The following is a 111,931-nucleotide window of genomic DNA, read 5'->3' on the forward strand; positions in this document are numbered from 1 at the left end:
CGTCCTTGATGCCCATCCGTGATCCTTCCCAGCAGAGGGGACACCTCATGCCAGACGGGTCACACCGGGGCATACACAATCTTTAGGACAGTCCCAGGGCCGGAGCTGTCAGCTTGGGAACGTCGTTTCGCCTGGTGGTAGTTGATGCACAGACCTGCGGCGGAATGGTGTTGGAAGCGTTGGCCGGGCCGGTAGCCAGTCCCACTGGTCTCTGCGGTTACCCGCGGGATCTGGCACGCGAATGGGATGGCGTCTTGGGGAGGCCGGGCTTTGGAACGCTTGGACCTCCGCCCAACGATACTCAGCAGTGCTGTTCGATGACGTCCGTTGGAGCAAGCTGTGCCGACGGAAGCGTGGTGAGGAAGCCCCGGATGATGACCTTTTCGTCCCGAGCTCTCGACGTGGCCAATCCGGTTGCTGTACTTCTGCTGTGATGGTTTGCAGTTTTCGCTCCGGCAGCGACGTGTGACGGCCTACGCTGTTCCGCATCGTTTGAGACTGGACTTGGGGGATGCATGTTGGCAGAGGCGCTCGCGGTTCTCGCGGCTACTGGTGGTGGTGCTGTGGTGCGGGCAGCGGGCACGGACGCGTGGAATGGCCTGCGTACCAGTGTGGCCCGGTTGCTCGCGCGCGGTGAGGCAGCGAGAGAGAGGACCGAACTGGAGCGGCTGGACCGCACCCAGGCCGCGTTGGCAACCGCGGATGGCGGGGAGGAGATCGAACGTGTCAGCGTGGCCCAGACGGCAGTGTGGCAAACGCGCTTTGAGACCCTGCTTGAGGAAGCCAGCGAGGCGGAGCGGGACAGGATCGCAGCAGAGTTGGAAGCATTGATTGATCAGGTTGGGGGCAAGCAAGAAGCCGAAGCCGTGCACAACGACTTCCGTCACTCGACGTTCCATGGTCCTGTGCAGGGAAGTGGCACACAGCACAATAACTTCAGGGCGTAGGGCGAGTTCCAGGTGGGGGGCAAGAAGAAAGCTAAGGGTCGGGTACGTGGGAACGCGTCGAGAATTATCCGAGCGGAGGAAAGCCTCCGTAATGACTTCCACGGCGGCTATTTCGGCGGACCTACTCAAGCAAGCGGTACACAGCACAACACCTTCGTACAGCATTACACGCCGGTGCCCACTGCGGCGGCAGCACTGCCGCCGTTGCCAGCGGAATTCACGGGCCGTGGGGAAGACCTTTCCTTTCTTCTCGCTCTTTTCGACCCAGCGCGGGGCGCTTCACCTGCGGTGGCTGTCCTGGCGGGGCTACCCGGCGTGGGGAAGACCACCTTGGCATATGCAGTCGGCCACGCCGCGCGGGAGCGAGGCTGGTTCACCGGGGTCTTACTCGTAGGCTTGCGCGGGTACGATCCCACGCCAGCCCAGCCTGATACCGTGTTGGATGCCTTGCTGCGTTCGCTGGGGGTGCTGGGGGAGCATATTCCGCCCACTGTGGGAGAGCGAGAGGCTCTGTACCGTTCCCAGCTCGATGCTCGAACACGGGCAGGTGAGCGATTCTTGGTACTTGCGGATAACGCCTCTAGTGTTGAGCAAGTGCGGCCGCTGCTGCCACCCGGACATCACGGTCTGCTGGTTACGTCGCGCCGGAGGCTGCCTGGGTTGGGGCGTATGCGCTCGCTCGACCTGTTGCAGCCCGATGAGGCTGTTTCGTTGCTCGACGCCGCTCTGCGAAATGCCAATATCGACGATTCACGGGTTGATGACGACCCGGAAGCCGCAGAGCGGGTGGCGAAGGCGTGTGGTTACTTGCCGCTTGCATTGCAGATCACGGCGGCGCTCCTGGCGGCCGACCCCAGCCAGCCTCTTGCCGAGCGTGCTGACCGTCTTACCCGCGACGAAGAGCGGCTTGAGGGACTCAATGATGGTGAGCGCAGCTTGCTGGCCACGTTCGATCAGTCCCTGGACCGTCTGTCGCCTCAGCAGGCTGATTTGTTCCGGCTGCTATCGCTAAACCCCGGCTCCGACATCTCCACTGCTGCAGCCAGAACCTTGACCGGGAAATCTGAGCAAAGTACGGGGGACCTGCTGGTCCAGCTCGCCATAACGCACATGCTCCAGTGGGGGACGGTGCGGGGCCGGTGGCAGATGCATGACCTCCTGCGTGACTACGCCGCTGCACAAGCCAAGGCTTACACAGCCGACTCCCGTCGTCCTCGGCGCCGCTACAAGCAGGCCCGTAAACGCCTAGTCGCTTACTACTTGCGCACCGCTGAAGCCGCCGACACGCTCTTCATGCCAGCCGGCACAGCAGCGCCCTCACCGTTGTTCGCCAACCGGGAAAAAGCCTTGGAGTGGATGGATGCGGAACGGGCCAACTTGCTTTCCATTACTAAGGCTGAGAGTGATCCCGTTATTCTTGCGCGCCTCACGTTTGCGCTTGGCCGTTATCTCGAATGGCGTAGACAGCTCCAAGACTTGGTAGCTGTCCGCTCGCTTGCCCTAGAAGCCTGCCTGGCGACAAAGGACAGGCACAACGAGGCCGGGGCCTGGAGCAACCTCGGGAGCGCGCTGCGGGAGGTGCGGCGTTTTGAGGAGGCCATCACCGCCTTTGAGACGGCGCTCGATATTCACCAGGAGCTCGGTGACACCCGTGGTGCCGCGATGGCCTGGAACAACCTCGGAAGCGCGCTGCGGCAGGTGCGTCGTTTCGAGGAGGCCATCACCGCTTGCGAGACGGCCCGCGACCTGTACCAGAAGCTCGGTGATGCCAACGGTGCCGCGACGGCCTGGATCAACCTCGGAGGTGCGTTGCAGGAGGTGCGTCGTTTCGAGGAGGCCATCACCGCTAGCGAGACGGCCCGCGACGGATTCCAGGAGCTCGGTGACACCCACGGCGCGGCGACGGCCTGGAACAACCTCGGAAGCGGATTGCGGGAGGTGCGGCGTTTCGAGGAGGCCATCACCGCTTGCGAGACGGCCCGCGACCTGTACCAGGAGCTCGGTGACACCCACGGTGCCGCGACGGCCTGGAGCAACCTCGGAAATGTGCTGCAGGAGCTGCGGCGTTTCGAGGAGGCCATCACCGCTTGCGAGACGGCCCGCGACCTGTACCAGGAGCTCGGTGACACCCACGGCGCCGGCAGGGCCTGGGGCAACCTCGGGAGTGTGCTGCAAGCGGTGCGGCGTTTCGAGGAGGCCATCACCGCTCACGAGACGGCGCTCGATATTCACCAGGAACTCGGTGACACCCGCGGCGCCGCCATGGCCCTGATCAACCTCGGATATGTGCGGCGGGAGCTGCGGCATTTTGAGGAGGCCATCACCGCTTGCGAGACGGGCCTCGACACCTTCCAGGAGCTCGGTGACACCCACAGCGCCGCGATGGCCTGGAACAACCTCGGAAATGTGCTGCATGAGCTGCGGCGTTTCGAGGAGGCCATCACCGCTTGCGAGACGGCCCTCGACACCTTCCAGGAGCTCGGTGACACCCACGGCGTCGCGAGGGCCTGGAACAACCTCGGAAATGTGCTGCAGGAGCTGCGGCGTTTCGAGGAGGCCATCACCGCTCACGAGACGGCCCGCGACACCTTCCAGGAGCTCGGTGACACCCACGGCGTCGCGAGGGCCTGGAGCAACCTCGGAAGCGCATTGCGAGAGGTGCGGCGTTTCGAGGAGGCCATCACCGCTCACGAGACGGCCCGCGACACCTTCCAGGAGCTCGGTGACACCCACGGCGTCGCGATGGCCTGGAGCAACCTCGGAAGCGCATTGCGAGAGGTGCGTCGTTTCGAGGAGGCCGTCACCGCTTGCGAGACGGCCCGCGACACCTTCCAGGAGCTCGGTGACACCCACAGCGCTGCGACGGCCGGGAACAACCTCGGAAATGTGCTGCCGGAGGTGCGGCGTTTCGAGGAGGCCATCACCGCTTGCGAGACGGCCCTCGACACCTTCCAGGAGCTCGGTGACACCCACAGCGCCGCGATGGCCTGGAACAACCTCGGAAGCGCATTGCGAGAGGTGCGGCGTTTCGAGGAGGCCATCACCGCTTGCGAACGTGCTGTAACGATGTTGGCTGACGAAGACGACGCTTTTCGTGTTGGTGAGGCGCTGAAGGAACTGGCTGCCACCCTAGGTGAGGCTGGCGCCTCCACTGAAGAAGTGCGAACCGCGTGGCTACAGGCCGCAGCTGCATATGACCATGTCGATGCCACCAAGGAAGCGGATTACGCGCGAACCCGCGCCCGTGATGAAGCCTTAAGAAATACAGGCACGGCAGGAGCGAGCTGACAAGAAGAGCTCTGACAGGCTCCCCAGGACCCAGGTCTGGTGGGTATGTCACATCCAGCAAATCGTTGACTCCAGCGGAGGAGTTCACCAACGAGTTCATCAACTCGATCCGCGACGGCAAGGGCGACAGCTTCCGCAAGCGCTACCGGGAGATGGACATCCTGCTCGTCGACGACATCCAGTTCCTCGCGGACAAGGAGTCGACGCAGGAGGAGTTCTTCCACACCTTCAACACGCTCCACAACGCGAACATGCAGATCGTGCTCTCCAGCGACCAGCCGCCCAAGCAGCTGACTGCCACGCTGGAGGTGCTGGAGTTCATCGCCTCCCGGATTTCGCTGGTCACCGAACGGCTGATCGTCATGCTCCTGTGCGGGAAGCTGTCCGACCTGTCACTGCCGCAGATCGAGGCACAGTTCGGCGGGCGCGACCACCCGACCGTCATGCACGCCGACCGCAAGATCCGCGCGATGGCCGAGCGGCGGTCCATCTACAACCAGGTCACCGACCTGACGAACCGGGTCAAGAACAAGGCGCAAGATCGATGCGTTCACTGTCACGCTTCAAGGGTTGGCCAGCGCGGTCATCCGCGTCAGTGACAGTAAGGGCGCCAACCTCATCAGGCGGTACCACGAGCTATACGTACTGATGGCCGGGGGAGTGCCCTGCCAGCGTTCACCTGGGTACGGCCGCAGCCGCCCGGCGCCGCGGTGAAGTTCCTGCTCCGTGCAGGACGTCTCGCTCACCTTGTGCAGAAGCTCGACATCGGCAGCCTGTTCGTTGAGCGCTTGCCCCTCGCCGATTCCGTATGTCCGCTTCGACCATTTTCATAAGGGGCCGCTCTTGATCATCTTTGCCCCCGAGGGGCACTGGTTGTCAGTGCGGTGCGTCAAACTGGACCCGCGGCCGACAGGGCCTCCCCCGGAAACGGCGGCGGCCCCCTGGTCCTACGCAGGAGGCCGCCAACACCGTTAGGAACATCAACCAAGGGAGGCCGAGATTCCCAGCAACAGGAAGTGTAGGCGCCAGGTCGGACATCGACCGACTTCGAAGATCACCCAGACGTCGCGAAAGCGTGACCGTAGGCACTTCCACCTTGCGGAACGATCCGCCCGGCGACACTTCCGCCGGCTCCTGCATTCTGCTGGCGACGAGCTGGTGCGCGTCGCCATCAAGGCGAGCTTGAGTGGAATCGGAGTGCTCGCGCTGTACTGGTGGAATCACCACCACTGAGCCGTGCCGAGGAGTGTGCTGATCTGACCTGGTAGCGGCACACTCCGCACTACTCCTCAGCAACCCACTACTTGTCCCAGCTCCCATGCCGTCCGGTCCGCGCCACGGCCTCCGCTTGCAGAAGCGGCAGGCCGTGCAAGCACCGCCAGGTGAGAGCCGGGGCTTGTGGCACATCTGGCGAATCGGGACTCCAGCGGTTCAGGCACCACAGCGCAACTTGAGCGCCGGCACCGGCGGGCATGCGCTCAAGACGTGGAACCCGGCCGTGGTCTGCGGTTTCTCCGGCTCGACACGACTGAGCCCCCTTCCCGCGGCGAGGAAGGGGCCCGGCTGTACGCGCTCTACCCTCGACCGAGGACAGGCTCAGACCCGCTCCACCTCCGAGCCGATCCTCGGGAGGCCTCCAGAGCTTGGCAGCGGGGTACGAGGGGTGCCGATGGCGCAGTCGAGGGACCCAGGGCCTACGCCAACGTGTACCCGGTCGGTGATGGAGACCAGGTGGCCCCTGATCTAAGCGTTCTTGGGTTCGGCCTGCTGAACCACCTCGAAGGACCACAGGGTCGAGCCCGATGCTGCTGGCTTCGGCTTCTCGCCACCTTCCTCACCGCCGCCCTGGTGCGCCGCCTTCATGGGCCCCTCCATCCACGCCTGGAACGACTCCTCGTCGCGCCACCGCGTGTAGACGAGGTAGTTGTCAGTGCCTTCAACCGGACGGAGAAGCTCGAACCACTCGAACCCGTCGGAGCCCTCCACGGCATGGGCGCGATGGGCGAACCGCTTCTCCAGCGTCTCCCGCTGCTCGGCGGGCACGGTCAGTACGTTGATCTTGACTACGCTCATGGACTCATCCTGCCGCAAGGGTGATCAGTAGGGCGTGAGCGACTGGGGCCGGTCTTTGGTGCATCTGGCAGCCGGTGACCGTGTTTCCGTCAAGCTGCCGTAGCGTCCGTGGTCATGTTCGAGTGGTGGCATGTGCTGGCGGAGGATGAACGGCAGGGATGGACTCTGGATCCGTTCATGAGCGTGGGGCCGCTGGGGTTCGGCATGGCTCCCGACGAGGCTTCTGAGGCACTGAGCGGGGTCACAGGGGAAGCTCAGCGTCATACGCGTAGCCGTCGTACGAACGAGACTGCCCACGTCGTTGCGGAGGGCGAGTACCGAGAGTTCGGTCTGAAGCTCTACTACCGGGAGGAGCGGCTGGCCGGCGTTGTGGTCGATGCACTGCGAGGGCCCCAGGTCTTCGTGGAGGGGGTGGCTTTGGTCGGCCAGGTCCCTTCCGTTCTGGAGCAGTGGATGCTCGACCGTGCTGAAGTCCGAGAGCCGTACACGGAGCTTTCCTACATGGACGCTGGGATCCCTGGGTCGAGCTCACTGGGTGTTGTTCTGGATGTGCAGCGTGCGGGCGATCACCTCCTCACGCGACCCGTGTTCGTTCCCCGCGAGGCCCTGGACGACCTCACCCACTTCCTGCCGCGGGAAGCCTGGTCGCGCTGCTGAGTACGGCTGCCAGGCAGACCCACCCGGTCGACCCCGCGGCCGTTCCCCTGCGCGGGCTCTACTGGTACATCAGCGCACCTGTTGCGGCCGCAGCAGCTCGAACCACTCGAACCCGTCCGAGCCCTCCACGGCATGCGCCCGCGAAGCAAACCGCTTCTCCAGCGTCTCCCGCTGCTCGTCCGGCACGGTCAGTACGTTGATCTTGACTACGCTCATGCCCCCATCCTGTCGCAAGGGTGATCAGGAGAGCGTGAGCGACCAGGAGCCGTGTCCGGGCGCATCCGGCAGCCGGTGACCGTGTTCCCGTGGTGCTGCCATGGCGTCCGTGGTCATGTTCGAGTGGTGGCATGTGCCGGCGGCCGATGATCGGCAGGGACGGACTCTGGAACCGAAGCTCAGCGGCACACCCGTCGCCGTCGTGCGAACGAGACTGCCCATGTCGTTGTGGAGGGTGAGTACCGCGAGTTCGATCTGAAGCTCTACGACCGTGAGGAGCGGCTGTCGCACCCGCCTCAGCAGGTGTGTTCGTGCCGTGCTCCGTCCGCGAGCCGAGAGTGCACCGCGGTCCGAAACTGAACCGGCACGCCCGGCGGCCGACGCACTTGGCCGTTCGCACCGAGGCGACCGTGCTCTTCGCCCTGACCCTGGTCCACGAGTTCCTGCACGTGCAGCTCGGGGCCCTGCTCGACCTGGTCCCCCTGCACGGCCCGGCGTCACCGGCCCGCTACCACGCCCCCTGGCGCCCCGACCCACGGCCACTGGACGCGCTCCTCCAGTGCACCTATGCCCACCTGGGCGTCTGCGACTTCTGGCACACCGAGCGGAGCACCGCCGCGCCGTCTCCCCGGGCCGGGCGGGAGCACGCCACCTGGTACGGATACAACCGCGGCGCCGTCGACACGCTCCTCGGCAGCGGCGAACTCCTCCCGGCCGGCCGGCGCTTCACCGAGGGGATGCGAGCCGCCCTCGCCAGACTGGGCGGGGACTGACCCGGCCGACTCCGCCCCCGGGCGGGCCCCGATCCGGCCCGGATCCGGCCCCCTAGGGGATGTCACAGCTCTGCCGCAATGGCGGGCCCGGTCGCCCGAGCCCGCACACGGTTCGTCAGGACCAGGTACGTTCGATGAGTGGCTGGATTCAGGAACGGACGCGGCGGCCGGGACGACCGCGCCCCGCAAGCGCGACCGCAACAACCCGCGTACGGGCAGCAGGCGCCGCCCCAGAGCTACGGGGGGCAGCCGGGGCCGTCGTACGGATACCCGTCGGCCCCGCAGCCGTACCCGCAGCACGGCGGCGCGTCCGGCTGGCCGCAGGCGCAGGCGCGCGGCGGCCACCCCGGCCGACGGCAGGCCGGCGGCGACGGCCCGGAGTACTTCGGCGACGGCAACGGCTACGGCGGCTCCGGCGCCCCCGACCCGTACGCGGCGAACCAGCCGGGCAGCACCCAGGCCTTCTCCGTCGACGAGGCCGAGGGCTACACGCAGGGTGCGACCTACCACGCGGGCTCCGCGGCGCCGTCCGGTCCTATCGGCCCGCGCCTGCACTGGAAGGACCTGCTGAAGGGGATCGTCCTCGCCCCGAATCAGACCTTCCTCCAGATGCGGGACTACGCGATGTGGGGCCCCGCCCTCATCGTGACCTTCCTCTACGGCCTGCTCGCCGTCTTCGGCTTCGACGGCGCCCGCGCGGACGCGATAAACGCCACCCTCACCAACGCGGTTCCGATCGTCCTGGTGACGGCCGTCGCGATGGTGCTCTCGTCCTTCGTCCTGGGCGTGGTGACCCACACCCTGGCCCGCCAGCTCGGCGGCGACGGAGCCTGGCAGCCGACGGTCGGCCTCTCCATGCTGATCATGTCCGTCACCGACGCGCCCCGCCTGCTCTTCGCCATGTTCTTCGGTGGCAACGCCGGCTTCGTCCAGCTCCTCGGCTGGGCCACCTGGGTCGCGGCGGGCGTCCTGCTCACCCTCATGGTCGGCAAGTCCCACGACCTGCCGTGGCCGAAGGCCTTGGGCGCGTCGGCGATCCAGCTGATCGCCCTGCTGTCGATCGTGAAGCTGGGCACGTTCTAGCACCGCCCACACGGACGAGGGGCCCCGGCACTGCTGCCGGGGCCCCTCGTCCGTGTTCTCGTCCGTGTTCTCGTCCGTGTTCCTGTCCGTGTTCTCGTCCGCGCTCAGGCGTCGAGAACCTGCCCGTCCCTCTTCACGACAGGAGGCAGCACGGACCACGGGAAGTTGATCCAGTCATCGGTCCGCTTCCACACGTACTCGCACTTCACGAGCGAGTGGGACTTCTCATAGATCACCGCGGACCGTACCTCGGCGACCGCTTCGAGGCAGAAGTCGCGGACCAGCTTCAGCGTCCTGCCGGTGTCGGCGACGTCGTCCGTGATCAGGACCTTCTTGTCGCTGAAGTCGATGACGTTGGGGACCGGTGCGAGCATGACCGGCATTTCGAGAGTCGTCCCCACCCCTGTGTAGAACTCGACGTTCACCAGGTGCAGGTTCTTGCAGTCGAGGGCGTAGGCGAGCCCGCCGGCGACGAAGACGCCGCCGCGCGCGATGCTGAGCACTATGTCGGGCTCGAACCCGTCGTCGGCGATGGTCTGCGCGAGCTCGCGCACGGCGACGCCGAACTGCTCGTAGGTGAGGTTCTCCCGCACGGGACTGTCGTTGCTCATGACCGGCCCCTCACACCTGCGTCCGGTGGAAGTTGAGGTAGGAGCGGGAGGCGGTGGGCCCGCGCTGTCCCTGGTAGCGGGAGCCGTAGCGCTCACTGCCGTAGGAGTGCTCGGCGGGGGAGGAGAGCCGGAACATGCACAGCTGCCCGATCTTCATGCCCGGCCACAGCTTGATGGGGAGGGTCGCGAGATTGGACAGCTCAAGGGTCACGTGCCCGCTGAAGCCGGGGTCGATGAACCCGGCCGTGGAGTGCGTGACCAGCCCGAGCCGTCCGAGCGAGGACTTGCCCTCCAGCCTGGACGCAAGATCGTCGGGCAGGCTGATGACTTCGTAGGTCGAGGCGAGCACGAACTCACCGGGGTGGAGGATGAAGGGCTCGTCGCCCTCGGGCTCCACGAGCCGGGTGAGGTCCGGCTGCTCGACGGAGGGGTCGATGTGCGGGTACCGGTGGTTCTCGAACACCCGGAAGAAACGGTCCAGCCGGACGTCGATGCTCGACGGCTGCACCATGGTTTCGTCGTAGGGATCGATCCGTACCCGCCCGGCGTCGATCTCGGCCCGGATGTCCTTGTCTGAGAGAAGCACGCCCCGAGGATACGCAAGGCGCGCGGACCCACGACAATCGTGACGAGTCCGCGCGCCCGAGCTACTGCTGTTTGTGTCCTTCTTCCGCTACTGCTGCTTCTCCAGTGCGACCGGCACGACGCTGCGCAGCCGGGCGCACTTGGGACACCGCACGAGCCGGCCGGGGCCGAGCCGCTCGGCCTGCTGCATCGGGAACGAAGCGGTGCTGAACACGTGCCCTTCGGCACAGCGGACGACGGTGCGTTCCATCAAGTCCCTTAAGTCCCTTCCCCAGAAGCCGCGTCGGGCTTACTGCCGTGACGACGGAAAGCCACATTACGGGATCAAAGGGACGGCTCTCCAGGCGGCACTCCGGCCTGCCGGGCCCCTCTCCCACACCTCCACCGTACGCCCCAACTCCGGCCTCCCGCACCCGTATCCCACCCCTGCCCCATCCTTCGAAACGCACACGAACCCCACGGTCTGAGCACCGGGGGTCCGTCATGAGGTACAGTGAGCGAGCGTTCGGGCACCGACCAGGTCGGCGTCTTACGCGGGTGTAGTTTAATGGTAGAACATCAGCTTCCCAAGCTGAGAGCGCGAGTTCGATTCTCGTCACCCGCTCCACTGCGAACCCCCAGGTCATGGGCCCGGGGGTTGTTTGTTGTCTAGACCATTTCAAGGGCGTCGTGCCCTCCGCGTGCCCTAAGTGCAGGTCAACCCCACCATCGGGGCCCTTTCTGTCGTCGGGGTCGGCGTTGTGGTGCCACATCGTCTCGAATCGTGAGACGCATTTCGTGTGACTTGGGTCACTGGCGCCCGGCGTGCCGTGAAGTCGCTTACGCAAAACCGCAGTTCACGGGAGCTGTGCACCTACCCGGCGCGCGATGCCTCATCGGAGCCGCAGTGGCCGTGCTCGGTACACCGCATGAACACCGCCGCCTGGTCGGGAGCCAGCCTCGTTGTCGGTGGTGCTCATTAGCCTCGCGCTTTCCTGACCGCCTGCCGGACAGTCCGCTTCATGAAAGCGCGAGGCTAAACGGTGGCGACGGGGCTCCCCGATCAATCGGTTCGGATACCCGGTCTGCTACGCGTGCACCGCGTCTGGCAGTACACGGCGAAGCGCACTGCCCGCGGCCGGGCCGGCTTCTGATACCTGGCGCAGGTCGGCGCTCTTCAGGTAGCGGTAGCTCTGCGGCGGGTGGAAGTCTCCCGCCGCACGCAGTGCACTGAGGGTCACTGGCTCGTCGAAGACCAGGGGGTCCTCCAAAGTCAGGCCGCTCGCTTGGGTGGCGCCGTCCATATAGGCGTCGTACTCACGTCGGGTGATCCCCGTCTGAGCGCGATGCGCCGACCAGACTTCCTTGGGGGACGCCACGTGGACCGAGGCGATGCGCGCCATACCCACCAGCGCCATGGTGGGCGCGGTCGCGTAGAGCAGGACTGGTGTTCCGGGAGGCGCAGCGACGCGTTGGCGGCGTACCTCCACCGTCTTGCTGCCGGCCAGGATCGCGGTGGCGAAGCGCGGGTGGACGGACAGCAGCATCGCGCGTTCCGGATCGTTCACGTCTTTCGGTACCCCTCTTTGTAGACCGCCTGGAACAGCTCGTTGCTGATCTTTGACAGCGAGATCAACGAGTTTGATGACCAAGGTAGTCCCAGCTCCCCGGTCAGCGAGGTCAATCGCCTCAGCGCCACCGGCTTGGGGAAGATCTCGGTGTCCGAGAACCTCAGAGCCATGGCGTGACCTGAGGTATCAGCGGCTTCCTGAACCTCAGCTCGACCATATACGCCCAGGTGTTCGAATTTCGAGAACAGGGCATCGGGTGTGTCGATGAGCACCTCGTCCAGCCTGGAACTGCCCACGATCATCTGGCTTTCGACCCCTGCAGGCCCCTCACTGACGTACCAGAGGAGGCGGGCGGGAACGCTCTCGCCTCGATGTCCCGACGAGCGGTAGTAGACGTGCTCCCTACTGATGCCCAGGACGTCGCTGCGGGGAAGGAGCATGGCCGGGACGTTGAACAGTTCGGTTGACCACCGCGGTTTGATCGGCACCATGAAGGACGTCAACCCGGAGTCGATAACCTTCGCCGGCCACCAGGCGCGTTCCACCACAGCGGCTACCTCGGCGGGCATGCCCTCATGTAGGGCAGCTGCTTCTACGGTCAGCTCGCGAGCGAGCCCGCCGGCTACTGCCTCCACCTCGGCAGCCGTACCGCATACGTTCACCAGGAGCGCTACGAGCCTGCCGTCGTGCTCGAAGAATCCGTCATCCCCACCGGCTGCCTTGGCTACCGCCGAGGGATGCGGGTCGGTGATTCGAATGATCTCCGCGCCGCAGTCACGCCCAAGGCGCTTGAGTAGAAAGAGGAGTTGCCTAGCCAGAGTCTCTTCGAGCGGATGGTCCGCAGTGCGTAGCACAGGGACCACCAGGGTCCGCCCGTCCAGCGCCCATGCATAGAGGGCTACAGGGTGCCCCTCCCCGTCCCGCAGCAGTTCGCGGCGCCATACGACCGTATCGGCGGCCAGGGAGCGCAGGCGTTCGGCGAAGGCCGATCCGGTGTCCTCGCCGGTCTGATCGAAGAATGCGACTAGTTCGTCCTCGGTGCCCGGGGATACCTCCGTGGACCGGAAGTCCGTGCCCATCAGGTCGGCCGGGCGGTATACCTGGGCCTGCCGAAGCTCGTCCACATGCAGCGTCACCGTGGCGGGCGATACGACGCGAACCCTGGCAACCTCCCAAGCCACGTCCGCCAGGCGGGACAGGAGGGGGTTCCGAGTGGCCAGCACGCGGAGGCCGGCACACGAGGTCTCGGCCACGTAATGCGCGCAGCGACGGAGCCCCCCGTCGTCAGGCAGGTCCGGGAGTGACTTCTTGGTCGCGCTGAGCAGCTCAGTCGTTCGTTCGGTCACAGCCTCGGGGGCAGGTGTGAGCTGACGCAGTCCAGGCAACGCCGCCCGCTGATGCTGGCGCTCGGCGGTGTCGGCGATATCGCGGATCTCATGGACCAGTTGGGGCGTGTAGGCAAGCTCAACGAGATCCGTCATCCAGCCCGCTTCCAGCGCGCGAGATTCCTCTACATCGGTTGTGCAGGCGAGTCCGCGGAGATCAGCGAACACCCCGTGGTCGACCGCCACCACCAGCAGGGCATCACTTTCCACCTCAGTGAAGAGATGGGGGTGCCCCAGATCCAACCACCATCCGTCGAGGATCTCTCCATCCCGGCCGCGTCCCCGTACCTCGCCGTGTGGGACGAACCCCAGGCTCGTCCACATGTCGCTCAGCTCGTAGTCCCGACGGCACTTGGCCTTGATACCGAGCCGTTGTGGATACCTCTTCTTGATCTCCTCCACCAGTTGCCGTGCGATGCTCCTGCCGCGCTGCTCCTCAGCCACGCACAGGTGGGCAAGGCGTATGTGCGCGCTCCTTTTCGGGAGCCCGAACAGTGCGTAGCCGATCACCTGGTCCGCTTCAACGGCTACGAGCAGTCCACCGTCTTCCGCTGCCTTGGTGTACGCCGGAGGCTTCAAGAGCCCCAACGTCTTGGTGTAGCGGTTGCCCAGCATGATGGCCTTGTCGATCAGCTCATTCTGCGCAGGCGCAACCGACAGCAACTTGATCGCCACTACTCCCCCCTCCAGAAGGGCCGACCGAGACCAGCCTTAACTCCCCTGTCAGTACATACAGGGAAAGCTGATCTCAACGGAAGCCCTCCCTCAAGGGGGCATGACGGGCGCACGGTGCTGTTGGGGCAGTCCCAACACGGCTTCGGGCGTAGCGAAACCCAGTCGGTTCTCGCTACGCCCGCCCGCGCCTTCACGCTTCTGCGGCCGGCCTTTCCCCGGTCTGCGCCTGACGGAGTTGCAGCCGCACCTCAGCATCGATGCCCCGAGCCAGCTTCCGCTGGTGCTTCGCCGTCGAGTGCTGGTAGATCAGCTGGGCGCGCTCCGAGGACTGGCCGGCGCGGACCATGAGGTCCTTCAGTTTGGCGCCGGTGTCGGCGGCCAGGGTGTTGCCGGTGTGGCGGAGGTCGTAGAAGCGGAAGTTCTCCGGCATCCCCACCTTGGTCCTGGCCTTGCGCCACTTACGGCCGAAGGTCGAGCGGCGGAACGGGGCGCCCTTCTCGCCCACGAAGAGCAGGCCGTCCGGACCCTTCTCGGCGAACCACTGGAGGTGGCGGCGCAACTCCGGGAGCAAGAACTCGGGAAGGTGGACGGTGCGCTTGCCCGCTCTTGTCTTCGGGTCACCGGTGGCGCGCATGCCGTTGGTCAGTTCGGGGGAGGCGAGCGTGATCCGCAGGGAGCATTCGTCGAGATCGACACTGCGACGGCGCAGTTCGGCCAGTTCTTCCGGGCGGAGGGAGGCGAAGGCGCCGAGCAAGACCATCAGGCGCCAGCGAGGGCCCATGGCATCGGCGAGGTCGAAGACCTGCTTGATGGTCGCGATGGGGCGCTCGTCGGCCTCCTCTTTGCCGGCGCCCTTGATGCGGCACGGGTTGCTGCGGAGGAGGTCGTCGTCGACCGCCGTCTGAAGAATCGCCTTGAGGAGCCGGTAGGACTTCGCGACCGTCGTGGCGCCGGTGGCCTTTAGGCGTTCGGCTCGCCACGTGCGGACCGAGGGCGGGGTGATGTCGTCCAGGTCCTTGCCGCCGAAGGTCGGCAGGATGTGGAGGCGGAGCAGGCCGTCGTAGCGGTCGACGGTGGTGGGGGACAGGCCGCGCTCCTCCATCCAGCGAAGCGCGTACTTCTCGAAGTTCACCGCGCCGGCGTCGGGGTCGCGCCAGACGCTGCGCTCGATGTCGGCGCGAACGAGGTTGAGCCACTCCTGGGCGTCCCTCTTGGTGTCGAACGTCTCCGGCGCGGTGTATCGCTGCCTGTCCGGGCCGATGTAGCGGGCCTGCCAACGGCTGGACGGAAGCTTGCGCGTCGTGCCGAACTCGCGCCGCCGCTGCGGCTTGCGACCTGCCATCAAGCCGCCTTCCCGTAGCGGACACGGACACGGCGGACCGGCTCGACGGTGCGCGCCTCGACGTACTCGGCGATCGCACTCTCGGGGATGCGGAGGCCGGCGCGCAGCCCGGCGCGTCGAAGGCAGCGTGGATCAGTGACTTCTTCGACTGGCTCGGCAAGAGCGAGCAGGACGACGTCATCGGCTTCATCTGGTTCGAACGCGACCGGGAACAGGGCGGCGGTGCGGACTGGCGCTTCACCGAGAACGCGGCGACACTCAAGGCGTTCCGGCACGGGCTCGCGGACATCACCCTGACCGGGGTGGCCGACGCGTCGGCGCCGGGGGCACCGACGGCCGCCACCACCGCTACGACCGGGTGATCCGCTACGTCCGGGAGAACTTCGCCAGCCGTACGGTGGCCAGGCCGCCTGCGAAGGCGCGGGTGGTCCCCGGGGTCTGGGTGAAGCGCCAGTCCTGGTGACCGCCGTCGGCACGGCTGCGCTCGAACCACACGAAGCCGATCACCTCCCGGTGCGCGACGAACCAACGGAAGAAGGCCGCTATCCAGGCAGCCTTCTTCCGGCCCGGTCGCGCACCTGTCTCGGCGATCACCACCGGGCGATCGGTCAGACCGCGCAACCGGGCTAGTGTCGCGTCGAACACCGCACCCGCCGTGGACTCGTCGTCCTGATAACCCGTCATCCCCACCAGGTCGACGTACGCGTCCCCGGGATACAGCTCACGCAGGGACACCGCGGGCGCGTCCCGCACCACGTTCGGACTCCACAGCCAGATGACGTTGTCGGCGCTGGCCTGCTCGAACAGGTCGTGGACGTGTCGCCAGGCTTTCACGTAGTCGCCCTTGTGGTTGCCGTTGCGCTGCTCCGACCACGGGAACCACGTGCCGTTCATCTCGTGCGCGAAGCGGATCACCACTGGTCGCCCCTGTGCGCGTACCGCCTCCGCGAAGCGCGTGACGTAGGCGTCGAAGCCGCCCCCGGCGATCCGCGCCAGCGCGTAGCGCGGCTGCCGTGTCCCCGCGCCGGAGCCGGCCCAGGGCTCCCAGGTCAGCAGCGGCACCGCCCCCTGCGCGTACGACGCCCGCACCGCAGCCGGACGGAAGTCCTCCGTCCACTTGACGAAGTACTCCAGCATGTTCGGCGCGCTCCCCGCCTTCCGGGCCACCGCGGCTGTCTCCGCCCGGGACCACGGGGCCTGAAGGGTGCTCACCCCGAAGTACCGGCCTTGCGGTGCCGTGATCCGCCGTACCGCGTCGTCCACCGGCTTCGCGGACTGGGCCTGCCCGGAGACACAGCCGGTGAGCAGCAGCTCCAGGGCCAGCATCGGGCCCGCCACGAACCGCGCTGCACGTCCTGCCGTCATCACGACATGGTTGCACCTCAGTCCCGCTCTCCTCGGACCACCTGCCCTGTGGAGAACGTCGGCCGCGCAGGTGGTGACCGACCCGGTGGCTCGCGTCCCGGGCCTCGCCGAGAGAGCCTGCACGGGCGCCAGCTCGCGGGTGACGACATCTCACCGACGCTCGCTGGGCGGGTAGCTCACGCGGATCCGTCAAACCGTGTGCCATCCGCGGCGCGGGCACCGGTCCAGCACGGCCTGGCACGACTGAAGCGCCGGCACACCTTCAGCCGATCGAGGTGCAGCCCGCAGAAGATATGCACCGACGAACCCTCCTCGCCGCGACCATCGCAGCGCTCGGGTCTTCCATGGACAGGCACGGGTCGCCTGCGTCGCAGCCGATGAGATCGCGTGGTGGTGCGAGGGGAACGCGCAGATGCATCAGGCCACGGCCCCGCACGCGGTGGCCGGTCATGCGTTCGGTGTGCTGGCCTCGGTGCGGCAGGTTCCGCTTCGGGACGGCTGGGAGGTGCTGCAGGAGGTGTCGCGGCGGCTGAACACCAAGCGCCTCGTCGTCGCCGACCAGGTCGTGGGCCGGCCCGTCGGACGGCCGATACCGTATCAGGCCGGACAGGTACTGGAAGGGCAGGTCAAGGGGCGCGCCGGCCCGTCGAGAGCGGGCGAGCGGTTTCGGGAGAGCGGACGGTGCGGGCCTGAGACCGGTAGGGCGGGGACTTGTACGGCGCGACCTGGCTGAACGCGACCGGTGACTCGTGTGAGGTCGTCGGCGAGGTCCCGGCAGGCGAACATGAGCGGGCCGATGATCAGCACCACCTGCGACGAAGCGGTGAAGTCCAGCCCCCCGGCCAGAGTCAGCACGGTCCCCTGCCACGGGTGTGGCGTAGTCGGAACCCGGCACGTACCGACGGCTCTCGGGCGAGCGCCCGGTGTCGACCGTCCCTGGGCTCAGTCCGCCCGGCGACCGTGGGTCCGGACCGCCGCCGCCAGATGAACGGCGAAGGGTTCGGGAAGTGCCTGGCCCTGGGCGGTGCCCAGGACGGCGTCGGCGATGAGGTGCAGTTTGGTGTTGCTGTGCTGCGATGTGGTCACCAGGACCTGCCAGTCGGACGGGCCGTTCAGCGAAGTGCGCGCGGCGGTCAGGTCACCATCGGTACCAGCGACCCCGGCCGCCCCCCGTGGTCGTGGACCTCATCACGAAGCCGAGGAGCCACACCACCAGAACGACTACCGCGACCCACCAAAGGACTTTCAGGGCGAAGCCCGCACCGAACAGAATAAGTGCCAGAAGCAGAACTAGGAGCAGGGGAACCATGGTTATCAACCTCCTGCGCCCCGATTTCCCTGCTGTCATCCGTTCATTCGTGGATGCTGCCTTGTTTATGGAGGGGAACTCGGGGCACCTCCATGACTCCCTCGTAAGCCACGGCTCCCCGCCGAAGCACGGCTGCCGAGCGAGACGCTGTCCAGAGCAGAGCGCCGCTGCGGTCCGGCCCGGTACTTGTCGTCGTCTGCGAGCTGAGGCATGGCGCCCAGCCGTGAGCGCGGATGCCTTCGGCGGTCTTCCCCGCCGGTGTGGTCGGGGCCGCTGACGGTGCCGGGGTATTCGGTGGCGGCCCAGGTGACGAGGAGTCGCTGAGCGTCGCGGCCGGGAGTGCCGGGACGGCGCTGTAGGCGGTGCGGGTGTGCGGGTGAGGGTGCCGACGGCGGGGTGGGGGAGGGGAAGGCTGTGCGGCCGGGGTGGTGGAGGCGGACGTCGTGTCCGGCCCGGGTGATGCGGGACTCCTCACTGCGGGGACGAGTTCGCCGATCAGCCCGGTTGGTTCGGTGTCGTGCGGGGCGCGGCCGGCTTCGGTGCGCGGCACGATGACGGTGGTGTTCGCGGCTTCTTCCCAATGGGGGAAGAAGCCGCGACCGGTGGGGTCGTGGAGGCACTGGCGTGCCGGTCGTGCGGGCGGGTGCTCGGCGAGGGACCATCGGGGTACCGACGTCTCCGCGGCCGGGAGCCGGGCCACGGTGCGGTCGGTGCGGGAGGGCGGTGGCGGTGCGACCGAGGGCTTGAGGTCCGGCGGAGAGCACGAGAGGCGGCTGTCGGCGGTGGAGCCAGGTCTGTGGCAGCAGGTCGTGGAGCGGCTGGGCACGGCCATGGCCGTGCTCGACCCGGCCGGGCGGATCGTCGCGGTCAACCCGGCCGCCGAGCGGCTGCTGGGCCGCCCGGCGGCGGTGGTGCACGGGCAGGACCTGCATGACCTGTGCCACCGGGACCCGGGGGGTGCCCCCGTCCCGCGCGAGCGCTGCCCGCTGCTGCGGGCGCTGGCCGAGGGGCGTCCGGCACGCGGGGACGACGACAGGTGTCTGCGGGGGGACGGACGGCTGGTCCCGGTCTCCTGGTCGGCCACGCCCCTGACCGACGACGACCTCTCCGGCGTTTCTCCGGGCATGGTCGTGCTGATCGTCGAGACGGGGGCGGACCGCCGTGCCCGCAGGGAGCGTGCGGAGCGGATGGAACCGGAGGAGCAATCGGAACGGGATGAACGGGATGAAAAGAAGGAACGGGAGCAACGGGCGGAACGAGCCGCTCGTACGAGTGCTCTGGAGAGTCTCGCAGAGCGGCTGACACTCGTCGCGGAGATCACCGACGTGCTCGGTCAGACCCTGGAGGTCGACGAGGCTCTCGCCCGGTTGAGCCGGCTGCTGGTTCCCCGCCTCGCCGACTGGGCCACGGTGGACCTGCTGGTCGGTGCCCGTCGGGTGCACCGGGTGGCGGTGACCGGTCCCGAGGGCCGTGCCGCCGGGCAGGAGGACTGGCGTGGTCAGCTGCCCCCTGCCGGGGAGTCGGTTCACTCGCCTCTGGTCCAGGTGCTGAACGGAGGCGGGCCCGTCCTCCAGGACCGGGTGGCCCTGGACGCCCCGTCCGACTCGCCGCTGGCCACCGTCCACAGCGCCTTCCTCAGGGCAGCCGGCGCGGCTTCCGTCATCACGGTGCCGCTGGGGAGCAGACGGCAGGTCACCGGTGCGCTGACGCTGGTGCGCACCGACGCGGCACGGCCCTTCGGAACCGGCGATCTGGACGTGGTGAGCGACATCGGCCGCCGGGTCGGCCTGGTCATCGACAACGCCCGCCGGTTCGGCCGGCAGCGCGCGGTCGCCGAGGCCATGCAGCGCAACCTCCTCCCCCCGCTGCCCGAGCACGGCCGGATCCGGCTGGCGGCCCGGTACCAGCCCGCGCCGGCCGGCTCGCAGGTCGGCGGCGACTGGTACGACGCGTTCGCGCTGAGGGACGGCGCGCTCGCGCTGGTCATCGGCGACGTCTTGGGCCACGATCTGACCGCCGCGGCCGGCATGGCGCAGTTGCAGGGCGTCCTTCGCTCCCTCGCCTGGGACCACACCGGCCCGACCGGTGCCGTGGTGGACCGCCTCGACGACGCCCTGCACGCCATCACGACCGTCTCGATGGCCACCCTCGTCCTCGCCCGGCTGGAGGGCACGGACACCGGCCCCTGGACGCTGCGCTGGACCAGTGCCGGGCACCCGCCACCACTGCTGCTGACCCCCGACGGGAACGCGCGGTACCTCGAAGCCGGGCAGGGATTGATCCTCGGAACCCACCTGGGCGGCAGCAGCCGTCGGCCGAGCGCCGCCCAGGCCCTGCTGCCGGGGTCCACGCTCCTGCTCTACACCGACGGCCTGATCGAGTCTCCCGGCAGCGACCTGGACACCGGGCTCGGCCGACTGCGCCGCCACGCCCTCACCCTCGCCCACGAACCGCTGGACACGCTGTGCGACCAGTTGGCGGCCCGGATGCCGCCCGGCAGCACCGACGACATCGCCCTGCTCGCGCTGCGTCTGCCCCTGCCTCCGGCCGGGGCCGACATGTGATCCGTGCGGAGGCGGCCGCTCACGTCCCCGGAACCAGTACCAGCAGGCGGAACGGACCGGGCGGCACGGCCAGCGGCACGGCCGGGAGGGCGCCGTCCCCTGCGTCCCGCCAGCCCCAGGACCGCATGGTCTCGACCGTCCTGGCGTCCCGGGCGTCCACCAGCGTGACGCCGAGCGCGGCACCGTGATCGGCGAGCAGTCGCCGCTGCAGGCGCCGGGCGAGGTTCCAGACCTGGTCCTTGTACTCCCGGCGCACGCGAGGGGGCACCACGATGCCGGAGACGACGAAGAGCCCGCCGGTGACGGTACGGCGCAGCAGGCTCTCCCCGGCGTGGCCACGGAACCTCGGCCCCCACGGACCTGTGCCCGCCGTGGGAAAGCCGTAGGCGTATCCGGTCAGGGCCGTGGTCTCCGCGATCAGCAGCGAGAACCCCGGTCGCCGGGAGTCGGCCGCGAGATGGAGCAGGAAGGTCGCGCGCGCCTGGTTCCACGCCCACGCGTCACCACCGGAGGTCTCCGCGTACAGGTCGCCCAACTCCTTTAGACGGTCCGCGACCTGACCGCGGGACAGCGGGCGGACGCGCTCCGCCACCTCGGGCGAGGACCGGTGCTCCGCCTTCGCGGAGTCCGGGTCCGGCAGGCGAGTGCGCGGCCTGCCCCGTGCGGGTCGGAGCGCGGGGAGGGTCAGGGTCATCGGGAGGAACACGTGCGCGGGCATGAGCAACCCAGCCCCGGGCGCGGGCGAAAACCGACCCGGCGTCGTCGATCCCCGAGAACGGCACCGGCGTCGGAGGCGGTGCACGGCATGCCCTCGGTCTCTCCACCGTACTCCTGGCGCCCCGGCGTCCCGGTGGCCGCCGGGAACAGGGCCGGTGCGTGTGGGGCGATCAGGGTGGGCAGGCCGGCGGAGATGTCACGGCGTCCGGGTCAGCCTGCCCCGGGGGCACCCGCCGCGGCCGCCATGAGCGGTTCGGCGGCGTCCTCGGTGGTGTCCGGAGGCACGACCACAAGGTCCCAGCGCCCGAGGCCGGGGGCGAGCAGGACGACGGTGTGCGGGGCGTTCGCCGCCAGGGCTCCGTGCAGTCGTACGACCTGGTTGGAGACGAGTATCCGGCCGGGCGCCGCGGACCATGCCGCCCCGTTGACGGTGACACTGGTGATATGACCCCACTCGCGCGGCAACCCGGCCAGCAGTCGCGGGAGTTCCACGAGGAGGTCGTAGGAGCGCGGCCACCATGCCCCGTCGATGGACCGGGGCAGGTCGCTGCGGGGCGCCAGGCGCAGACGGAGGGCGGGGTGGGAGGGTAGCGGGGGTTGCAGTGCGGCGGTGGTCATGAGTCTGCCGTCAACTTCCTTGGATGAGTGCGTGGTTGCCGTCAGGCGCGACGCGCGGCGCCGCTGTCCTGTGTCGCCGGGTGTGCGACACGCACCAGACGGAGGCGTTCGGGAGGCGGGTGACGCCGACCAAGGGGTCCTTCTGGCCGCGGTCGATGTCGCGCGCGGGCGCAGGCTCGTCCGGCGGGAAGGGGGAGGTGCCGTTGTGGCGCCGGACCGGCGAGGCGGTGTCCGGTGGGGTGGACGTCGACCGGGCTGGGGCGCATGGAGGGGTCCTTGACCTCGACGGAGGCCGCTGGGACGAAGGCGCGGCCGGGGTCACGGACTGCCCCTGGAGATGGGCGGTGTGCTGGTGACGACCTGTCGGATAGGCACGACACACCCTCGTTGCCCCCACCGTACTCCTCGGGCCGGGGGATACCTGGTTCCGCTGAACAGCGGCCTTCGGCCGGACGCGATCGGGCAGACGTCGCGTTGACACCGATCGTCGCCGGACGTTGACTGACAGGACGGCCGAGGGCCATGAAGGGCAGGCGGACCGGGTCCTCGGGAGCCCGAATCAGGCCGTAGGGAAGGCGAAGGGCGCCTCCAGGCGGTGATCCGCATCGCGAACGGAAGCGGTACACACGACGATGTACGACCAGACACGCGCCCAGCAGCCCGCGGACCGGCCCCCGGGCCCGGAGGGACGCCGCACCACGGGACCGGAGCCGCTGCTCCCCCCGGACGAACGGGCCGAGATCGTGCGCCGCCTCGGACATGCCGTCAACACCTTCACGGACACCCCGCGCGAGGCGCTGGAGGAGGCCGAGGGCGCCTTCGACGAAGCCGCCGCCCAGCTCGCGACCGCCCTGTCCGAGGTACGGCGGGTGCTCCGCGCAGGCTGGCACGACCGGGACCCCGAAACGGACTCCGCCGAACTCCGGACCTCGCTGAGGCAGTACCGGGAGCTGACCCAGCGGCTGCTGCGGACATAGGCGGAGCCTGAGGCGGTGGGCCCCCGCCGGAAAACGGCGGGGGCCCACGCCGAGTCCTTCCCAGCATCGGCGAGAGACGAGCCTCTGGCCGGAGGCGCTGCCCCGGACCGCGCCCGGTTCTCCGGCCGGGCACCGCGCTTTGCGCGACGGCCGCCGTCGGTCGTCCGGACCTCGACGGCGGCCGCCCGGGCTCCCCACGCGCCGCTCCCCCCAATTGTTCGGGCGCGTCAACGGGAGCCGGGTGCCCCACGTCGGACCGTGCAGCGGCATGCGGGAAGGTCACCGCGCCGGTCTCGCGACGAGGGGAAGTGGACGGGGTGACGCACAGGGGCAGCCGGCCGGGGGCCATGAGAGGTGGCTGTTCTGCGGAGGCTGCGAAATTCGATCCTTGCCCGGGTTCGGGGGCACGGGCGGCCGACAGGCTGCCGAACGGTGTGCCTTCCGCGGAAACCTGTGGCACGGCGGAATGCCGCAAGCCTAGGTGGATTTCCTCCGGATGAGAACCTTTCGGAGTGGTTCTCGTCCTGGCCCCCCACCGCCAGGACGGCGGGGCGCGCGGGCGTGCTCATACGCGACTGGTTCCGGACCAATGGGCCGCCACCGGAGGTGTCGGTATACCGCTCGCCCAGCTCCTGCCCGCGTTCCTCGCCCCGGCGGCTGGTCAGCGCACGGAGGCGTTCGATCTTATGAGGGGACGATCCCTGCTTCCGCTTCGGTCGTCTCGGCTCCGTTCGGTCACCGGGGGCGGGCAACCCGTGACGGACCGGACGGCTGTCCGGATCACGTGTGATCGTGGCACGCACGGCCAGTCCTCCCGGCATACCCTTCAGAAAGGGGGCGCTGGAAAATTCGGCCGGGGCCCGCGTGGACCCACCGAAGCCGCCCCGCCCCGTCTCCCGGCGTACCGGGCAGCGACGCGTCCGCGTTCTGCCGGCCGCCCGTCAGGAGGACCCTGTGGAGTACGACCCCCTGCCATCCCGGGGCCACGCAGAGGTGCGCATCGTCGCCGCGACCCCGGAGGTCGCCCGGCGCGTGGCCGAGGTCCTCCGTCACTGCTTCGCCTCGACCGAGCAGCGCAGCTATCCCGCAGGGGAAGGCGGAGGCACCCGGCTCCATCTCACCCTCGACACCGCCCGCACCGCGGAACCCGCACGGTCGTGGCTCGCGGCCGGCGAGTCGACGGAGCAGGCGTCGGCACACGCCGATGAGGTGCGACCCGGGCGCGTGCGGTCAGGAGGGTCCGTCGTCCCGGCCTTCCCCACGCGGCCGTCGAAACTTCGGAGAACGACAGACATGACGAAACTGCACGAACGCAAGAACAACCGGAAGGCGGTCCTGCGATCCCTGTACGGGGCTGTGGAGCACAACCGCTCCGAGGTCAGCGGATCGGCGCTCCGTAACGAACTGGGCCTGCCCGACGAGGACCTCTCCGCCGCCTGTGCCTACCTGGCCGACGAGGGCCTGATCAACGTGGACTGGACCTCGCACCGGACCCCGGCCGCCGTGTCGTTGACACACGAGGGCATCCGTCTGATGGAGGAGCGGGAGGAGGAACGGGAGGAGCGGGAGATACAGGAGTAGCGGGGGACACGGCCCCGGGACCGGCCCCGTCCGCTTGTCCGCGATCAGGAGTAGCCTGGCGGCACCGAGAGCTTTTCGCGCAGCGCGGTCGGCGGTGCCGTTCCCGGCGAGTGACGCGACGGGCGGCCGTGCCCCCCCCCACGGCGCCCGGGACGGGACCGCACGATGGGAACCAGCAGAACGCCAGGCGCGAGCGCGTCCGCGGCCGACGCGCACACGTATCGCATGCCCATGCCTCGTCTGACGGTCACCCGGGACATCAGCCACGGTCCGCTGGACGGTGCCTGGTGGCCGCGCTGCGACGCCCTGGAACTCGAATTGCCCTCGCTCGTCGCCGCGTTGGAACCGGAGGCGGACGCCGAGGTACGGGTCACCGTCGACCCCGCCGCATGGCCCGGCGCCCCGCACGCGGTCATGGCACCTGGCCGGGCGATCACCGTCGAGCCGGCCGGTCCCGGGGCCGAGGCGCACGTCATCACCCTGGACTGCGGCACCGTGGGACGCTGGGTGCTCCTGGTGGTCCCGCCCGAGGAGTCCGCGGGAACGGCGGCCCAGCTGCTGGCCGCGGTCGACGACCCCGAGAGCCCGCTGACCGCCGTGCGGATGCTGGAGCTCGCCCGCATCGGCCGCCTTGGAGGCACGGCAGGGAAGACCGGATGAGGGCCGCGCCCCCGGTGGAAGCCGCGGCGTGGCAGGCCGCCCTGCCCCGATCCCCCGCACCGCTCGATCCGTCGGCCGCTCAGGGCGAAGCGCACGCGCTCTTCGAGGAGTGCCGCATCGTCCGCGCGTACGGTGAACTGGACGCTCAGACCGGGGCACCACTGGTCTCCGCCCTGGCCGAGGTCCGCGCGGCTCGGCCCGGACGGTGCTGGTCGTCGTGGACCTGGCCCGGGACGGATGGATCCGCGTCGAGGACGGCGGTGCCCCGTCGTCGACGACCGCGGCTACGCCCTGGGCGTCCTCGCGCTCAGTCCCTGACCTCCGTCCGGACGCCCGGAGTCGTTCCCCTCGCGTTCTCACCCGTCTCTGCGGAGGATTCCATGCGCTGTGTCATCGCCCGTTTCCCCTTCGACCTGACCAAGAGCGAGGTCGAGCAGTCGGTGGACGGCATCACGCCCGAACCCGTCACCGGCGTGTCCGTGACCATCGAGGGTCGGATCTACCCCGTGATGCAGGTCGGGGAAGTGATCACCAGGCAGAACCGCCGGGACTTCACGTCGTTCGAGATGCGCCGCGCCCTGACCCGGCTCGGCTTCACCTGCCACGACGCGCCCCCGGTGGGGCGGCCCCGGGACGCCCGTGCCGACGAGGACGCGCTCGGCTGGTGACGATTTCCGGAGTCACGGCAATTCATGTGCTGTTTTCCGGTTGAAAGGCCGAGGACCAGGCACTCGGTCTGGGAGCGGGCCGGACAGTGAACCCTCTCGTGAGGCCCGACGGTTCGGCAAGAAGCCGTGAGCCGCACGAGAACGGTATGGCCCGCTCCGCCCGGTTGCCGCCGTGACGATGCCCGGCGGCGACCGGCGCGGGCCCGTCCGTACTCCGGGCACTCCGCGTTCCCGAACGCAACCGGTTCGTGGGCGGACGCCGCCGAACCACCGACCGCAGCCCGACCAGGTCCGCGCACGCCTCGCACCACTCCCGCCGACGACTCCGTGCCCACGGCGTGCCCTTAAGGGCGGACACCTACGGTCGCCAGCGGTGCGAACAGGACCTCACAACAGCCTCTCTTGGGCGAGTCCGCGCAGGTCAGAGGGCATAAGTCCGGTCGAGCGCCGTCGCTTCCCAAGCTGAGAGCGCGAGTTCGATTCTCGTCACCCGCTCCAGCAGAAACCCCCAGGTCATGGACCCGGGGGTTCTTTGTTGTCTAGACCGGTGGGCGGGGGCCGTACCACTGGCGCACCATTAGCCCGCTGATGACTCCTGCGTGTGGTGCGGGCGGCCGTCCTTGTGGTGCTTCGCACGCTCGGCGCGGACCATGCTGTCGAGGCCTGCGGCGACCTCCTGTTGCCTGTCGTGGCCGGAGTGCTGGTAGATCATCGCGGCTTTCTCGGAGGACTGGCCGGCGCGGACCATCGTGTTCTTGAGGGTGGCGCCCGAACGGGTCGAGAGCGTGTGACCGGTGTGACGAAGGTCGTAGAAGCGGAAGCCGTCCGGGAGGCCGACGGCGGTGCGCGCCCGGCGCCACTTCCGACCGAAGGACGTGCGCCGGAAAGCCGCTCCCTTCTCGCCGACGAAGAGAAGACCATCGGGCCTCTTCTCGGCGTACCAGTCGAGGTGCCGCCGCAGGTCCTTGTGGAGGAAGGCCGGGAGGGCGACCGAACGGACGCCCGCATCGGTCTTGGTCTCGCCGGGAGCCCGCTTGCCGTTGGTCCGCTCGGGCTCGGCGACACGGACACGGATCAGCAGGTTGTCGAGGTCGACGTCCCGGCGGCGGAGGCCGGCCAGCTCTTCGGGCCGCATCGGTCCGTATGCGCCGAGATAGACCATGAGGCGCCAGCGGATCCCGATCGCGTCGGCGAGGGCGTCGACCTGGGCGACGGTTGCGATACGGCGTTCGGCGGCTGATTCCTTGCCCGCGCCCTTGATACGGCTCGGGTTGCGGCTGATCAGTTCGTCGTCGACCGCGGTTTCCATGATGGCTTTGACGAGGCGGTACGCCTTGGCGACGGTTGTCTTGGCACCGGTTGTGCGGAGCCGATCACTGCGCCACTCACGGACGCGAGGACCGGTGATCTCGTCCAGGTCGAGGGCAGCGAAGGCCGGGAAGATGTGAACCCTGAGGAGGTCTTCGTACAGGTCCACGGTACGGACGGGCAGTTCTCGTTCTTCGACCCACTTCTCGGCGTACGTACGGAAGTTGACTGCTCCCGTGTCGGGGATCCCGCCAGTCACCGCGGGTGAGATCCGCTTCTACCTGGGACAGCCAGATCTCTGCGTCCTTCTTGGTCTCGAAGGTCTCCTCAGCGCGGATGCGTTCACCGTCCGGGCCGAGGTACGAAGCCGTCCAGCGGCCGGAGCGGTACTGACGGACCGCGCCGAAGCGTCTGCGGTTGCCCTTCTTGTTGGCCATCAGGCAGCCCTCCGGGCGCTGGTGCGGCGAAGCCGGATCGGTTCGACGGTCCGGGCGCCGATGTACTCGGTGACCGCGCTCTCGGGGATGCGTACGTGCCGACCGACCTTCACGTACCGGATGCGCCGTTCCTCGATGAGCCGCCGGGGGAAGCGGGTGGTCGTGCCGAGCAGCTCGGCGACCTGGTCGACGGACAGGTAGCGGTCGGTCATGCGGTGGGCTCTCCTTCCGTTCCGAGGGCTGGTTCGAGGGATGCGGCAAGCCAGGTCTCGGCAGAGCTGAGGCCGGTGCCGGCGAAGACCCAGTGCGCGAGGACGTATGTCGTGCCCGGCTGGGGGTTGGTGGCTGTCGCCGCTTGTGCACGGCGCCATTGGGCGCGGGCGTCGCGGAGGACGCCAAGGGTGGTGGAGTAGCGGCGGGATTTGGTGGAGAAGTGGTCGCGGAAGCCGAGCGGATGGGGCAGCGGTGGGTGCGGGCGGCGAGTTCGGCGGCGGCGCGGCTGTCGTAGTCGGCGGAGAAGCCGCAGCGCGGGGCGGTGCAGGCGGCGGTGTGCTTCTCGCGGCTCCGGTCGTCGTAGGCGGTGCCGACCTGGACGGGGCCGATGCGGATCACGTTGCGGAAGCGGCGGTTGGCCGGCAAGAGAGATGTCCTTCCTTTTGATCGCTTGCCTGTTGGGCGTGACGGCGTGTAGATAGGCGGCATGTCACAAGGGGCACGGCGGCTGGCCGCCTTCGGTACGGCCGCGTTGGTACTTGGGCTCGCGTGTGTTGGGGGAAGGTGGTGGGTGGGCGAGTCCTGGGCCACCGTGATCACCACGTGCTCCCTTGAGGTACTGATCATTTCGGCCGTTGTCGGAACGCGGCGGCTGCTGCGGAAGCGATAACCCCCTCACCGGCACGCGCCTCAGAGCTGCGCAGCAACGGCTTCGGCCATGGGTGCTGGGACGCCGAGGCGGGCGCGGAGGGTCGGTGTGTCGATCGGGGTACCGGTGCGGGTGTGGTGTTCGGCGGCGACCTTTCGGGCGTGGTCGACCAGGGCGGCCGGCACCGGGACGGGCGGGTGTTCCGGCAGCGCCTCGGTGGTGGGTTGGACAGGCGGCGGGGCCGGTGTGGCTTCGGGCTCGTGCTCCTGGTCCTCGATGATGTCGGTGCCGATCTCTTCGGTGGCCGCTTTCGGCTCTGAGTGGGCGAGGAGGGTGCCGCCGAGGAAGGCGACGGCGGGCCATCCGGCGACGAGGATCCGTAGCCAGGCGGGGACGTCGTCCAGGTCGAGGAGGCCGGCGGTGGCGACGTTCGCGTCGAGGGACGCGACGAGGGCGATGACGAACCAGCACCAGGCCGCCGCTCTGGCCGTCCCGGAGCGGAGTCGACGCCATGCGGCGACGAGCAGCAGGTCAACGCTGATCGGGTAGGCCCAGGCTTTCCACCCGTCCTGCCCGGCCGCCATGGCTACGTCATGGAGGTGGGCGAAGGACAGCGCGGCAGCAATGAGCGCCTGGACCAACACCGCGTCGACACGGCCGAGGCGGACGCGCACGATCCGGCTCCTTTCGGTTTCGGGCATGGGAGGGGTAGGGACTTGGCGCGAGGCGGTCACGCAGGCCGATGCGAGGAAGGGACGACGGTCAGTCGGTCACCGGACGCGGCCGGACGACCGGGGCCGGAGCCTTCACCGGGTGTACGGGCACGTGAGGCCGGAAGGGCTTGAGCGAAGGCAGGTCGGGCACCAGGTGCGCCGCCTCGCGGCAGGTCTCGGCGGCATCGCCGAGAGAGAGGTCTGGGGTGCGTGAATGCTGGACCGAGGACCTCACCGACGAGACGCAGTGGCCGGCGCTCCGGGCATCCTTCGACGCCTACTCCGCGCCGCAGGCAGACAGGTGGGTCGCCATCGCACTCCGCACCATCTCACCGGCACTCGACCCCGACGCGTCTCAGGAAGCGTGGGAGTGGCTGTACGACGGCCGCATAGCGACGAGGAGAGCTCTCCTGCGAGCCGAGCCCTGCACGGTGACAGTCACCCATGCCAGCACCCGCATCACATGGACGATCCGGCCCGTGATCTTCCTGCCACTGGCACACCGCCAGGGAGCGGAACTCCCGTCCTGCACGCAGGACTTCAAACCGCACACAGCACCTAAGGCACCCCACGCGCCCGTGTCGGATCCCAGCTGATGCCTGACGTTCTGGTCCCAGGTGATGCTTGACGGTGGGTCTAGACAACGTAGAGAGCCCCGTGGGGCTTGTCCGCTTTCGCGTTACGGACCGGGACGTCGGTCGTGTGCCGGATCACCCGGACCTCCCGTCCAGCTCGACGGTGACCGTGGAGTCCGACGCGTGCACGGTCACGGTCTGACCTCCGTAGGGGCGGCCAGACAGCTGATGCTCCGGCCGGCACCGGCTCCGCAGCAGATGTAGCGGTAGAGCAGATGGAGTCAGCCGCGGTATCCGAGCTCGCGCCGCTCTGTCCCCGCGCGTGGGTGAACGAGGTCTCCACCTCGAAGGCCGATTGAGTGACTCGGTCGTCACGTTACCTGTGCGAGCACGTCACCTGTGGTGCGATGCCCGCGTCAAATCCGGTTGGCCGGGCTCGGGCAGTGACGGCCGCCCTGGATCCGTGGACGATTGAAGGGAAGCCCATGGTGCTCCGCGCGCTCGCGGCGGCTGGTGTCGCCACATCATTGTTCGGCTCGTCGGCCTACGGTGCCCCCGCGGCTCCGCCCCCGCCGCCGGGCCGGATCGTCATCGACAGTGTGGCGGCCGACGGTACCGGCTGCCCGCCGGGGACGGCCGCCGTGGCCGTCTCCCCTGACAGCACCGCCTTCACTGTCACCTACAGCAACTACCTCGCCCAGGTGGGGCCCGGCTCGCCGCCGTCCGCCTCCCGGAAGAACTGTCAGCTCAACCTGCGCGTGCACGTCCCCGGTGGCCTCACTTACGCGATCGTGTCCGCCGACTACAGCGGCTTCGCGTCACTGGCCCCGGGTGCGTCCGGGACCCAGCGGGCCAGCTACCACTTCCAGGGCAACGCCACCGTCACCAGGACTCATCGCTTCACCGGCGGGTTCACCAACGACTGGCAGACGACCGACACCGTGCCCGCCGCCGCCCTGGTCTTCGCCCCCTGCGGGCAGGAGCGCAACCTCGACATCAACACCGAACTACAGGTCGACCCCGGCACCTCGAGCCCGAGCGCCACCAGCTTCATGGAGATGGACTCGACGAACGGCACGATCAAAACCGTGTATCACGTGGCTTTGAAGCAGTGTCAGTGATCTCCTGGCGCTGCGATCGGCAGGTGCGTCCAGGCCAACGGCTCTCGTGATCGGTCGTAGCACCATGTAGTGATCACTGGAGGAGGGACGCGCCTGTTGAACAGGGGTAACTCGGCCCACCCGCGCATCTCCCTCTTGCGGCATGCGAACCGCCCGGCCCCCTCCCGCCACGCGCCACAACGAGCGCAAAGAAAAGCCGATCACGCCCACTGTCTGAGGTGTCGTGTGGGTCGGCCCCGCCGGTTCCGTCAACAGGCGGTGGGGCCGAGACGCCTCGGGCGACTCAGGCGAGTTCCAGAAGAACTGACGCCGGATCTGTCAAGAGGGCGTCGGTTGGCTGACACCAGCGGCTGACACCAACAGACCCGGACGGTGCCGACCCACGTCGAACGGCAATGGACGATCAGCCGAGGGGACCGGCCGGTTGACCGACGATGCCGACTCCCCGTGATCGACCTGATAAGGATGAGGCCAGACCGCAAAGCCTTGGCCCAGTACGGGCGCCGTCCTCGCTGTCGGCCGGCGCCCGTCGCCTTGACTCGGTCGTGGCGAGTCCACGGACCGTGCACCTGATGATTGACCGCCCGACGGGCAGTGGCAGCAGATTGAGGAGGCGCCTCTACGAGATCCATCGAGTGGCGCCACCCCTCAGGCACCCCCATTCTGGGCGCGCTCCCGCAGGTAGTTGGCGAGTTCGGGCGGATGAAGTTCCAGCGCTCTCACGGCCGACGCGTCCCACACGACTCGCACCGGTGTGAAGTCGCCTATGTCGGGATCATCGAGCTCAGGACCGCTGCGGCGGCTTGGATCCATGTCCAGCACATCGGCGCGAAAGTAGTGCTGTACGACGGTGACCCTTTCGCCCGGTTCGGTCAAGGTCAGGAACTCGGTCGCAGGGCCAATCGTGGCCCCGATCTCTTCCATCACTTCGCGGCGTAGAGCCGCTTCAAAGTCGGCGTCCTCAGCTTCGACGCCCCCACCGACGGTCGTGTAATAGGCGGCGCCGCCCGGCCATCCTCGGCGCAGGAACACCAACTGGCCGCCGTCGAGCAGAACCGCACGAACATTGTGACGGACCTTCATACGCGCGACGATAGTGCGCCCACCCCCGGCGAGGAGGCCCGAACCGAGCGGATCGGAACGGGCATGGGACCGGTGCACCACTAGCGCACCAGAACGAGCGGGGAACAGCGGGGAACCACGGTGAAAGCCGCCGAGCCCGGCGACGTCGCACCCCAACCATTCGCCCAGGTCAGCGGCCCAAGCGCCCCCCACTGCCCGCAGCTTCCCAAGCTGAGAGCGCGAGTTCGATTCTCGTCTCCCGCTCCACGATTAAGGCCCAGGTCAGAGACCCGGGCCTTTTTGCTGTCCACTGTGAGCAGTTGCCGCGTGCCGGATCCGTGTCAGAACGCTGATCGTCGAGGTCGGGCGGGGTCGGTTCTGGAACGGCAGCAGCTTCCTGGCGAGCCTGTGCGTACGGTCGCGTCGAGTCCGGAAGCAACTTCCTGGTGTCGATCGTCGTCAGAGTGCTGGTAGATCACTCTTTGTGATCGGATCATGACGCGATGTGGTCTTCCTGTCCCTCCTCGGGTCCGTCCGCCGCTCGCCGTCCTGCCGGCGGACTGCGCGCACGGGATGCACACGGGTTGCGCCCTTTCCCCCCGGTGAACCGCTGCGCTGGAGCCTCACCGGTGTCACCGGACGTCTCCCTCTCGTGGGGAACGACACGGGAACTGACAGGGAACGCTTCTTCGGAAGATCGGTGGCGTCCCGAGGGCGGGACGATCACCGAACACAGGGGGTAGAACGATGCGCACGATCACGCTGCGGACGAAAACGGCCGTGATGACGCTGGCCGGCCTGGCGATCCTGACCATCGGAGCGACCGCCCCCGGGCACAGTGCCCGGCCTGCCAAGGCGGACGACCGCGGTCCCGGAGCCGTCGCCACGACGGTCCTGGCGGACGACCGCGGCCCCGGAATCATCGCCACGGCAGCACCTGCCGACGACCGTGGCCCGGGCAACTCCGCAGCCTGACAGCCGGGTTGTCCCTGCACACCCCAGGACGGCGGGCCGTTACAAGCGGCGGCCCGCCTCCGTCACGTCCATCGCGTCGTAAAGTTCCTCGGCTGCCCGGCGGTGGGCCCGGGCTTCCTGGTCGTTGCCCAGTGCCTCGGCCGCTTGGGACATGCCGTGCAGCGCCCGGGCCGTTTCGATGCGGTAGCCCAGGGCGGAGGCCAGGCCGTGGGCGTGGCGGTGGAGGTCCATGGCTCTGGCCGGTTCACCGCGGCGCAGATGGACCAGCGCGACGACATTGGCGACCGCCGCCTGCCGCAAGGGCATACCCCGGGCCGAGACCAGTTCCATGGCATGGTCCGCGTATTCGGCGGCGGTCTGGTCCTGGCCGAGCCGCTGACACAGCTGAGCCCAGTGCGCGTGGACGAAGGCCACGTTGCCGGGCTGGAGAGTCTCGTCGCACAGTTCGAGGGCTTGGGCCAGGCAGGCTCTCGCCCGCTCGTCCTCGCCGAGGCCGAGGTGGGCCAGCGCGAGCCAGGCGAGCGAGGTGATCTCGTTGCCGCGCTCGCCGAGCCGCCGGTTGAGTTCCGTCGCCCGGGCGGCGTGCCGGGCCGCGTCGGCGTACCGGCCGGTCCAGGTCAGTACCGAGCTGAGGTTGGCCAGCGCCTCCGCCTCCATGCGTGCGACGCCGATCTCGCGATGCAGGGCGATGCCCTGTTCCAGATAGGCGCAGGCCCGCTCGAAGTTGCCCAGAGCGCTGTGCAGAAGGCCCAGCACATCGAGGCAGAAGGCCTCCGTGGGCCGGTGGTCGGCGGCCGGCGTCAGGTGCAGTGCCTCCTCGGCGACGACGATGCCGTCCTGGAAGGCGCCGAGCCACCAGTGGGCGATCCCCAGGTTGCCGAGGCTCACCCGCAGCAGCAGCGGATCGCCGAGCACCCGCGCGGAGGCGACCGCCAGTCGGCTGATCGCTCCGAACTCCTCGTGGTGGCCTCGCAGATTGAGGTAGAACATGAAGTTGCGGGCGAGGACGACCGCGTCGCGGTGCAGTCCATGGGCACCCGCCCGCTCCACGACCGCGCGCAGTGCGTCGTGCTCGCGGCCGAACCAGCGCAGCGCCTGCTCGTCGGAGCCCATCTGCGGCAGCCGCCACGGCCGCCGGTCGCCACCGGTGTCGTAGCGCGCCCGCCCGGGGAAGAGCACGTCGCAGGCGGCCTCGCTGGCCGTGACGTAGTACGAGGCCAGGCGCTGGATGGCCGCCCGGCCGTCGTCCTCGTCGCCGCGCAACGCCATCGCGTAGGTGCGCACCAGGTCGTGGAAGCTGTAGAGGCCCATCTCGGGCTGCTCCAGCAGATGGATGTCGAGGAGGTGTTCCAGGGCGTCCTCGGCCTCGTGGACCTCGCCGCCGAGCAGCGCGGCGGCGGAGTGCACATCGAGGATGGAGCCGGGATGCTCGGCCAGCAGCCGGAAAGCGGCGCGCCGGTCCCCCTCCATCGCCTGGTAGGACAGCCGCAGCGTGGCCTCCACACTGCGTTCGCCGGCGCTGAGTTCGAGCAGCCGGCGGGTCTCGTCGGCGAGCCGGTCGACGAGGTACTGGATGGTCCAGCGGGGCCGGTTGCGCAGGCGGGCGGCGGTGATCCGCAGGGCCAGCGGCAGGCCTCCGCAAAGCTGGACCAGCTGAGCGGCGGGCCCGGGCTCGGCGGCGGTGCGTTCCTCTCCCAGGGTGCGGGCCAGCAGGGCGGCGCTGTCGTCCCCGGAGAGCAGTTCCAGGGAGAGCCATTCGGCGCCGTCGAGGTCGAGCATGCGGATGCGGCTGGTGATCAGCACCAGGCAGCCTTCGGAGGCGGGCAGCAGCGGCCGGATCTGTGCGGCGTCCACGGCGTTGTCGAAGACCAGCAGCAGTCGGCGCTGTGCACAGATGTTGAGCCAGAGGGTGATCCTGCTCTCCAGACCATCGGGCATCCGGTCGTCGGGGACGCCCAGGCCGCGCAGCAGGGAGTCGATCACCGTGCCGACCTCCTGCGGCTTCTCGCCGGGGCTGAATCCGCGCAGGTCGACGAAGAGCTGCCCGTCCGGGTAGTCCTCGGCCAGCCGGTGTGCGGCGTGCACGACGAGCGCGGTCTTGCCGCTGCCGCCCATGCCGTCGATGCCGAGGATCCTGGCGGCCCCGTGTCCCGGGGCCCGGCCGGCGGCGACGATCCGGTGCAGCTCCGCCTCCCGCCCGGTGAAGTCCGGCAGGTCGTACGGCAGGGTCCGGGGCGGCTGCTCCAGCTTGGGCGGCAGGTCGTCCTGGGGGACGGGTACTGGTACTCCGCGGGCGGTCACCGACTGCGGTGGCCGGGGCGCCACTTCCGGGCTGTCGCGCAGGATCGCCTCGTACAGCCGGGTGAGTTCGGCGCCCGGATCGATGCCGAGTTCCTCCACGAGCAGATCGCGGACCCGGCCGAACTCCTCCAGGGCCTCCGCCTGCCGGCCCGAGCGGTACAGGGCGAGCATCAGCTGGCCGCGGAGTGTTTCGCGCAGTGGGTGCGAGGCGATCAACTCGCGTAGAGGGCCGACAAGTTCGGCGGCCTCGCCGAGCTGGAGACGCAGCTCGTGGTATTGCTCGGCGACCGCCATGTGCCGCTCTTCCAGGGCGACGGAGGCGGCCGAGATCACCGGGCCGCCCGCGCCGGCGAGGATCGTGCCGCGCCACAGGCCGAGAGCGGCGCGCAGCTCGTCGGCCGCTTCGTGGGCCCGTCCGGCGGCCACCGCCTCCCGGGCGAGTTGCGCGTGCAGGTGGAACAGGTTCAGGTCGAGCTGGTCGTCGTCCAGGACTGCCCGGTAGCCGGTGCCGTCGGTGACGATCAGCTCGGAGCCGTCGGGGATGCGGTTGCGCAGCGCGGCCACCGCCTTGCGGACCTGGTGGGCGGCGGTCTGCGGTGGCTCGTCGTCCCAGGCCGCGGCCACCAGCCGGGACACCGGGACCATCCGGCCCGGTTCCAGCAGCAGGGTGACGAGCACGCGCTCCTGGGTGGGGCTGCCGAGTTTGAGTCGCCGCTCTCCGTGCCAGCCCTCCAGCGATCCCAGAATGTTGAACCTGACGGTAGAACGTTTCTGCTCCTCCAACCGCACGGCCTTTCCCCCCAGCCCCCGTCTTCCGCTCCAACCGGAGAAGATCGAATCCATCCTAGGTCGCGGCGTCGGCAGTTGCAGTGGAAGGTATGTGAGACCAGCCACATCCCGTCCCTCAACGGCAGCCGCCCGCAAGGGCGTTGGCGCTTGCGGGGGAGGCGGCCCGGCGACGGCCGGCCGGGAGCGGCCGTCGCCGGCTTTCGCGGTGCGAGGTCACGGCGTCTCGGCCAGTCGGAAACCGATCGCGTAGATGGGCTTGTCGTACCAGCCGTGCCGCCTGCGGCACCGGGTGAGATCGCCGTAGCGGGTGAAGCTCCCGCCCCGGGCCACCCGGTACGACCCCTGCGTCAGCAACAGGTCGTCGGGCTCGGGGTCACCGCCGGGATAGGGCCGGTAGTCGTCGGCGACGAACTCCTCGACGTTCCCGCCGACATCGTCCAGACCGAACGGGCTGCGCCCCGCGGGGTAGACCCCGACCGGGGTGGTGGTGAGCGGACCGGCCTCCACCGTGTTGGCGCATTCGGGACGGAAAGACCCGCCCCACGGGTACTCGCGGCCGTCACCGCCGGAGGCCGCGTACTCCCACTCGGCCTCCGACGGCAGCCGGAAGCGGCGGCCGGTGCGCCGCGACAGCCAGGCCGCGTATGCGTCGGCGGCCTCCGCCGGAACACCCCACACCGGGTGGTTGGCCAGTTCTCGGGGGTAGACACCGAACGGCCACGACTTCGGCAGCCATGTCTCGTGGGTCTCCTCCAGGAACACGCGGTACTCGCTGTTCGTCACCGGGTAGCGGGCGATGCGGAAGGCGGCGAGGTCGACCTCGTGGGCCGGGCACTCCTTCGCGATCCATTCCTCCACCACGCCGACGTGCCGCCACCGGTCGGTCACCTCGGCCACCCGCTCCGGCGGCAGGCCCACGGTGACCCGGGCGGCCGGCACGTCGATCATCTCCGGGTCGAGGACACGGACGCGCGGGTCACCGAGCAGGCCCAGCACGGTACCGGCCGCGTGCCGCCGGGGGCACGGCTCGTGCGGCGCGGTCGCGACCGCGATCAGGGTGTCGGGGGAAGCGGTCAGCAGGTCGCGGTGCGGACCTATGAACTCGCCGGAGCTGCGCTGCACGAAGGAGTCGGGCAGTCCCATCGCCGCGCGGTCGCCGACCAGGTTCGGATTCACCGGTGACCTCCCGGGATCTCGTGGACGTGTCCGTCGTAGGAACCGGCCAGGAAGACGTCCCGCCGCGGGTCGTGGCACAGCGAGGAGATGCCGGCCGTGGTCGGGCGCAGCACGACCGGCCAGGTCCCGGAGGCGGTGTCGAAGACGGCGACCAGGCCGTTGTAGGAGCCGGTGGCGACGTACCGGCCGTCCGGCGAGGCGGCGACGCACTTCACGGAGTGGTCGTGCGGGGTGGCGTGGGCGCTCGCCGTGGCGCCGTCCCACAGCCGCAGCACCAGGTCACGGCTGACGCTCGCGAAGCGTCCGCCGGGCAGCGCCGCGCAGCCGTTGGCGATCCGGTCGTGGGCGGCGTCGACGCGGGCCACCTCGGTGAAGTCCTCGGTCGAGAACCAGGAGGCCGCCGCGTCCGCGCACACCGCGAAGATCCGGTCCCCGGACACCGCCACGCCCTTGACCGCGCCGGAGTGCAGCGGCAGCGTCGCCTCGTGCTTGACGGCGCCGTCGGGCTGGACGGAGAACACCAGGCCCTCACCGGTGTAGGCGCCGACCACCACGTGCGGCACACCGGCGCGCTCGAAGGCGGCACCGCAGTTGAGCGGCGAGCGGTGCTGGTGCAGCACCTCGCCGGTGAGCGCGTCGAAGACGGTGCCCAGCTGGCCGCCACTGAACACCCGACCGGCGGCCGGGGTGAGGAAGTTGCACAGGCTGCCCGTCTCGGCGGCCGGCACGCCGTCGGCCCGCAGGATGCCGGCGTCGCCGATGGTCAGCCGCCGCCCCTCGTGCACGGCGACGGCGTTCACGCCGTGGGTGGGCTCGACATGGTCGAGGTCCCAGGTGCCGTCGGCGATGCGGTGGATCGCGTACGACGACCCGAACGTGGCGAACGCCAGGGTGTCGCCGTCGAGGAAGGCGCACGAGCGCGGCCACACGTCGGCCGGGAAGGTCGAGGAGGCGATCGGCCGCAGCCCCCCGGTCACGTCCCACACCCGCAGGGTGCGGTCGTAGCTGAGGCTCACCATCCTGCCCTGGGCGAAGTCCAGCACGAGCCGCTTGATGCCCGCCTCGTGCGCGCGGTGGGCGGAGGTGCCGTCGGCGGCGAGGACGACGATCTCGCCCTCGTCGTTGCCCGCGTACACCGTGCCCTCGGGGGTGACGGCGATGGTGTCGGTCTCGACGCCGCCGAGGTCGGTGTCGGACACCAGGCCCCCGGTCCGCAGCGACCAGCGCTTGATGGTGCCGTCGTCGCTGGAGGAGACCAGCTCGTCGCTGTCCGCCGCCCATTCGACGGAGATGACGTCGGCGGTGTGACCGCTGAAGGTGTGCAGCAGGGCGCCGGAGAAGTCGTACACCCGTACCCGGTGGTCGCGGGAGGCGGTGGCGATGAGGGGCTTGGACGGGTGGAAGGCCGACATCTCCACGTCGTCCTCCTGGTCGGACAGCACCGCCAGGAGCCTGAGGTCGGGCACCGACCACAGGCGGGCGGTGTAGTCGCTGGAGGAGGAGACCAGGTGGCGGCCGTCGGGGCTGAAGGAGACCTGGTTGGCGAGATGGTCGTGGACGGCGCGGGCGAGCGCACGCCGGGTGCGCGCGTCCCACAGGACGAGCTGATTGTCGTAGCCGGCGGTGGCCACGAACCTGCCGTCGTGGGCCGCGACTCCGCTGATGGGACCGTTGTGGCGGATCACAGGACAGACACCTCCAGTTCATCGGTGGGGCGTGCGGACGCGGTGGGCAGGGCGTCCGGGACGAGCAGGGTGTGGCCGGCGTGCCGGGCCTTGGCGTCGAGGTAGCGGCCGTTCTCACCGGTCAGATAGACCCCGGTCGGCACGGTCTCGGCGACCTCGATGCCCAGATCGGCCAACTGCCCCGCTTTGTCTGGGTTGTTGGTCAGCAGCCGGATGCGGGTCAGGCCGAGGGCGCGCAGCATCTCGGCGGCCGCGGTGTAGTCGCGTTCGTCCTCGCCGCGGCCCAGCAGCCGGTTGGCCTCGAAGGTGTCGCTGCCGCGGTCCTGCAGGACGTACGCGTCGAGCTTGTTGTACAGACCGATCCCGCGTCCCTCCTGGCGCAGGTACAGCACGGCCCCGCCCTCCCGGGCGATCCGCAGCAGCGCCTCCTCCAGCTGGGGGCCGCAGTCGCAGCGTGCGGAGCCGAACACGTCGCCGGTCAGGCACTCGCTGTGCAGCCGGACGAGGGGGACCGCGTGGCGGGGACCGGGGACGACCACGGCCACGTGTTCTTCGCGGTCCGGCAGGGAGGTGAAGGTGACCAGGTCGGCGGTGCGGTGCCCGGCCCGGTGCAGAGTGACCGGGACGCGGGCGCGGACGGCCGTCCGGCCGGGGTGGCTACCGATGTTGCTGCCGTCGTTCATGCCGGGACGGCCTCCTCTCGGGACGAGGTGTGGGGGGCCCACTGCTGCCAGGTGCGCCACAGCCACAGCAGGCCGGCGAGCTGGAGGCAGCCGAAGGCGAGGAAGGTGGTGGACGCGCCGAGCGCGTCCGCGAGGGCGGGGACGGCGAGCGGTCCGGCGAGGACCGGCAGGCCGAGGACGAGGTCGACGATGCCGCCGACCCGGCCCAGGGCGTCGGCGGGCACGAACTTGAACACCATGAGGTCGCTGGCCACGCCCAGCGCGGCCTGGAAGCCGAACATCACGACCATCGCAGCGACGAACACGCGTACCGAGCCGGACGCCATCAGCAGCAGCGCCCCGCCCATGCCGACGGTGCCGACGAGGACGATCGCGCGGAACGGGAAGGTCTTCCGTTCGGAGACCAGGACGGTGCCGAGGACTCCGGTGATCCGTACGGCCACCAGGACCAGGCCCACCGTGCGCGGCGAGAGGTCCCAGTCGTGCTGGAGCCGGAACAGGGACAGGGTCATCGTGCCGGTCGTGCCGACCAGCAGCATCGGCACGAAGACCAGTACGGCGTGCAGCAGAACGGGCGTCGCCCGCAGCACCCGCAGGCCGTCCACCAGGCCCCGCCCCATCCCGCCTGCTGCCTGCGCGGACTGCTGCTGCCGGGGCGGATGGATGCCCATCAGCCACACGGCGATCGGTGCGAAGAAGGTGACGACGTTGAACCAGAGCAGCCCGGTGTAGCCGACCCACAGCAGCGCGGCGCTGACCAGCAGCGGCCCGACCACGTTGGTGACCGTGTAGAGGCTGCCCAGGCTGGCCCGGGAACGCACCGGGTTGTCCGGGAACATGTGCGCCACGCCCGTCATCCAGCCCATCCGGTAGGCGGCGCCGCCGATCTGCACCAGGGCGCCGAAGACGAACAGTGGCCACAGCGGAGCGTGGGCGGCGAGGCCGGTCAGGTTCAGCGCGATCGCCGCGGCCGCCTGCACCAGCAGCCCCGGCACCACCAGCACCCGCGCGCCGTGCCGGTCGACGACCGCGCCGAGCAGCGGCGCGAGCAGCAGCGTGGCCGGGGTGAGCACGGCCAGCAGGGACATGACGGCGAGGGAACCGGTGCGTTCGTAGACGAACAGCGGGAGCGCGACGGTGTAGACGGCCTCGCCGATGTTGTTGACGACGTTGCCGGTGGCGAAGATCCGGAACCGGCGGTCCCGCCAGGGCGACGGCTTGGACTGCTCGACGGCGGTGGCGCTCACGGCGTGGTCCTCTGCCGGGGCAGAAGCAGGTCGCGCACCCGGGTCAGCGGAGCCTTGCGGTCCTCGCCGGCCGGACGGAAGAGCCGGATCCAGCCGCCCCGGCCGCCGGCGAGCAGCACGTACCCGTCGCCGAACGGCACGGCGGCGAGCGCCTTGGCGAAGTCCGGCAGGTCCTCCATGAGGGCGGCGATCTCCGTGGACTCCCGGTCGTAGGCGGCGAGTTGGGCGCCGTAGGAGACCGCGTAGACGGTGTCGGGCAGCAGGACGCCGTTCTCGACGGTGTTGTCCAGGAGCTCAGTCCAGCGGTGGGTGACCTCGCCGTCGGCGGCGGAGAGGCGCTTGACGCCGTTCTCGCCGCTGATGATCAGGGCGTCGGGGCCGTCGGCCCACATCCGCTTCGGGTACTCCTCGGTGTCGAACTCCCGCAGCACCTCGGTGCCTTCGGCCGCGTAGACGCTGACGAGGCCGGTGCTGGAGGCGACGACCCGTTCGCCGGTGGGCAGATAGCAGCCCGCCCAGGCGGAGGCCCGGCCGATGTCCAGACGTGTGATCAACTCACCGGTCGCCGCGTCCAGTTCATCGATCCCGTCATTGTGGCAGGCGAGCAGCCGGGAGTGGTCGGGGGAGCCGGCGACGGTGTGCGCGAGGGCGTCGAGGCGGTGGCGCCACAGCACCGAGCCGTCACGGTCGGCGCGGAAGACCCACTGGTCGCGGGTGACTCCGGCCCAGCCGCCCGGTAGCGGCACCACGCGCCGGGTGAAGCCCATGCCGTGGGTGTGGTGGGCGCGCAGGTCCAGGCGCGGCTCACCGAGGCCGTCGGGGACGACACAGAGCACGGCCACACCGTCGTCGGTGGCCGCGTACAACTCGGCCGGGTCGTCCACGGAGGGCTGGATGTCCCATACGCACTGGCGCCGGAAGGGGGCACGGGCCAGCGTCCGGGTGCCGTCGGCGGTCAGCCGGCGGATGTCGCCGTCCTGGGTGAGGGTGTAGACGGTGCCGTCGTCGCCGACGGCGAAGTCGGTCAGCTGGTGGGAGAAGCCGCTGACCGTGGACGCCACCTTGAGCTCGGGGGTGGTGTTGTCCAGCAGGTGCAGCACGCCGTCGAAGCCGCCGACGTACACCGTGCGGTGGTCCGGCGAGAACGCCAGGAACTCCACGTCGTCGCGGGCGAGCAGCAACTGCCCGGTGACGTTTCCGCGGGCGTCCAGCGTGAGCACGCCGTTGGCTATGTTGTTGTTCTCGTCGACGCCGTCGTCCTGGGTGGCCCAGAACCGGTCGTGCAGCGGATCGTAGAGGATGCGGTGGATGTTGCCGCCGTCGGCCTGGACGACGGTGGGGAAGTCCAGGGACTCCAGGTCGCCGAGGAAGACCCGGCCGGCCTTGTCGGAGGCCGCGTCGACCTCCGGGTGGTCCTGGCAGAACCACTCCAGCGGGACGTGCCCCGCGAAGTTCGGCTCGATGCGCTCGACGGCGAAGGTCTCGAGGTCCAGGACGGCCATCTGGCGGTAGCCGTTGTTCATGTAGACCTTGCCCTTGTGCACGGTGATGCCGCGGCTCATCACCGGTGAGGGCTCCTCGCCCTCCAGCAGCTCGGCGCGGTTCGCGGTGCGGTCGGCGTCGAGCACGTCGATCAGGTCGAGGGTGTCCAGACGCCAGCGCAGCAGGGTCCCGCGCTTGTCACGGCCCACCACCCAGTCGCCGGCCGCGGTCAGCGTGTACACCGGGGCGTGCCCCGCGGCCACGCTGCCCGTCGGGGGGGTGGAGGACCTGATGACGTGCAGGTTCTCGTCGAGCAGGTGGATGCGGCCCGTGACGTCGGCGGCCAGCAGACCGGCCCCCGGGACGTGCACGATCCGCACGACGCGGTCGGTCAACTCCATTTCAGGCTCCTGTGAGTGGGGTGATGCGGGGGAAAGGCGGTGGCGGGCACCGCGGAGAACGCTGTGCCCGCCACAGAGAAGGGCCTCGCTTACGCGGCCACGGACTTGCGGGAGCTGACGCCCCGGCGAACGGGCTTGCGGATCACGGCTGTACCTCCTTTGCGGGTGTTGACGGGACGGGCGGACGGTGGCCGTCAGGCGGCCACGGACTTGCGGGAGCTGACGCCCCGGCGCACCGGCTTGCGGATCACGGCTGTACCTCCTTCCCGGGGGTCGTGGAGGCGGGAAAGGGCGGCCGTCAGGCGGCCGCGGACTTGCGGGAGCTGACGCCCCGGCGAACCGGCTTGCGGATCATGGTCGTACCTCCTCTCGGGGGTTCGTCCCTGCCGCCGTCTCCCGGCGACACCCCAAAGGTGCCGCCCCGTCTTCCCGAACCGGTCCCGGTCGGTTCCCGCCCGCTCCCGGTCCGCCGCCCGGTGCCGGGAGCGGGCGGGGACACCACCGGTAGGAGCTCCCGCGACGCTCGGCACGAACACGACATGCGAGACGCATGTGACGTACGAGCCTGGAGCCATCAATGACAACGACGCGGACGGCGACGTACCTGGGCGACGCCCGGATCATCCGCACCGGCGAACTGGTCTTCCAGCCCCAGGAGGGGCTGAGCACCACCGTCGCCACGCCCGTGAGCCCCGAGGCCGGGGCCACCTGGGTCACGCTGCACGTGGCCCGCCTCGCACCCGGCGAGACCTGGAGTCCGCCGTCCACCCTGCAGGAGGAGAACACCGCCGTCGTCTTCGCGGGTTCGGGCCGGCTCACCGTGGACGGCGAGAGCCGCCCGGCCCAGCCCGCCTCGGCCGCGTACGCGCCGACCGGCCGCGCCCTGGCCCTCACCGCCGACGACGCGGGCATGACCGTGTACGTGTGGCGGTCCCCGCTGCAGCCGGGCCGCCGCCCCGGCACCGACCCCAAGCTCTTCTCCTCCCTGTGGGACGAGACCACCCGGCTGCAGGGCTTTGCGGGGACCGGACAGATCGCCGCCGAGGGCCGCCGGGCCGCCATGAACTTCGTCTTCTGGCCCGGCTCCGGCAGTTGCCAGCTGTGCCTGCACTGCGGCATCCAGCAGCCCGGCGAGACCTTCAACGTCCATCTGCACCCCGACTCCGACGAGGCGTTCATCGCCTTCGAGGGCGTCGGCCAGATGTACCTCGCCGACCGCTGGGTCGATGTCGCCGCCGGCGACGTGCTGTACGCCGCCCCCGGCGTGCTGCACGGCGCCCGCAACCCGCACACCGGCCCCGAGGCCCGCCGGTTCGTCACCTGCGGCGGCCCCACCCCCTTCGACCCCGCCCTCTACGACGCCGCAGGCGTCTCCACCGAGGTGATCTGACGTCATGTGCCGCATCTACGGAACCTTCAACGCCCGCACCGCACACCGCGAGCTGCGCACGGTCGCCGCCCTGCTGCACCACGGCGGCCCGGACGCCCAGTCGTTCACGGCCGGCACCGAGGCCGCCCACCCCGAGTGGGCGCTCGGCAACAACCGGCTGTCCATCATGGACCCCGAGGGCGGCGACCAGCCGTACCACCTCGACGGCGTCAGCGTCGTCTTCAACGGCGAGCTGTACAACCACGACGAGCTGCGCGCCCGCCTCACCCGGCACGGGTTCACCTTCACCGACCGCTGCGACGGCTCCGTCCTGCCCGCCCTCTACCACCTCTACGGCGACCGCTTCCCCGAGCACCTGGACGGCATGTACTCGGTCGCCGTCATGGACCTGCGCGAGGAGCCGAGGCTGGTCATCGCCACCGACGAGTCGGGCATGAAGCCGCTGTACCACACCTGGGACGCGGCCACCGGGCGCTTCCGGTTCGCCTCCGAGATACCGGCGCTGCTCGGCTTCGCCGGCGTCCCCGCCCACGAGGATCCGTTCGGTCTGGACGCCTACCTGGCCCTGAAGACGCCGTTCGGCGAGCGGACCATGTTCCAGGGCATCGACGTCCTGCCGCCGGCCGCGACCCTCGTGGTCACCCGGGAGCAGGGACCCCGGCTGCGTGTCCGGACCACCTCCGGGGCCGCCGATCCGCACAACCGCACCCTCGACGAGACCGGCGCCGAACTGTGTGCCCTGCTCGGCCGCGAGGTCTCCCGGCTGCTGGTCGCCGACGCCCCGGTGGCCGCGATCACCTCCGGCGGTCTGGACTCCAGCCTGGTCACCGCCCTGGCCGCCCGTGCCCATGCCGGACTGCACAGCTTCAACATCGCCTACGCCGGCGACTGGCCCTTCGACGAGCGGGCCTACGCCGCCGAGGTCGCCCGGGCCGCGGGCACCGTCCACCACCAGGTGGAGACCGACCCCGCGAGCTTCCCCGAGCTGCTGTCGGATGTCGTCTGGCACCTCGGCCAGCCCAACGCCGACCCGATCACCCTGAGCACCTTCTCCCTGTTCCGCGCCGTGCGCGACGCGGGCTTCAAGGTGGCCCTGACCGGCGACGCGGCCGACGAGCTCTTCGGCGGCTACGCCCGGATGACCGAGGCGGTCACGGCGCCCTGCGGCCCCGGCTGGGTCGACACCTATCTCGACCACCTCGCCGCCGTCCCCGCCGCGCTGCGCGCCCGCCTCTACACCGACGCCTACGCGGCCGCCGTCGCCGACCGGGGTCCCGCGCTCCCCGAGGACCTGCTCACCACGCTCCGGCACGGCCCCGGCACCCGGCTGCAGCGGCTGTGCGCGGTCGAGCAGCGCTACCGGCTGCCCGCCTACCACCTGCGCCGCGTCGACCACCTCAGCATGGCCAGCTCGGTGGAGGTACGGCTGCCGTTCTGCCAGCCCTCGGTCGTGCGGTACGCCACCACGCTGGCCGACGAGCACCGCATCACCGGCGGCGGGGTCAAGCGTGCCCTGTACGCGGCGGCCCGGGGACTGGTCCCCGACAGTGTGCTGAACCGGCCCAAGCAGCCGTTCACCCTGCCGATCACCGCCATGCTCCAGCCCGGCTCCGCCCTGTGGGACCTGGCCCGCGAGACCCTCGCGCCCGCCGTCCTGCGCGCCGACGGCCGGCTGCGGCCCGCGGCGATCGAAGATCTGTTCGCCGAACAGGCGGTCCGACCGTCCGACCGGGTCTCCCTCGCCCTGTGGTCCCTGATGACCCACCAGATGTGGCGGGACCAGTTCTTCGGCGGCTCCGCCCTGTCCGCCGCGGCACCACAGGAGGCACGGTGAACGCCACGATCATCCGGGCCCGCGCGGCCCACCTGGTGCGCGCCGAGGGCGCCCCGTGCCCCACGCTCGTCGTCGACGCGGGACAACTCCCGCAAGGCGACGAGGAGTTGCTGGAGGGACTGGCGCGGGTCCGCGACGGACTCGACACCGTGACCCGGCAGGCCGTACTGAAGAACGCCGTGATCCGCCCCTCCTCGCACCCGCTGTTCGACCTCGACTACTACTTCGTGCAGTCGCTGCCCGGCGGCCGCCACCGCTTCGACACCCGCGGCTCCTGCGGCCACTCGATCCTCGCCGCCGTCGAGGCCGCCGCCCGGGACGGGATGATCCCGCCGTTGGAGCCGGGCCGGCGCATCCGGGTCAACGTGCTCAACAACGGTGACCACGTGGTCTGCGAGGTCGACGAGACCGGCCCCGGCCGCACCCGGTTCACCGCGCACTTCCTGTGCACCCCGTCCCGCCCGGTCGGCGACCTGCTGATCACCGGGGAGCCGGTGACCTCCGTGCCGGTCGACGGACGGGCCGTCCCGGTGTCGCTGGTCGACATGGGCAACCCCTACGTCTTCGTCGGGGCCGGCGACCTCGGCGTACGCGACGCGCGGGAGTTGTTCGCCGCCGGGGACGAGCTGTTCGGCCTGCTGGGCAAGGTCCGGCTGGCGGTGTGCGAGCACATGGGCTGGGTCTCCTCCGGCGCGTTCCCGAAGATCGCCGCGCTGCTGCCCGGCCCGGACGGCGAACTCGCGGTCCGCGCGGTGTCCGTACCCTCCTGGCACCCCACCCTCGCCCTGACCGGCGCGATCTGCCTCGGCACCGCGGTGGGCATCGAGGGCACCCTGCCCTGGTCCCTGGCCCGCGCCGCCGGGCACGAGTCGGGACTGGTCCGGCTGCGCACCCCGGGCGGCCCGCTGCGGGTACGGGCCCGCATCACCGGCCCGGCCGACGCGCCGCGCCTCGGCTGGGTCTCCGTCGCCGACAAGTACGTCAGCCACGAGGCCACCGTGACGCCCCCTCTCGGCTCCTTCGACACCCCCGCCCCTTCACGCTCCGAGGACACGTCATGCCTGTCACTGCCCCTGTGAACCCGGCCGCCGGCACCCGGCCCCGTCCGGCCGACCTCACCGACGACCTGGCCGAACTGGCGCTCTGTGCCGAGGAGTCCGACCGCACCGGCGAACCCGACCTCGCCGCGGTCTCGGTGCTGCGCCGCACCGGGCTGCTCGGCCTCGCCGTCCCGCGCCGGTTGGGCGGGGCGGGCGCCGACGCGGTGGAACTCAACCGGCGCGTCGCTCAGGTCGCCGAGGTCAACGCCTCCGCCTCGATCATGCTGTTCCAGCACTACGCCGTCACCAGCCGCATCGTGGAACAGGGCACCGAGGCCCAGCACCGCGAGCTGCTCCCCAGGCTCGCCTCCGGTGAGTGGCTGGCCGCGTCCGCGTGGAGCGAGTCCGGCGCCGGGGCGAACAAGAAGAACCTCTCCACCACCGCCCGCCGCCTGCCCGCAGGCGACTGGCTGCTGGACGGCGCGAAGTCCTTCACCACCAGCGCCGGCATCGCCGACCTCTACCTCGTCCTCGCCCAGACCGGCGATCCCGACAACTCCGCCGCCCCCGACACCGGCTACGGCGCCGCAGGCCAGACGTTCTACCTCGTCCGCTCCGGCAACCCGGGCCTCAGGCCGGACACCTCGCTGCGGCTGACCGGGATGCGCGGCTCGGCCACCGGGTTCGTCTCGCTGCACGACTGCCGGGTGCCGGATGCCGACCGGCTCGGCCCGGTCGGGGCCGCCGCCTCGATCATCGCGCGGGTACGGGAGAGCGGCGCCACGCTCGGCGCGGTCGCCGTCGGCCTCGCCCAGGCGGCCCTGGACGCCGCCACCGACCAGGCGGCCCGCCGCGGTCTGCTGGCCCAGCAGTCGGTACGGCACCGGCTGGTCGACCTCACCACCCGGGTGGAGGCGGCCCGCGCGGTGGTGGAGCGCGCCGGACGCCGGGACGCGCCCGACCCGGGCATGACGACGCTGCACTCCAAGCTCTTCGCCTCGGTCTGCGCCGAGGAGGTGTGCGCGGAGGCCGCACGGATGCTGGGCTCCGCCGGTTACGTCGAGACACACCCCGTCAACCGCCACGGCCGCGACGCCCGTGCCGTGGCCCTCATGGGACCGACCAACGATCTGTGCAGGGAACTGGTGAGCATGTCATGGAACAGCTGATCGTCGAGGGCGGCCGTCTGGTCACCCCTGAAGGTGTGCGCGAGGGCACGGTCGTGGTCCGCGACGGCGAGGTGGCCGCCCTGCTCGGCCCGGACGCCCCGTTGCCCGAAGGGCCGCGCCTGAATGCCACGGGCCGGTACGTCCTGCCGGGCCTGATCGACTCCCACGTGCACTTCCGCACGCCGGGCCTGGAGTACAAGGAGGACTGGGAACACGGGAGCGCCGCGGCGCTGGCGGGGGGCGTCACGACGGTGATGGACATGCCCAACACGCGTCCGCCGGGGCTGGACGAGGACGCCCTGCGGGCCAAGGCGGAGCTGGTGGCGGGCCACGCGGGGGTGGATCACCGCTTCCACATTGGCGCGGACCCGGCCAATCCGGGCCTGCTGGCCGCCCTGGACCCCGAAGTGGCCACGTCCGCCAAGGTGTTCATGGCGGGCCACCACACGGCCCCGGTCGTCTTCCGTGACCGCGCGCAGCTGGACGCCGCCTTCGAGGCGGCGGCCCGCGGCGGCGTCCGGCTGGTCCTGCACGCCGAGGACCAGCGCGTCTTCGACCTGCTCGACTCCTGGCGCGGCGACCCGCACTCGTACGCCGAGTACGAGCCGCACCGCCCCCGCTCGGGCGCCATCGTCGCGGTGGCCCAGGTCGTCGAGCTGGTCCGCCGCCACGGCACCGCCGCGCATGTGCTGCACACCTCGTCGGCGGAGGAGATCGACCTGCTGGTCGCCGCCGCCCGCGAGGGGCTGCCGGTCACCTTCGAGGTCACCGGCCACCACCTCTCCTTCACCCACACCGACACCAGCCGCCGGGGCCCGCGCACCCGGCTCTCGCCCGCGATCCGGGGCGAGGCCGACCGGGAACGCCTGTGGCAGGCCGTCCTGAACGGCGAGGCGGCCACCGCCGGGAGCGACCACGCCCCGCACACGATCGAGGAGAAGAACCGCCCGCCGGCCGACGCACCACCCGGACTCCCCGGTGTGCAGGAGCTGGCCGTGTCGATCTGGACGGGCCTGCGCACCCGCGCCGTGCCCGCCGACGAGGCGGCCTGCCACCTGGCACGCCTGATGGGCAGCGGCCCGGCGGCCCTGTTCGAACTGCCCGGCAAGGGCCGCCTTGAGCCCGGCGCGGACGCCGACCTGGTGCTCTTCGACCCGGCCGAGCGGTGGCAGATGTCCGCGGCCGACGTGCGCTCCAAGTGCGGCTGGTCCGCGTACGAGGGCTGGACCTTCACCGGCCGGGTGGTCACGACGGTGCGGGCGGGCCGGATCGCATGGGAGGTCCGCACCGGCCTGCACACCCCCGCGGACGGCCGGTGGCTGCCGACCGCCCGACGGGTGGAGGCGATCCGATGAGTACCCCGCTGCTGACGGCGCTCCCCGCCGTCCGGGAGTCCGCAGACCCGGCGGACTTCCGGTCCGCGATGGCCGCGCTGGCGGCCCCGGTAACGGTGGTGACCTGCTACGACGAACTCGGCGCTCCGCGCGGGATGACGGTCAGCGCGGCCTGCTCGCTCTCCCTGGACCCACCGTTGTTCCTTCTCTGCCTGGACCGCCGCGCCGGCTCGCACGACGCCCTGGTCAACGCGCCGTTCTTCTGCGTCCACGTCCTGGGCCCCGGCGACGAGGACCTGGCGATGAGATTCGCGGGCCCGGCGGACCGCCGGTTCGCCGGCGCGCCCCTGCGGCCCGGGCCGGCCCCGGCACCCGCGCTGGCGGTCGGCCTTCGCCTGACCTGCGAGCAGTACGCAGTGCGGGACGGCGGCGACCACTCGATCCTGATCGGCCGGGTCACCGAGGTCGACGCCCCGTTGGGCGCCGGCGGTGGCCTCGTCTGGCACCAGCGCGCCTTCACCTCCTGACGCCCTTCGCCCCCTCGTACGCCGAATGCCCCGGTGACCGGCCACCGGGGCATTCGGCTTTCGCGACGGACTCAGCCGTACAGCTGCTGTACGAGGCAGGCGCGTTCGTGGGCGCTCTCCGCCGAGTCGGCCTCCAGGATGACCTGGCTACCGCGCTCGCCGTCGCCGGCGACGATGTGACGCACATACGGCAGCGCGCGTATCTCTTCCCGCCAGGCTTCCGAGAACCCGACCGAGGCCCCGAACCGCAGCGCCCGTACGGGCGCGACATCCCGCCCGGCGAGCACCTCGAAGGTGTCTGCGACGAGGTCACGCCTCGCGGCCACCCGCACCAGGCGGCGCACCGGTTCGTCCGCGACGACGGCCCCGCAGCCGGTGGTGACCGGCCCGTCCGGGGTGAGCACGACACGGGTGTGGGCGGGCCCGTACTGATACCCGGCCAGGTCGAGCAGCGAGGTGGCGGCCGACCGCAGTGTGGCAGCGGTGTCGCCGGCCAACGGCGCGGGATGCAGCAGGCCGTACGGCGTCTCGGCCGTGATACCGACCGTTCGGTGCATGCCGTGCACGCTGAGTGTGTCGACCCTGTACCGGTCGCCAGCCACGTCCTCGGCAATCCCCAGCCGGCACAGCCTGTTGTCGCGCACAAGCCGTCGTACGGCATCCGGATCAGCCAACAGCCGTACGGCGGCGGGTGGGTTGACGTGCAGGCCGGCCTCGGCGGCAGCGTCCAGGGCGTTGCCCAACGCTGCCTCGTCACCGAAGTCGGCGATCAGCACCCGCTCGGAGAGAGCGGCGAGTTCCTCTGGCGGACATCGGAGGGCGTCGCACAAGGACCAGACCCGGAACCCGGCCGCTCCGGCCGCCCGCACGAGCGCGACGGACGGGCCGACGATCAGGATCCGGCGGTGATGGGGCGATGTGTTCATGATCGCGAAGGCTTTCGACTGAGGACTTTCGACAGAGAATGGACTGAAAAACGTTGACCAGGGGGCCGCAGACAGAGGAGCGCCGTGCAACGACGGCACGGCCGGGCACGGACGGCTCTACCGTCCGTGCCCGGCCGTGGACCGGTGCCGCGATCGTGTCCGGAAAGGCGGAGGAACGCCGGCCGCCCAGGACCGGGTGCATGCGTCTCCATGGCGTTACGGGGCGCGTTGTCGGGCGTACGGGGCGTCAGGCGGCGAAGGACGGCGCGGTCCTCCGGGCGGCGGCCAGCGCGGCTCGCAGCAGACTCTCCAGCGCCGCAACGGTCTCGCGAGCCTTGAACTCGCCGTCCGCCGTGAGCAGTTCCTCGGCGTTGGCCACGGCCACGGGCGGGTGCTCGACGACCAGCGCACCGGAGTGCCCCAGCACCTCCGCAAGGCCCGGCTGCGCGTCCACGGCCCCGCGTGGACCGGGCGAGGCGCTGGTGAGGGCCACCGTCCGCCCGTCCAGGCAACTGTCGCCGTACGGCCGCGAGAGCCAGTCCAACGCGTTCTTGAGAACGCCGGGCGCCGCGCCGTTGTACGACGGGGTACTGATCACCAGGACGTCCGCGGCGGCGACACGGTTACGCATCCGCAACGCGGCCTCGGAACCGTTCGCCGCGTCCATGTCTTCGTCGTAGAAGGGCAGTTCGGCCGGGTGGACGACCGTGACACGGGCCCCTTCGAAGCGCTCGTCGACGATACGGCGCAGCGTGGCGACGACCGCGGAGTTGTACGAGCCGTCACGGACGCTGCCGGACATGAGCACGATCTCGGACATTGCACTGACCTCTCCCTCGGCTGAACATTGTCCCGGCCAGGTTAGGAATCCCCGTTCCCGGTCCGTTCCCGGTCTGACACCGGCCCCGGCGCGCGCGACATGCCGTGGTCAGGACGGGGATGGGTGGGGGTCGCCCCCGGCGTCCGGTACGGCCGTTGTGCCGGGCACCGCTACGCCGCCGGACGGTTCGGCGACGGACGGGGGCGGGGACGGCGACCTGGGGCGGGGGATCGCCGACCGCTGCGCGAGACGGATGGCACCGAGCACCAGAACGGCCCCGCACACTTGAACGAGCGACAGCGACTGGCCGAGGACCACGTAGCCCAGGGCCGTCGCGACCACGGGGCTTACGAAGCCGAGCAGCGACACGGTGAAGGCAGGCAGCCGCTCGATACCGCGGAACCACAGAGCGTAGGAGACGAGTGCGCCGATCACCGCCAGATAGGTGAAACCAAGCAGATTGAGGCCCGTCGGCCGAGGCGGCGGCCCTTCGACGACCAGGGACAGCGGCAGCAGGAACAGACCACCAGCGGTGAGCTGCCAGCCCGTGAACGCCAGCAGCCCGACACCCTCCGGACGCCCCCACCGCTTGCCCAGGACGATGCCGGCGGCCATGCTCGTGGTCGCCGCCAACTCCGCGAGCACGCCGACGGTGTCGAGCCTCGCCTGCGCGCTGAGGACCAGCAGGCCCACGCCGACCGTGCCGAGGGCACAGGCGGCCCAGTCGCCGAGGCGGGCCCGCTCGCGCAGCAGCACGAAGGCGAGCAGGATCACGATCATGGGCTGCACCGAGCCGATGATCGCGGCGAGCCCGCCGGGCAGCCGGTAGGCGGCCACGAACAGCAGGCTGAAGAAGGCCCCGATGTTGAGGAGCCCGAGGGTGACCGCGCGACCGATCCAGGTGCCGTGCGGAAGGCGCCGGGTGATCGCCACCAGGACCAGTCCGGCGGGCAGGGCCCGGACGGCGGCGGCCAGCAGAGGGCGGCCAGGCGGCAGAAGTTCGGTGGTGACGAGGTACGTGCTGCCCCAGACGGCGGGAGCGACGGCGGCCGACACAACGTCGGCCGCCTGTGCCCGGCCAAGCGACGCGATAGATGTCATGGTTTGACCAACTCAGGTCCGTGTGCCAGCACATCTCGTACCAGTGCGTCGAACCTGCCGTACACGGCGTGCGCGCCGGCCTCGACGAGTGTCGCGGCGCTCGCCACGCCGGTGGTGACGGCGAGCGCCCGCATCCCGGCTCCGCGCGCCATCCTCATGTCGTCGCCGCTGTCGCCGACGACCGTGCAGCCCGCCGGCGGCACGGTCAGCGCCTCCGCCGCGTACAGGGCGAGGTCGGGGTGGGGCTTGCCGCGGTCGACCATGTCGTGGCAGGCGACCACGGTGAAGAACCCGTCCAGGCCGGCGGCCCGCAGCAGCGGTTCGGTGCTCGCCAGCACCTTGCTGGTGGCAAGGGCGAGCACCATCCCGGCCTCCCGAGCCAGGGTGAGTCCCTCGACGACGCCGGGCAGGACGATGTCGCGGGCCTGGGGCAGCACGGTGGCGGCGAACGCCTCACGGTAGCGGGCGACCGCCTCGTTGACGACCGGGGCCGCGGCGTCCCGGCCGAGAAGCGAGGCCACGGAAGTGTCCAGCGGTTTGCCGACCGTGGCCCGCACCGCGTCCATCCCGACGGCGCATCCGGCGACATCGCGCAGGACGGAGTGCAGCGTGCGGGTGATGGCACCCGGGGTGTCGAGGAGCGTGCCGTCGAGGTCGAGCAGCAATGCCCCGGTCATGACGTCTCCTCCTCGCCGGATGCCGACAGAGCGACGGCGAGTTCGCCCGCGAGGGCGGCGGTGGAGATGAGCACGGCACGGTTGGCGGCGGCACTGGCACCCGCGGTGGCGGCGCTGACCGCCTTCATCAGGAAGGGGGTGATCGCCGGACCCGTGATCCCCTGCGCGTCCGCCTGCGCGAGTGCGTCGGTGATGGCCCCCTCGACGTACTCGGAGTCGAGCGCGTCGGCCTCCGTGATCGGGTGGGTCACCAGAGCGCCCACCTGGGTGCCGGTTGCCCAGTGCGCGTCCAGTGCCCGCACCAGCAGCGGAAGTTCGTCGATCCGCTGCGGATTGCGGTGGCCACTGGAGCGGCAGTAGAAGGCGGGGAAGTCGTCGCAGCGGTAACCGATTACCGGCACACACTGCGTTTCGAGGTACTCCAGCGTCAGACCGAGGTCCAGAATGCTCTTGGCACCCGCGCACACCACGGCGACCGGGCTGCGGGTGAACTGGACGAGGTCGGCGGAGATGTCGAAGGTCTCGCCCGCACTGCGGTGCACGCCTCCGACACCTGCCGTGGAGAACACCCGGATTCCCGCGAGGGAGGCGGCGACCAGCGACGACGCCACCGTGGTCGCGCCGAGCCCGCCGCCGGCCAGGACCACCCCGATGTCCCGGCTCGACACCTTGGGAATGCCCTTGGTGGTACCGAACCGCTCCAGGTCCGACTCGCTCATGCCGACGGTGAAACGGCCATCGGCCAGGCCGATGGTGGCGGGCACGGCGCCTGCGTCGCGCACCGCCTTCTCGATCGCCGTCGCCGTCTCCACGTTGCCGGGGTAGGGCAGGCCGTGGGCGATGACGGTGGACTCCAGTGCCACGACGGGAAGCCGGTCGGCGAGGGCGGCCCGGACCTCCTCACTGACACGTAGCAACGGGTGCATGGGTTCCTCCACGGGGTATCGCAAGGGCATGAGGTATCGCACGGGCCGGATGGCCGGCTGCGGATGGGGACGCGTCATTTCCCGGCGTCGGGGAACGTGCGGCGGGGCCGGCCGTCGGCCGCGGAAGGCTCCTGCCTGCGAGCGGCGGCGAGGACCGTGAGGAGAAAGCTTTCCAGTGCGGTGACGACCTGCGGGTGGGCGAATTCGCCCTCGACGCAGGTGCCGGCTCCGCCGAACCGCTCGGAGACTGTGCGGCGGAGTGTGGCGACGACCGCCGAATACGCGGAAGCCCACCACAGGCTGCCGGAGACGCACACGATCTCGGTCACGTGAGGACTCCCCTTCGCACGGTGTCTGTTCCACTCGGCCGGAACCTGCCCGTGCAGGCTAGGAAGGGGCGATACCGATCCGGTCCCGCCTGGTTCCCCGCACCCTCCGGCATAGCGGACCCCGGCGCTCGCGGCGAGCCATGCGCCGTGGAGGGCGTCGGGACGGGCCCGGTGACGGGCGATCACCCGCGTGAACCACGCGGCGTCGTTAAGCGCTTGCCGCGCCGGGCATGCGAGCCGGCCGGTCCGAGAGCGGAGCCCGTTCACTCTGGCACTCGGCCCGGCACGCTGCGGAGCCGTGCCCACAGCGTGCCCGTAAGAGCGGACAACCACGGCCAACAGCGGTGTAGACCAGCTTTTCGCGAGGCGGCCGCTACGCCACATATACGCAGGTCAGCGATCACATGACCTTCCAAGCGCCGTCGCTTCCCAAGCTGAGAGCGCGAGTTCGATTCTCGTCACCCGCTCCGGCAGGAACCCCCGGGTCGTGGACCCGGGGGTTCTTTGTTGTCTAGACCAGTGGGTGGGTGCCGCACCTCGGTGTGGTGCTTCGCACGCTCGGTGCGCACCATCCCGTCCAGCCCGGCGGCGGCCTTCCGTTGCGTGTCCGGTGTGACGTGGCCGGAGTCGGGCGCGCGGCGCTGCTCGCGGCGAGGAAGGTTCGGCGGTGCGTGTCTTCGGCTTCGGGGTCGGCGGTGTGGCGCTGCGGGACTTCGCCCATCGCGACGCCCACCGCCCACGGACGTCCCGCGGGCGGAGGGCTCCTTCGTGAGGTGCGGGCGGCGGTTCAGCCGATGGTTGCGATGCCGTCGGTGGTGACGGTCGGGCGGCCCGCGGTGCCCACCACGACGATCTTCAGGGTGTGCTTGGCGGAGGCCGACCAGGTCTTGGTCCAGATCGCCTGGCGGTAGAGGGTCGTGGAGGACTTCAGGTCCACCGTGGTGACCTTGGTGCCGTCGACGTAGATGTACGCCTGGCCCGAGGTGGCGGCCCGCGAGACGATCCAGGCCACCGAGCGTCCGGTGAAGGTCCAGCTGATCGAGGCCTTGGCGGCCGAGGAACCGTAGGAGTACCCGCCCAGGTAGCTGGTGCTGCTCTTGCGCGTCCAGGTGCCGGTCCGGGTGGTTGAGGTCTCCTGGACGATGCTCGGCGTCCGCTGGACGGAGGCGCCGGCGGCGTTGCCGGCCACGTCGTACGCCTTCAGGGCGAACAGGTCGGACGTGCCGGGCTTGGCACTGGCCGACCAGGAGGTCACCGTCGGGCCGAAGGTGGCCGCGGACGGCGAGGTCGACGTGACTTTGGCGAGTGCCGCGTTGTCGGCGGCCTTCCAGGTCACCGAGACCGGGACGGAGGTGGAGTTCACCGTGCCGGTGCGCAGCTGCACGCCGGGAGCGGTCGGGAAGGTGGGCGCGGTGGTGTCGCCGACCAGGGTGACCGAGCCGGACAGCGTGGTCGCCCCTCGGACGTGGGTGGCGCGCACCTGGACGGTGTGGCTGCCGGAGGCGACCGTGACCGAGGCGGAGCGGGCGGAGCCGGAGGTGTGGGCCACCGCCTTGCCGTCGACCAGGACGTCGAAGCCGGAGATCACCGCGGACGGCGTGGCGGTCGTCCAGCTCACCGTGGCCGCGCCCTTGGTGTAGTAGTTCGTCCCGGACTTGGCCGCCCCGCCGGACATCCCGGTGACGGAGACCGCGCCGACCGGGCCTGCCGCGTAGGAGCGGATCGTGCTCAGGGCGTTGTAGAGCTGGTTGCCGGGGCAGTCGGTGGCATAGCCGTTGCGGTGCCCGGATATCGCGTTGAAGGGGTAGCTCTTGCCCAGGGTGAAGCCGTAGCTGTCGGAGGCGCCCTCGGGCAGGGACGCGGTACCGGTGCCCGGGTTCACGCCGGTCATGCCGAACTTCCAGGCCGCGATGCGGGCGATGGAGGCCAGCATCGCCTGGCTCGGCGCGGCCCCGGTGAAGGTGCTGGCCTTGGAGTCGCCGCCGCTGAGGTCGGTGTACGTGCCGATGGCGGCCACGCCCATGCTGTTGGTGTTGAACCCGTAGGTCTGGGCGCCGACGACGGGGAGCGCCATTCCTCCGAAGCGGCCCTCGAAGATGGTGCCGCACTTGTCGACGAGGAAGTTGTAACCCAGGTCGCGCCAGCCCTGGTTGAGGTGCTCGGCGTAGATGCCGCGCACGATCGCCGGGGAGTCGGCGCAGGAGTAGTTGTTGGTGGTGTCCGTGTGGTGGACGAACATCACCTTCACCGCCGAGCCGTACGACGGGTAACCCGACTCCCGCGCGCACTCGTCGGCGCCCCAGCCGGCCCGGGTCACCACGGGGGGCGGTGCCACCGTCGAGACGGTCGCGGCCGGCATCGGGTCCGGCGGGGTCGCCGACGGGGCGGCGGAGGAGGTCGTGCAGGACGGGTACGCCTCGGCCGTCGTCGGAAGCTGGCTGGGCCAGGCCGTCGGGGACCCACTCGGCGAGGACGACGCGGAGGTCCCGGTGGACGGGGTGGACGGGGTGGACGGGGCGGTGGAGGTGGGGTCCGTGGCCGTGGAGGTGTCCGTGGGCGACGCGGAGTCCGTCGCGGTCGCGGTGTCCGAGGCACCGGTGCCCGTGGTGGGCGTCGCGGTGTCGGTCGGGGCGGAGCTGTCCGTCGGCGAGGCGGTGCCGGTGACCGGCGGGGCGGCGGTGTCGGTGGCCGTCGCATCCATGGCGTAGCCCGCCAGACCCATGCCGGAGTCCGGTGTCCCGTCGGTGGCGGGCTTGCCCGGATCGACCAGGTCCACCCGCAGCCCGGCGGGCAGCGTGGCGGTCCTGCCCGCGCCGGTCGCGCGGACCTGGATTCCGTTCGACGGTCCCGCCCACAGCGGGGACATCCCGCCGCGCACACCGGGACGGTTCAGCTCAGCGGCGTCGGGGAGGTCGTCCGGCTGCTGCATCTTCAGCCACTGGGTCCAGTGACCGTCGGCGGCGGAACGGGTCCGCACCTCCACCGTGCCGCGCAGCTCGGCGTGCGCACCGTTCCAGGTGACACCGACCATGCTGAACGGAGCCGTGGACCGGGCCCCCAGCGTCTTGAGTGACGCACCGGTTCCGGTCAGGGACAGTGAGTGGACATGCGTCTTGATCGGTCCCTGCGCGGCCGGCGCTCCACGGCCTGGTGAGCCGGCCATGGCGACGGTCGCCACGACCACGCCGCCACTGGCCACGACCGCCCCCAACGCCACCCACGTCCGCTTCTTCGGACCGGATATCTCCGGACCGGATCTCTTCGGACCAGATCGACGGCGACCGTGCCGAACGCTGTGTTCAGTTCTCATGCCCCACCCTGAAGCCCCGTTGTCGTTGTCATCAGCCATCACAGGGCACAGCCGTCACGGGAGTGCCCTGACATACCAGCGCGCCCGGACGACCAGATGTCACCTTCCCGAGCCCGGCAGGAAGGATCGCACGCCGACGGCGGCTTTCGCGGCCTTGCACACCGGAAAGCGTGAGGAGCGGACCCCGGTTCAGGCGGGGACCCGCGGAGGGCGGTCCTCGCCGGACGTCTCCGCAGCCGTCGGTGCCCGCAGGGTGCCGTAGCGCTCCATGCGCTGCCACCGCAACCGCGAACCCGCCACGGCGGTGAAGACGGACTGGATGACCACCAGATACATCAGTTGGCGGTAGACGAACTGCTGCAGCGGCAGGCTCCACAACGGGCCGGGGCGTTCTCCGTCCAGGCGGAACGCGTACAGGCCCATGAGCAATTGCAGGAGCAGGAAGGCGAGCCAGAGGACGGTGATCCGCAACGGGTCGAGGAAGACCAGGCCGTAGAGCGCGAAGACGTCGACCACGGGGGCGAGCAGTGGCAGCAGGACCTGGAAGAGGAGGAGGTAGGCCAGGCCCCGGCGGCCGAGGCGGCCTGCGGCGCCGCCCTGCACCAGCGCGCCACGGTGCTTCCACATCGCCTGCAGTGTGCCGTAGCACCAGCGGTACCGCTGCCGCCACAGGGCGCCCAGGGATGCGGGCGCCTCGGTCCAGGCCACCGCCCCTTCCTCGTACACGACGCGCCAGCCGGCCCGGCACAGCGCCATGGTGAGGTCGGTGTCCTCGGCGAGGGTGACGTCGCTGACCCCGCCGAGCGCGAGCAGGGCCCGGCGCCGGAACGCCCCGACCGCGCCGGGCACGGTCGGCATGCACTCGGCGAGGTCGAAGAGGCGGCGGTCGAGGTTGAAGCCGACCACGTACTCGATGTGCTGCCAACGGCCCAGCAGTCCGCCCCGGTTGACGACCTTCGCGTTACCGGAGACGGCACCCACAGCGGGGTCGGCGAAGGGCTGCACGATCGTGCGGACGGCGTCGGGTTCGAAGACGGTGTCACCGTCGACCATGACCACCAGCTCGCAGGTGGCAGCGGCCAGGCCGGTGTTGAGCGCGGCGGGCTTGCCCGCGTTCCGCTGTCGGATCACCCGCACACCCGGCAGCCGCAGGGACTCGACGAGATCGGCGGTGCCGTCGGTGGAGCCGTCGTCCACCACGATGATCTCCACCGGGTGGTCCGAGGCGACCAGGGAGCGCACGGCCGCCTCGATTCCGGCGCTCTCGTTGTACGCCGGGACGATGACGCTGACCGGTTCGGTCACCGGCGGTCCCCACGGCCTGGCCCGGCGCCCGGTCCGCAGCCGGCGGTGCCGGCGGGCCGCGACCAGTACGACGGCCGCGCGCAGCACGCTGACCGCCCCGGCCGCGTACATCAGCACGCCGAGCAGCCGGATGGTCCCGTCGCCGAGTTGCAGCATCTTGATGAGGGCGACGCCTTGGAGGTGGTCGCCCAGCCCGGCCGTCCGGACGGGATCGGTCATGCCGACCGCGGCGCCGACCGTCGTGAACCGGAAGCCCTGTGCCTTGAGCCGGGGGATGAGGGTGTCCAGGGCGGCGGCGGTCTGGGAGCGGTCGCCTCCGGCGTCGTGCATCAGCACGATCTGCCCGGCCTTGCCGTGCGGTGTCGCGTTCGCGAGGACGCGGGCGGTGCCGGGGCGCTGCCAGTCCTCGGCGTCCAGGGTGGAGAGCACGGTGACGTACCCGGCCGTGTCGGCCTGCTTCAGGACGGACCAGTCGGCGTCGTCCAGCGCGTCGTTCTCCGAGGAGTACGGCGGCCTGAGCAGCGCGGTGGTGACGCCGGCCGCGCCGGCCACCGCGAGCTGGGTCTCGCGCAGCTCCAGGGAGCGCTGCCACGGGGCGAGGCGGGAGAGGTCGGGGTGGGTGAAGGTGTGGATGCCGATCTGGTGGCCCTCGGCGACGATCCGGCGGACCAGCTCCGGGTGGGCGACGACCTGGGTGCCGACGACGAAGAAGGTCGCGTGCACGTGGTTGCGGCGCAGGACGTCGAGGATGCGCGGGGTCCAGACCGGGTCGGGGCCGTCGTCGAAGGTGAGGGCGATGGTACGGGTCTTCGGGCGGGCGGTGTGCGGGGAGCCGGCGGCGCCCGCGATCACGGGGCCGCCGCGGGCGACCTGGCCGGGTACCGCGTCGGCACGGCCGGGGGGACCGGTCACGTCGTCCGATGTGATCCCGAACATGTGGTGGGTGTAGCCCTGCAGCAGGAGGGCCGCGGACAGGGTCACCACGAGCACGCACAGCAGCAGCCAGTGGGTGCGGGGGGTGACTCGGCGGGTGCGGCCGCGGAGGCGGGGCACGGCGGTGGGGCGGGGCACCGCGGTGCGGGGCCGGTGATCGGTCGGATCTGTCACGTCGGGGCCTGGGTCACTTCGCGGGCTTGTGGGACGCGGCGTTGGCACGCCCCTTGGCGGAGGGTGCTTCGGTGCCGGTGGCACCGGTACTGGCAGCGGCGCTGGTGGTGGGAGTCGCGGTCGTGGTCGGGGCGGCGGTCCCGGCGGGCGGCGCGGTGGTGGCGGACGTGGCCGCGGGGGTGGTCGCGGCCGCCTGCCCGCCGGTCCGGCCGGAGGCCGTCCGCGGCGCGGTGGGACGCGCGTCCTGGTCCGCCGCGCCGGAGTCCGTGCTCCGCGCCGGGTGACCGTGATCCTTGCCGGCGGGGGAGCCGGGTGTGGTCGCGCGGGGCGGCGTGGCCGGATGCGTTGTGTCGGGCAGCGGGACGAACGGCGCGCTGATGGTGGGGCCGCCCAGCAACGCGCTGACCAGCAGGGCGACATAGACGCCCGCGGGGATCAACAGCAGTCGTGCGGCACGCCGCACGCGCCGCTGGCGGCGCCCCGAGGCGTCCACGAAGACGGGGCGCGCCGGATCGTTCTCCGGCGTGTCCGGCTCCGGTACGGGACGGCCGGACTCGTCGCGGTCCGTCGGCAGCACGGTGATGACGTCACCGTGCGGAGAGTCCCACTCCGCCCCGGCGAGGCGGTCCGGCCCGGCGACGAGCACCGGTGCACCGGCGGCCCAGGGCTCCGGCTCCGCCGTGGCCGTCTCGGCGGCAGTGCCGCCGGTGGCCTCGTGACCGTGGGCATACCCGTACCCGTACCCGTACCCGCGGCTGGTGGGCGGCTCCTCGCCGTACCCTGCGCCGCCGTCGCCCGTCCACTGCACGAGTCCCGCCTCCCTCCAAGCCGACCGACGTGGTCGTCCGCATGGAGAGAGCGCAGCAGGCCGAAACTGTTACACCTCCCACCCCGCACAGCCACAAGTCCGCCTCCGGGTGTCCGCAGGTCCCGCCTCGCGGCGCTTCCTCGCCGTCCCGGATCGCGACTCCTCACGCCTGGGAAGGGCACTTCACCACCGCTTCCCCCCACTGGGCCGCGTGCGCGTAGAAGGCCCGCAGTTCCCGGTGCGTCATGGCGAACGCGCGGGACGTCTCGGGCTCCGCGGTCGTCCCGCCGTAGCCGGGCAGCAGCCGGTCCCGGGCGAGGTCCCACAGCGCGTCGAAGTCGGAGCGCTCCAGGAATCCGGCCACCCGGCGGGTCTGGGCCGCCGTGAGGACCAGCAACGGCGGCTCGCGCCGGTCGGTGCGGAGCACGGGGCGGCCGCCGAGCACCACCTGGGCCTGCGGCCCGCCCGGCGCGTCCGGCGGTGCGCCGGCGTAGATGCGCTCCTGGTTCGGACAGCACACGTCCAGGACCTCCTCGGGGCACCGGCCGGCCCGGTGCTGGAGGGACTCCGCATCGCTCGCGAAAAGCCGCTCCAGCCAAGCCGGACTGTTGCGCAGTGCCGGAGCCGGCACCGCTCGCAGACGGAGGTACGTACTCATGACATAGGGAGCGCACCAGAGCGCCGAAGCATCACGCGCCCCAACGGCGCCGGGGACGGAGCGACCGCCCGTCGCAGGTCTGTCCGGTCCTCTCCGCGCCGCTCACCGGGGGAGTCGTGAACGGTGCGGAGAGGGGTCCGGGGGGGCGGGGCAGCGGCGCCGTCACCGGTGAGGATCGCTGCTGCCGGTGCGGACGGCACCGGTTCCGCTGCGTCGCGGTCGCGTCTGCCGAATCCCGCGGCTGAGCGCTGGGAGACGGGTGATACCGGACAGCGCTCCTGAGCGTTGTGACGTTTCTGTGGGAGCGCACGCTGGTTGTCGTGGGGCCGTCGGTGCGATCGGAGCGCGGCGGACGGTGGGAAATCGGTTGTGATCCGTGCGAACGAGGGCAATCTTGGGCCAGGTGCGGCAGACCCGGCGCGTACAGGAGTACGACGGGGAGCTGGGGGCGGCGGTCGTGCGCGCCCAGGACGGCGACGAGGGCGCCTTCGCGGTCCTCTACCGGATCGTGCAGCCGGGCCTTCTGGGCTACCTGCGGGGTGTCGTCGGTGACGACGCGGAGGACGTGGCGTCCGACGCCTGGCTGGAGATAGCCCGCGACCTCGGGCGGTTCAAGGGGGACGGCGCGGGCTTTCGCGGCTGGACCGCGACCATCGCCCGGCACCGGGCACTGGATCACCTGCGTCGGCGGCGGGTGCGGCCCCAGGCCGGCGGTACCGACCAGGACGTACTGGATCTGGCCGGCCCGCACAACACGCATGAGCAGGCCCTTGAGTCCCTCTCCACGCGGTGGGCTCTGGAGTTGATCCGCGGGCTGCCGCGGGACCAGTCCGAGGCCGTGCTGCTGCGGGTCGTGGTCGGTCTGGACGGTCCGTCCGCCGCGCGCGTCCTCGGCAAGCGGCCGGGTGCGGTGCGCACGGCCGCCCACCGGGGCCTGAAGCGCCTTGCCCGTCAGCTCGGGACCGGCGGCGAGGCGGAGGAGAGTGTGACGGATGTGGCTTCCCGCGCGCTGGGGGAGTCGACATGAACGACAACCGCGACAAGATCGGCAGGCAGGCATCGGAGCCGGCACAGGGGACGAATCGAAGCGGTCGGACAGGAACGGAAACGGACATGGGTGAACAGCTGAGCGGCGACGGGGTGGGGGGCCGTCGACGTGTGCGGCCCGGCGGCACCCTGTCGGATCCTCGGGACGCGGGTGACGACACGGCGCTGGAGGCGGCACTGGCCGCAGCCGTCCGTGCGGACGATCGCGGGCCCCAGGGCGAGCGGCAGGCCGTGGCCGCGTTCCGGGCCGCCCACGCGGCGGGCGCCTATCGCGCACGTACCCGGCGCCGGGACGACTGGCGGCCGGCAGCCGAGCGGCGGGTGCGGCGCCCGGTCAGGCTGACGTTCGGCGCGGTCTTCGCCAGCCTCGCCCTGGGTGGTGTGGCGGTCGCGGCCATCGGTTCCGTCGGCTCCTCCACCGAGGGCGCCGGACACGGCCGGGGAACGCCGAACCCCTCGGCGACCGCCCCGAACCGGCCGGGCGGTGCGGCCTCGGCACCGCCGTCCGGCGAGGCTCGGCCGACGGACCGGCCCGCCACCGCCCAGGACACCGAAGCCCACTGCCGCGCCTACGACCAGGTCCAGGGCCATGGCAAGGCGCTCGACGCGACGGCCTGGCAACGGCTGATCGCGGCAGCCGGCGGTACCGACAAGGTGGCTGCCTACTGCGCCGAACAGCTGGCAGCCACGACGGCCAAGCCGAGCCGCTCGACCGGTTCGGGCAAGTCCGGCAGGAGCGCCGGGAAGTCCGCCGCCACAGCAGGCACCACCGCCACCGCCGCTGCCGGCAACGGCCGGGCGAACGGCGGCCAGGGCAACGGCAAGAACAAGTAGCCGCCGAGACGGGGGAAGAGACTCTCCCGAGCCGAGAGCGCACGTCAGAGTGGCGTCACCCGGTTCGATGCGCATCGACGGCGCACCGTTCGGGAGCCGCAGGCGCCCAGGCGACCGGCGCGTGGAAGCGACAACGCAGACGCGTTCCCCGTCTCCCGCCCGGCGCCGTGCCCTTGGCGTGCCTGTACCACCCGCTCTTTTCGCAGCCCCAGGCCAGTGACCTGGGGCGTCTTGCTGGCCGGATTTCTTGTCGACTCCGCGCCCCGGGACGCCTCGAGAAAGAGGGCGTGGGGCGTGAGTCAGGACACGCCCTTGTAGCTCTGCCAGCCGGTGGCGAGTTTGGTGCGGCCGCCGAAGGAGCCCTTGCCGTTGCCGTTGTTGCGGTAGAGGGCACCGGAGGTGTCGCGGGAGACGAGGTCGGCCCTGCCGTCGCCGGTGATGTCGCCCACGCCGACGATGACGTTGTACGAGGCCCCCCAGTCGTTGAAGACCTTCACCCGGCTCTTGAACCTGCCCGTCGCGGTGCCGTCGTAGCGCCACAGCCCGTTCGACTTGTCCTGCGCCAGCAGGTCGCCGTGGCCGTCGCCGTCGAGGTCGCCGGCACCCACGATCTTCTTGTAGCCCGTCCACTTGGAGGCGATCTTCGTCCGCGCCGACAGCTTGCCCGCGCTCGTCGCCTTGTAGAGGTAGATGTCTCCGGTGGAAGCCTGGCGGGCGATCAGGTCCGCACGGCCGTCACCGGTGACGTCGCCGGGCGAGGTCAGTACGTCGTACTGCGTCCAGCCGCTGGTGCCCAGCGAGGTGTAGGCCGTCGACGGGGTCACCGCCGCCCCGCACGCGGGCCGGTAGGCGCGCAGCGCACCGCCGGCGTAGCGCACGAGGACGTCGTTGCACCGGTCGCCGTCGAGGTCGCCGTACGGCACGAACTTCGCGCTCGTCGGCCAGCCGGAGCCCGTCTTCTTGGCGGTCAGCGTCCCGGTGCCGGTGCCGTACTGGTACGTCAGCGCGCCCGAGCCGTCGAGGGTGAGCACCTCGCCGAAGCCGTCCGCGGTGGCGAAGTCCCGTCGGACCGGGGTCGCGCCGGTGACCTTGAGCGTGCCGGTCCTGGTGAGGGCCGCGCCCTGGCCGTCGGCCGGGGTGGCGGTGAGCGTCCAGGCGTAGGCGCCGTCGGCGACGAGCCTGCCGGCCGTGTCCTTGCCGTTCCAGGAGGTCTGGAGCGCGCCCGGTGCCGTACCGCCGGAGAGGGTGCGGACGGTCGTACCGGTTGCCTTGTTCTTGAGGGTGAGCGTCCAGGACGCGACCTGCTTCGACAGCCACCAACGCGGCTTCCAGGCCGCGCTCTTGACGTCGGCCGAACCCGCGACGGCGGAGTCGAGCTGCGACAGTGCCGAGACGGGGACGCCGCTGGGCACCACATGGGTGTTCGCCCCGGCGTCGACGTACGCGATCAGGCCGGTGTACGGGTCGACGTCCCAGGGCTGCCCGCCCGAGAGGGTGGCCACCGAGTGCGTCACCGGTGTGGCACCGCGGACGTCGGTCACCTTCAGCTCGCCGCCGGCGCTGGTGACGACGAAGCCGTCGCCGAGCTTGGCGGTCTCCCAGGCGCCCTGCGTGAGGGTGGTCTTCGTCCGGGTGACGGTGTCGTAGACGCCCTGGCTCTCGCCCGAGCCGACGCACGACCACAGCAGCAGGCGTCCCACGGCCTGGAGGTCCTCCAGCAGGCAGTTCCGGCCGAACCACACCGATTCGCCGCGCTTGCCGGTGCGGACGTCGACCGGCGCGGCGCTGTCGTTGCCGTCCGCCACCCACAGGGTGGTGCCCCACAGCGCCTTGCCGTGCGTAGCCGAGGTGAGCACCGTGGAGCCGGTGTCGAGGTCGACCACCCGCGTCTGCGAACCGGCCGACTCCGTGTACTCGGTGGCCATCGCGACGTGCCGGCCCTTGGCGTCCCACACCCGTACATAGCTGTGCTGCGGGTCGATCGCCGTACCGGGCAGGGTGCCCGCCGGCTGGACGACCCGGGGGACGCGGTCGTCGCCCGAGAGGTACGAGTTCCAGACGACCGTACGACCGTCCCCGGTGCCCACGAGGTTGGGCGCGGAGGCGGTGACGAGGCCGTGGGAGGTGCGGGGGCCGACGGTGAGGGTGTCACCGGTGGCGCCGGTCGTCCGGCTGTACATGGAGGTGCGGCCGGTCTCGCGGTGCTGTTCCGTCACCGTCAACCGGCCGTTGTCCAGGGTGAGTTCGGGTACCGGGTCGGCCACCGGGTTCAGCACGGAGGAGGCGACCTTCTCGGCGACGGGGGTGCCGTCGGTGCCCGCGCGGACCAGGTTCACCCCGAAGTCGGCGGTGTCGGCTCCGCCGCCGGGCACGAGGAGCCCGCCGTCGGGGGTGGGGACGGCGAGGGCGAGGCTCTCCGAGCGGGCCAGCACGGTCCTGGTCGTCGAGCCGTCGGGGGCGAGCGCGTCGACCCGCCAGACGGGCAGACTGCCGTCCTTGGCGCCCAGCGAGGAGTCGTAGCGGGAGACCAGGAGCTGGTCGCCGACCATGCCCAGCAGATGGGTCGCGTTGTCGTTCTCAAGCGGCACGGTACGGACGGCCGTGGTCAGGTCGGCGCGGGAGTAGACGGAGACGGTGTCGACGCCGTCCCACGCCACCAGGTGCGTGGGGGTGAGGACCACCCGCCCGGTCGTGGTGACGGTCGGGTTGTACGGCAGCTCGACGAACGTGCCCTTGTCGGCGTCTATCCAGCCGCTGTGGGTCCTGCTGCCCGTCCAGTACTGCACGACCGTGCCGTGGGTGTCGGCCACGGGCGAGTCGCCGGTGCTCACCGAGGAGACGTCGGCCGGGACGCCGGACACCGCGCGGTCGCCCACCGTGCCGTCGTCCTGGAGGTCGAGCAGGTGCCAGGTGAGCCGGTCGGCCGTCCAGGCGGTCGTGACGACGGTCCGCCCGAGCGTTCCCTGGTAGGTGTGGCCCTCGGGGAGCGTGAGCGTCGTGACCGCGCCCCCGGCCCCCATGTCCCGCAGCGTCACGGTCCGTGTGCTGCCGGCGTAGCGGGCGACCACGTCCGAGCCGGCGCCGAACTCCGGCATGCCCCAGACCTCGTCGGCCGACGCGTCCACCACCGTGTCCGCGCCCGTGTAGGTGGTCCACACACGGCCACGGCCGGGTTCATGGCGCAGGAACCCCGAGGGTCCGGCGCTGAACAGCGCGGTCCGCGGCAGCAGGGATGTCTGCGCCGGGATGACCACCTCGGAGGCGTCGGCCGCATGGACCTCGGCTGTCAGCGGGCCGAGGCTCATGGCCAGGGTCAGCGAGGTGGCGACGGCCAGACCGCCATGGATGAGGGCACGTCTGCCCACTTGGTTCCTCCACGGGGGTGAAAAGCGAGGACACTTGCATGATCAGGACTCGCCAACGGGCCACAAGGTTGCGGTCGGGGAAGACCGGGAACACGTCGGCTCCACGTCGCCCTGGAGTACGCCACGTAACCCTTCGTGCAGCGGCGCCGCTTCGTTCCCCGACGACACCTCCGTGATGCCCCAGCCGGGACCACTCGTGTGCAGCAGCAACGTCACTTCGACAGCCGGCCTCCGCACAAGGCCCATGCGCGGTGGCACCGTCGGCAGCGCCGCCCTCTCCCCGTCCGGGTTTCCCTGACCTCGGTGTGTCCGAAAGGACGGGAAGCCTCTGCGGTCCCCGCCGGGCTGCGTGCTCTCTCATCGGTTGCCGCCGAGTGTCCGGCAATGCCGCGCCGTTCAGCCCTGTACGGCGAAGGATTCGATGTAGGCCAGGGCGCCGTACAGTGCGTCGCGTAGCGGGGTGCTGTCCTCGGCCGCCTGGTCCAGGAGGGCTCCGCCCTGGAATGCGGCGGTGAGCAGGTGGGCGAGCGCGGCCGGGTCGGCTTCCGGCCGCAGTTCGCCGCGCTCGCGCATCTTGCTCAAGCCGCGCCTGAACAGCGCCTGCCACCGTTCGAAGCCGTCGGCCACCGCGTCCCGGTGGGAGGGTTCGGCCTTGACTACTTCGGCGGCCAGGGAGCCGAACGTGCAGCCGCCGCGCAGCATGTCCTGCGAGGCGATATAGGAGTCGGCCCACTGATGGAGGGCGGCGAAACTGTCCAGCTCGCCCAGCTCCGGCGCCTGGTGGCGGGCGACGATGTTGTCGGCCTGCCAGGCGAGCACCGCGCGGACCAGGGCCTCTTTGGTGGGGAAGTGGCGCGTGAGCTGTGAGCCGCTGACTCCGGCGGCCTCGCGGATCTGCTCGTTGTTGGTGTTCTGGGCGCCGTTTTCGTAGATCAGTTCCGCTGCTGCCGCGATGATGCGCTCGCGCGTGGCCAGACCCTTGGGGGTCAGCTTCCGAGCCGGCACTTCGCTGCTTGCGGTCATGCGGATGACCTTAGCATCAAAATGGGCTTGACAGCCTCTTTTTCTGGGTGTCTCATCAGGTCGAGCCCAAAAAAGGGCTGGCAAGCCCATTTTCGTGCGAGGGGCGGACCTCATGTCCACACAGGCTTCACTACAGGCAGCCGCGACACCGACAAGGCCCGCCGGTGCGGCTCCGGCTGTCACCGACGGGGGTCACCCGCGCCGCTGGAGCATCATGGCGGTGCTGGGCGCCGTCGCCTTCATGGCGCAGCTCGACTTCTTCGTCGTCAACGTCGCCCTCGACGGGATCGGCCGGTCGTTTCCGGGCGCGGGCGTCGCGAGCGTGTCGTGGGTGCTGTCGGCCTACGCGGTCGTCTTCGCGGCCGTGCTGGTGCCCGCGGGCCGCATGGCGGACCAGTGGGGGCGACGGAAGATGCTGCTGTCCGGAGTGGCGCTGTTCACCCTCACCTCCGCCGTCGCGGCCGCCGCACCCAGTCTCGGCGTACTGGTCGCCGCCCGCGCCTTCCAGGCCGTCGGCGCGGCGATGATCGTGCCGACCTCGCTCGGCCTGCTCTACCCGAGCTTCCCCGAACGCCGGCACACCCTGGTGGTCGGCCTGTGGGCGGGCGTGGGCGCGATCGCGGCCTCGGCGGGCCCGCCCGTCGGTGGTCTCCTCGTCACCCTCGACTGGCGGTGGATCTTCCTGATCAACGTTCCCGTCGGCATCGCCACTCTCGTCGCCGGCGCACTGCTGCTGCCCGAGGTGCGCCGGCCCCAGGGCGCCGCCCTGCCGGACCCGGTCTCCGCCCTCGCACTGCTGCTGGCCGTGAGCCTCCTGGTGCTCGCCACCGTCCAGGGACCCGGGTGGGGCTGGACCGACCTCCGGACCCTGGCCCTGTTCGTCGCGGCCGCCCTGGCCGGGGCCGCGACCGTCGAGCGGACCCTGCGCGCCAAGGCGCCGGTGATCGAGAAGCAGCTGTTCGCCGGCAGGCCGTTCACCATCGCCACCCTGGCCCTGTTCCTGTTCTCCGCCGGCTTCGCCATCGTCCTGCTCAGCACCGCCCTGTTCATGCAGGAGGTCTGGCACTTCAGCCCGCTGCGCGCGGGCGTCTCCATCGCCCCGGCCCCCCTGGCCTCGATCGCCTTCGCGATGAACGCCGGCCCCCTCCAGCGCCGCTTCGGACGTACCGCCCCCGCTGTGACCGGCACGCTGGCCATGGCGCTCGCCGCCGGGTACTGGCTGGCGGCCGTGCACACCGCCCCGGACTACTGGGGCGGCATGTTCCCGGGCCTGATCCTGGTCGGCCTGGCCGGCGGTCTGGCCCAGGCACCGCTGTTCGCCGCCGCAGGCACCCTCGCCTCCGAACGCGCCACCACCGGCAGCGCCGTACTCAGCATGAGCCGGCAGATCGGCAGTGCCGTGGGCGTGGCCCTGCTCGTCGCCCTCACCCCCCAGGCCACGACCACCGGCTTCGACCACGCCTGGTGGGTCCAGGCCGGTGCCGGGATCGCCGCGGCCACCGCGCTGCTCGCCCTCCGGCCCCGCCGCACCCCCTGACCACAGGGCCGGGCGCGCAACCACCGCCCTGTGCCGGGCGGGCATCGCACCGCCTCACTCATCTTCTGCGGCACCCGCGCGCAGGACTGACGCTGGAGCTTCCACCAGCTCCCTCCCAAGAAACGGAGATCACCCGCATGGAACGGCACCTCCTCGTGATCGGGGCCACCGGCAAGACCGGCCGCCACACCACCGAACTCCTCCTCCAGCACGGACACCACGTCCGCGCGCTCGTCCGCGGCCTCGACGGGCGTGCCGAGCGGCTCGCCGCCCTCGGGGCGGACGTCGTGGAAGGCGACGTCCTCGACCTGGACTCCCTGGCCGCGGCGACGAAGGGGATCGACGCCCTCTACTTCACCTATCCGATCCGCCCCGGCCTGGTGGACGCCACCGCGAACGTGGCGCAGGCGGCGGAGGAGAACGGGGTCCAGGCGATCGTGAACATGTCCCAGGTCTCCGCCCGCCGCCATACCGCCAGCAACGCGGCCCGCCGGCACTGGGTCGCCGAACGCGTCCTGGACCACGCCCCGGTCCCGGTCACCCACCTCCGCCCGACCTTCTTCGCCCAGTGGCTGATCGACACCTGGGCCGACGGAACCGGCGAACTGCGCCTGCCGTTCGCCGACGGACGCCACGCCCCGATCGCCGAGAGCGACCAGGCGAAAGTGATCGCGGCCATCCTGGAGGACCCCGCCCCGCACGCCGGCCAGATCTACCCGCTCTACGGAGCCGAGGAGCTCGACCACTACGAGATCGCCGAGAAGATGTCGCACGCGCTGGACCGGAAGGTCACCTACGTGCCCATCGAACTCGACAAGTTCGCCGCCATCCTGCGCGGGCGCGGCGCGCCGGACCACCTGATCCAGCACCTGCTCGCCGTGGCCGTCGACTACCGCAACGGCGTCTTCGCCGGCACCAACGAGCTGGTGAAGACGATCGGCGGCAGCGACCCCCTCGACGTCGAGACCTTCATCGCGCAGAACCGCGCGGCCTTCGACCTGCCCACCACCATCTGAACACCGGAGAAGACAATGAGCATCTGGTTCGTCACCGGCTCGTCCCGGGGCTTCGGCCTGGAGATCACCCGTGCCGCCCTCGCGGCCGGCCACCACGTGGTCGCCACCGCCAGGAAGCCCGACACCGTCCGCGAGCAGTTCCCCGACGCCGGCGACGCGCTGCTCGCCGTGGCGCTGGACGTGACCGACCCGCAGAGCATCCAGGCGGCCGTCGACGCGGCGGTCGAACGGTTCGGGCGGATCGACGTCCTGGTCAACAACGCCGGCACCGGACTGCTTGCCGCCGTCGAGGAGTCCGACGACGCCGCGGTGCGTGCGGTGTACGAGACCAACGTGTTCGGCCCGCTCGCCGTCCAGCGCACCGTACTGCCGGTACTGCGCCGTCAGCGGTCGGGCCACGTGATCAACATCAGCTCCATCGTGGGCTTCGCCACCGCGCCGGGCTGGGGCATCTACGCCTCCACGAAGTTCGCCGTCGAAGGCTTCACCGAGACCCTCCACACCGAACTCGCGCCGCTGGGCATCCACGTGACCCTCGTGGAACCGGGCTTCTTCCGCACCGACTTCCTCGATCCCGCCAACCTGCACGCCGGCCCCGACACCATCGACGACTACGCGCCCACCGTCGGCGCGATGCGCACCGCCGTCGCGAGCCTGCACCACGCCCAGCCCGGCGACCCCGCCAAGGCCGCGCGCGCGATTGTCGAGATGGCCGCCGCACCCGAGCCGCCCCTGCGCCTCCCGCTCGGAGCCGACACCCTGCAAGCCTTCGACGCCAAGCTGGACACCTTCCGCAAGGACATGGACGCCGCCCGGCACATCGCCCTCTCCACCGACCACGAATAGGTTCTGTGCCCAAGAGAGCGCCGAGGACGAGTCGTTGGGAACAGCGGACCGACGGCGAGTACCCGAAATACTGCAGCTGCGGCTCTTTCCCCCGGTTTCCCTGCACGCCGCCGAGCCTGGGCGGCGCGCGGGTCCTGATGCCGCTCACGTCATGAGGGCCTCACCTCGGGGCAGGGGCCACGTGACTTTCTTTGTCACACCTTGATCAGGTGCGTCTCCTGACGTGAACTGCCGTCTGCGTGGTGATCCTATGATGGCCAAAGGTGTTGGTCTGAGGGGGAGTTGTTGACAGTGGCACGAAGATCGCTTGCTTTCGTCGGGGTAGCCGCGCTGGTACCTCTGCTCGCTTCGGCCGCCGCAGCGCAGGCGGCGTCCGGCTCGCTGACGGTCACCACGCTGGGGCGGCACGGCGCCAAGGTCTCGACGACCGTCACTGTGGTCGCCGTGCCGTCCGGTCAGACGTACACAGTCAAGTCAGGCAAGCGGATCAGCCTGCCGTCGGGGCGCTACCTCGCGATGACCGACATATACGAGAGCACTGCCGACGGTCTGGGCACCGACACCATCGGCGCGCAGGTCGTGACGGTGTCGGGCAGCAAGTCGGTGACGCTCGACGCGCGCAAGGGCAAGCCCGTCAAGGTGTCACTCGACACGCCTGCCGACGTGACCGGGCCGCCACGAATCAGCGCGCAGGTGTGTGCCGCCAACATGGACATGCCCTCCGCCTTCAGCGCCGGTGGCTGGAACGACGAGGGAGCCCTCTACGCCATCCCGAACTCCTCCAAGCTCCTGCAGTTCGGGTACCTCGCGCAGTGGTCCGGCAACGACAGCTATGTCGCCGTGAAGAAGACCACGGGCATCCCGGCGGCGCCCGGCGGCTCGTTCAAGCGGTCGGGGCTTGCGACCATGCGCTTCTCGGTGCGCGCCGGAACGCAGATGGGTACTCAGGTCGACACCGCGCTCCAGGCGGCGCCGAAGACCGATGACTGCACGACCGACCTGATGGCCCAGGTGCGCGACGACAACGCCCCGTACAGCGCCACCGTCCATCTGACTCCCGGAACCTGGCAGCCGCGCGACGACATCTTCGGCAGCAACGGCGACGACGTCAGCGGCGGCTTTCCGAAGCTCAGGACTCTGAAGGCGGGGCAGAGCTTCACCCAGTCCTTCGGCCGGGCTGCATGGGGCCCCATGCGCAATCTGCCGCTGCTCGGGCAGAAGTCCGTCACCTTCTCTCCGGACGCCCTGATCGGCGACCTCGACATCGGCGGCGACTGGGGGGACGTAACGAAGGAGACGGTGGTCCTGTCCAAGGGCAGCACCACCGTCAAGAAGCAGACTCTGACCGACTGGCGCACCGGACCCGCCGAGTTCGATGCCCCTGTCCGCTCGGCCGGCTGGTATCGCCTGGCCGTCGACGCCCACCGCTACCGCCCGGGCATCACCTTCCCGGCCGGCATGCTGTCGCCGCGGGCGACCCTCGACTGGCACTTCAAGGTGTCCGACCCGGCCAAGGCGATCGTCGCTCCCGTCTTCCTGACCCGCTTTCTGCCCACCGGACTGAACAGCCACAACCAGGCCGCGCCGAACAGCACCACGACGGTCGACGTGAGTGCCGGGCGTGCCTCCCAGGGCCCCGACATCAAGCTCACCAAGGTGACCGCCAAGTCCGTCCGGGTCTGGTCGTCCGCCGACGGCGGCAAGACCTGGAAGGCGGCGACTGTCAAGCGCTCCGGATCCGCCTGGCAGGCGTCCGTCCACAACCCGGCCTCCGGCGCCGTCGCCCTGCGCTCCGAGGTGACGGACTCCGCCGGAGACAGCTCGGTGGAGACGGTGTACCGGGCGTACGCCATAGGCTGAGGGCGTTGCTTCCTCGCTGGTCCGACGGCGTCACCCGAGCCATGGAGAAGGCCCAGGTCAGTGACCTGGGCCTTCTTGCTGTCCATCGTGATCAGTCGTCGCGTGCCGGATGCGTGGCAGAGCGTCGATCGTCCGGATCGACGGCACCGTCCATTTCATGCGCCGGCTGCGCCTGCGCAGGGGTCTCCCGGCCGGAGGAGTCCTGGGCTCTTCGCCCGGGCCCTGAGCGCGGTCGCGTCGGAGGTCGGCTCTACGATCGGCCGACCCGTGGCGCTCTGCGGTCGGCGCTGAAATGGCGTGGGCGGTACGGGCATTCGCATATTTCGGGGGGAATCATCGAGTGAGACTTCGCGCTGTTCTGCCTGCCCTGACAGCCGGTGCGCTGCTGACAGCCGTACTGGCCCTTCCGGCAGCCGCCGCCGACTCCGCGGCATCCGCGCCGCGTGATCCGGTGTCGGGTGCGCTGCCCGGCGTGACGACGTTGACGACGACCAGGCCGATCACCATGGCCACGGTGGTCAGCGCCTCGAAGTAGACCAGGGCCTTCAGGCTCACGCGGCCGGCCGCGCGGGCGTTGCCCATGGAGGCGATGCCGTGGACGACCGTGCAGAAGGTGATCGGCGCGATGAACATCTTCACCAGCGCGATGAAGCCGTCGCCGAGCGGTTTGAGGTCGGCGCCGGCGGACGGCGCTCGCCGGCCGTGACGCCGCCTCACTCGCCGACTTCGCACACGACCCCTGGGTCACCCGCGCCGACCATCACCCGGTGGCCGAAGCCCTCGTGCGCGGCTGCCGCGCACGAGGGCTTCGAGCCCCACGTCGCCTACGAGGCCCACGACTACCAGGAGGCCCAGGCCATGGTCGCCGCCGGTATCCGTCCGCCGCATCCTCCTGGTTCGCATGGCCGACCACTCGCTCACCCCCGCCGCCCTCACCTTCGCCCGGCTCCTCCGCGACGCCGCCGCGGCCCGAACCCTCTGACACCGAACCACGCTCACCGGTGGTACGCGGTGAGCAGCGAACAGGAAGCGGTCAGGGCGAAAAAAATTCCGTGGCTCTTCGCGGCAACCTTTTCGGCCTCCCGGACCACTCAGCGTTGTCCGGCCAAGTGGTCCGGTCAGATGCAACGGCTGAAAGAGAGCACAGGCATGTCCCTGGAACGAGAACACAGACATGTCCCCGGCCCGCCCACGTCATCGGTGGCGTCCCGCGTCGGCGGCCACCGTGCCGACGGCGGCGCCCGCGGTGGTCGCCCGAAGCATCGTGGCCGTCGGTTGCTCGCGCGTCGAGGTTTCTGGGCGGGCCTCGTCACGGTGGTCGTGGCCGGCTCGGCTGTCGTGGTCAGCCAGGCTTCGGCGCAGCCAAAGACCCTGGATCTGAAGAAGTGGTACGTGCTGGTCAACCGCAACAGCGGCAAGGTGCTGGACGATCGCGCCTCCGCCAAGAACGACGGCGCCGCGGTGGTGCAGTGGAGCCGTCATGGCGGCCCCAACCAGCAGTGGCGCTTCATCGACGCGGGTGACGGGTACTACCGGCTGCAGAACCGGAACTCCGGCAAGGTGCTGGACGACCTCGGCTGGTCGAAGACCGCCGGCTCCGCCCTCGTGCAGTGGAAAGACCTGAACGGCACCAACCAGCAGTTCAAACTGGCCAAGTCGCCCGACGGCTACGTGCGTTTGGTCAATCGCTTCAGCGGCATGGCCGTCGATGTCCACAACGCCGCCAAGGCCGACGGGAGCGGTGTCGTCCAGAACCGCGACCGGGGCGGCGCCGACCAGCAGTGGAAACTCGTCCCGGCCGGGAGCGTCGGCGGCTCCGGTACGCCCACCGCGCCGAGCGGCAGCGTTCCCACCAGCCCGGCTCCGAGCAGCTCGCACCCGTCGTCCACGCCGTCGTCGACGCCGTCTCCCGTGGCCGGTGGCGGCGGCAAGACGACACGTTTCATGGGCAGCAGCACGGTGCTCATCGGCGGCTCGATGTCCGACGCCTCGGCTGCCGCCGCGCCGTTCGACGTGCGGTACGCCTATGTGCACAGCCAGCCCGCGCCCTCGTCGGACTACTACTCGGCAGCGCGCTGCCACGACGACTGGTCGGGCTGGTGGGGTTGCTGGAACGGCAGCACCACGGCGCCCGGCACTTACGTGACCTGGCGGGACAGCGTGGCGGCCCAGGCGACGTACAAGGGCAGCGCGCGTCCGCAGAAGATGCTCTGGACCTGGTACTCGTTGCGCGACCTCGGGGACGCGGCAGGTCAGGGCGACGGTCCGGGCGAGGTCAAGGCCATCAACAGGACCGACCTGCTCACCCGGTACCTGAACGACTACCGCTTCTTCCTCCAGAAGATCGGCACGTCGCACGACGCGATCGACCTCGAGCCCGACTTCTGGGGCTACGTCCGGTCGCTCGGCAATCCGCACCAGGTTCCCGCACAGGTCACGGCCTCGAATCCGACGGACTGCGGATCGCAGGAGAACAGCGCCGCCGGACTCGCCCGCTGCCTGATCTCGATGGGGCACAAGTACGCGCCGAACACCGCCGTGGGGCTGCACCTTTCCTGCTTCGACTGGCAGACCGACACTCAGGCATGCGTCAAGGACTACGCGAACCTCGGAGCGCAGAACGCCGACTTCCTGGTCACCGACGTGTCGGACCGCGACGCGGGCTGGTACGCACAGCCCGCCCACGGCGGCAGTGACCACTTCTGGACCGACCAGAAGGCCGCCGCAGCGCTGCAGTTCTACAAGACGATGGCCGAGTCCGTGGGCAAGCCGGTGGTCCTGTGGCAGATCCCCGTGGGCAACATGGCGCAGAACAACACCCTCAACCATTACAAGGACGACAAGGTGGACTGGTTCCTCGGGCACATGGACCAGGTCGCGAACGCCCATGTCGCCGGCCTGCTCTTCGGTCCGGGACAGCAGGAACAGACCACGGTCGAGACCGACGGCGGAAACCTGATCAACAAGACGATCGCGTACCACAACTCGGGCGGTACAGCACTCAAGTAGGTGAAGCCGACGAAATGCGCCCCCATCTCTTCGATGGGGGCGCATTTTGCTCCCCACCCGGTTCCACGGCGACCTGCCGCCCGCCATGGAGGCCACCTACGCCGGCGGGACCGACGCCGGGCCGGCCGACTGGACCCCGCACACCGGCCTTCACCGGGTCGGGACGAATCCTCCCCGGACCGACGCGGAGCCGCCCGAACCCTGCGCGTCGACGCGGTAGCCGTCGTCCGCGGCACTGCGTCCGACGGCGCCGTTGTTGAACTGGGCGGCGAACTCATGGCTCCCGGCCGGCACCGTCAGGCCCGGCTTGAGGACCCAGCGGTAGACCAGGGTGCCGCCGGCCTCCTGGGTGGTGACGGCGAAGTCATCACTCGGCAGGGTCTGCCAGGTGCCGGTGTTCTTCACCCCGCCGGTCTGCACGATCCGCATCTCGATCGTGAGCGAGGTGAGCGGTTGCGTCGTCTTGAGGACGAGGTTGCTCTGCGTCCAGTAGACGGTGCTCTGCGGATCCACCGAGCCGGCCGACCACAACGGTCCGTTCCGGCTCTCGCCGGCGGACGGTGACGGACTGGCGGTCGGCGGAGTCGGGCGTGGGCTGCCCGGGGTGTTCACCGGGGCCGGCGCGACAGGGGTGGGGCGGGCCGATGTCGGGTGCGGGGAGCTGACGGTCGGGGACGGGGCGGCAGGCGTGGTCACGGTGGGCGACGGCGACGAGGTGGCGACGATGGCGGCGACGGCGAGGCCGCCGGTCGCCAGGATGCCGGTGGCGGCGAGCCCGGCGAGCGCGACCCTGATCCAGGACCTCGCGAACGGCCGCGCGCGATGACGGACGGCGGGGCCGGCCATGCCGCGTTGCACCCGGGCCAGCATCCTCGCGCGGTCGGGCCGGTGAGCCTCGGCGGCCTCGCGCAGCCGACGGTCGATCTCCTCGTTCACCGGTTCCTCCTCCCTGCCACCAGGTCCCCGGCCGCTCGTGCGCCCAGTATCCTTTCCAGCTCGGCCATTCCCTTCGAGGTCTGGCTCTTCACCGTGCCGACCGAGATGCCCAGCGCCGCCGCCGTGTCCTTCTCGGACAGGTCGAAGGCGTGCCGCAGCACCACGCAGGCGCGCTTGCGGAACGGCAGCCCGGCGAGCGCCGCGCGGACGTCCAGCACGGCCGCCATGTCCGGCCCCTCCACCTTCTCGGGGCTGCGGGACCAGAACAGCGTGATCCGACGTCGCTCCCGCACCGTGCTGCGGATCCGTCCCCGCGCCAGGTTGGCCACCACACCGCGGGCGTAGGCGAGCGGGTGGTCGGCCTGCCGGAATCGGTCCCAGCGCTGCCACAGGGCGACCAGGGCATCCGCCGCGAGGTCGTCCGCCGCGTCGGTCTCCCCGGTCAGGAGGTGTGCCAGACGGGCGAGTTCGGCATAGTGGCGTTCGAAGAACTCGTGGAACTCCGCGGACGCGTCATCGAGGACCATCCCCCGGCCGCCCTCTCCTGGCAATGATGTGCGCGTTGGTTGCACGTTTAACAACAACGGGGGGCGCAGCCTAACAGTGTCCGGCCCGGGATTCGAACAGCGGTCGTGCTCGGTTGCGGGACGGTGAAGGCCGACCGGTGAACAGCAGCGCCAGGGGATTGCCCGTGACCAGTCCGCGCCCGCGCCACGGTTGCGGCGCGGCGTGCTTCGTTGCCCTCATGCCCGTCCATCCGGTAGTTCGACTCGGCCTTCCGGCCCCCAGTTGCCGCAGAGGACGAGAAGGTTGCCGGCCCCGACGCTGTTTTCCCGGCGACCGGCGCACGGCACCCGCAACGGCTGAATTGCAGGGGTTGACGCTCCTGTACCGTGACCGGGACTTCGAGTGCATCGCCGCCGTCACCGGTCACCGGTCGAGTCACCGCAAGGGGAGGTGGTGGTCGCGGTACGCCCGGCAGTGCTCGGGCCTCACCTCAGGGAACGATCGCGTCCTGCACCGTCGGTCGGATGTCCAGAACCTTGTCCGCTCCGGTCAGTTCCAGGACCCGCTGAAGCTGGTGCGCGGGCCTGACCAGGCGCAGGCGGTGGCCGTGGTGGAAGTTCAGCAGCACGGTCAGGACGGTGGAATCGGCAAAGGTCACCCCGGCCGCGTCCACGACGACCGTCGTGTGGGTGGTGGCCGCGTCCTGCAGGGCTGCGGCGAGGAGGGGGGCGGAGTTGGCGTCGAAGGCGCCGTGAACGGCCACCACCCAGGCGCCGTCCTGCTCGTGCTGGGTCAGGTGAGGCAGCGACGCCGCGTGCGACGTGGTCGGGTCCGGCCGGCTTTCGCCGCCGTTCGCGGAACTCATGCCGGTGAGTATGCCGTGAAGACCCCGCACCTGCGAGGAGACCTCGGCGGCTGAGCGGTGAAGGGGGCGCCGTGTAGGAAGTCGCCGACTCGCGGTGGCAGTTCCCGGCATAAGAATCAAAAATCTGCAAAAGGGGCGACTCCTTTCCGTGCCTCGCACCGCGCGTGCCTCGGACCCACGACCGACCGCATGCGCGGGTCGGCCGGGGGTATTCGCCTCGCGAACGACAGGTTCAGGTTCACGAGAATGGAGAGTCTGGTGCTGATGGCCCACCCCGCGGTGTTGGAGGACCTCATCGAGCAGTACGAGACCCTGCGCGCGCTGCACGCCGAGGACGGCAGCCACGCCGCACGGCAGCGGATGGACGACGTCGCCTACACCCTGTGTGTGGCGACCGGCACCCGAGACGTCGACGCCGCGCTCATCGCGGCCCGGCACCGACTGCCCGGCGCCCGCCCCCAGGACGACTCCGTACTCACCGCCGGCTGACCTGGCCCCGGCGCCGGCGGGGGGAGACGGAGCCGAGGTCGCCAGGACGATCTCCCGGTCCTGCCGGCCGGCGCGCGCAGCAGGTCACCTGCCGCGTGCAGCGCAGGCAGCCGCTCGAAGTAGGTGGCGTGGAGGGCGTGACGGGCCGCGGTGAGTTGCTCGTTCTCGTCGGGATCGCGGTCGGCGCCCTCGCCGGGCAGGTGGTCCAGCAGGAGGTCGCCGGCGCTGAGGCCCACGGACCGGTGGATCTCCCGTACGGGAACGTGGCGCCCCGCCTGCCGGAACGCCCCCTACCCAGGTGACGACGTGCTCACAGTTCGCGGAGGGCGGGCAGCAGCTTCTGCTCGGCCCACTCCAGGTACGGCTCCTGGTGCTCCCCGCCGATCTGGACGAGCGCGACCTCGGTGAACCCGGCGTCGACAAAGGAACGCACGGCGGTGACGACGGCGTCCACGTCGTCACCGCACGGAATGGACTCGGCCACGTCCTCGGGCCGTACGAACTGGGTGGCACCCGCGAACGCCGCGGGTCCCGGCAGCTCGGAGTTGACCGGCCACCCTCCACCGAACCAGCGGAACTGGTCGTGGGCGCGGGCGATCGCCGCGTCACGGTCGGTGTCGTAGCAGATGGGCAGTTGACCGACCTTGGGCTTGCCCGTGCCGCCGTGCCGGTCGAACGCGGAGATCAGCTCCGGCCTGGGTTCGGTGGCGATCAGCAAGTCGGCCAGGTGGCCCGCGAGTTCGCACGAACGGTCGCCGGAGACGGCGACGCCGATCGGCGGGGGTGCGTCGGGCAGATCCCACAGCTTGGCGTTCTCCACCTCGAAGTGGACGCCGTGATGGTTGACGTTCTTGCCCGCGAAGAGCGCACGGATGATCTCGACGGCCTCCTCCAGCCTCTCCAGACGGACGTGCGCGGCAGGCCAGCCACCGCCCACCACATGCTCGTTGAGGTTCTCCCCCGAACCGAGGCCGAGGCGGAAGCGGCCCTCGGAGAGGAGTTGCAGGGTGGCGGCCTTCTGCGCGACGACGGCCGGGTGGTAGCGGGTCGTCGGGCAGGTCACGTACGTCATGAGGGGGATGCGTTCGGTGGCCTGCGCGGCGGCACCGAGCACGCTCCACGCGTAGGAGGCGTGCCCCTGGGACTCGAGCCAGGGGAAGTAGTGATCGGACGTGACCGAGAAGTCGAAACCGGCGTGCTCGGCCCCCACCACGTGGGCCACCAGCTCCCGCGGACCGGCCTGCTCGGTCATCATCGTGTACCCGATCTGCACCATGGCGCTCATCTCCTCAGGCGTCTGGGTTTCCGGGGACGGACTTCCGCCCCGTCACCGCTTGGTGGCGAGCCGCAGGTCGACTTCCTTCTCCTGGTCTCCCGACGCTGTGCCCTGCTCGTCCACGGCGAACGCGGTACCCAGGGCTTCGCGGAGCCGGTCCACGTCGAGGTAGGAGCCCTGAAGCGTGGCGGAGACCGAGCCCTCCAGATGGACCGGATCGGTCGGGATCCACTCCTGCGTCGGCTCGAACTCCGCGCTCCAGACGGTGGAGCGGCCGCCGGGCTGCTCCTTGGGCAGGTCGCCGGTGGGGCGGTCGGTCGGGAACGCGGTGCGCAGGACGTCGAAGACGGTGGCGGCGTCCTGCTGGGACGCTCCGGTGAGTGACACGGTGGCCATCAGGCTCACCCTCCTTTGGTGCTCTCCTTCGGGGACGGTCACGGGGCGTCCGCTCCAGCGTCGCCCGCCTCCGCTTCCACGGCGCGCGGAGCGTCAGCAGGGCGGTTCGTCGGCATGGCTACCCGGATGCCACGGATGCCACGGATGTGCCGGAATGCGCGGCGCCCGCTCGAGGCGCTCAGGTACCCCGACGGCCGACGATGATGCCGCCCTCGACGCCCTCAGAACGAGGGGGGTCAGGACCGTGCCGGGGGACGGACAAGAGCGCCCGCCATCGCACGAGGAGCACGGGTCAGCGGCGCAGCATCATGACGACGGCGACGATGACGATGATCAGGACGACGGTACCCAGACCTATGTACACGAGTTTCCCTTTCCTTCGGCGAGCACCGCCCGTCGGTGCCCCAGGAGACCGAGTGCCCCCGTTCCGGGTGTGTGCACCGCACGCCCACACGTCGTGGAACTTGCAGGTCGAGTCTCCGGGCCACGGCAAAGCCAACCCACTTTGCTGCGAGGGGTTCCTCTGATCTGGCCGTGAACACGGGTGAAGGACCCGGCCACGGGTGTGGACGGGTCCTTCAGCGGAGCGCGGGGTGCCGTCAATTCACCATCGGTACCAGCGACCCCGGCCGCCCCCTGTGGTGGTGGACCGCATGACGAAGCCGAGGAGCCACACGACCAGAACGACCACCGCGACCCACCAGAGGACCTTCAGGGCGAAGCCCGCGCCGAACAGAATGAGTGCCAGAAGCAGGACGAGAAGCAGGGGAACCATGGTTATCAACCTCCTGCGCCCCGATTGCCCCACGGTCGCTGGTTCATTCTTCGCCGATGCCTTGTTTATAGAGGGGAACTCGGGGCATTTCCTGGGCCGCTGGCGGTAGGGGCAGGAGAACGCGGGTGTAGGGCCGGAGCCTGGGGGTAGTCGGGGCAGGCTGGCTGGGAAGCGGCGCCGCGCCTGGGGAGGTCTGGCGCCGCTCCCTGCCCGAAGTGGCCGCGCCGGGGAAGCCGGCGTTCAGGTCACGACAGGGCGCCTTCTTCGCAGACCCGGCGGGCGACCTCGCGCAGTTTGATGTTGTTGGTATGGGAGTAGCGGCGCAGCACGTTGAAGGCTTCTTCCTCGGTGAGGCGGTGGCTGCCCATGACGATGCCCATGGCCTCGCCGATGAGGTACCGGGTGGCGAGGGCCTGTTCCAGCTGGGCGTGGGTGCGGGCGGCGGAGAAGGCGACCGCGGCATGGGAGGCCAGCAACACCCCGGCCGTCTCGCTGGTGGTGGTGAAGGTGCCGGGCTCGCGGGAGTAGAGGTTCAGGGCGCCGAGGTCTGCGTCCTCGGTGAACAGCAGGAAGCCCATCATGCTGCCCACTCCGAGCTTGTGGGCCTGGGGGGCGTAGGCGGGCCAGCGCTGGAGCTCGGCGGTGAGGTCCGGGATGCGGAACACCCGTTCGCCGCGCGAGCTGTGGGCGGCGTCGAAGCAGGGGCCTTCTCCCAGGCGTTCCTGGAGCCGGTCGCTGTCGATGGCCATCTGGTGGGTGGGCGAGGGTCTCCACGCGCTTGTCGTGCAGGACGAGGATGCCGGCCGCGTCACAGCCGTCCACCAGCTCCGTGGCCGAAGCGGTGATCCGTTCCAGCGTGGCGGCCACCGAGTCCTGGGCCAGCAGATCCCGTGCCATCGCCGCCATCTCCTGTGCGAACCGACCCCAGTCCACCGTGTTCTCCTTCGCTCGTCCCACATCGGACCAGCCTTCTACCCAGCCTTCCACGAAACCGCCACGTGACAGGGGACGTGAGTTCAGGCCGTAGGGGTGACGCCTGATGCCGGCCGGCGCGGGCTTCGGCTGCACGGTCAGGCAGTAGTGGGTCAGGGGTGGGCGTTGTCCCGGCCGGGTCCCCGGCGCAGACGAGGACGAAACGGCCGTCGGGAGCCGCAGAGGCGCGCGCCCGGGGAGCAGGCGTCAACGGGACTTTGCGGGGAACCCGCCTCGCGGGACGGACGAGGTGGTGACCATGGCCGAGCGGAAAGACCCCGATGACGTCGTGCTGTCGCCGCACGAGCGCCTCGCCCTTCAGCGGATCGCGGCCGAGCTGCGCGCCGACCGGCGCCTTGCCCGCCGTATGGGGCAGCCGCACCCGGGTTCCCGGCGGCTGTGGCTGCCGCTGTCGGTGGCCGCGCTCGCCTGTGCCTCGCTGGTTCTCGGCGTCGCGGGGATCCGGACCTCGGATCCCGCCGTCATCTGCTGCTTCGCCGCGCTGTGGCCCGTCACGCTGGTGCAGGGTTTCCGGCTGCTGTGCCGCATCACCGGGGCGGCCCGTCGTACGCCGTCACCATGGCTCTGAACCCGGCACCGCCGCAGGGTGGTTCGCGGCCCGGGTCTCCGAGGGGGGCCGGACCGTCACGCCGGTCCTGGACCGTCTGGGCGCGGCCGTCAGGTTCGGCGAACCGGCCACCCAGGGACCGGTCAGAAGAAGCGGTCCTGCGGCTTCCGGGCTGGTTCACGGTGTCACGTCATCGGGATGGGAACCCGGCTGCCATGAACGTCGAGACAGGGGTGCGGCCATGAAAGACACCGAGAGCGGGATCCGGGGGTCGTACTGGCTGGAGACGGCACCGCCCGGCGAACCCGCACCGCCACCGTCCGGTGACCTCTCCGTGGAGGTCGCCGTGATCGGCGGGGGCATCGCCGGGCTCAGTACGGCCTGGGAGCTGGTCCGGCAGGGGCGTGAGGTGGCCGTTCTGGAGGCCGGCCGGCTGGCCGCCGGCGTCACCGGGCACACCACGGCGAAGCTGACCGCCCTGCACACCCTGGTCTACGACCACCTGCGCCGCACCCGCGGCCCCGAGGGCGCACGGCTGTACGCGCGGTCGCAGAGCGAGGCGATCCGGCGCGCCGCCGAGCTCGTGGCGGAGCTGGGCATCGACTGCGCGTGGGAGGAAGCGGCCGCTTACACCTACGCGCGCAATCCCGAGCGGGTGGCGGACCTGCGCGCGGAAGCGCTGGCGGCGCGGGAGGCCGGGCTGCCCGCCGAGTTCGTGACGGAGACGGAGTTGCCGTTCCCGGTGGCCGGGGCGGTCCGGGTGACCGGGCAGGCCCAGTTCCATCCACGGAAGTACCTGCTGGCGCTCGCGGACGACCTGCGCCGGCGTGGCGGCACGGTGTACGAGGGGACACGGGTCGTGGGCCTGACCGAGGGCGAGCCCTGTGTGCTGGAGACGGACGCGGGCGTGTCGGTGCGCGCCGAGAAGGTCGTCGTCGCCACGCACTACCCGGTCTTCGACCGGGCGCTGCTGTTCACCCGGCTCTCCCCGCGCCGCGAGCTGGTCGTGGCCGGGACCGTCGACGAGGCCCTGGCCCCGCTGGGCATGTACATCACGCCCGAGCAGGGCACCCGCTCCGTGCGCAGCGCACCCTACGGGGACGGCAAACGCCTGCTGATCGTGACCGGCGAGCACTTCACGCCCGGCACCGCCGACGTCGAGGAGCGTTTCGCCCGGCTCTCCGCGTGGGCAGGCGACCACTTCCCCGGGCTGACCCCGACCCACCGCTGGGCCACCCAGGACAACGACTCCACCGACTCCGTGCCCCTGGTCGGGCCGCTCCACCCCGGCAGCCGTCACGTCTACGTGGCCACCGGGTTCGGCGGCTGGGGCCTGAGCGGCGGCATCATGGCGGGCCGCCTGATCAGCGACCTCGCCGGCGGGCGCGAGGTGGAGTGGGCGAGTCTGTACGACCCGCGGCGAGTGGGTCCCGTCGTACGCGAGGGGGTCTCGTTCCTGAAGCACCAGGCTCAGGTCGCCCGCCACTTCGTCGGCGACCGGCTGCCGTCCGCGACCGGCGCCCGGCCCCAGGACCTCGCACCGGGCGACGGCGCCGTGGTGCGGCTCGGCGGGCACCACTGCGCGGTCCACCGCGACGAGAGCGGCCGGCTCCGGGCCGTGTCCGCCGTCTGCACCCACCTCGGCTGCCTCGTCGCCTTCAACCGCGCCGAACAGGCGTGGGAGTGCCCCTGCCACGGCTCCCGCTTCGCCCCGGACGGCCGGATCCTCCAGGGCCCCGCCGTGAAGCCGCTGGAAAAGCGGGAACTGTAAGACGCGCGGGATTGCGAGCCGGCGACGGCCGGTCGCTCACGGCTCGTGTGCATGGGGCGCCGATGCGAACTGTCCAGTAGCGGACATCCCTTGCCCGGGAGGCGCGGTGCGAGTACTACGCCGCCGCGAACACTCGCGCGCCAGAACGTCGGTACCCGTGGCGTTACCAGAACGTCGGTACCCGTCGCGTTCCCAGCGGGAGCCGTGTGTCGCGGTTCCGGTCGGCCGGAGGAGGCGGGTCCACTCGCCTCCCACCTGGCCGGATTCGCCATAGGGCCTCGCGTTTTTCACGCAAGTCTCCGGTACGAGGAGTTATTGGGTTTTCGGCTCACGACGACGGAAACCCGGCGATCGCACCACCGGCCTCCGCCGTAGCACCTGTACCCGGCGGTCTCCCTGGCATCGGAGCCCTTGTGAAAGCCCTCGTCATCGACTGCACGCTCAAGAAGTCCCCCGAGCCCTCCCTGCGGGCCGTCGACCTGGCCGCAGCCCCAGGCGCGGTCGCCGACGCCGGTGCGGGCGACGAGTGGCCTGAGAACCGCCCCGTCGCCTACGACCGCGTGGCCGGCGTCGTGGTCACCGGGAACGAGGACGACGCGCACCATGTCACCAGCGAGATCTCGGAAGCACTCGCGGACATCGGTTACTCGAACCCGGGCCAGGCGTGGACCTACTGGCACCTCGGCCCCGGTCCTGGACCCGACTGCTTGCCCGACTACCTGGAGGAGCCGAAAGGGCGCGGCTGGGCACACGGCACCGGCCGCACCATGGCCGACAGCCTCATCGGCGTGGCGCGGGCCCTGACCGCGCAGCCGCTGCGGGTGTCCGGCTGAGGAGGGCACGGTGACCGCAGACTCTCTCTCCGCCGCCCGGCCGCTGCGCTGCTGGGCCCCGCGAGGCGTGTACACGCCCCAGGCCGACACCCGGCTGCTGCGACGGGCACTGTCCCGGGAGCGGATCACCCGGGACACGGACGTCCTGGACCTGGGCACCGGCAGCGGCATGCTCGCGATGGAGGCGGCCCGGCTCGGTGGCCGGGTCACCGCCGTCGACATCTCGTGGCGGGCCGTCGCCGTCACCTGGATCAACGCCCTGCTGAACGGGCAGCGCCTGCGAGTGCGCCACGGTGACCTGACGGCAGCGCTGCCCGGCGGCCGCCGCTTCGACCTGGTGATCGCCAACCCGCCCTATGTGCCCGCTCCGGGCGACGCACCTCCCCGAGGACTCGCCCGGGCGTGGGACGCCGGCGCGGACGGCCGGATGCTGATCGACCGCATCTGCGACACCGCGCCACGGGTCCTGCGGCCGACGGGAACACTTCTGATCGTGCACTCGCACCTGTGCGGCACCGGCGCCACGCTCACCCGTCTCGCGGCGGCCGGGCTGAGCGCACAGGTGGTGGAGCGGAGCAGGCTGCCGTTCGGGCAGGTCCTGCGCTCTCGCCTCGACTGGCTGCGCGAACGCGGCCTGGCAGCCGACGGGACGACCGAGGAGCTGGTGGTGATCCGTGCCGAACACGCCTGAGCGGCCCTGCCGCATCCGCGTCCAGCGCGACGGGCCCCTCCTCGTGGAAGGGCCGGTCGAGGTGGTGGACGAGAACGGCGAGGTGACGGAGTCGACGCGTTTCGCGGTGGCCGTCTGCACCTGCCGGCGCAGCCGGATCTTCCCCTGGTGCGACACCAGCCACCGCTGCCGCGGCAAGCAATCCGCTGAAGGCGGCGATGCCTCGTGATCCGACGGCTTTCCCCGCCGCTGCCCGAAGCCCGCGGTCCGCTCTCGGCCGCCGTGATCGCCGCTCTGCGCGGTGCGGATGCGGCCGGCGTACCGACCCCGGCGCGCTGCGCGCCGTACGGCGACGATCTCCAGCTCGCCCTCTACGTCCTCTACGAACTGCACTACCAGGGCTTCGACGGCGTCCCCGACGACCTGGAGTGGGACAGCGGGCTGCTGGGCGTCCGCGCCGCACTGGAGGGGCGTTTCCTGGCGGCACTCCGCACGGACGTGCCCGTGGTGGAGGGCGCGGACACCGCCGCGCGGGCACTCGACGAGCTCCAGGTCGAGCCGGCCGCGGACCCCGGGGACAGCGTCTCCCACTTCCTCCAGGCCGAGGGCGGCCTCCGGCACCTACGGGAGTACGCCGCGGTGCGCTCGCTCTACCACCTCAAGGAGGCCGACCCGCACGCCTGGGTCATCCCCCGGCTGCGCGGGCGCGCCAAGGCGGCCATGGTCGCCGTCGAGTACGACGAGTTCGGCGCCGGCCGCGCCGACGAGATCCACGCGGAACTCTTCGCCGCCCTCATGGCGGACCTCGGCCTGGACACAACGTACGGCCGGTACGTCGACGTCGCACCGGCCGAGGCGCTCGCCACCGTCAACCTGATGTCCCTGCTCGGTCTGCACCGCTCGCTGCGTGCCGCGCTCGTCGGGCACTTCGCCGCCGTCGAGGTGACCTCGTCCCCGGCCTCGCGCCGCCTGGCCGAGGCGATGCGCCGGACCGGCGCCGGCCCCGCGGCCGTACGGTTCTACACCGAACACGTCGAGGCGGACGCCGTCCACGAACAGGTCGTACGCCACGACGTCGTCGGCGGACTCCTGGAGAGCGAGCCGCACCTGGACGCCGACGTGGTCTTCGGGATCCGTGCCACCGGCTGCCTGGAGGACCGCCTCGCCGCCAGGCTCCTCACCCCCTGGCGCGAGGGAACCACGGCGCTGCGCGGAAACGCACCGTGACTCCCTCGCGGAACTCTCGTCTCACCGGCCGAGGGCGTTCCGCAACTGCTGCTTCGTCATCGACGACCGGCCCTCGATGTTGCGCTTCTTCGCCTCTTCGTACAGCTGGTCCCTGGTCGGCCCCTCCGCACCGCTGTGCGAGCGCTGCCCACCGCGCTGGGAGGCCGACTTCGGGTCACGGGTCGAGGTCTTGCTCGCGGTCTTCGACTCGCCCGACCTGGCCCGCTCCTTGTTGACCGTGCGTGCCGCGATCTCCTCGGCCCGCTTCGTCGACTCACCGCGGTCCTGGGCGCTTTTCTTGACGTGTTCGTACTGACGCTCCCGCTTGGAGCTCGATCCAGCAGGCATGACGCCTCTCCTTCCACGTTCGGGCCCGTCTGCCGCCCGCCGAGTTCCCCCGCAGCCACGGCGGAAGCATCACTCGCACGCGTTTCCGCGGTCGCGGGGCATGCGCCGTGGGGGCAGGGGAACTCGCCGCGCATGGTCCCGAACCACGCAGAGGCCCCGGTCCTCGAAGCCCTTGCCCGCTACCACGACGCCGACGAACTGGGGTTCACTCCGCCGGGCCACAAACAGGCACGCGGAGCGGATCCGCGGGCCGTGCGGTGCTCGGCGATGCCGTCTTCTTCGGAGACGTCCTGGCCAACGGCGGCCTGGACGACCGCCTGACCCGTGGCGGTGTGCTGGAGCGGGCCGAACACCTCATGGCCGATGCCGTGCACGCGGACCACACCTTCTTCTCCACCTGCGGCAGTTCCCTGTCGGTGAAGGCCGCCATGCTGGCGGTGACCCGCCCGGGCAACCGGCTCCTCGTCGGGCGCGACGCACACAAGTCCGTGGTCGCCGGGCTCATCCTGTCCGGCGTCGAACCGGTGTGGGTCGAGCCCCGGTGGGACGCCTCCCGGCATCTCGCACATCCGCCCTCCGCGGCGGCCTACGAGCAGGCGTTCGCCGAGCATCCGGACGCCGACGGTGCCCTGGTCACCAGCCCCACGCCGTACGGCTCGGCGGCCGACCTCCGGGGCATCGCCGAGGTCTGCCACCGCAGGGGAAAGCCGCTGATCGTGGACGAGGCGTGGGGAGCACACCTGCCCTTCCACGACGACCTGCCGACCTGGGCCATGGACGCGGGCGCCGACATCTGCGTGACCAGCATCCACAAGATGGGCAGCGGCCTGGAACAGGGCTCCGTCTTCCATCTCCAGGGCGACCTCGTCGACCCCGCCGAACTGGCCTCGCGGGCCGACCTCCTCGGCACGACCAGCCCGAACGTCCTCCTCTACGCGGGCATCGACGCCTGGCGCCGGCAGATGGTCGAGCGCGGTCCCGAACTCATCGGGCGCGCACTGGAGTTGGCTGCCCAAACCCGTACCGCGATCAAGGCCGTGGACGGCTTCCACGTCAACGACGCCCGGGACTTCTGCGGCCCCGGCCTCGCGCACGACTTCGACCCCCTCCCGGTCGTCATGGACATCGCCGAGCTCGGCACCACCGGCTATCGCGCCGCCGACTGGCTGCGCACCCACCACCACATCGACACCCACCTCTTCGACCATCGCCGCGTCAGCGCGCAACTCACCCACGCCGACGACGAGGAGACCACCGCACGTCTCCTCGCGGGCCTGCGCGACCTCGCCGGCCACGTAACCGAACTCCGCGACGCCCCGCAAGTCGTCGTCCCCTCCCCGGCCGATCTGCGTATGGACCAAGGCCGTCTCCCTCGTGACGCCTACTTCGCGCGGCACGAGAAGATCCCCACGGCCGAGGCGGCGGGCCGGATCGCCGCCGAGATGATCACCCCGTACCCGCCCGGCATCCCCGCTGTCCTGCCCGGTGAACGACTGACCGAGCCGGTGTTGAAGTACCTGGTCACGGGGGTCGAGGCGGGCATGTTCCTGCCGGACGCGGCCGACCAGCGACTGGAGACCGTGCGCGTCGTCGCCGAGCCCGATTGACGTCGCCTTCGCCGCCCCGGCCAATGGCCCTCCGTCAGCGCCCTGAGCGGCGGTGTCGAACCGAGCCGGGAAGCGGCGGCTGCAGGGCAGGCTGTGGACCGAGCAGACCCGGATACCCGGCCTGCGGGACGTGGCCGTCTTCGCGGTGGACCGGGCACGGCATCGTCGAGGCCCGGGACGCGGAGGGCCGCGAGTTCGGCCGGGACCGCTTCGTCGACTTCATCGTCCGCCACCACTCCGGCCACCAGACGCTCCACGAGACCCTCCGCCGGCTGATGCGCGCCGTCGTCGAACACCATGCGGGCCATCTGGACGACGACGCGACCGTGCTCCTCGCGGAATGGCGCGCCGGCCATCAGGACAAGCTCATGCCGTGACTCGCCGTGACTCGCCGTGATGAACCAGGTTGTGGTCGGCGCCGACGGGAGTCCGCGTTGGCGCAGGCAGACGGCCACGTTGCCGGGTTTCGCCGTGGGATGCGGACAGGCTTTGACGGGGAGAGGCTGGGGTCATGGGTGCGAGGTCTGCAGTCGTGGAGCCGCCCGGCGGATCCGGTGGCCGCCGCGTGTATCTCGACGGCCGGTTCCTGGGCACGGCGTATTCCCTGCACGAGTTGACGCTGTTCCTTCAGCGCGTCGAGCTCGTGTACGGGGACGAGCTGGACGTGGCCGAGTCGGGGCGCGTGGAGTGGTACGGCGGCGGCCCTGAGGTCTGGCCGCGCCAGGGAGGCGGGCGGGAGTGCTGGGCGGTGCCTGGTGGGCCCGCCCCGCTGGTGAAGGGTACGAACCGGGCCTGAGCGGATACCGACACCGGCGGGTGTCCGGCGGACCCGCCGGACACCACTACTGCTCGGCCTGCGGCAGCCGGCGTTACCTGCCGTGCAGCGCTCGGCTGACTCCCGTGATGGTGGTCACAAGGCGCATCCGGGGCGCCTGATGTGGCACTGGCTGTGTCATGGAGTGGACGGGCTGGGTGGCGCGGGCGGTTCGGCGGCAGGGCGGAGCCGCCGTGCGGGCGGTGCGGCGGGTGTGGACGGAGCCGGGCCGTGAACGCGATCTGGCGGTACAGGCCGGAAAGGCGGCACTGGCCGCCTGTCTGGCGTGGGGGGTGGCCGGATGGTGGCTGCAGGCGCCGGTGGCGTTCGTCGCTCCCTGGGTGGCGGTCGTACTCGTGGAGTCGACCGTGTACCGGTCGCTCGCGCACGGTCTGCAGCAGCTGGCGGCGATCGCGGTGGGCACGGTGGCGGCGACCCTCGTCGCGCTGGTGCTGGACAACACGATGGCCGTGATGGCGGTGGTGCTCCCGGCGGTGCTGTTGCTGACGCGGTGGCGGCGCCTGGGCAGTCAGGGCATCTATGCAGCCACCGCCGCGTTGTTCGTCCTGACCAATGGGCAGGTCACCGTCGTCACTTCGGGGGCGCGGGTCGCGGAGGCGGTCTTCGGTGCGGTGGTCGGTATCACGGTCAACGCGGTGATCCGGCCCCCGGTGTATCTGCGCGACACCCGTGCCGCCCTCCAGGACGCGTCCGAAGAAGCGGAGGGGATCCTCTCCTCGGTGGCCGAGGGGCTGGCCCGGGGAGAGTGGGACGAGCATGTGGCCGGGGTGTGGCACGAGCGCGCGCTGCGCCTGGGGCGCCTGGTCGAGCAGGCCCGTTCCGCGGTCGGCTGGAGCCGCGAGAGCATGCGGGGCAACCATCGCGGTCGCGGTCCGCGTGCCGTGTCCCCGCCCGGAAGGACGTACGACGACGCACTGGCCGTACTGGACCACGTCGCCGTGCACCTCCAAGGCGTGACCCGCACCGTGCTGGAGATCGCCGGCCACCAGGACGAGTCAGCGCGCCCCGGCCCGCGCATCACCGGCCCCTATGCCGACGTCCTGCACCACGCGGGCCGGGCGATCGGTCTCTACGGCCGGACCAGGTTCGCGGAGACCGGCACGGAGCCGAGCGCCCAGGAGGCGCTGCGCGGGACCGCCGAGGAACTGCGCCGCAGTCTCGACGAACTCCACCGAACACTGCCCGACGACGCCGTACAAGGAGGTCCCGGCACCCTGGCGACGCACGGCGCGCTGCTGGCCCACGCCCGACGGCTGACCGCTCAGCTCGGCTCGGACGGACATGGGTGAGTGCAGGGTTTCGATGTCCGGCCGCTGCGGCGTTCCGGCGCACTACGGCAGCGGGGAACCGCCCGTGGCGTTGACGACCTCCGCGGTGACGTAGCTCGCCTCCGGAGAGGCGAGGAAGATCTGATCGTCCTTCCTCCGCCGAACGGCTCCCGCTGACGGGCACTGGAACTCGTCCTGCGCGCCCGCTCGCATGCGGATGCGGCCTGTTTGCCGCACAGTGAGGATTCCGTCCGTTTGGGGCTGAGTGCCCGGGACCGGTTGATCCATTCGGGTCGCCGGACGGTCGGCGGGGCCGATGTGACCGTTTGGGCGCATGGGTGAGGGAAACTCGAAATGCCCGAGTTCATTTACGAGATGCAGCTCCGGCAATCCGTGGCCTTCCGCCGCGGCCCCACGAGATCCGAGAGGAGTCCGTGTCATGACGACTCCTGATCCTGCACCGGGCCGAACCCCCGGACTCGAACCCGGCGGCGGTGTGCCACCGGGTGAAACTCCACCCGCTGAGGGAAGCATCTCCGGCATCTCCCATCCTGAGCCGCCCGAGCTGCGCAAGGGGTGGGCGGCCATGCCGCTCGTCCTGATCATGACTGTGGTGCTTCTGGTCGCGATCGGCCTCATCGCGATGGTGGTGGCACTGATCGGGTAGCGATGAACGATGCCGGCCCGGATACGCGTGGGGGAATCCAGCCGGCCATGGGGCGGCCGGAATCAACGGCAGAGGAATCATCAGCGCTTCCTGGGTACTCCGTATCCACCTGGTCCGGTCGCCCCGGGCGCCCGCATCTGACGCCCGCATCTCATCCGCAGCGCCGACCGGCCGTCAGCTCTGGCAGCGGGAGAGGAGGCGAGGGTGGCACCGGCACTGACGGCTGTGCGCGGACGGCTCGTATGGTTCCGGGACGACCCTTTCCTGACCGATCGCGCGAGCGCCTTCGTCCACGAGGAGGATGGCCTGCTCCTGTGCGAGAACGGCGTCATCGTCGCGGCCGGCGGCTACGCGGCACTTCGGGACCGGCTGCCCGAGGGCACCGACCCGGTCCACTACCCGGATCACGTGATCACCGCGGGCTTCGTCGACACCCACACCCACTACGTGCAGACGGCGATCGTCGCCGCGTTCGGCTTGCAGCTCATCGACTGGCTGAACCACTACACCTACGTCGAGGAACAGCGTTTCTCCGACGCCGAGTACGCACGCCGGACCGCCTCCGTCTTCTGCGACGAGCTCCTGCGCAACGGCACGACCACGGCCCTCACCTTCTGCGCCGTGTATCCCCAGTCGGTCGACGCGCTGTTCGAGGAGACCTCCCGGCGGAACATGCGGATGGCCGCGGGCAAGGTACTGATGGACCGCAACGCCCCGGACCTCCTGCTGGACACCGCCAGGACGGGCTACGACGATTCCAGGGACCTGCTGGAGCGATGGCACGGCAAGGGCCGCAACCTCTACGCGATCACGCCCCGTTTCGCGCCCACGAGCACCCCGGAGCAGTTGGAGGCGGCCGCGGCGTTGTGGCACGAGTTTCCCGGGGCGCTCATGCACACGCACGTCTCGGAGAACGCCGGAGAGATCTCCTGGGTGCGCTCCCTCTTCCCGGAGCGACAGGGATACCTCGATGTGTACGACCACTACGGGCTGCTCGGGCCCCGAGCCGTCCTGGCACACGGCGTGCACCTGACCCGCGTCGAGCGCGACCGGTGCGCGGAGGCCGGTGCGGCCGTCGCCCACTGCCCCACCTCGAACCTCTTCCTGGGCAGCGGCCTGTTCCGCATCGATGACGCCAAGAACCCCCGCCGGCCCCTGCACGTGGGCCTGGGCACGGACATCGGCGCCGGTACGACCTTCTCGCTGCTCGCCACGATGAACGAGGCGTACAAGGTGGCCAAACTGGCCGGCTACCCGCTCGACTCGGTCAAGGCGTTCTACCTCGCCACCCTCGGCGGCGCTCAGGCCATGGGCCTCGACGACCGGATCGGCACCCTCGAACCCGGGCACGAAGCCGACTTCGTCGTCCTGGACCCGAAGGCCACCCCGCTGCTCGCCCAGCGCGCCGCGCGTGTCGCCGACATCGAGGAGCTGCTGTTCGTCCTGGCGGTCCTGGGCGACGACCGTGCCGTACGGGCCACCTATGTGGCGGGCGAACTCGCCCACGACCGCGACACGGCACCCACGGGAAGCTGACGGCAGGTGTCACGTACGCGGGCCGTCGTCGGCGGCGGGTGACGAGTGCGGCGGCTCGCCGGGCCCGGCACGGGAGGCCGGCGGACGGACGTCGGATCAGCCCGGAAGGAAATCTGTCACGGCGAGTCCACATGTCTGCGCCCGCCGCCGATAGGGTTGTGGCTACGACGCAGATGGTGCTGATTCCTCCTGAGCGCGGGTGCCACGCACTCTGGGTCCTCCGCAGAGCTCCCGGAACGAAGGTGTCATGCCCGCCGAGAACGACCCCGTCGTCGGAAACCTCGACGATGACGACTACCCCGCCTACACCATGGGCCGGGCCGCCGACGTGCTCGGCACCACCCCCGCTTTCCTCAGGGCCGTCGGTGAGGCCGGGCTGATCACCCCCCTTCGCTCGGAAGGCGGACACCGCCGGTACTCCCGCCGCCAGTTGCTCGTCGCCGCCCGCGCCCGCGAGCTGGTCGGCCAGGGCACCCCCATCGAGGCCGCGTGCCGCATCATCTCCCTGGAGGACCAGCTGGACGACGCCCTCCGCCTGAACCGCGAAATACGCCGGAAGCTGGACGAGGGCGACGCTGATATCTAGTTCCGCCGGTGCAGAAATACCGGTTCCGGCGGGATGAGAATTGCCTGGCCGGCCCCAAAGTGTATGGCTGGGTCCTCCCGGCTGTGTTAGCGTGACAGCTGTTGCAGTTTTGGTTACCAGAGGCTTTTTCTTTGCATGGCTTTCCGGATCTTTCCGGAGGGGTGATCATCGCGGCGACTCGGTTCCGCAGAGTGCGGGGCCGATACTGCCCCCCGAGGGAGATTCAATATGGCATCTGGCACCGTGAAGTGGTTCAACGCGGAAAAGGGCTTCGGATTCATCGCGCAGGACGGCGGTGGCGCTGACGTGTTCGCTCATTACTCGAACATCATCAGCAACGGCGGCTTCCGCGAGCTTCAGGAAGGCCAGAAGGTCAGCTTCGACGTCGCGCAGGGCCCGAAGGGTCCGCAGGCCGAGAACATCGTCGCTGCCTGAGACCGACGCGCAGCGTCGCGAGCCAGTGGCTCGCGCATCACGTGGCTGGGGCCCGCGCTCCTGGGGTGCGGGCCCCAGCCATTGCGTTACCCGTACACCTCGACACCTGGATACCCGAGTTCCGCAGTTTCCGGGGTTCCGGGCTTTCCGGCATCTCCGGGGCCTCCGGGTATCCGGGATCTCCGATATCCGAGACCTCCGGGTTTCTGGGATATCCGGGTATCCGGATTTACGACAGCCCTGGCTTCGGTACCGAGAGGCCAGGCGTTCGGTTTTTTCTTCGGCTCATTCCTGTGATTCCTCGTACGGCCGCCCGCCGTCGGACGGAATTCCTCGATACGCCGTATCGAGGAAGGTTCCGTCTTGAACCGCACCCGCCGTATCAGCGGCACCTCCGGTCGCTCCCGCGTGAGCACCTGCCGTCCGTCGGAGTGCGCGCCTCGGCCCGGCACGGCGGCAAGTCCCGGCCGCAGCGCAACCGGCCGCTCGCCCGGTTCAAGGACGGCCACGTCACGGCCCTGGCGGCCACCAACGTCGCGGCCCGCGGAATCCACGTCGACCACCTCGACCTGGTCGTCAACGTCGACCCGCCCGGCGACCACAAGGACTACCTGCACCGCGGCGGCCGTACCGCCCGGGCCGGCGAGTCCGGCACCGTCGTCACCCTTGTCCTGCCGCACCAGCGCCGGGCGGTGGACCGGCTGATGGCCGACGCCGGCATCACCCCGCACACGGCCCGGATCCGCCCCGGCGCGGCCGAACTGCACGCCATCACCGGAGCCCGCACGCCGGTGGTCGGACAGCGCTCCGCCCCCGGGCCGACCGCATAGCCCGCCACGGGGAACGCGCCCCCGCTCCCGGCAGCCAGGCCGAGACGCCGCGCTGCTGCCCGCCCCGACGAAGAGGAGAAGCCCTTGACGCCGAGCACGCCGAGCACGCCGATGACACCGACTCCGCCGATGACGCCGGCTCCGCCCCGGGCACACCGGTCCGGCAAGGCCGACGGCACCGGTCTGACCGCCCGCGACGCCATGCTGTACGCCCTCGGACCGCAGGTCGACGACCACATGGCGGTCGACGTGGCCCTGTCCGTGCTCATCGGGGCTCGCGTCCCGCACCTGCTCCTCCAGGACGAGGACGGGCGGTGCGCGGGACTGGTCACCCGGGCCCAGCTCACCGCGCACCGCGGCGGTTCGTGGTTCAGCGACCGGACCCGGCTGCGCGACATCCCGCTCGACCGCGGACCGTTCACCGCGTCGGCGGCCGCGCTCGGCGACGCGGAAGCGGCCATGCGGGTACGGATACTGAACGTTTCCCCCGTGGTCGACGACCACGGCTACGCCCTGGGCGTCCTCGCGCTCACCTCCTGACCACCCCGTCCGGCCGCCGACGCGCGTCCGGCCTCTCCAGAGCCGTTCCCCGGTGTTCTCACCCACTCCTGCGGAGGCATCCATGCGCTGTGTCATTGCCCGTTTCCCCTTCGACCTGACCAAGAGCGAGGTCGAAAAGTCGATGGACGGCATCACGCCCGAACCCGTCACCGGTGTCTCCGTGACCATCGAGGGTCGTACCTACCCCGTGATGCAGGTCGGGGAAGTGATCACCAGGCAGAACCGCCGGGACTTCACCTCGTTCGAGATGCGCCGCGCCCTGACCCGGCTCGGCTTCACCTGCCACGACGCGCCCCCGCCCGCGCCGCTCCGGGATGCGCGAGCCGACGAGGACGCGCTCGGCTGGTGACGATTTGCGGGATCAAGGCGATGCATGTGCCGTTCGCCGGCCGGGACGCCAAGGACGTGTGACTCTCGCGGCGGCGCCGACCGGACAAGTCCGCACAGGGCAACGACGTGCCCGGCGGTGCCGGCTGCCTCGAATACCCCAGCCACCGGTACTGAGCATGGAACCGGCCTGCCTACCCCGCGTCGGCTTCCTGGGCGTCGGCTTCGGCTCCCACCCCGTCGGCAGCGGGCTCGAGCGCCAACTCCGTCCCATCGCCGACGACCTGGTCGGGCACCACCTCCAGGACTGCGGCCACATCATCCCCCTCGACCGCCCCGACGCGTTGTTCGCGCTCCTTGCTCCCTTCCTCTCCGCCGATCTGCCGAAGTGACCGCGGCGGGGCCGAAGGATCAGGTCGGCGAGGCCGAAGAAGGCATCGATGACAGTGACGCGACGCTCGTAGCACGGGCGAGGCGGTGAAAGGCGTTCTGCCACGCGTGAGTGCCTTCGGCGTGCAACGCCGACACCGTCGGCGCGGTGATCGGCCCGCTCGTCGGGCTGGTCCTGTGCGAGGCGCTCGGCCATCGGCTGCGCCCACCGTTCTGGATCGCCGTGATCCACGCCGTCGCCTCGGTCGCACCCGCAGTTCTCGGTGGTCCACCCGGAGTCCCCGGTGGCGGAGCGACGGGCCGGGTGGCTTCCGGCCGTCGAAGCGACAGGTTCTGGTCAAAGTTTTGGCCAAATGCCGGACGGCTTCTGCGGCCGGTGGTCGGGTTCTCCACGTCGGCTGTACAACCACCCGTTTTCGGAGGATCTGGTGTCAGCACCAACCCGTAAGAGACGATGGCTCACGATCTGTGCCATCTCCGCATCCGCCGCACTCGTCGCGACACCCGCAGGCGCTGCGGCAGGCAAGACGAAGAGCCCGTTCGGGGCGCGTGCTCTCGCCCAGCTCGCCGCCGAACGCGAGCACTCCATAGGGACCGTCAGCCCCAAGCTGAAGGCCGACGACGGGGACGACGGCAACGAGGCCGACGAGATAGCCGAAGGCGCGGACCAGTACGCGGAGGCCCGCACCTCGCCCGGCATCGTCGCACCCGGCGCGTACGGCGCCGCCTGGTCCGACCTGACCAACCTGTCGAGCACGGGCGGCCGTTGGCGCAACGTCACCGACCTGCCGTACAACTCCGACGATTCCCGCTACCGGGACATCGACTCCAACTCCAGCGGCGGCTCGGGCAATGTGACCGGCCGGATGGCGGCGATCGCCGCCGACGACGACGGGTACGTGTACGCGGGCAGCGCCGGCGGCGGTGTGTGGCGCTCGAAGCGGGGCGGCGGGCACTGGAAGCCCATCAGCGACAAGCTGCCCTCCCAGTCCACCGGCGCACTCACGGTCGACGGCGCGGGCCGGCTGTGGCTGGGCACCGGCGAGGCCACCACCAACGCGGACGCCTACCTCGGCAGCGGCGTCTACGTCCTGTCCGACCCGCACGACGGCACCTTCTCCGCCCGCAGCCGGGTGGGCGGCGACGAGCTGGAGTCGACCACCATCCACGAGCTGCGCTTCGGCGGCGGCAAGGTGTGGGCGGCGACCAGCGAGGGCGTGTGGAGCCACTCCACCAAGAACCTGAAGGGCGCCTGGAAGCTGGAGTTCGCGCCCAACCCCGACTATCTGCCGGGCGGTTCACTGGCGAGCGACCCCTCGGCCGCGTACAAGAACATCGCCAACGACATCGCCATCGACCCCAAGGACCCGTCCAAGGTGATCCTGGCCGTCGGCTGGCGCAGCGGCGACGACTACAACGGTTTCTACACCAGGAACTCCAAGGGCGCCTGGACGCGGATCAACAGCGGCTTCGGCGACCTGCCGACCGACGCGGACAACGTCGGCAACGTCACCTTCGCCCGCTCCGCAGACGGCTCCCGCTATTACGTCATCGACCAGTCGCCGGAGCAGCTGGCGACCAACCCGGACAGCGGCCTCGAGGGCATCTACAGCGCCGCCTCGCCGTCCGGCCCATGGACGAAGATCGCCGACTACAAGCAGCTGGCCGCCGACGGCTCGGCGCTGACGAGCAGCGGCTACATGCCGGGCGTGCAGGCTTGGTACAACCAGTTCCTGACCGTCGACCCGAACGACCCCAAGCACGTGTACGCGGGCCTGGAGGAGGTCTACGAGACCAAGGACGCCGGCACCACCTGGTCCACCGTCGGCCCCTACTGGAACTTCAACTTCTCCTGCTGGTCCATCGACCCGGCCAAGCAGACCGGCGACTGCAACCCGACCACCCACTCCGACCAGCACGGCGTCGCGATCGGCAGCTACCACGGCAAGAGCTTCGTGTACGTCGGCAACGACGGTGGTGTCTACAAGCGCCCGGTCAACGGCTCGCAGGACGCCTCCGGCCACGCCACCGACTGGACCTCCCTCAACGACGGCACCATCGACACCCTCCAGTACTACTCGGTCGGCGTCGGCAAGGACCTCGACCACGGCGGCGTCTCCGTCACCGGCGGCCTCCAGGACAACGGCCAGTCCGTGCTGCGCAGCAACGACAGCGTGATGGGCTCCAACTTCGGCGGCGACGGCGGCGACACCCTCACCGACCCGGCCAACGGCTGCAACATCGCCGAGGAGTACGTCTACCTCGCCATCCAGGTCACCCAGAACTGCGCTGTGAACGACGGCGGTTGGGTCACCGACCCGAGCAAGGCGACGTCGTACAACGTCGCCCCGGCCGACAACGCGACCAGCGAGGCCCGCTTCATCGCCCCGCTCGCCACGGACGCCAAGGACAGCAACACCTGGATCGCGGGCGGCCGGCACATCTGGGTGCAGACCCACGGCTACGCCATCCGCAGCGGCTCCGAGTGGAAGAGCGTGTACGACCTCGGCGCCGGCCGCACCGCGACCGCCGTCGCGGCCTCGGGCGGCAAGGTGTACGCGGCCTGGTGCGGCCCCTGCAACAACCAGGGCTTCGCCCGCGGCATCTCCGTCGGCAACGCGGACGGCACCGGCTGGCACGACATCACCCTGCCGGTGAACGGCACGGTCCCCAACCGCTACCTCAGCGGCTTCGCGATCGACCCGAAGAACGCCGACCACGTCTTCCTCGCCGTCAACGGCTTCTCCCGGCACTGGACCGAGGGTCCCGGTGCGGGCGTGGGCCACGTCTTCGAGTCCACCGACGGCGGCACCACCTGGAAGGACATCTCGAAGAACCTCCCCGACGTGCCGACGAACTCGGCGATCGTCCTGCCCAACGGCGGCCTGGCCGTCGCCACCGACCTGGGCGTCGTCTACCGCGCCCCGGGCCACACCACGTGGCAGCGCGTCGGCTCGCTGCCGGCCGTCGCCGTGCTCCAGCTGAAGCTGAGCCCCGACGGCCGCAGCCTGTACGCGGCCACCCACGGCCGCGGCATCTACACCGTCAAGGTCCGCGACCTCGACTGACGCACACCCGGCAGTCAGATGAGGGGTGATCCCGGCTTCCGGGGTCACCCCTGCGTCGGGTACGGCACCACGCTCACGTGCAGGGTGAAGGCGACCTTCGCGGCACCCGCCACGTCCGGTGCCTTCGCCGACGCGGTGACCTCGGCCGCACCGGCCCGGGTCCCCGCACACCGCAGCGAAGCCCGGGACGTACCGTCCCCGTCCACCCGCCAGCCGGAGGCGAGGACGAGAGCCGGCGCGGAACTCCGCACGGCCGTCCACCGCTTGTCGTCCGTGCGAGGCCGCAGGACGAGCGACACCACGGTCCCGGGCCGCACACAGAGTCGCTGTTCGACCGCGTCACCGGGACCCACGGTGACCTTCGCGTGCCCGGCGGCACAGCTCCCCGGCGCGGCGGAGGGGCCGGAGGCCGACGCGGCCGGGCTTTCCCTGGTCGGGCTCACTGAGCTGTTGCTGTCCGACGGTCCTCCCACCGGTCCGCCACCCTCCGACGCGTGGCATCCGGCCAGGACCACCATCCCGGCGACCATCCATCCCCCGGTCCACCACCGCATCCCAGCACCTCCCGGCCGGCACGTACGCCAGAGATGTTCCGTCATTGCCGAGCCGCCCTCAGTGTGCTCCTGCGACGACGCCCGTGGTGTGCCGTCGGGTCGGCCGATGGGGGCAGGCAAGGGCGATGTCGTAGTGGAGGCGGAGGCCATGGGGAATGGTGCCGCAGACCAGGACGGTGCCGGGGGTGAGCGCGCCCCGGGAGCGCAGGACGTCGATCCAGTAGGCGGGGGCGAGGAGCTCGGCGAGCGTGCCGTGCTGGGCGGCCGGAGCAGGGCGATGCCGCGGCCCGCCGGCGACGGGCGGACGCCACCGCCGGCCACCTGGAACCGCGTGCTCTGCCCGACGGCTGTCCCAACCTGCTGGCCGCGGAACACCACGATCAGACGGCGCACGTCCACGGCCCGAACGCCGACCGGCTCGGCGCGCTGAAGACGAAGTCCGCCCCCGCGGTATGTTCACCGCCACACCGCTGCCGCAGCGCCTGTGCCGGGCGAGACGGCGCCGACCCTGATCGCGCCAGTTGCACGGCCCGGGACCGGACGCGGCCGCCTGAGCGCCCTGCGGGTCAGGCGAGGGCGCGGGCGAGGAAGTCGCGGATGTGTTCGGTGATGACGCCGAGGTGGCTCTCCAGGGCGAAGTGGCCGCTGTCGAGGAGGTGGATCTCGGCGTCGGGCAGGTCCTGGCGGAAGGCCTCCGCGCCTGCGGGGCCGAAGATCTCGTCGTTCGCGCCCCAGACCGCCAGCAGCGGGACCTGTGAGTCGCGGAAGTACTGGTGGACCTGCGGGTAGAGGTCCACGTTGGTGGGGTAGTCGCGGAAGAGCCCGAGCTGGATCCCGGCGTTGCCCGGCCGGTCGAGGAGGGCCTGGTCGTGGACCCAGTTGTCGGGGCTGACCAGGCTGGGGTCGGCGACCCCGTTCACGTACTGCCAGCGGGTGGCCTCGGGTGTCAGAGCCCCGCGCATCGGCGCCTCGGTCTCCGGTCCGGGGGACTCGGCGTAGGCGAAGACGCCGTCCCAGAAGGGCTTGACGAAGCCCTCCTCGTAGGCGTTGCCGTTCTGGGTGATGATCGCGGTGACCCGGTCCGGGGCCCGGAGGGCGAGCCGCCAGCCGATGGGGGCGCCGTAGTCCTGCACGTACATCGCGAACCGCTCGACGCCCAGTTGACGGAGCAGTCCGGCGGTGACGTCGGTGAGGGCGTCGAAGGTGTACGGGAAGTCCTCGGGGCTCGGCATGGCGGACTGGCCGAACCCGATGTGGTCGGGGGCGATCACGCGGTAGCGGTCGGCGAGCGCCGGGACCAGGTTGCGGAACATGTGCGAGCTGGTCGGGAAGCCGTGCAGGAGGACGACCGCGGGTGCCTCCGGGTCGCCGGCCTCCCGGTAGAAGACCTCGAGGCCGTCGACGGTGGTGGTGCGGTGGTGGACTGCGGGTGCCGCGAGCGCCATCTCCCTAACCCTTCTGATGGGCTTGAGTGGTTATGCAGCCAGTCGAGCACGCCAGATATAACCTGTCAAGGCGTTTTTAGTGGTTAGGTCTGGCTCGGAGGGGCGAGCGGGGTCGTCGCTGTGCCGGACGCCGTGGCGTCGGCCCGACTCAACCCGTGGGCGCCGAGGTCCCACACCACCCGACGTCGGGGTCCTTGACGGCACTGTCCTGGGCGGTGCCCAGGAAACCGCGCCGCGCGTCCTCCAGGTCCCGGGTGTCGTCGGACGGGAAACGGCGCAGGACGGCGGCGTTGGCCCGCTCGACGGCCGGCTCGGCGGGCCCGGCCTCGGTGTGGGGGGACATCGCGGCTCCCTCGCTGACGGCGCCACCGCGATCGCCGCCATCCGGACGGCCGGGGCTCCTGCCACCCTCGCCCGCCACCCCCACCCGCACGACCGGAATCACGCCGTCCGGGTGAACGGCGACCGAGCCCGGCCCCGTCGACGCACGGGCCGGCGGAGCTGCTGCGGGGCCGGACGTCCGGCGGCGCATCCTGGTCGGTGCTCGCGAACGCCGCGCGTGACTACGTGCTGTCCCAGGGGCAGGTCGTCGAGGTCCGCCGCCGAATTCTGCGGGCCGATCCCTCGCTGGAGCCCTTCCACGACATCGCCAACGCCCACTTCGGCGCCGCGCTCCAGGAGTGGCTGGAGGGCGAGGGCACACCGTCGTTCCGCGCGCGCATCACCGCGGCGCTGGTGCTCGCGGTGGTCCGCGTCGCTTTCCTGGTCTGGGACCCCGAACGCGGGGGCGGTGCGGCTGCCGGAGGGCTCACGTGCGCCGTGCGGTGGCGCGCAGGCCCCGGTCGGTGAAGGCGATCAGCCAGTCGAAGCTCTCGTCGGTGCCGGAGCTCCACCGGAAGCCGTTGTCCGCCTGCAGCGTCGCGAAGCCGTGGCAGAGGCTGCGGAGCGTGCGCAGGGCGTGGTCCGCGTCGGACTCCGGGATCTCGTAGCCGCTCAGGACGGCCGTGAACGCGCCGAGCAGCCGTTGCCCCGCGACGGCCAGTGGATCGTCGGGGCCGGCCGGTTCCGTGCCGATCGTGGCGGCGTACCGGCCGGGGTGCGCCAGGACGAAGGCGCGGAAGGCCCGGGCCGCGGCCGCCAGGGCTTCGCGGCCCGCGTGCCCCAGGGCCGCTCCGCCCACGGCGTCGGCGGCCTCACCCAACGCCCGGGCGGCGATGCGCCTGTTGAGGTCTTCCTGGCCGCCCACGTGCTTGTACAGGGACGGGGTGCGAACGCCCACCCGTTCGGCCAGCAGGCCCATCGTCAGGTTGGCGAAGCCCACCTCGTCGGCGAGGTCCGCACCGGCCGCGACGACGGCCGCCGGGTCCAGGCCGCTCCTAGGCACGGGCGGCGGCCGAGTGGAGGAAGGGGAGCATGCGCGACACCACCTGGTCGGGGAACTGGTCGTGCGGGTAGTGTCCGGCGCCCTCGATCATCTCCAGGCTGCCGAGGCCTGCGGGCAGGGCGTCGACGATCGCCGCCCCTTCGGCGTGCGGGTCGGCCCAGTCGGGGTCGAGGGTGCCCATCACGACCAGCACCGGGCAGCGGACGTTGCCCAGTTGCGCGCCGGCGTCGGCCGGAGTGGTGCGGCCCATGCCCTGCAGGGCCTTCATCCGGCCCGGCTCGCGGAGCATGGCGTCGATCCGGCCCAGCCGCTCGGCCCAGTCGGCCGGCTTCACGCCGGGGTAGGCGACGTCGAGGTACGACCGCCACAGCGGCACGCTGCCGAACACGCCCGCGCCGAGCAGCCGCAGCATGCCCCGCCGGAACCGCCCGACCCGCAGGTCGCCCAGGCGGAGCGACTGCTTGCGGGTGAACGGTGCCAGCTCGACGACCGCGGTGACCAGCGAGGGTTCCAGCGCCGTGGCGACGGTGGCGGCACCGCCGGAGATCGAGTGGCCGACGAGCACGGCCGGGCCGCCCAGGTGGCGGATCACGGCGAGCAGGTCGCCGGCGATGGCGGTGCGGCTCCAGGCGGGCCAGTCGGCGCTGGACTCGCCGCAGCCGCGCAGGTCGACCGCGGCGACCCGGTAGCCCGCCGTCACCAGCCGCGGGACCACCGCACGGTACGCGGCGCTGCTGTCGCCCATGCCGTGCGCGAGAACCACCAGCGGGCCGGACCCCGCCACCTCGTAAGCGATCGTGCCGTCCTCGACGGCGAGGTACTCGGTCATTGCGTCCTCCAGGAGACCAGTGTGGCTAACGCCGTTAGCCTCAAGCTAATGCTGTTAGCCAGGTCTGTCAACGGCTGGTCCCCGAGCGCCCGGAAGGTCGTACGCAAGGGGGGTTCGCAGCAGGGCGGACGGCGCCTTCGAGCCGGTCGCCGGGCCGCCGCGCGGCACGGCCACCGGCTCCGTCCGCCGGGCCGGCGGAGACGGGCGGGCGGTGGAGGCCGGCGGGCCGGTGGAGGCCGGCGGGCGACGGAGACTGGAGGGCCGGCGGGCGGTCCGCACCGTCGCCGACGACAGGCTTGCCCGGCATCTCGCCCGGGCCGCCGACCACTTCACCGGCCGCGGCTCCCCCCGGGCGCCGCCCGGCCCGCCTGCACGCCCGGTCCCGGCCCAGCCCCTCCCCGTTGCCCCAAGGAAGCACGCCACGACCTTCTCGCCGTCGGCCGGTACCGGCAGGTCCCGTGTCCGCCTCCACTCCGGCGAGGCTCCCGACGGCCGGTGCGGCGGCGCCGCTCCGCCGCCGGAGCCGCAGGCCCTACTGTGATCCCCGTGAGGCAGGCAGGCGCTGGGAAGGATGATCGGCGATGACGCCCCTGAGTACCGGGGACCCGGAGTCCATAGGCGGGTACACCCTGCTCGGCCGGCTCGGGGCGGGCGGCATGGGCGTCGTCTATCTGGGAGTCTCCGCCTCGGGACGGCAGGTCGCGGTCAAGCTGGTGCGCGGGGCGTATGCCCAGGAGGAGGAGTTCCGGACGCGCTTCCGGCAGGAGATCGCGGCGGCGCGCAGGGTCAGCGGCGCCTTCACCGCGCCGGTCGTGGACGCCGACCCGGACGCCGAACGGCCGTGGATGGCGACGCTCTACGTGCCCGGGCTCAACCTCGCCGAAGTCGTCGAGAAGGACGGCCCGTTGGGCCCGGCGGAGCTGCGCGCGCTGGGGCTGGGGCTCACCGAGGCGCTGCGCGACATCCACCGGGCGGGCCTGGTGCACCGCGACCTCAAACCGCGCAACGTCCTGATGACCGACGACGGGCCGCGCGTCATCGACTTCGGCATATCGCGCGCCGACGACCACCAGAACCTCACCACGACCGGGCGGATGATCGGCACCCCGCCCTTCATGTCGCCCGAGCAACTGGCCGCCCCACGGGACGTCACCCCGGCCTCGGACGTGTTCTCGCTCGGGTCACTGCTGGTCTTCGCGGCCGTCGGCACGGGACCGTTCGACGCCGACAGCCCGTACATCACCGGCTACCAGGTGGTGCACGGGACCCCGGACCTCGACGGGGTGCCCGGGGCTCTCCTGGGCATCGTGGAGCGCTGCCTGGACAAGGACCCCGCCGCACGGCCGGAGTTGACGGACATACACCGCATGCTCCGGGCGCTGCCGGAGTCCGGCACCACCGCGCCCACGGAGACCGGGCGGTCCGCGAAGCCCCGGCGCCACGCCGCCGCTCCCGGCCCGGCGGCCACATCCCCGGGCACCTCGTCCACGGCGACCACGTCCGCGGACGCCGCGACCGGCACGGGAACCGGAACCGGCACCAGCACCGGCACCGGCAGGCGACGCCGGGCCCGCATGCTGCTCACCGGCCTCGGCGCGGTGCTGGCCGTCGCGGCACTGGTGGCCGGAGCGGGCGTCTTCATGTCCGGCTCCGCCGCCCCCGCCGCCTCCGGCGCCTCCCCCGCCTCCCGTGCCGCGTCGCTGCCCGCCGGCTGGCGGCCGTGGCAGACGGTGCTGCGGTCCGGCGTGAAGGGCATCCCCCTCGACTACGACAGCCCCGGCTGCGTGACCTCGGGAAGCGCCCTGTTCTGCGGCGGTACGGGCTTCACGGCCGCCAGGGTGGACGCCTCCTCGGGCCGCATCCTGTGGCGGACCGGCACCCGCCCGCAGGGGGCGCGGCCGATCGGCGTCCGCGACGGGCTGCTCTACGTGTACGAGGACCCGGACGACAGGACCAGGCGCGTGGTGGCCCTCGACGCCGCCACCGGGCACCGGCGATGGCAGCGCGACATCAACAAGTCCGAGGAGGCGGTCCTGTACGACGGCGGACTGCTGACCCTGTCGCCCGACCACTCGTCGTTCGTGGCCTACGGGCCCGCCGGCAGGGAACTGTGGCGGGCCCCCTCGCTGGACGAGTACTGCACTCCGGCCGCGCTGGGCGGCGCCCCCTACGCCCTGTGCTCGCAGGGCACCGACGCGGGGCAGGCCCCGGTCGAACTGATGAAGGCCGGCCCCGGCAGCCTCACCGAATCCGCCACCCTGCCAAGGAAGTCGGAAGCGCTGGGGGCCGTCGGCGGGCAGCCCCTGTTCCTCGCCCCGCAGACCGCGAAGGACGTGTACGAGTCCGGGTACGAACGGCCGTACGACGCGCTGCTGCGGGTGGACCCGGAGACCGGGCAGGTCCGGCGGACACCACTGGCCCGTCCGCTGACCGGCGCGGCCACCCTGGTGGACGGCGTCGTCTACTTCGTCCGGTCCGACGGGTCGGTCACCGCGGTGTCGGCGGACACCGGCAGGGAGCTCTGGCGGAAGGTGACGGACGTGGAGAGCCTGTCCGCGCCCGCGGTGTCGGCGACGTACCGGCGGATCTACTTCGCCAACCGGTTCGGCCGGCTGCTGGCACTGGACAGCCGCACCGGAGCGGAGGTCTGGCGCACCTCGGCACTGGACGACCCCGGCGAGAAGGCGCAGAGCTACCCGCCGCAGGTGCTGCTCGTCGAGGACGCGATCGTGGCGATGGCCGGCGACACGGCCTTCTCCCGGGGCCCGGACGGACCCGCCTGACCGGATCGCACTCCGGTCCTCCGCTGCTCGGATCCGGCGCTTGCGACCTGCTGTGACGGGCTTCACCGTAAACATGAGGCACCCCTCAAGTACGCTGACAGGGTCGAACATGAGGGGCCCCTCCGGATGCCCCCGCGGCTCGGCACCCGGCGGCCGGTCCGGAATCTCCGGAGCGCCGCACAGCACAAGGAAATGGCAAGGAAATGACCATGAACAGGTGGATCAGGCGCGTCTCTTTCGCCGTCGCTACCACGGCAGTGGCGGGCGGAGCCCTTCTCGGAGCCGGCGGCTCGGCGTCGGCGGCGACCACCACGGCACCCGCGGAGCACGCGCGGCCCTCGGCCGCCGTCACCGTCAGTGCCGACCGCTGGTACCTGGACCAGCTCGACTGGTACCTGCACCAGCGCTGATGCGGCCACAGGCCGGCCCGGCGGGTTCGCCGCGCCGACATCGGCAGGACGCAGGAGTGAAGCAGTGAGAGCGGTCAGAATCGTGGCGTGCGAGCTCCCCGTGGAGCTCGTCCTGTCACCCGAGATGTCGGTGCCGATGCACGCGGCACTGCGGTACGAGACAGACGATCCCTACGCGGTCCGTACCGTCTTCCACCCCCCGGGCCAGGACCGGTCGGTCGAGTGGTTCTTCGGCCGCGACATGCTCGCCGAGGCGCTGAGCGGGCCCACCGGGCAGGGTGACGTGCACATGTGGCCGAGTACCGACTCGGGACGCGACGTGATCCTCGTCGCGCTGTGTTCACCCGCCGGATCGGCCCTGCTCCAGTTCCCCGCGCGGGACGTGGAGTCCTTCCTCCGTGAGACGTGGTCCGCGGTGCCGCCGGGGGCGGAACCCGCCCGCCTCGACCTGGACGCGGAGCTGGCGCGGCTGCTGGCGGGGAACTGAACCCACCCACGGCGCCGCTGCCGCCTCCTGCCCCTCATCCCTCCTCCTCTGCCCCCTCCTGCCCCCTCATGCCTCCTCGTGGCACTCGTGGCATTCCGCTTCGGGGCACTCGAGTGTGGTGAGGGTCTGGTCGACCTGCTGCGGGGTCAGCGGCGGCTCCGGCAGCTCATGGGCGCACTGGGCGCGGAACGCGTCGAGCATCAGGTGCAGGTGGCGCCGCCAGGCGTTGGGGGCGACGGCGCGCGTGGCCTGGATGATCCCGGCCTGGGACCAGATCACGAAGGCCAGGTCCTCCGGGGTGACGTCGACGCGGAGGACGCCCTGCTCCTGGGCGGCGCGGAAGATCTGGGCACCCCGCTCCTGCGCGCGCTCGAACATTCCCCTGCCGAGCGCGTGGAGGGGCAGCCGGGCCGAGACCAGGTCGTTGAACGCGCGGTCACAGGCCTGCAGCTCGCAGAGCCGCTCCAGGTAGTGGCAGAACGCTTCCCAGGCGTCGTCCATGGCCGCGGCCTCCTCGGCCGCGGCCAGCAGCTCGGTGAACTTCGCGGTGAAGAGTTCCTCGACCAGGTCGAGTCTGCGGGGGAAGTGCCGGTAGACCGTCCCGATCGCGACGCCCGCCTCGCGGGCGACACCCTCCAGGGACGCGTCCAGCCCCTGCTCGGCGAAGGCCTTGCGGGCGGCGGCCACGATCGCGTCCCGGTTGCGCTGCGCGTCACGGCGCAGCGGCTTGGCCGGCTCCTTCGGCGCGGGCAGGACGTGCTGGCTCATGCCTCCAGATTAACATGAGGGGCCCCTCGAATTCGGGCTGTGACCCTGTTCACGGCATGGCCGCGTCACATGCCGTCGTCGGGGAGCATCTCGGTCGCGTAACGGGGTGCCAGGTCGAGGGCGCGCCGCCGGCGCTCGTCGAGGTCGTCCCGGCCGAGCCGGGGCGGCGGGGCGGTCCGGCTGCCGACCTTGTCGCCGCACCGTTCGAAGTACTCGTCCTGGCCGGCCGGCGTGCACATGCAGAGCATCCGGGCCGGTGCGGCGGAGCGGTTGCGGAAGTGGTGCGGCGCGTTGGCCGGGATGTTGACCGTGGTGCCGGCGTGCGCGGTCGTCGTGGTGCCGCGGAAGACGAACTCGATCTCGCCGTCGAGAACGGTGAACATCTCCTCGAAGTCGTGCCGGTGCAGCGGGGGACCGCCGCCGGCCGGCACGTGCATGTCGATCAGGCAGTAGCTGCCGTCGGTCTGGGCGCCGGTCACGAGCATCGTGTAGGTGTCGCCGGCGAGCGCGATGTGGGTCGCGCCGGGCGCGTCGGGGTCGGCGACGACCAGCTCACGGGTGGGGTCGTCGGGCGGCAGGGGTGCCGGTTCCTGAGTCACGGTTGCTGCTCCTGTTCGGTCTGGCATGCGCTCTGCTGGAGTGCTGGTCACGACCGGGCCAGCTCCTCGACGAACCCGCGGACCGTGCGGGGCTCGCGCCCCAGGGCCGCGGTCAGGACGAGTGCGTTTCCGCCGTGGAAGCCGTGCCGGTCGTAGTGCTGGTTCATCACCTTCAGCCCGTCGCGCACCGGCCCGGCCGGCAGGTTCGCCGCGTCGGCCCAGGCGTCGAAGTCCGGGCTCTCGGCGGTGACCTCGGTGCCGAGCACGTCGCCCATGAGGCGGGCGAGGTCCTCGCGGCTGTGGGTGCCCGGCGACGACAGCTCGAACGTGCCGCCGGAGAACCGGTCGCCGACCAGCGACTCGGCGGCCACCTCGGCGACGTCGCGGTAGTCCACGTACGCCATCCGCGCGTCGGCCGAGTAGGGCATGGCGATCGTCCCGGTGCGCCGAGCCGACTGCCACAGCCCGGTGAGCTGCTGCATGAAGATCGCCGGCTGCAGGACGGTGAAGTCCAGCCCGGAGTCGTAGAGGGCGGCTTCGGCGGGCTGTTTGCCGCGGTGGTTCGACAGTGCGCTCGTCGTCGGGTGGTAGACACCCGAGAACACGAATTTCCGTACTCCGGCGCGGACCGCCGCCTCGACCATCGTGGTGCCGATCCGCGCCTCGTCCTCGGCGAAGGCGGGAATGATCCCGAAAACGCCGTCGACCCCCTCGCACGCCCGGGTGAGCGCCGCCAGGTCGGTGAGGTCGGCCACCACGGTCTCGGCCGCCCCGTTGTGCCTCGCCTGCCCGGCCCGGCTCTCGTCGTGCACCAGCCCGCGCACCCGGACACCCCGTCGGACCAGCTCCGGCACCACCATTCCGGCGCTGGCGCCGGCCGCGCCCACTGCCAGGACCTTCATTCGGACCTCCCGTCACCACGAGCCGGCACCCGCGGCCCTGCGTACTCGGCAGGTGACCCCGGGTCCCCACGCACACCGTCGTCCACACACCGGGAACGCGGCCGGAATCGAACCGGGAAGGGCCTCACCGGTTGTGCCGGTATCGGGGCGCTTTGCCGGACCGCCTCATGAACGAGGAACCGGCGGGTAAGCGAATTCGCAGAACGGCGTGAGCGCCTGTGACGAGATGACAAGGACGCCTACGGAAAGAGCTCTATGGTCACCCCGCTGAAGAATCGGGCCTCGGACGAACAGGAACCCGGGGCGCCCCTGCGACACCGCCTCACCTGGGACACCGCGGACAGCCCGATCGCCGACGCCCGGGTCGCCGTACGCGCCCTGCTGGCCCGGGCCGGTCACCACCCGGACCACCGGCCGAGCCAGGACGCCCAGCTCGTCGTCAGTGAGCTGGTCACCAACGCGGTGCGCCACGCACCCGGACCCGGCGGTCTGTCCCTGGAGGTGTCGCCCGACGCCGGCCTGCTGCGCATCGCCGTGAGCGACGGTTCGCACCGGCCGCCCGTACTGCCCACCTACGATCCCGGCCGTGTCGGCGGCCACGGCCTGCACCTGGTCACCCGCCTGTGCGGGCGCCTGATCACGCGGGAACAGGAGACCGGCAAGCTGGTCGTCGCCCACCTGCGGCTGCGCGATCCCACCGGCCACTAGGCCGGCACTCCGGTTGCGTACCGCGCCGGACCGCTCACTCGGTGGTGTGAACTTCTCCCGGTGTGCCGATAGTTGCCCGCCGAGCTGGGGTTTCGGGGTGCTGTGCCCGCCCTAGACTCCGGCCCCATGTCGCTCTGGCTGCTCAACCACTTCAGCACCTTCACGCTGGCCGTCGTCACCGTCGGCGGCACCGTTGCGCTGGCCGTCGCCGGCAGTGTGCTGCTGCGGCGCAGGTATCCGTCGCTGGCCGGCGGGGAGCACAACGACATGGTCGGTGTGACGCTCGGGATGTTCGGCGCCATCTACGGGATCATCCTCGCGTTCGTGATCGTCACGCTGTGGACGCAGCTGGAGGACACCCAGACCATCGTCGCCGCCGAGGCCACCGACGCGGCGCTCATCACCCGCGACGCGGCCGCGTTCCCGGCGGCGGTGCGGGCCCGGCTCGACTCGGCCGTGAGCGGCTACGTCCACGCGGTCGTCGAGGACCAGTGGCCGCGGATGCGCGCCGGGCACCCCAGCTACGGGGCCACGGAGACCCACCTCCAGGCCGCCTTCCGCGCGTTGCAGACGTACGACCCGAAAGGCGAGCAGGAGCAGGTCTTCTACGAGCAGACCGTCAGCCATCTCGACGACGTCGCCTCCCAGCGGCGCGCCCGCATCACCATGGCCCGCCAGGAACTTCCCCCGCTGCTCCAGGCCCTGGCCGTCGGGGGCGCACTGGTCCTGGTCCCGCTCACGTTCCTGTTCGGCATGCGCAAACTGAGGGTCCAGATCCTCTTCGTCGCCTCGGTCGCCGGGCTCGTCGGCTTCAGTCTGCTCCTCGTCTTCGTCCTGGACCGCCCCTTCTCCGGTGACCTCAGCGTCAGTCCGGCCCCGTACCGCGAAGGGGCCCTGGCCCAGTACTGGCAGCCGACGCAGCGCTGACCCCGGCCGGCGACGTTCGGGGTCCCGCCCGACGAGCCGGAGCGGGGGCCGCGGCATAGGCTGATCGGGGGGGTGCGTTCGGGTGACTCGCACACCGGAAGGGGCGCCCCGATGGACGACTACCCGCTGATCG

The 111,931-nt window shown here is 70.9% G+C and carries 104 protein-coding genes, 1 tRNA gene and 11 pseudogenes (1 of these 116 cut by a window edge); 59 read left to right on the forward strand and 57 right to left on the reverse strand.

Going from position 1 to position 111,931, the window contains the following annotated elements:
• Nucleotides 1–515: 515 nt before the first annotated feature.
• The 3 genes and pseudogenes from ACFY0K_RS32055 to ACFY0K_RS32065 all read left to right on the forward strand — a co-directional run.
• Complete coding sequence (locus ACFY0K_RS32055) at nt 516–947, forward strand: hypothetical protein (protein ID WP_390642740.1); 432 nt, start codon at nt 516–518, stop codon at nt 945–947.
• 669 nt (nt 948–1,616) lie between these two features.
• Entirely contained in the window at nt 1,617–4,235 is a 2,619-nt protein-coding gene (locus ACFY0K_RS32060) for a tetratricopeptide repeat protein (RefSeq protein WP_390642741.1), read from the forward strand.
• A gap of 74 nt (nt 4,236–4,309) precedes the next feature.
• Nucleotides 4,310–4,765: pseudogene (locus ACFY0K_RS32065) on the forward strand (DnaA ATPase domain-containing protein); the annotation flags it as partial.
• Nucleotides 4,766–5,978: 1,213 nt separating this feature from the next.
• On the opposite strand, the gene ACFY0K_RS32070 reads toward ACFY0K_RS32065, so the two are convergent.
• Entirely contained in the window at nt 5,979–6,308 is a 330-nt protein-coding gene (locus ACFY0K_RS32070; RefSeq protein ID WP_390642742.1) for an antibiotic biosynthesis monooxygenase family protein, read from the reverse strand.
• Between the two features lie 114 nt (nt 6,309–6,422).
• On the opposite strand from ACFY0K_RS32070, the gene ACFY0K_RS32075 reads away from it, so the two are divergent.
• Complete coding sequence (locus ACFY0K_RS32075; protein WP_390642743.1) at nt 6,423–6,965, forward strand: hypothetical protein; 543 nt, start codon at nt 6,423–6,425, stop codon at nt 6,963–6,965.
• 84 nt (nt 6,966–7,049) lie between these two features.
• Here the strand turns inward: ACFY0K_RS32075 and ACFY0K_RS32080 are convergent.
• Nucleotides 7,050–7,181 (reverse strand): annotated as a pseudogene (locus tag ACFY0K_RS32080) (antibiotic biosynthesis monooxygenase family protein); the annotation flags it as partial.
• A gap of 311 nt (nt 7,182–7,492) precedes the next feature.
• Here ACFY0K_RS32080 and ACFY0K_RS32085 point away from each other — a divergent pair.
• Both ACFY0K_RS32085 and ACFY0K_RS32090 read left to right on the forward strand, forming a co-directional pair.
• Entirely contained in the window at nt 7,493–7,954 is a 462-nt protein-coding gene (locus ACFY0K_RS32085; protein ID WP_390642744.1) for an aKG-HExxH-type peptide beta-hydroxylase, read from the forward strand.
• A gap of 138 nt (nt 7,955–8,092) precedes the next feature.
• Entirely contained in the window at nt 8,093–9,037 is a 945-nt protein-coding gene (locus tag ACFY0K_RS32090) for a YIP1 family protein (protein ID WP_390642745.1), read from the forward strand.
• Nucleotides 9,038–9,141: 104 nt separating this feature from the next.
• Here the strand turns inward: ACFY0K_RS32090 and ACFY0K_RS32095 are convergent, their stop codons facing one another.
• The 3 genes from ACFY0K_RS32095 to ACFY0K_RS32105 form a co-directional block, all read right to left on the reverse strand.
• A complete protein-coding gene (locus tag ACFY0K_RS32095) occupies nt 9,142–9,648 on the reverse strand; it encodes a phosphoribosyltransferase (RefSeq protein ID WP_390642746.1) in 507 nt (168 codons plus the stop codon).
• 10 nt (nt 9,649–9,658) lie between these two features.
• Nucleotides 9,659–10,234, reverse strand: coding sequence for a dCTP deaminase (gene dcd, locus ACFY0K_RS32100; RefSeq protein ID WP_351956638.1), 576 nt, complete (start codon nt 10,232–10,234; stop codon nt 9,659–9,661).
• A gap of 87 nt (nt 10,235–10,321) precedes the next feature.
• Complete coding sequence (locus ACFY0K_RS32105) at nt 10,322–10,483, reverse strand: hypothetical protein (RefSeq protein ID WP_177233016.1); 162 nt, start codon at nt 10,481–10,483, stop codon at nt 10,322–10,324.
• Nucleotides 10,484–10,766: 283 nt separating this feature from the next.
• Between ACFY0K_RS32105 and ACFY0K_RS32110 the strand changes: the two genes are divergently transcribed.
• Nucleotides 10,767–10,840 (forward strand) — tRNA-Gly (locus ACFY0K_RS32110).
• A gap of 460 nt (nt 10,841–11,300) precedes the next feature.
• Here ACFY0K_RS32110 and ACFY0K_RS32115 read toward each other — a convergent pair.
• The 8 genes from ACFY0K_RS32115 to ACFY0K_RS32150 all read right to left on the reverse strand — a co-directional run bounded on the left by ACFY0K_RS32115 (nt 11,301) and on the right by ACFY0K_RS32150 (nt 18,691).
• Nucleotides 11,301–11,780 carry an ASCH domain-containing protein gene (locus ACFY0K_RS32115; RefSeq protein ID WP_390642747.1) on the reverse strand — a complete coding sequence of 160 codons (480 nt, stop codon included), beginning with the start codon at nt 11,778–11,780 and terminating at the stop codon, nt 11,301–11,303.
• On the reverse strand, nt 11,777–13,843 hold the full coding sequence (locus ACFY0K_RS32120; RefSeq protein ID WP_390642748.1) for a GNAT family N-acetyltransferase: 2,067 nt from the start codon (nt 13,841–13,843) through the stop codon (nt 11,777–11,779). Before ACFY0K_RS32120 ends, ACFY0K_RS32115 begins: the two co-directional genes overlap by 4 nt.
• 190 nt (nt 13,844–14,033) lie before the next feature.
• Nucleotides 14,034–15,185, reverse strand: coding sequence for a tyrosine-type recombinase/integrase (locus ACFY0K_RS32125; protein ID WP_390642749.1), 1,152 nt, complete (start codon nt 15,183–15,185; stop codon nt 14,034–14,036).
• Nucleotides 15,185–15,460, reverse strand: coding sequence for a hypothetical protein (locus tag ACFY0K_RS32130; protein ID WP_390642750.1), 276 nt, complete (start codon nt 15,458–15,460; stop codon nt 15,185–15,187). Before ACFY0K_RS32130 ends, ACFY0K_RS32125 begins: the two co-directional genes overlap by 1 nt.
• A gap of 91 nt (nt 15,461–15,551) precedes the next feature.
• On the reverse strand, nt 15,552–16,550 hold the full coding sequence (locus ACFY0K_RS32135) for a glycoside hydrolase family 26 protein (protein WP_390642751.1): 999 nt from the start codon (nt 16,548–16,550) through the stop codon (nt 15,552–15,554).
• Between the two features lie 942 nt (nt 16,551–17,492).
• Nucleotides 17,493–17,636, reverse strand: a complete 144-nt coding sequence (locus ACFY0K_RS32140; protein WP_390642752.1) for a hypothetical protein — start codon at nt 17,634–17,636, stop codon at nt 17,493–17,495.
• Nucleotides 17,637–17,688: 52 nt separating this feature from the next.
• The gene (locus ACFY0K_RS32145) at nt 17,689–17,859 is read right to left on the reverse strand and encodes a hydrophobic protein (protein ID WP_093498613.1); all 171 of its coding nucleotides are present in this window, start codon (nt 17,857–17,859) and stop codon (nt 17,689–17,691) included.
• A 43-nt stretch (nt 17,860–17,902) separates the two neighbouring features.
• On the reverse strand, nt 17,903–18,691 hold the full coding sequence (locus ACFY0K_RS32150) for a hypothetical protein (RefSeq protein ID WP_390642753.1): 789 nt from the start codon (nt 18,689–18,691) through the stop codon (nt 17,903–17,905).
• On the opposite strand from ACFY0K_RS32150, the gene ACFY0K_RS32155 reads away from it, so the two are divergent.
• Nucleotides 18,642–20,423, forward strand: a complete 1,782-nt coding sequence (locus tag ACFY0K_RS32155) for a SpoIIE family protein phosphatase (protein WP_390642754.1) — start codon at nt 18,642–18,644, stop codon at nt 20,421–20,423. The genes ACFY0K_RS32150 and ACFY0K_RS32155 overlap by 50 nt on opposite strands.
• Nucleotides 20,424–20,442: 19 nt before the next feature.
• On the opposite strand, the gene ACFY0K_RS32160 is transcribed toward ACFY0K_RS32155, so the two are convergent.
• Together ACFY0K_RS32160 and ACFY0K_RS32165 are read right to left on the reverse strand one after the other, a co-directional pair.
• Complete coding sequence (locus tag ACFY0K_RS32160) at nt 20,443–21,141, reverse strand: hypothetical protein (RefSeq protein WP_390642755.1); 699 nt, start codon at nt 21,139–21,141, stop codon at nt 20,443–20,445.
• 209 nt (nt 21,142–21,350) lie between these two features.
• The gene (locus ACFY0K_RS32165; RefSeq protein WP_390642756.1) at nt 21,351–21,758 is read right to left on the reverse strand and encodes a DUF5994 family protein; all 408 of its coding nucleotides are present in this window, start codon (nt 21,756–21,758) and stop codon (nt 21,351–21,353) included.
• 632 nt (nt 21,759–22,390) lie between these two features.
• Here ACFY0K_RS32165 and ACFY0K_RS32170 point away from each other — a divergent pair.
• The 4 genes and pseudogenes from ACFY0K_RS32170 (at nt 22,391) to ACFY0K_RS32185 (ending at nt 25,644) form a co-directional block, all read left to right on the forward strand.
• Nucleotides 22,391–22,735 (forward strand): hypothetical protein, encoded by a 345-nt coding sequence (locus ACFY0K_RS32170; RefSeq protein ID WP_390642757.1) that lies wholly within the window; start codon nt 22,391–22,393, stop codon nt 22,733–22,735.
• Between the two features lie 954 nt (nt 22,736–23,689).
• Nucleotides 23,690–23,944, forward strand: a pseudogene (locus tag ACFY0K_RS32175) (hypothetical protein); the annotation flags it as partial.
• 603 nt (nt 23,945–24,547) lie between these two features.
• Entirely contained in the window at nt 24,548–24,976 is a 429-nt protein-coding gene (locus tag ACFY0K_RS32180; protein ID WP_390642758.1) for a DUF5994 family protein, read from the forward strand.
• A gap of 380 nt (nt 24,977–25,356) precedes the next feature.
• Nucleotides 25,357–25,644: an SCO5918 family protein gene (locus ACFY0K_RS32185; RefSeq protein ID WP_390642759.1), complete on the forward strand. Its 288-nt coding sequence runs from the start codon at nt 25,357–25,359 to the stop codon at nt 25,642–25,644.
• A 577-nt stretch (nt 25,645–26,221) separates the two neighbouring features.
• On the opposite strand, the pseudogene ACFY0K_RS32190 reads toward ACFY0K_RS32185, so the two are convergent.
• From ACFY0K_RS32190 to ACFY0K_RS32210, 5 genes and pseudogenes are all read right to left on the reverse strand, one after another.
• Nucleotides 26,222–27,389: pseudogene (locus tag ACFY0K_RS32190) on the reverse strand (tyrosine-type recombinase/integrase).
• Nucleotides 27,389–27,601, reverse strand: coding sequence for an excisionase family DNA-binding protein (locus ACFY0K_RS32195; RefSeq protein WP_390643056.1), 213 nt, complete (start codon nt 27,599–27,601; stop codon nt 27,389–27,391). The pseudogene ACFY0K_RS32190 and the gene ACFY0K_RS32195 overlap by 1 nt, the downstream one beginning before the upstream one ends.
• Nucleotides 27,598–27,930: a replication initiator gene (locus ACFY0K_RS32200; protein WP_390643057.1), complete on the reverse strand. Its 333-nt coding sequence runs from the start codon at nt 27,928–27,930 to the stop codon at nt 27,598–27,600. The genes ACFY0K_RS32195 and ACFY0K_RS32200 overlap by 4 nt, the downstream gene beginning before the upstream one ends.
• Nucleotides 27,840–28,028, reverse strand: a pseudogene (locus tag ACFY0K_RS32205) (mobile element transfer protein); the annotation flags it as partial. The gene ACFY0K_RS32200 and the pseudogene ACFY0K_RS32205, both read right to left, overlap by 91 nt.
• A gap of 264 nt (nt 28,029–28,292) precedes the next feature.
• Entirely contained in the window at nt 28,293–28,925 is a 633-nt protein-coding gene (locus ACFY0K_RS32210; RefSeq protein ID WP_390642760.1) for a DUF2637 domain-containing protein, read from the reverse strand.
• 245 nt (nt 28,926–29,170) lie between these two features.
• Here ACFY0K_RS32210 and ACFY0K_RS32215 point away from each other — a divergent pair, with 245 nt between their 5' ends.
• Together ACFY0K_RS32215 and ACFY0K_RS32220 are read left to right on the forward strand one after the other, a co-directional pair.
• Nucleotides 29,171–29,560: a hypothetical protein gene (locus ACFY0K_RS32215; protein WP_390642761.1), complete on the forward strand. Its 390-nt coding sequence runs from the start codon at nt 29,171–29,173 to the stop codon at nt 29,558–29,560.
• 467 nt (nt 29,561–30,027) lie between these two features.
• On the forward strand, nt 30,028–30,660 hold the full coding sequence (locus ACFY0K_RS32220; RefSeq protein WP_390643058.1) for a DUF4360 domain-containing protein: 633 nt from the start codon (nt 30,028–30,030) through the stop codon (nt 30,658–30,660).
• A gap of 648 nt (nt 30,661–31,308) precedes the next feature.
• Here ACFY0K_RS32220 and ACFY0K_RS32225 read toward each other — a convergent pair.
• Nucleotides 31,309–31,743 carry an NUDIX domain-containing protein gene (locus ACFY0K_RS32225; RefSeq protein WP_390642762.1) on the reverse strand — a complete coding sequence of 145 codons (435 nt, stop codon included), beginning with the start codon at nt 31,741–31,743 and terminating at the stop codon, nt 31,309–31,311.
• Between the two features lie 726 nt (nt 31,744–32,469).
• Between ACFY0K_RS32225 and ACFY0K_RS32230 the strand changes: the two genes are divergently transcribed.
• Nucleotides 32,470–32,697: a hypothetical protein gene (locus ACFY0K_RS32230; RefSeq protein ID WP_390642763.1), complete on the forward strand. Its 228-nt coding sequence runs from the start codon at nt 32,470–32,472 to the stop codon at nt 32,695–32,697.
• A gap of 39 nt (nt 32,698–32,736) precedes the next feature.
• Here the strand turns inward: ACFY0K_RS32230 and ACFY0K_RS32235 are convergent, their stop codons facing one another.
• The 6 genes from ACFY0K_RS32235 to ACFY0K_RS32260 all read right to left on the reverse strand — a co-directional run bounded on the left by ACFY0K_RS32235 (nt 32,737) and on the right by ACFY0K_RS32260 (nt 42,461).
• Complete coding sequence (locus ACFY0K_RS32235) at nt 32,737–35,787, reverse strand: BTAD domain-containing putative transcriptional regulator (RefSeq protein WP_390642764.1); 3,051 nt, start codon at nt 35,785–35,787, stop codon at nt 32,737–32,739.
• A gap of 213 nt (nt 35,788–36,000) precedes the next feature.
• Nucleotides 36,001–36,963: a formylglycine-generating enzyme family protein gene (locus ACFY0K_RS32240; RefSeq protein WP_390642765.1), complete on the reverse strand. Its 963-nt coding sequence runs from the start codon at nt 36,961–36,963 to the stop codon at nt 36,001–36,003.
• The gene (locus tag ACFY0K_RS32245) at nt 36,960–38,648 is read right to left on the reverse strand and encodes a WD40 repeat domain-containing protein (protein ID WP_390642766.1); all 1,689 of its coding nucleotides are present in this window, start codon (nt 38,646–38,648) and stop codon (nt 36,960–36,962) included. The genes ACFY0K_RS32240 and ACFY0K_RS32245 overlap by 4 nt, the downstream gene beginning before the upstream one ends.
• Nucleotides 38,645–39,331, reverse strand: a complete 687-nt coding sequence (ribA, locus tag ACFY0K_RS32250) for a GTP cyclohydrolase II (protein WP_390642767.1) — start codon at nt 39,329–39,331, stop codon at nt 38,645–38,647. Before ribA ends, ACFY0K_RS32245 begins: the two co-directional genes overlap by 4 nt.
• The gene (locus ACFY0K_RS32255; RefSeq protein WP_390642768.1) at nt 39,328–40,578 is read right to left on the reverse strand and encodes an MFS transporter; all 1,251 of its coding nucleotides are present in this window, start codon (nt 40,576–40,578) and stop codon (nt 39,328–39,330) included. The genes ribA and ACFY0K_RS32255 overlap by 4 nt, the downstream gene beginning before the upstream one ends.
• Nucleotides 40,575–42,461: a WD40 repeat domain-containing protein gene (locus ACFY0K_RS32260; protein ID WP_390642769.1), complete on the reverse strand. Its 1,887-nt coding sequence runs from the start codon at nt 42,459–42,461 to the stop codon at nt 40,575–40,577. The genes ACFY0K_RS32255 and ACFY0K_RS32260 overlap by 4 nt, the downstream gene beginning before the upstream one ends.
• Nucleotides 42,462–43,038: 577 nt before the next feature.
• On the opposite strand from ACFY0K_RS32260, the gene ACFY0K_RS32265 reads away from it, so the two are divergent.
• The 6 genes from ACFY0K_RS32265 to ACFY0K_RS32290 are packed head-to-tail and all read left to right on the forward strand — an operon-like array spanning nt 43,039 to nt 49,755.
• A complete protein-coding gene (locus ACFY0K_RS32265) occupies nt 43,039–43,851 on the forward strand; it encodes a cupin domain-containing protein (protein ID WP_390642770.1) in 813 nt (270 codons plus the stop codon).
• 4 nt (nt 43,852–43,855) lie between these two features.
• A complete protein-coding gene (asnB, locus tag ACFY0K_RS32270; protein ID WP_390642771.1) occupies nt 43,856–45,685 on the forward strand; it encodes an asparagine synthase (glutamine-hydrolyzing) in 1,830 nt (609 codons plus the stop codon).
• On the forward strand, nt 45,682–46,764 hold the full coding sequence (locus ACFY0K_RS32275; protein WP_390642772.1) for a PrpF domain-containing protein: 1,083 nt from the start codon (nt 45,682–45,684) through the stop codon (nt 46,762–46,764). Before asnB ends, ACFY0K_RS32275 begins: the two co-directional genes overlap by 4 nt.
• Nucleotides 46,743–47,894: an acyl-CoA dehydrogenase family protein gene (locus ACFY0K_RS32280; RefSeq protein WP_390642773.1), complete on the forward strand. Its 1,152-nt coding sequence runs from the start codon at nt 46,743–46,745 to the stop codon at nt 47,892–47,894. Before ACFY0K_RS32275 ends, ACFY0K_RS32280 begins: the two co-directional genes overlap by 22 nt.
• Nucleotides 47,882–49,249, forward strand: a complete 1,368-nt coding sequence (locus ACFY0K_RS32285) for a dihydroorotase family protein (RefSeq protein ID WP_390642774.1) — start codon at nt 47,882–47,884, stop codon at nt 49,247–49,249. The genes ACFY0K_RS32280 and ACFY0K_RS32285 overlap by 13 nt, the downstream gene beginning before the upstream one ends.
• Nucleotides 49,246–49,755 (forward strand): flavin reductase family protein, encoded by a 510-nt coding sequence (locus ACFY0K_RS32290; RefSeq protein WP_390642775.1) that lies wholly within the window; start codon nt 49,246–49,248, stop codon nt 49,753–49,755. Before ACFY0K_RS32285 ends, ACFY0K_RS32290 begins: the two co-directional genes overlap by 4 nt.
• A gap of 71 nt (nt 49,756–49,826) precedes the next feature.
• Here the strand turns inward: ACFY0K_RS32290 and ACFY0K_RS32295 are convergent, their stop codons facing one another.
• From ACFY0K_RS32295 to ACFY0K_RS32340, 10 genes are all read right to left on the reverse strand, one after another.
• The gene (locus ACFY0K_RS32295; protein WP_390642776.1) at nt 49,827–50,681 is read right to left on the reverse strand and encodes a hypothetical protein; all 855 of its coding nucleotides are present in this window, start codon (nt 50,679–50,681) and stop codon (nt 49,827–49,829) included.
• A 247-nt stretch (nt 50,682–50,928) separates the two neighbouring features.
• Nucleotides 50,929–51,501: an NADPH-dependent FMN reductase gene (locus tag ACFY0K_RS32300; RefSeq protein WP_390642777.1), complete on the reverse strand. Its 573-nt coding sequence runs from the start codon at nt 51,499–51,501 to the stop codon at nt 50,929–50,931.
• Nucleotides 51,502–51,609: 108 nt separating this feature from the next.
• Nucleotides 51,610–52,602 carry an EamA family transporter gene (locus tag ACFY0K_RS32305; RefSeq protein WP_390642778.1) on the reverse strand — a complete coding sequence of 331 codons (993 nt, stop codon included), beginning with the start codon at nt 52,600–52,602 and terminating at the stop codon, nt 51,610–51,612.
• The gene (locus ACFY0K_RS32310) at nt 52,599–53,279 is read right to left on the reverse strand and encodes an HAD family hydrolase (RefSeq protein WP_390642779.1); all 681 of its coding nucleotides are present in this window, start codon (nt 53,277–53,279) and stop codon (nt 52,599–52,601) included. The genes ACFY0K_RS32305 and ACFY0K_RS32310 overlap by 4 nt, the downstream gene beginning before the upstream one ends.
• Nucleotides 53,276–54,205: a pseudouridine-5'-phosphate glycosidase gene (locus ACFY0K_RS32315; RefSeq protein ID WP_390642780.1), complete on the reverse strand. Its 930-nt coding sequence runs from the start codon at nt 54,203–54,205 to the stop codon at nt 53,276–53,278. Before ACFY0K_RS32315 ends, ACFY0K_RS32310 begins: the two co-directional genes overlap by 4 nt.
• 74 nt (nt 54,206–54,279) lie before the next feature.
• Nucleotides 54,280–54,534 carry a hypothetical protein gene (locus tag ACFY0K_RS32320; RefSeq protein ID WP_390642781.1) on the reverse strand — a complete coding sequence of 85 codons (255 nt, stop codon included), beginning with the start codon at nt 54,532–54,534 and terminating at the stop codon, nt 54,280–54,282.
• A 787-nt stretch (nt 54,535–55,321) separates the two neighbouring features.
• A complete protein-coding gene (locus tag ACFY0K_RS32325) occupies nt 55,322–57,751 on the reverse strand; it encodes an N-acetylmuramoyl-L-alanine amidase (RefSeq protein ID WP_390642782.1) in 2,430 nt (809 codons plus the stop codon).
• Between the two features lie 282 nt (nt 57,752–58,033).
• Entirely contained in the window at nt 58,034–60,256 is a 2,223-nt protein-coding gene (locus ACFY0K_RS32330) for a bifunctional polysaccharide deacetylase/glycosyltransferase family 2 protein (protein ID WP_390642783.1), read from the reverse strand.
• 13 nt (nt 60,257–60,269) lie between these two features.
• Entirely contained in the window at nt 60,270–61,064 is a 795-nt protein-coding gene (locus tag ACFY0K_RS32335; protein WP_390642784.1) for a hypothetical protein, read from the reverse strand.
• A 163-nt stretch (nt 61,065–61,227) separates the two neighbouring features.
• Nucleotides 61,228–61,722, reverse strand: a complete 495-nt coding sequence (locus ACFY0K_RS32340; protein ID WP_390642785.1) for a DUF1877 family protein — start codon at nt 61,720–61,722, stop codon at nt 61,228–61,230.
• A gap of 394 nt (nt 61,723–62,116) precedes the next feature.
• Here ACFY0K_RS32340 and ACFY0K_RS32345 point away from each other — a divergent pair, with 394 nt between their 5' ends.
• Nucleotides 62,117–62,749, forward strand: coding sequence for an RNA polymerase sigma factor (locus tag ACFY0K_RS32345; RefSeq protein ID WP_390643059.1), 633 nt, complete (start codon nt 62,117–62,119; stop codon nt 62,747–62,749).
• Between the two features lie 86 nt (nt 62,750–62,835).
• Entirely contained in the window at nt 62,836–63,603 is a 768-nt protein-coding gene (locus ACFY0K_RS32350; RefSeq protein ID WP_390642786.1) for a hypothetical protein, read from the forward strand.
• A 299-nt stretch (nt 63,604–63,902) separates the two neighbouring features.
• Here the strand turns inward: ACFY0K_RS32350 and ACFY0K_RS32355 are convergent, their stop codons facing one another.
• Together ACFY0K_RS32355 and ACFY0K_RS32360 are read right to left on the reverse strand one after the other, a co-directional pair.
• Entirely contained in the window at nt 63,903–66,968 is a 3,066-nt protein-coding gene (locus ACFY0K_RS32355; protein WP_390642787.1) for an FG-GAP-like repeat-containing protein, read from the reverse strand.
• Nucleotides 66,969–67,364: 396 nt separating this feature from the next.
• A complete protein-coding gene (locus tag ACFY0K_RS32360; protein WP_390642788.1) occupies nt 67,365–67,991 on the reverse strand; it encodes a TetR/AcrR family transcriptional regulator in 627 nt (208 codons plus the stop codon).
• 214 nt (nt 67,992–68,205) lie between these two features.
• Here ACFY0K_RS32360 and ACFY0K_RS32365 point away from each other — a divergent pair, with 214 nt between their 5' ends.
• The 4 genes from ACFY0K_RS32365 (at nt 68,206) to ACFY0K_RS32380 (ending at nt 73,250) form a co-directional block, all read left to right on the forward strand.
• The gene (locus ACFY0K_RS32365) at nt 68,206–69,528 is read left to right on the forward strand and encodes an MFS transporter (RefSeq protein WP_390642789.1); all 1,323 of its coding nucleotides are present in this window, start codon (nt 68,206–68,208) and stop codon (nt 69,526–69,528) included.
• 137 nt (nt 69,529–69,665) lie between these two features.
• Nucleotides 69,666–70,544, forward strand: coding sequence for an NmrA family NAD(P)-binding protein (locus ACFY0K_RS32370; RefSeq protein ID WP_390642790.1), 879 nt, complete (start codon nt 69,666–69,668; stop codon nt 70,542–70,544).
• 15 nt (nt 70,545–70,559) lie between these two features.
• Nucleotides 70,560–71,390, forward strand: coding sequence for an oxidoreductase (locus ACFY0K_RS32375; RefSeq protein ID WP_390642791.1), 831 nt, complete (start codon nt 70,560–70,562; stop codon nt 71,388–71,390).
• Between the two features lie 291 nt (nt 71,391–71,681).
• The gene (locus tag ACFY0K_RS32380) at nt 71,682–73,250 is read left to right on the forward strand and encodes a hypothetical protein (RefSeq protein ID WP_390642792.1); all 1,569 of its coding nucleotides are present in this window, start codon (nt 71,682–71,684) and stop codon (nt 73,248–73,250) included.
• 459 nt (nt 73,251–73,709) lie between these two features.
• Here the strand turns inward: ACFY0K_RS32380 and ACFY0K_RS32385 are convergent.
• Nucleotides 73,710–73,940: pseudogene (locus ACFY0K_RS32385) on the reverse strand (cation:dicarboxylate symporter family transporter); the annotation flags it as partial.
• Nucleotides 73,941–73,942: 2 nt separating this feature from the next.
• Between ACFY0K_RS32385 and ACFY0K_RS32390 the strand changes: the two are divergent.
• The 3 genes and pseudogenes from ACFY0K_RS32390 to ACFY0K_RS32400 all read left to right on the forward strand — a co-directional run.
• Nucleotides 73,943–74,232 (forward strand): annotated as a pseudogene (locus ACFY0K_RS32390) (LysR substrate-binding domain-containing protein); the annotation flags it as partial.
• Between the two features lie 293 nt (nt 74,233–74,525).
• A complete protein-coding gene (locus tag ACFY0K_RS32395) occupies nt 74,526–76,259 on the forward strand; it encodes an RICIN domain-containing protein (RefSeq protein WP_390642793.1) in 1,734 nt (577 codons plus the stop codon).
• Between the two features lie 46 nt (nt 76,260–76,305).
• A complete protein-coding gene (locus ACFY0K_RS32400) occupies nt 76,306–76,479 on the forward strand; it encodes a hypothetical protein (protein WP_390642794.1) in 174 nt (57 codons plus the stop codon).
• On the opposite strand, the gene ACFY0K_RS32405 is transcribed toward ACFY0K_RS32400, so the two are convergent.
• Nucleotides 76,410–77,195, reverse strand: coding sequence for a hypothetical protein (locus ACFY0K_RS32405; RefSeq protein WP_390642795.1), 786 nt, complete (start codon nt 77,193–77,195; stop codon nt 76,410–76,412). The genes ACFY0K_RS32400 and ACFY0K_RS32405 overlap by 70 nt on opposite strands.
• Entirely contained in the window at nt 77,192–77,722 is a 531-nt protein-coding gene (locus ACFY0K_RS32410; protein WP_390642796.1) for a SigE family RNA polymerase sigma factor, read from the reverse strand. The genes ACFY0K_RS32405 and ACFY0K_RS32410 overlap by 4 nt, the downstream gene beginning before the upstream one ends.
• Nucleotides 77,723–78,051: 329 nt before the next feature.
• Here ACFY0K_RS32410 and ACFY0K_RS32415 point away from each other — a divergent pair.
• Nucleotides 78,052–78,126: pseudogene (locus ACFY0K_RS32415) on the forward strand (VapC toxin family PIN domain ribonuclease); the annotation flags it as partial.
• Between the two features lie 66 nt (nt 78,127–78,192).
• On the opposite strand, the gene ACFY0K_RS32420 reads toward ACFY0K_RS32415, so the two are convergent.
• Nucleotides 78,193–78,567, reverse strand: a complete 375-nt coding sequence (locus ACFY0K_RS32420) for an STAS domain-containing protein (RefSeq protein ID WP_390642797.1) — start codon at nt 78,565–78,567, stop codon at nt 78,193–78,195.
• Between the two features lie 258 nt (nt 78,568–78,825).
• Here ACFY0K_RS32420 and ACFY0K_RS32425 point away from each other — a divergent pair, with 258 nt between their 5' ends.
• Both ACFY0K_RS32425 and ACFY0K_RS32430 read left to right on the forward strand, forming a co-directional pair.
• The gene (locus ACFY0K_RS32425; protein WP_390643060.1) at nt 78,826–79,056 is read left to right on the forward strand and encodes a DUF5133 domain-containing protein; all 231 of its coding nucleotides are present in this window, start codon (nt 78,826–78,828) and stop codon (nt 79,054–79,056) included.
• 95 nt (nt 79,057–79,151) lie between these two features.
• On the forward strand, nt 79,152–79,358 hold the full coding sequence (locus tag ACFY0K_RS32430; RefSeq protein ID WP_390642798.1) for a hypothetical protein: 207 nt from the start codon (nt 79,152–79,154) through the stop codon (nt 79,356–79,358).
• An 8-nt stretch (nt 79,359–79,366) separates the two neighbouring features.
• On the opposite strand, the gene ACFY0K_RS32435 is transcribed toward ACFY0K_RS32430, so the two are convergent.
• From ACFY0K_RS32435 to ACFY0K_RS32450, 4 genes and pseudogenes are all read right to left on the reverse strand, one after another.
• A complete protein-coding gene (locus ACFY0K_RS32435; RefSeq protein ID WP_390642799.1) occupies nt 79,367–80,332 on the reverse strand; it encodes an LLM class F420-dependent oxidoreductase in 966 nt (321 codons plus the stop codon).
• A gap of 51 nt (nt 80,333–80,383) precedes the next feature.
• Nucleotides 80,384–80,728, reverse strand: a complete 345-nt coding sequence (locus ACFY0K_RS32440) for a hypothetical protein (protein WP_390642800.1) — start codon at nt 80,726–80,728, stop codon at nt 80,384–80,386.
• A gap of 604 nt (nt 80,729–81,332) precedes the next feature.
• Nucleotides 81,333–81,503 carry a hydrophobic protein gene (locus ACFY0K_RS32445; protein WP_093498613.1) on the reverse strand — a complete coding sequence of 57 codons (171 nt, stop codon included), beginning with the start codon at nt 81,501–81,503 and terminating at the stop codon, nt 81,333–81,335.
• A gap of 245 nt (nt 81,504–81,748) precedes the next feature.
• Nucleotides 81,749–82,409 (reverse strand): annotated as a pseudogene (locus ACFY0K_RS32450) (GAF and ANTAR domain-containing protein).
• Between the two features lie 325 nt (nt 82,410–82,734).
• On the opposite strand from ACFY0K_RS32450, the gene ACFY0K_RS32455 reads away from it, so the two are divergent.
• The 6 genes from ACFY0K_RS32455 (at nt 82,735) to ACFY0K_RS32480 (ending at nt 87,544) form a co-directional block, all read left to right on the forward strand.
• Nucleotides 82,735–83,064, forward strand: coding sequence for a DUF3040 domain-containing protein (locus ACFY0K_RS32455; RefSeq protein ID WP_390642801.1), 330 nt, complete (start codon nt 82,735–82,737; stop codon nt 83,062–83,064).
• Nucleotides 83,065–83,284: 220 nt separating this feature from the next.
• A complete protein-coding gene (locus ACFY0K_RS32460; RefSeq protein ID WP_390642802.1) occupies nt 83,285–84,814 on the forward strand; it encodes an FAD-dependent oxidoreductase in 1,530 nt (509 codons plus the stop codon).
• Nucleotides 84,815–85,227: 413 nt separating this feature from the next.
• Complete coding sequence (locus ACFY0K_RS32465; RefSeq protein WP_390642803.1) at nt 85,228–85,647, forward strand: hypothetical protein; 420 nt, start codon at nt 85,228–85,230, stop codon at nt 85,645–85,647.
• Between the two features lie 10 nt (nt 85,648–85,657).
• Nucleotides 85,658–86,338 (forward strand): HemK2/MTQ2 family protein methyltransferase, encoded by a 681-nt coding sequence (locus ACFY0K_RS32470; RefSeq protein WP_390642804.1) that lies wholly within the window; start codon nt 85,658–85,660, stop codon nt 86,336–86,338.
• Nucleotides 86,322–86,546 carry a CDGSH iron-sulfur domain-containing protein gene (locus ACFY0K_RS32475; protein WP_390642805.1) on the forward strand — a complete coding sequence of 75 codons (225 nt, stop codon included), beginning with the start codon at nt 86,322–86,324 and terminating at the stop codon, nt 86,544–86,546. Before ACFY0K_RS32470 ends, ACFY0K_RS32475 begins: the two co-directional genes overlap by 17 nt.
• A complete protein-coding gene (locus tag ACFY0K_RS32480; protein ID WP_390642806.1) occupies nt 86,543–87,544 on the forward strand; it encodes an iron-containing redox enzyme family protein in 1,002 nt (333 codons plus the stop codon). The genes ACFY0K_RS32475 and ACFY0K_RS32480 overlap by 4 nt, the downstream gene beginning before the upstream one ends.
• A 21-nt stretch (nt 87,545–87,565) precedes the next feature.
• Here ACFY0K_RS32480 and ACFY0K_RS32485 read toward each other — a convergent pair whose 3' ends face one another.
• Nucleotides 87,566–87,892, reverse strand: a complete 327-nt coding sequence (locus ACFY0K_RS32485) for a plasmid stabilization protein (RefSeq protein WP_390642807.1) — start codon at nt 87,890–87,892, stop codon at nt 87,566–87,568.
• A gap of 132 nt (nt 87,893–88,024) precedes the next feature.
• On the opposite strand from ACFY0K_RS32485, the pseudogene ACFY0K_RS32490 reads away from it, so the two are divergent.
• The 13 genes and pseudogenes from ACFY0K_RS32490 (at nt 88,025) to ACFY0K_RS32550 (ending at nt 100,002) form a co-directional block, all read left to right on the forward strand.
• Nucleotides 88,025–89,499, forward strand: a pseudogene (locus ACFY0K_RS32490) (aminotransferase class I/II-fold pyridoxal phosphate-dependent enzyme).
• Nucleotides 89,500–89,522: 23 nt separating this feature from the next.
• Complete coding sequence (locus tag ACFY0K_RS32495; RefSeq protein WP_390642808.1) at nt 89,523–89,876, forward strand: SpoIIE family protein phosphatase; 354 nt, start codon at nt 89,523–89,525, stop codon at nt 89,874–89,876.
• Between the two features lie 134 nt (nt 89,877–90,010).
• On the forward strand, nt 90,011–90,295 hold the full coding sequence (locus ACFY0K_RS32500) for a hypothetical protein (protein WP_390642809.1): 285 nt from the start codon (nt 90,011–90,013) through the stop codon (nt 90,293–90,295).
• Nucleotides 90,296–90,453: 158 nt separating this feature from the next.
• Nucleotides 90,454–91,623 (forward strand): aromatic acid exporter family protein, encoded by a 1,170-nt coding sequence (locus tag ACFY0K_RS32505; protein WP_390642810.1) that lies wholly within the window; start codon nt 90,454–90,456, stop codon nt 91,621–91,623.
• A gap of 418 nt (nt 91,624–92,041) precedes the next feature.
• Complete coding sequence (locus ACFY0K_RS32510) at nt 92,042–92,269, forward strand: DUF6480 family protein (RefSeq protein ID WP_390642811.1); 228 nt, start codon at nt 92,042–92,044, stop codon at nt 92,267–92,269.
• Nucleotides 92,270–92,473: 204 nt separating this feature from the next.
• Nucleotides 92,474–93,805, forward strand: a complete 1,332-nt coding sequence (guaD, locus tag ACFY0K_RS32515) for a guanine deaminase (protein WP_390642812.1) — start codon at nt 92,474–92,476, stop codon at nt 93,803–93,805.
• A 247-nt stretch (nt 93,806–94,052) separates the two neighbouring features.
• Nucleotides 94,053–94,391, forward strand: coding sequence for a MerR family transcriptional regulator (locus tag ACFY0K_RS32520; RefSeq protein ID WP_390642813.1), 339 nt, complete (start codon nt 94,053–94,055; stop codon nt 94,389–94,391).
• Nucleotides 94,392–94,619: 228 nt separating this feature from the next.
• The gene (locus tag ACFY0K_RS32525; protein WP_390642814.1) at nt 94,620–94,826 is read left to right on the forward strand and encodes a cold-shock protein; all 207 of its coding nucleotides are present in this window, start codon (nt 94,620–94,622) and stop codon (nt 94,824–94,826) included.
• A gap of 431 nt (nt 94,827–95,257) precedes the next feature.
• Nucleotides 95,258–95,656, forward strand: coding sequence for a helicase-related protein (locus ACFY0K_RS32530; protein ID WP_390642815.1), 399 nt, complete (start codon nt 95,258–95,260; stop codon nt 95,654–95,656).
• A 129-nt stretch (nt 95,657–95,785) separates the two neighbouring features.
• The gene (locus tag ACFY0K_RS32535; protein ID WP_390643061.1) at nt 95,786–96,196 is read left to right on the forward strand and encodes a hypothetical protein; all 411 of its coding nucleotides are present in this window, start codon (nt 95,786–95,788) and stop codon (nt 96,194–96,196) included.
• A gap of 82 nt (nt 96,197–96,278) precedes the next feature.
• Entirely contained in the window at nt 96,279–96,566 is a 288-nt protein-coding gene (locus ACFY0K_RS32540) for an SCO5918 family protein (protein WP_390642816.1), read from the forward strand.
• Between the two features lie 205 nt (nt 96,567–96,771).
• Nucleotides 96,772–96,936, forward strand: a pseudogene (locus tag ACFY0K_RS32545) (alpha/beta hydrolase); the annotation flags it as partial.
• A gap of 426 nt (nt 96,937–97,362) precedes the next feature.
• On the forward strand, nt 97,363–100,002 hold the full coding sequence (locus ACFY0K_RS32550; protein WP_390642817.1) for a glycosyl hydrolase: 2,640 nt from the start codon (nt 97,363–97,365) through the stop codon (nt 100,000–100,002).
• A gap of 44 nt (nt 100,003–100,046) precedes the next feature.
• Here the strand turns inward: ACFY0K_RS32550 and ACFY0K_RS32555 are convergent, their stop codons facing one another.
• The 4 genes from ACFY0K_RS32555 to ACFY0K_RS32570 form a co-directional block, all read right to left on the reverse strand.
• On the reverse strand, nt 100,047–100,445 hold the full coding sequence (locus ACFY0K_RS32555) for an acetyl-CoA synthetase (RefSeq protein ID WP_390642818.1): 399 nt from the start codon (nt 100,443–100,445) through the stop codon (nt 100,047–100,049).
• 169 nt (nt 100,446–100,614) lie between these two features.
• Nucleotides 100,615–101,022: a DUF2848 family protein gene (locus ACFY0K_RS32560; RefSeq protein WP_390642819.1), complete on the reverse strand. Its 408-nt coding sequence runs from the start codon at nt 101,020–101,022 to the stop codon at nt 100,615–100,617.
• A 100-nt stretch (nt 101,023–101,122) separates the two neighbouring features.
• Nucleotides 101,123–102,001: an alpha/beta fold hydrolase gene (locus ACFY0K_RS32565; RefSeq protein WP_390642820.1), complete on the reverse strand. Its 879-nt coding sequence runs from the start codon at nt 101,999–102,001 to the stop codon at nt 101,123–101,125.
• 148 nt (nt 102,002–102,149) lie between these two features.
• Nucleotides 102,150–102,344, reverse strand: a complete 195-nt coding sequence (locus ACFY0K_RS32570) for a hypothetical protein (protein WP_390642821.1) — start codon at nt 102,342–102,344, stop codon at nt 102,150–102,152.
• A gap of 197 nt (nt 102,345–102,541) precedes the next feature.
• Between ACFY0K_RS32570 and ACFY0K_RS32575 the strand changes: the two genes are divergently transcribed.
• The gene (locus ACFY0K_RS32575) at nt 102,542–102,850 is read left to right on the forward strand and encodes a hypothetical protein (protein WP_390642822.1); all 309 of its coding nucleotides are present in this window, start codon (nt 102,542–102,544) and stop codon (nt 102,848–102,850) included.
• Here the strand turns inward: ACFY0K_RS32575 and ACFY0K_RS32580 are convergent.
• Both ACFY0K_RS32580 and ACFY0K_RS32585 read right to left on the reverse strand, forming a co-directional pair.
• Nucleotides 102,810–103,385, reverse strand: coding sequence for a TetR/AcrR family transcriptional regulator (locus ACFY0K_RS32580; RefSeq protein ID WP_390642823.1), 576 nt, complete (start codon nt 103,383–103,385; stop codon nt 102,810–102,812). The genes ACFY0K_RS32575 and ACFY0K_RS32580 overlap by 41 nt on opposite strands.
• Entirely contained in the window at nt 103,378–104,214 is an 837-nt protein-coding gene (locus ACFY0K_RS32585; protein WP_390642825.1) for an alpha/beta fold hydrolase, read from the reverse strand. Before ACFY0K_RS32585 ends, ACFY0K_RS32580 begins: the two co-directional genes overlap by 8 nt.
• Before the next feature lie 581 nt (nt 104,215–104,795).
• Between ACFY0K_RS32585 and ACFY0K_RS32590 the strand changes: the two genes are divergently transcribed.
• The 3 genes from ACFY0K_RS32590 to ACFY0K_RS32600 all read left to right on the forward strand — a co-directional run bounded on the left by ACFY0K_RS32590 (nt 104,796) and on the right by ACFY0K_RS32600 (nt 107,894).
• Nucleotides 104,796–106,997 carry a PQQ-binding-like beta-propeller repeat protein gene (locus ACFY0K_RS32590; protein WP_390642826.1) on the forward strand — a complete coding sequence of 734 codons (2,202 nt, stop codon included), beginning with the start codon at nt 104,796–104,798 and terminating at the stop codon, nt 106,995–106,997.
• Between the two features lie 209 nt (nt 106,998–107,206).
• Nucleotides 107,207–107,407 carry a hypothetical protein gene (locus ACFY0K_RS32595; protein WP_390642827.1) on the forward strand — a complete coding sequence of 67 codons (201 nt, stop codon included), beginning with the start codon at nt 107,207–107,209 and terminating at the stop codon, nt 107,405–107,407.
• Nucleotides 107,408–107,471: 64 nt separating this feature from the next.
• Nucleotides 107,472–107,894: an SsgA family sporulation/cell division regulator gene (locus tag ACFY0K_RS32600; protein WP_390642828.1), complete on the forward strand. Its 423-nt coding sequence runs from the start codon at nt 107,472–107,474 to the stop codon at nt 107,892–107,894.
• 66 nt (nt 107,895–107,960) lie between these two features.
• On the opposite strand, the gene ACFY0K_RS32605 is transcribed toward ACFY0K_RS32600, so the two are convergent.
• From ACFY0K_RS32605 to ACFY0K_RS32615, 3 genes are all read right to left on the reverse strand, one after another.
• The gene (locus ACFY0K_RS32605; protein ID WP_390642829.1) at nt 107,961–108,662 is read right to left on the reverse strand and encodes a TetR/AcrR family transcriptional regulator; all 702 of its coding nucleotides are present in this window, start codon (nt 108,660–108,662) and stop codon (nt 107,961–107,963) included.
• 65 nt (nt 108,663–108,727) lie between these two features.
• The gene (locus ACFY0K_RS32610; protein ID WP_388604056.1) at nt 108,728–109,261 is read right to left on the reverse strand and encodes a cupin domain-containing protein; all 534 of its coding nucleotides are present in this window, start codon (nt 109,259–109,261) and stop codon (nt 108,728–108,730) included.
• 47 nt (nt 109,262–109,308) lie between these two features.
• Nucleotides 109,309–110,163 carry an SDR family oxidoreductase gene (locus ACFY0K_RS32615; RefSeq protein WP_390642830.1) on the reverse strand — a complete coding sequence of 285 codons (855 nt, stop codon included), beginning with the start codon at nt 110,161–110,163 and terminating at the stop codon, nt 109,309–109,311.
• A gap of 255 nt (nt 110,164–110,418) precedes the next feature.
• Between ACFY0K_RS32615 and ACFY0K_RS32620 the strand changes: the two genes are divergently transcribed.
• The 3 genes from ACFY0K_RS32620 to ACFY0K_RS32630 all read left to right on the forward strand — a co-directional run.
• Nucleotides 110,419–110,871 (forward strand): ATP-binding protein, encoded by a 453-nt coding sequence (locus ACFY0K_RS32620; protein ID WP_390642831.1) that lies wholly within the window; start codon nt 110,419–110,421, stop codon nt 110,869–110,871.
• Nucleotides 110,872–110,997: 126 nt separating this feature from the next.
• Entirely contained in the window at nt 110,998–111,798 is an 801-nt protein-coding gene (locus tag ACFY0K_RS32625; RefSeq protein ID WP_390642832.1) for a DUF4239 domain-containing protein, read from the forward strand.
• 111 nt (nt 111,799–111,909) lie between these two features.
• Nucleotides 111,910–111,931, forward strand: partial view of a glycoside hydrolase family 15 protein gene (locus ACFY0K_RS32630; protein ID WP_390642833.1) — the beginning only. The gene runs 1,841 nt beyond the window's last position; 22 of the gene's 1,863 nt are visible here — the first part of the coding sequence; its start codon is at nt 111,910–111,912; its stop codon lies beyond the right edge, outside the window.

The organism is Streptomyces sp. NPDC001507 (assembly GCF_042894765.1).
Taxonomy (GTDB): domain Bacteria; phylum Actinomycetota; class Actinomycetes; order Streptomycetales; family Streptomycetaceae; genus Streptomyces.

Excerpts from the sequence above, each read along its gene's own strand:
- ACFY0K_RS32160 (WP_390642755.1), bottom strand. The coding sequence starts at position 21,141 with ATGCCCGCGCACGTGTTCCTCCCGATGACCCTGACCCTCCCCGCGCTC.
- ACFY0K_RS32420 (WP_390642797.1), bottom strand. The coding sequence starts at position 78,567 with ATGAGTTCCGCGAACGGCGGCGAAAGCCGGCCGGACCCGACCACGTCG.
- ACFY0K_RS32315 (WP_390642780.1), bottom strand. The coding sequence starts at position 54,205 with ATGCACCCGTTGCTACGTGTCAGTGAGGAGGTCCGGGCCGCCCTCGCC.
- ACFY0K_RS32435 (WP_390642799.1), bottom strand. The coding sequence starts at position 80,332 with ATGGTGCAGATCGGGTACACGATGATGACCGAGCAGGCCGGTCCGCGG.
- ACFY0K_RS32500 (WP_390642809.1), top strand. The coding sequence starts at position 90,011 with ATGGGTGCGAGGTCTGCAGTCGTGGAGCCGCCCGGCGGATCCGGTGGC.
- ribA (WP_390642767.1), bottom strand. The coding sequence starts at position 39,331 with ATGAACGACGGCAGCAACATCGGTAGCCACCCCGGCCGGACGGCCGTC.
- ACFY0K_RS32495 (WP_390642808.1), top strand. The coding sequence starts at position 89,523 with ATGGCCCTCCGTCAGCGCCCTGAGCGGCGGTGTCGAACCGAGCCGGGA.
- ACFY0K_RS32370 (WP_390642790.1), top strand. The coding sequence starts at position 69,666 with ATGGAACGGCACCTCCTCGTGATCGGGGCCACCGGCAAGACCGGCCGC.
- ACFY0K_RS32340 (WP_390642785.1), bottom strand. The coding sequence starts at position 61,722 with ATGAGTACGTACCTCCGTCTGCGAGCGGTGCCGGCTCCGGCACTGCGC.
- ACFY0K_RS32290 (WP_390642775.1), top strand. The coding sequence starts at position 49,246 with ATGAGTACCCCGCTGCTGACGGCGCTCCCCGCCGTCCGGGAGTCCGCA.
- ACFY0K_RS32445 (WP_093498613.1), bottom strand. The coding sequence starts at position 81,503 with ATGGTTCCCCTGCTTCTCGTCCTGCTTCTGGCACTCATTCTGTTCGGC.
- ACFY0K_RS32365 (WP_390642789.1), top strand. The coding sequence starts at position 68,206 with ATGGCGGTGCTGGGCGCCGTCGCCTTCATGGCGCAGCTCGACTTCTTC.
- ACFY0K_RS32300 (WP_390642777.1), bottom strand. The coding sequence starts at position 51,501 with ATGTCCGAGATCGTGCTCATGTCCGGCAGCGTCCGTGACGGCTCGTAC.
- asnB (WP_390642771.1), top strand. The coding sequence starts at position 43,856 with ATGTGCCGCATCTACGGAACCTTCAACGCCCGCACCGCACACCGCGAG.
- ACFY0K_RS32625 (WP_390642832.1), top strand. The coding sequence starts at position 110,998 with ATGTCGCTCTGGCTGCTCAACCACTTCAGCACCTTCACGCTGGCCGTC.
- ACFY0K_RS32620 (WP_390642831.1), top strand. The coding sequence starts at position 110,419 with ATGGTCACCCCGCTGAAGAATCGGGCCTCGGACGAACAGGAACCCGGG.
- ACFY0K_RS32185 (WP_390642759.1), top strand. The coding sequence starts at position 25,357 with ATGCGCTGTGTCATCGCCCGTTTCCCCTTCGACCTGACCAAGAGCGAG.
- ACFY0K_RS32195 (WP_390643056.1), bottom strand. The coding sequence starts at position 27,601 with ATGACCGACCGCTACCTGTCCGTCGACCAGGTCGCCGAGCTGCTCGGC.
- ACFY0K_RS32285 (WP_390642774.1), top strand. The coding sequence starts at position 47,882 with ATGGAACAGCTGATCGTCGAGGGCGGCCGTCTGGTCACCCCTGAAGGT.
- ACFY0K_RS32605 (WP_390642829.1), bottom strand. The coding sequence starts at position 108,662 with ATGAGCCAGCACGTCCTGCCCGCGCCGAAGGAGCCGGCCAAGCCGCTG.
- ACFY0K_RS32230 (WP_390642763.1), top strand. The coding sequence starts at position 32,470 with ATGCGCACGATCACGCTGCGGACGAAAACGGCCGTGATGACGCTGGCC.
- ACFY0K_RS32375 (WP_390642791.1), top strand. The coding sequence starts at position 70,560 with ATGAGCATCTGGTTCGTCACCGGCTCGTCCCGGGGCTTCGGCCTGGAG.
- ACFY0K_RS32535 (WP_390643061.1), top strand. The coding sequence starts at position 95,786 with ATGACGCCGGCTCCGCCCCGGGCACACCGGTCCGGCAAGGCCGACGGC.
- ACFY0K_RS32135 (WP_390642751.1), bottom strand. The coding sequence starts at position 16,550 with ATGACGGCAGGACGTGCAGCGCGGTTCGTGGCGGGCCCGATGCTGGCC.
- ACFY0K_RS32260 (WP_390642769.1), bottom strand. The coding sequence starts at position 42,461 with ATGGAGTTGACCGACCGCGTCGTGCGGATCGTGCACGTCCCGGGGGCC.
- ACFY0K_RS32525 (WP_390642814.1), top strand. The coding sequence starts at position 94,620 with ATGGCATCTGGCACCGTGAAGTGGTTCAACGCGGAAAAGGGCTTCGGA.
- ACFY0K_RS32180 (WP_390642758.1), top strand. The coding sequence starts at position 24,548 with ATGCCTCGTCTGACGGTCACCCGGGACATCAGCCACGGTCCGCTGGAC.
- ACFY0K_RS32060 (WP_390642741.1), top strand. The coding sequence starts at position 1,617 with ATGCGCTCGCTCGACCTGTTGCAGCCCGATGAGGCTGTTTCGTTGCTC.
- ACFY0K_RS32570 (WP_390642821.1), bottom strand. The coding sequence starts at position 102,344 with ATGTCCCCCCACACCGAGGCCGGGCCCGCCGAGCCGGCCGTCGAGCGG.
- ACFY0K_RS32295 (WP_390642776.1), bottom strand. The coding sequence starts at position 50,681 with ATGAACACATCGCCCCATCACCGCCGGATCCTGATCGTCGGCCCGTCC.
- ACFY0K_RS32455 (WP_390642801.1), top strand. The coding sequence starts at position 82,735 with ATGGCCGAGCGGAAAGACCCCGATGACGTCGTGCTGTCGCCGCACGAG.
- ACFY0K_RS32565 (WP_390642820.1), bottom strand. The coding sequence starts at position 102,001 with ATGGCGCTCGCGGCACCCGCAGTCCACCACCGCACCACCACCGTCGAC.
- ACFY0K_RS32440 (WP_390642800.1), bottom strand. The coding sequence starts at position 80,728 with ATGGCCACCGTGTCACTCACCGGAGCGTCCCAGCAGGACGCCGCCACC.
- ACFY0K_RS32505 (WP_390642810.1), top strand. The coding sequence starts at position 90,454 with ATGGAGTGGACGGGCTGGGTGGCGCGGGCGGTTCGGCGGCAGGGCGGA.
- ACFY0K_RS32125 (WP_390642749.1), bottom strand. The coding sequence starts at position 15,185 with ATGGCAGGTCGCAAGCCGCAGCGGCGGCGCGAGTTCGGCACGACGCGC.
- ACFY0K_RS32590 (WP_390642826.1), top strand. The coding sequence starts at position 104,796 with ATGACGCCCCTGAGTACCGGGGACCCGGAGTCCATAGGCGGGTACACC.
- ACFY0K_RS32520 (WP_390642813.1), top strand. The coding sequence starts at position 94,053 with ATGCCCGCCGAGAACGACCCCGTCGTCGGAAACCTCGACGATGACGAC.
- ACFY0K_RS32055 (WP_390642740.1), top strand. The coding sequence starts at position 516 with ATGTTGGCAGAGGCGCTCGCGGTTCTCGCGGCTACTGGTGGTGGTGCT.
- ACFY0K_RS32350 (WP_390642786.1), top strand. The coding sequence starts at position 62,836 with ATGGGTGAACAGCTGAGCGGCGACGGGGTGGGGGGCCGTCGACGTGTG.
- ACFY0K_RS32145 (WP_093498613.1), bottom strand. The coding sequence starts at position 17,859 with ATGGTTCCCCTGCTCCTAGTTCTGCTTCTGGCACTTATTCTGTTCGGT.
- ACFY0K_RS32075 (WP_390642743.1), top strand. The coding sequence starts at position 6,423 with ATGTTCGAGTGGTGGCATGTGCTGGCGGAGGATGAACGGCAGGGATGG.
- ACFY0K_RS32460 (WP_390642802.1), top strand. The coding sequence starts at position 83,285 with ATGAAAGACACCGAGAGCGGGATCCGGGGGTCGTACTGGCTGGAGACG.
- ACFY0K_RS32360 (WP_390642788.1), bottom strand. The coding sequence starts at position 67,991 with ATGACCGCAAGCAGCGAAGTGCCGGCTCGGAAGCTGACCCCCAAGGGT.
- ACFY0K_RS32165 (WP_390642756.1), bottom strand. The coding sequence starts at position 21,758 with ATGACCACCGCCGCACTGCAACCCCCGCTACCCTCCCACCCCGCCCTC.
- ACFY0K_RS32585 (WP_390642825.1), bottom strand. The coding sequence starts at position 104,214 with ATGACCGAGTACCTCGCCGTCGAGGACGGCACGATCGCTTACGAGGTG.
- ACFY0K_RS32540 (WP_390642816.1), top strand. The coding sequence starts at position 96,279 with ATGCGCTGTGTCATTGCCCGTTTCCCCTTCGACCTGACCAAGAGCGAG.
- ACFY0K_RS32105 (WP_177233016.1), bottom strand. The coding sequence starts at position 10,483 with ATGGAACGCACCGTCGTCCGCTGTGCCGAAGGGCACGTGTTCAGCACC.
- ACFY0K_RS32485 (WP_390642807.1), bottom strand. The coding sequence starts at position 87,892 with ATGCCTGCTGGATCGAGCTCCAAGCGGGAGCGTCAGTACGAACACGTC.
- ACFY0K_RS32615 (WP_390642830.1), bottom strand. The coding sequence starts at position 110,163 with ATGAAGGTCCTGGCAGTGGGCGCGGCCGGCGCCAGCGCCGGAATGGTG.
- ACFY0K_RS32225 (WP_390642762.1), bottom strand. The coding sequence starts at position 31,743 with ATGAAGGTCCGTCACAATGTTCGTGCGGTTCTGCTCGACGGCGGCCAG.
- ACFY0K_RS32280 (WP_390642773.1), top strand. The coding sequence starts at position 46,743 with ATGCCTGTCACTGCCCCTGTGAACCCGGCCGCCGGCACCCGGCCCCGT.
- ACFY0K_RS32265 (WP_390642770.1), top strand. The coding sequence starts at position 43,039 with ATGACAACGACGCGGACGGCGACGTACCTGGGCGACGCCCGGATCATC.
- ACFY0K_RS32310 (WP_390642779.1), bottom strand. The coding sequence starts at position 53,279 with ATGACCGGGGCATTGCTGCTCGACCTCGACGGCACGCTCCTCGACACC.
- ACFY0K_RS32510 (WP_390642811.1), top strand. The coding sequence starts at position 92,042 with ATGACGACTCCTGATCCTGCACCGGGCCGAACCCCCGGACTCGAACCC.
- ACFY0K_RS32410 (WP_390642796.1), bottom strand. The coding sequence starts at position 77,722 with ATGGTCCTCGATGACGCGTCCGCGGAGTTCCACGAGTTCTTCGAACGC.
- ACFY0K_RS32170 (WP_390642757.1), top strand. The coding sequence starts at position 22,391 with ATGTACGACCAGACACGCGCCCAGCAGCCCGCGGACCGGCCCCCGGGC.
- ACFY0K_RS32070 (WP_390642742.1), bottom strand. The coding sequence starts at position 6,308 with ATGAGCGTAGTCAAGATCAACGTACTGACCGTGCCCGCCGAGCAGCGG.
- ACFY0K_RS32305 (WP_390642778.1), bottom strand. The coding sequence starts at position 52,602 with ATGACATCTATCGCGTCGCTTGGCCGGGCACAGGCGGCCGACGTTGTG.
- ACFY0K_RS32095 (WP_390642746.1), bottom strand. The coding sequence starts at position 9,648 with ATGAGCAACGACAGTCCCGTGCGGGAGAACCTCACCTACGAGCAGTTC.
- ACFY0K_RS32595 (WP_390642827.1), top strand. The coding sequence starts at position 107,207 with ATGAACAGGTGGATCAGGCGCGTCTCTTTCGCCGTCGCTACCACGGCA.
- ACFY0K_RS32150 (WP_390642753.1), bottom strand. The coding sequence starts at position 18,691 with ATGGCCGTGCCCAGCCGCTCCACGACCTGCTGCCACAGACCTGGCTCC.